This window comes from Nocardia rhizosphaerihabitans (assembly GCF_014646295.1).
Taxonomy (GTDB): domain Bacteria; phylum Actinomycetota; class Actinomycetes; order Mycobacteriales; family Mycobacteriaceae; genus Nocardia; species Nocardia rhizosphaerihabitans.
Genome location: NZ_BMNE01000008.1, coordinates 1 through 115,343, shown reverse-complemented (window position 1 = coordinate 115,343; position 115,343 = coordinate 1). Strand labels below are relative to the sequence as shown.

The following is a 115,343-nucleotide window of genomic DNA, read 5'->3' as shown; positions in this document are numbered from 1 at the left end:
TTGCCCCTGGTCCGCGCCTGCTCGGACTGCTCACCGATGTTCTGGGCCAGCAGGTAGGTCACCGCGCCGGCAACCGGCAACGACACCACAACGAGCAACACGAGCGCGACCACCGCGCCGCGCACCCACCACGACCACCCTCGCCACTTCCCCCGCATCAGACCTCCCCGGCGTTCGAGACTCCGAGACTACCCGCAGGTACCGACCGGCAGATTTCCGGCAAACCGCCCACCCGTGAAAAGCTGTGCGCCGCTGCACAACTGATCGGAGCACCATGAAATACGCCGTCACCCTCGGATCCGCTGCCATCGCGGCCTTCGCCTTCGCGATCGCGACGCCGGCCGTGGCCACCGCACAACCGTCCGGCAACTGCCACAAGTCCTACTCCCCCTGCCTGCCCATCGTCAGCGATGTGGACTGCGAAGGCGGCAGCGGGAACGGTCCCTACTACACCGGACGCGTCGACGTGATCGGCCCCGACGAGTACGGCCTCGACCGCGACGGCAACGGCGTCGGCTGCGAGTAGTACGCGAAAGGGGCGTGCGATGTGGTCATCGCACGCCCCTTGTCGATTTCGGTCAGCGGTTCTCTTCGGGACCGCCGTAGCCCTCGCCGGGCTTGCCGAGATCGGGGCCGGAGCCGGGTCCGCCGGGTGTTCCGTAGTCGGGTCCCTGGCCGGGACCGCCGGGCGTTCCGTAGCCGGGTCCCTGACCGGGGGTGCCGTAGCCCTGACCACCCTGGGCCGGTCCGCCGTAGCCCGGGCCGCCTTCGGCCGGACCGCCGTAACCGGGGCCACCGTAGCCCGGCTGACCACCGGATCCTGGCTGACCGGGCTGTCCCGGATAGCCCGACTGACCGGGCTGACCTGGGTACTGTCCGGGCTGACCCGGGTACTGACCGGGCTGACCCGGGTACTGACCGGGCTGACCCTGACCCGGGTATCCCTGCTCACCCGGATACCCCGGCTGACCGAATCCGCCTGCGGGCCCGCCGTACTGCGGGTACCCCGGTTCCGGCGCAGCCGCCGCCCCGACGACCGGACCGCCCGTCACCACCCGGTACGCGTAGGTCGAGGCGATGATCGTCAGCGGCACCGTCACCAGCAGGCCGAGACCGCACAGCAGCGCACCGACGAGATTGATACCGAACAGCGCCAGCGCCAGCAGCAGCAACGGTCCGGCATTGCTGGATATCGCCGAGAAACTCGATTTGATCGCGGTGATCGCGTCCTGATCGCGGTCGATCACGAACTGCATCGTCCACCAGGTGAAGAAGGCGATCACCAGACCCGGCAGGATGCACAGCACGAAACCGATACCGGTCGCCAAACCGACCAGAATGCCGGCCAGGATCACCGCGCCGACATTCGTGAACTTGAAGAAGTCACCGAATCCCGGCTTGCGCCCATCGGTTTCGTGCAACGCGCCACGCACCAACGCGGCGGAGATCAAATAGCCGACCACGGCGCTGACCACCGTGCCGATGAACTGCCAGATACCGAATGCGATGCTGAAGTCACCGTCTGCATCGGTATCGGTGGTGTTGCCCAAACCGAAGAGGAAGTTGATCGCCACCTGGATGATGAAGGCGATCAGCACGATGGCGACCCACACCACCGCATTGTTCTTGAATTTGTCCCACCCGTAACCGATGGCGTCGCCGACACCGACTTTCGGCCCCGCCGGTGGATACCCGGGTTGCTGCTGTCCATACGTCATCCGAATCGCATCCCCTCACCTTGTGCGACGACCGAAGCCGCCGATATGAGTCTTCCGATCCGGCGCCACGGTCACGCCGACGCATCAGATCATTTCACATCACCTGCCCCACCTGCGGTGCCAGATATTCCGCGAGTCCGGCAATTGAGCGGAGCAGCGCAGCAACCGCTGAATAATGCTCGGAACCAACAAGATTCAGCAGCATCAGGGCCGAGAAACCAAAATCGCCCCGGCGGGAGAGCCGGGGCGATCGGGTGGTGGGGTTACTTGTCCGCGTTTTCGCGCTTGGGGAGCTTCCAGCCCGGCCGGGGGAAGTGGCAGGTGTAGCCGTCGGGGTAGCGGATCAGGTAGTCCTGGTGTTCGGGTTCGGCGTCCCAGAAGGTGCTCGCGGGAGTCACCTCGGTGACGACCTTGCCCGGCCACAGGCCTGAGGCGTCGACGTCGGCGATGGTGTCCAGGGCGGTGCGGCGCTGGTCGTCGTCGAGATAGAAGATGGCCGAGCGGTAGCTCGAGCCGATGTCGTTGCCCTGGCGGTCCTTGGTGGTGGGGTCGTGGATCTGGAACAGGAACTCGAGCAGGGCCCGGTAGTCGGTCTGCGCCGGGTCGTATTCGATCTCGACGGCCTCGGCGTGGCCGGGGTGATTGCGGTAGGTGGGGTGATCGTTGCTGCCGCCGGTGTAGCCGACCCTGGTGGACAGCACTCCCGGCTGCCTGCGGATCAGATCCTGCATGCCCCAGAAGCATCCACCGGCCAGAATCGCCTTACGGGTTTCGGTCACGCGTCCTCCTTCGTAGAGCCTCCACGGTCGCACAGAACTGCCACAACCGCCTCTATGGAACTCCGCTGACGAGCCTGGAATTCCCACCAGTAAGCTCGCCGCGCGAGCGATACCTCATGAACGTCCCAGCGTGTCCCAGAGTCACCGAGGAAACAGGAGGAATTCGGCGAAATGCCACGTAGCGTCGTTGCCCGGAGTTTGACGATCGGATTGGCCGCAGCAGCTGTGACAGCAGGCGCGGTGAGCGGCGCGGGAGCCCATCCCGGTCACGCCGACACGGTCGAACAGATCTCGACCTGCGAAGTCAGACAATCGCGACAAAACGACCACAAGCTACGTGCGCCCAGCCCGGCCGCCACCGGCCAGATCGACGCGATCCTCATCGCCTCGACCACCCGCGCCCGGATCGTGGGGGGCGAGGTCTCCCTCACCGGCCTCGACGCGTGTGGCGACACCATCCACCGGCACCTGTCGACCGGCGCCGACGGCCAGGTCAGCTTTCGCGGGCTCCAGCCCGGCCGCTATCAGGTGACCGCCTACCCCGGTGAGCCGAAGACGCAGTACACGGCCGAGGTTGCGCTGTCCACCGCCACCCGGAAAACGCTCCAGTTCACGGTCACCACCAGCCGCGACTAGCGGCCGATCGGGCCGGGCGATCGCCGCCCGGCCCGAAACCCGTTGACACCCAGCGCGCCCGCACGCCCCGTGATACAACTCACCCCAGAGTGAGAAGGGGTGGTTTCCGCATGGAGCCGACAGCCGAACAGCGGGCAGCGCTGGGTTTGATCTGCGACACGTTCCTGCCCGGTGACGGGCTCGATCTGCCTGCGGCGACCGAGCTGGGCGCGGTCGACACGATCTTCCGGATCCTGGGCCGCAATCCACGCGAGGCGGACAAGAAGCAGCTCGCGATGTTGTTGGGGCTGTGGGACTCCCGCGCCTTCGGCCTGGTGACCGGCAGCGGCTTCCGCCGGTTCTCGTCGTTGTCGCAGGAGCGGCGCGAGGCCGCGTTGCTGCGCCTGGCCGATTCCGGGCTGGCGCCGGCCAGGGCGGTGTTCCAGGCACTCAAGCAGGCCTCGCTGCTGGCCTACAACGTGACCCCCGGCCCGACCGGGACGAACCCGCTGTGGGAGCAGATCGGCTATCCGGCCCCGACCGGCCCGTCCGCGAACGCGCCCGCACCGGCCCTCACCCCGGAACGGTTCACCGAATCGACCACTCTCGACTGCGATGTCGTCGTGGTCGGCTCCGGGGCGGGCGGCGGCGCCGCGGCGGCGGTGCTGGCCGAAGCCGGTCTCGACGTGGTGGTGCTCGAACGCGGAAACTACTACGACGACAAGGATTTCGGCAACGGTGAGCTCGATGCGCTGACCAGCCTCTACGCCCCCGGTCCGGCGGCCTCGGCGGAGGGCCAGATCACGCTGGTGGCGGGCACCTGCCTCGGCGGCGGCACCGTCGTCAACTGGAGCACCTCGCTGCCCACCCCGGATGGGGTGCGCAAGGAGTGGGCGGAATCGGGTGTTCCCCAGTTCGCCGACGACGAATTCGGCGACGCCCTGGACACGGTGCAGCGCCGCATCGGCGTCACCGGGAAGAAGTCCCCGCTCTCGGCCCGCGACGGCATTCTCGAACGCGGCGCCAAGGCCCTCGGCTGGGATGTCGACACCCTGCCGCGCAATGTCGGCGACGCCTGCGACGCCGCGGTCGAATGCGGTCGCTGCGGGTACGGGTGCAGGCTCGGCGCCAAGCAGTCGGTGACCAAGACCTGGCTCTCCGATGCCGCCGAGCACGGTGCGCGGCTGGTGGTCGACGCCGACGTCCGCTCGATCACGGTGAAGGCCGGTAAGGCGGAATCGGTGACGGCACGGACCTCCGACGGCGTCGAGATCACCGTGCGGGCGCGCGCGGTGGTCGTCGCCGCGGGCGCCATCCAGACACCGGCCCTGCTGCAGCGATCGGGCTTGCGCAACAAGAACATCGGCCGCTATCTGCGCCTGCATCCCGCCGCCGCGGTGTTCGGAGTCTTCGAGGAGGAGATCCGTCCGTGGGAGGGCGCGCTGCAGGCGCGGATCAGCAGGCACCACGCCGACCTCGACGGAAACGGCTACGGCGTCATCTACGAGACCGGCCCGATCCACCCCGGCCTGGCGACCGGATTCATGAGCTGGCGCGGCGCCGCGCAGCATCGCGCCACCATGCTCGACTTCGCGCGCACCAACTCGATCGGCGTGATCACCCGCGACCGTGATCCGGGCACCGTGTCGATCGACGGCAGCGGCGAGCCGGTGGTGAAGTACCGCCTGTCCGACTACGACGCCAACCACCTGCACACCGGCATCGTCGGCGCCGCCTCGGTGCTGGAAGCCGCAGGCGCGCAACGCATCTACTCCGGCCATCAGGCCGGTGTCTCGTTCGAACCCGGCGTGCGCGGTTCGCTCGCGGAGTTCGACGCGGCCTGCAAGAAGGCCGGTTACGGGCCGGGCCGGTGCTCGATGGGCGCCCTGCACATCATGGGCTCGGCGCGCATGGGCGGCACGGCGGAACTGTCGGCGACCAACCCGGACGGCGCCACCTGGGAGGTCGACAATATCGTCGTCGCCGACGGGTCCAGCTTCCCCACCGCGCCCGGCGTGAACCCGATGGTGACCATCGAGGCAATCGGCTACATGAACGCCAAGCGGCTGGCGGCCACGCTCGCCTAGCTGTCGACCCGGCGGATCCCCGCGAGGACGGCCCGCAGCACATCGAGGTCGGCACTGCCGACCGTCCGGTGCTGCGGGGCCCGCGCGACCAGCCTGCCCTCGTCGATGAGGTCGGCGATGAGCACCTTGGCCAGGTTCAGCGGCAGCCCGAGGTGCGCCGAGACCTCGGCGACCGCCATCGGCGTCCGGCACAGTTCGACGATCGCGGCGTATTCGGGTTCGGTGCGCCGCAGGCGGGTGCCCGCGCCGGCGTCGACCAGCAGTGTCGTGAGGTCGAGTTCGTCGCGCTGGGTCCGGCCGCGCCCGCGGGTCACCGCGTAGAGACGCACGATCGGCCCCGCGTCCTCCTCGTACCAGTGTTCGCGTTCGTCGCTCATGCGCGCGGCGAGACGGCCGGGAACTGACCGGAGATCGGCGAGGACTGATCGGCGGCCTCGGCCAGCGCCGACGGAATCAGCACGACCGCACGCACGCCGCCGTAGACCGATTCGGCCAGCCGCACCGAGATGTTGTGCCTGCTCGCCAGTTTCGCGACCACGAACAGGCCGAGCCGCGAACTGCCGGACAGTGCCGCCACACTGAACTCGGGTGGATCGGCCAGCACCGCATTGCGTTCGGCGAGTTCGGCTTCCGACATACCGAGCCCCTGATCGATGACCTCGACGGCCACCCCGCGCCCGACCACGACCCCCGACACGATGACCTGAGCCTCCGGCGGCGAGAACGCCGTCGCGTTGTCCATCAGCTCGGCCAGCAGGTGGATCACATCGGCCACGGCGTGGCTGGCGATGCGCACCTCGGGCATCTGCTTGGTCTGGATCCTGGTGTAGTCCATGCTTTCCGCGATGGCGCCGCGCACCAGTTCCAGCAGCGCCACCGGATTGCGCCAGCGCCTGCCCGGCTGCTCGCCGCCGAGGATGATGAGGTTCTCGGCATTGCGTCGGGTGCGGGTCGCGAGATGGTCGAGCTGGAACAGCAGTTCGAGCTGGTCGGCATTGCCCTCGTCGCGTTCGGCGCGGTCGAGCAGGGCGAGCTGACGGTGCACGACCACCTGGCTGCGGTGGGCGATATTGAGGAACACCGTATTGATGCCCGCCCTGGTCTGCGCCTCGGCGACGGCCGCCGAGACCGCGGCGAGGTGGGCGCGGTTGAACGCGGCCGCGACCTGGCCGAGTTCGTCGGAGCCGAAGTCGAGCCGGGAGGACTCCTGCTTCGCCTCGACCTGCTCCCCCGCCGCGAGCCTGCGCATGAGATCGGGCATCCGCTCGTCGGCCAGTTCCAGGGTGTCGTGGCGCAGTCGCCGCATGCGGGCGATGAACCGGTTGGCCAGGAACAGCGCTATCAGGAACGCGCCCACCGCGAACAGTGCGACGACCGCGCCGCCGAGCAGCGCGTTGCGCCGGTCGGTTTCGCCCTGCTGCCGGGCGATGACGTGCGCGTCGGCGCTCTGGTCCTGCCACAGTTTCTGCAAGGCGAGATTCACGTGCCGGGAGGCGTCCTGCCATCCCGACAGGCTCAGCGGCAGCGACCCATCAGCGCGGTCGTTGGTGACCGGACCACGCTCCAACAGCGCGTCCTGCATCGAAACCACCTGTTGCCAGTCCTGGCTCGCGGTGACGGCATCGAGTTGCGCGCGCCGGGTGCCCTTCAGGATCGTCGCGGAATAGGCCACCTCGCCCCGGAACTCACCGACTCTGCGCCCGAAGTCGAGCAGTTCGTCGGCCGACATCCGGCCGTTGGTCAACGCCACCGAACCCAGGGTGTCGGCCTGCGAGAGCGCCTCGGCGGCACGCAACTGCTCGACGGCATACCCCAGTTCGATGCCGATCTTCGCCGTCGGCGCCACCCGGGCCGCCAGCATGGACGCGGCGACGATCGTGCCGATCACCTGGGTGAAGAAGGTGAATACCTCCCCGGGCGGGATCTGCAGGGTGTCGACGCCACCGCGCACGGTCGGCACCATCGCGAACAGCTTGTTGTAGCCCTCGATGTCCTCGCGGGAGCCGTCCGGGTTGAGCGCGCGGGCGGCGTCACCCTTGGCGATCACCGCGGCGAGCGCCTCGTCGGAACGCTGGCGGGCGGTGACCAGGGCAGGCGTGGACGGTGGATCACCGGCTAGTCGCAGCAGCGACAGCCTGCGTTCCTCCTGGAACGCCGACACCATCAGGATCGCGGGCGCGGTCGTGCTGGTGGCCAGATCGGCCCATTCGGTGGATTCCCGCGCCGAATCCACCAGGTACACCGCCGCGCCACCCCCGGTGGCCAGAAGAACGACACTGGAGCTGAGCACGATCGACAGGAGCCGGGTCCGCACGCTCACCCGGCCGCGAACACCGCGCCCGCCCCGCGAGGTCCCGAGTACTGAGCCACGCCAGATCTTCACACCGAATCTTTCCGCTCCCGGAGCCGCCCCCGGCGCTCCGCTGCGTGCCCTATCGGCGAAACCGACGATTCGGCACGCTTGTCTTCGCGCAGAGATTAGCCGACCCACCGCGCCGGTGCGCGCTTTGTGAACGAACCCAAAAATCCGATACCCCAAGCAAACTCGCAGCGTACCCGTACCGGAGTGCCCGACCTCGGGGAGCGTCCGCGGCTCGGCTGCACCCCACAGCCCGAGCGGACACGAGCGGCGGGTACGCCCGAATCAGTTGGCCGCGCGCACCCGGTGATTCGACAGATGACTCAGCACGGCCTGGTTCGCCTCCCAGCCGTCGGGAAACTTCACCGGAACCCCGAGGTGCACCGGCTCGGCCGACGGGTGGGCGTCGAGCAATTCGGGGATCCCCGCCCGGCCGACGAGGATGCACGCGTGCCGATGCCGCGAGGCCAGCACGCACAACCGGCCGGCCTCGAGATGGAAGGCGCTGGCGTCGCGGCGGCCCGACAGCGGGTGCAGCACCAGGGTGACGTCGTATTCGCGGCCCTGCAGCCGGTTGGCGGTGTCGACGGTGACCGGCTCGGCCGCGGTGCCGCGCAGCGCGGTGCGCACGGCATCGGCCTGGTCGCGGTGCGCGGTGCCGATCGCGACGCGGTCGGTGGTGACCGGACGACTGCCCGACTCGGAGTGCGCGGTGGCGCCGCGCTCGATCAGCCGGGCGGCGATCGCGGCGATCGCGTGCACGGCCTCCCGGTCGGTGCGCAGGGTGTGCCGGGCGGGCAGTTCGTACCAGCCCCACCCCGACGCGGCCGCCTCCTCGAGCACCGCGTCGATCGGGCCGCCCAGGCCGCGGGTGGTGAAATCCATTCGACGGTCACCGAATCCGGTGCCGGACTCGAAACCGGTGAAGGGGTAGAAGGCCTGCGACACGACCGGGGCCGCGGTCGCGGGCAGCCGCCAGGACACCGGGAGCCGGTGGATGGGGATGTTGTCGTTGTTGGCCAGCATCACGGTGACGGCACTCATCGTCGGATCCCAGGTGAGGCCCGCCCAGCGCGCGGTCTCGACCGTGGCGAACGGGTCGAGCTGTCCGGGATCGCCGACGAACAGGCCGCGGTCGAAGCGGTTCGCGATGCGCAGCAGCATGTCCGAGCGCATCTGGTAGGCCTCGTCGATGATCGCGTGCGACCAGCTGCCGTCGGTGATGGTGGCCCACTTGGCGGCGGTCCCGATGACGATCGTCGCGTCGGCGAGGTCACCGGGTTTCGTCGCGACGCGGACGTTCTCGTGCTGGTCGACGCGGTCGCTGGTCACATAGGCGGTGCTGGAGAGCCTGCCGATGCGCAGCGCGGGATCGGCGCCGGCCAGGCGGTCGATGAGGTCGTCGACCTGCTCGTTGGTCTGGGCGACGATCATCCGCTGGTCGTCGTCCTCGGCGAGCTGACGGGCGGCGCGCACCACGAGGGTGGATTTGCCCGCGCCGGGCGGTGAGTCGACGACGATCGCGCGATGGCTGTCGTCGCGCAGATCGGTGAGGATGCCCGCGACGGCCTCGTCCGGCGTGGTCACTGGAGGTCCTCCCCGTCGTCGTCGGTGTGCGGTGTCCATTCCGGCGGCGGGCCGCCGTGGGTCCACGGGGTGTCTTCGCGGGCAGGCAGATTCAGCTGGCCGTTGAACGGCGACGGCTTGAACCGGGCGAAGCCGAGGTTCTCGCCGTCCGCGGGCACGCTCCCCGGTTCGGCGACGAGTTTGCGGCCCATGCCGCCCGAGAGTTCGAGAACGATGCTGTCGCCGTCGATCTCGACCACCACCCCGCTCTGCTTCGGGCGTTCGACGCAGGTCAGTTCCTCGCCGACGACCGCCGTGAACGGGTCGGTGGTGCGAATGTGGATGTGCGGGCGCAGTTTCGGACGCGCACCCGATCGGTCGACGCGATCCGGTTCACTGTGCACCACGGTTCCGCGGAAGGCCGCTCCGGTGACCCGGTGTTCGAGCATGAGCAGCGGATCGTCGAACGCGCACTGGGCCTGCAACGCCTCCAGCGCCCGTTCACGTTCCAGCAGCCTGCGCACCGCGCGCACCGCGGGATCGCGGCGAGCCTGCGGCGTTCCCTCCGCCACCTCGGCCGCGAAATAGGAGAACGCGCCACGGTCGTCGGTCCACCGGTTCTCGACGCTGGCGCCCGGCGGCAAGGCGCGCAGCAGCTCGATCGCCCGCCACATCAGCTGCCAGGTGGGTTCGAGCTGGCCGCGCAGGGAACGCTCGAGTCGTTCGGCGGCAACGGATCTCGCGGTGTCATCCCCTGCGGCGTTGTAGGCGGTGATCAGCGGCGCGAGCTCTTCGTTGTCGAAGCCGGGATCGGTGGCCGGGCCCGCGGGCGGTGACTGCAACGGGTCTTCGGCGATGGCGGCGGCTTCGGCGCCGGTGAGGCCGCGGGGCGGGTCGATCCAGCCGAGCAGGGCGGCGAGATTGCCGTCCTCCAGGGAGGATTGGCCCGAGGCCCAGTGCATCGACAGCGCCGAGGTCATCGCGGGCAGCACCGCGGAACCGGGATGTTCGGCGCGATCGCCGAACCAGGTCAGCCAGCGGCCGAGCAGCGGAATCGATTCCGGCACCGGGTTGTCGCCGTCGGTGCGGTGGAAACGCACCGAGCGGCCGAGCAGTTTCAGAAAGGTCACCCCGCCCTGGTTCGGCGTCCACAGCTGGGGCGCGTCCAGGCAGCGGGTGTAGGTCTCGCCCGCCTTGCTCGTGAGTTCTTCGGTGTCGGCCAGGAACGACGACAGATAGGGCAGCACGACATCGGCCAGCTGCTCGATGAACCGCAACCGCAGCACGCGGTCGCGCGGCTGCGGCACGATCAACACATTCTGGTCACCGGGCGAGGTGCCGATCATGATCGCCAGCGGCGCGGCCGCCTCACCGGCCAGCCGCAGCGGGACCGCGACCAGCGGCCGATCGGCGAGATGCAGATGCCGCACCGCCGCGGTGGGCTGCGCGCGGCCCGACCGAACCGCCTCGGCCTTGGCGAGGGCCGACAACACACTCATCCCGCGATCTCCAGCCGCAACCGGTGCGCGGTGCGCAGCATGGCGGTGATGTCGGCGTGCTCGGGCCCGGGCTCCAGGGTCCCGTCGGCCAGGCCGAGCACCGTGTGGATGTTGTCGATGCCGCCGACCTCGTCGCACACGCCGCGGCCTAGCGCGTCCACCGAACCGCAGGTCCTGGCCTCGTCGCGGCAGGCAAAGGCGAGCTCGCAGCTCGACATGCACTCCGGCGCGTACCGGGACGGGATGGCGGCGATCGTCTTCTCCAGATCCTCGCCCGGTGCGAAGGTGGCCTCGGGCGGGAGCTGCTCGAGCAGCTCGGGGATGGCGGTGAGCCTGGTCAGCTGCCGGGAGACGACGGCGAGCTGCTTGCGCAGGTCGACCAGCGTGGCGGTCGGCCGGTTGGTGAAGTCCTTCGCGCACACCAGGATCGTGTTGTGCGACACCAGCTCCGGTGACTCGCCGATCTCGGTCATCAACTCGCGCAACGCGATCACGTACACCGCGGACTGGCGCGCGGCGGCCGCGACCTGCGCCGGATCGGCCTGCCCGTCGATCACCGGGAACGCCTTGATCTCGACCACATGGAACTTGCCGTCGAGCTGCACGGCGACCACGTCCGGTTCCAGATAGGCGGTCGCGCCCGCGATGTCGAGCCGCAGCATCGGATGGTCGAACAGGGTGCCGTCACCCGCGGCGATCGCCGACTTCAGCAGCTGCCTGGTGCGCTGGTAGCGCACCGCGTTGCCGGTGTTCTCGCCGACCGAATTCAGGTCGTGATAGGCGACTTCGGGGATCGTGAGGCCGAGGGCGTCGCGCAGCAGGGCCAGCAGTTCGGCGCAGCCGTTGGCCTTCACCATCGATTCGAAGGCATTGCCGCGGGTGATGGCGAACTGGGACTGACCGAACTGTGGTGGGAAACCGAGCGATTGGGCGATCACGGTCTTGTCCACCGCGGCCGCGTCGAGCAGGGCGCGCCGGGCGCATCCGGGATTGGCCGTCAGCGCGGCGATGGTGCGGGCATTGTGCCTCGTCGCGGGCGCTGCGCCGCGCAACTGGTCCAACTGTGCTGCGAGAGTGCTCATTTCACCTCGATTCGTCGCCGGTCGGCCACCCCGAGCCGAACACCGAATAGTTGTGCGGCCGGATCGGCCAGCTGCTCCCCCGCCCGACGCGCGGCCGCTCTGCGCTGCCGCGCGTCCTCGTCTTCGTGGACCGCCAGTTCCCGCCGGGCGGCCTCGATCACCGTCGCCGGATCGAGTGCGTCCGGCGCGCCTGCCACGCCCGGAATCGACACGGCGAGCCGCCACAGTACGCGCAGACCCGGCCGCGCCACGGCAGGCTGCGCCGAAAGATGTTCGGCCAGGCGGATCGCCGAGGTCAGCAGGTCGACGCGCGGACTCAGCGGACCGACCATCCGGCGCTCCAGCGGCCACGAACTCACGGCCATCACCCCGCGCGCCGGAGACAGCAGGTCCGTGGTGAGCGCCGCGCAGATGTAGTACGGGCGCGCGTAGGGCGCCGAGCGGAACGAGCGTTCCTCGTCGCGGCGCAGGCTGGTCAGCCGGGCGGGCAGGAGTTCGCCGGAGAAGCAGGCATCGTGCACGGCCAGTACGAGTTTGGGTGCGGACGGCACCGACAGCAGCGTCAGCGCGCGGTGCACATGCTCGCGCACCGGAACAGCGGGCGCGTCGGCGCGGTCCAGGGCGGCGGGCGCCTCCGGGATGGATCCGAGTACGACCGCGTCCCAGGCGGATTCGGTCTTGCGCAGTTGCGCGCGCAACTGCCGGGCGGTGGCACGGTCACCGGACGCGGCGGCGCGGCGCACCTCGGCCCTGAGGTCGGCGATGCGCGCCTCCAGCTCCTCGGCCGAGTCCGTCACGAGCGTGAGCGTATTCAGCCGTTCCAGTGTTGTCCAGTGTTTGCCAGTATTCACCACGAGATTGCCACTCGGGGCGCGCTATCGGATCAGCGCCCGTGGCGCGCGGCCACCGGGATTTGCCGACGACCGCGCGTCACGCGGTGCGGGTCAGCCGCGGAACCACATGGGCAGCAGGGTCGGCCCGTCGTCCGGTAGTTCGATCGCCTCGCCCTCGTGCGCGAAACCGTTGCGGGCGTAGAGCCGCGACGACCGTTGGGTGCTGGCTTCCAGGAACGCCGTCTCGCCCGCGTCGGCGAAGGCCGCGAGCCGGTCGGCGAGGATGGCACCGCCGGCGCCCTTGCCGCGATGTTCGGGCACCGTGACGATGACGTGCAGGTAGCGGTGCGGGAATTCGCGCGGATGGGCGGCGGCGACCAGGCTCGAGACCGCAGCCATCCGCTGGAACGACACCACCTCGGGCGCCGCGGCGAGCAGCTCATTCGCTTCGGCGGCCTCGGCGGCGAGGCGGTCGGCGGAAGTGACCGTCTGCCACAGCGACACCGCCCAGATGTCCTCGCCGTCGCCGGCCACCCACACCTCGTCCGCGGCCATGGCCTTGGCGACGAACTGGGGCCCGAAGATGGTGCGGTAGGCCTCGTCGACCACCGGGTCACCTGCCCGGATCCACGCCGAGACGACCTCGTCCAGGCTCGCGGCGACGAAGGCGTCGGTCACCGCGGCGAGCTCGTCGGGTCCGGCCTGTCTGACGTGCGGTTTCATCGGTGTCTCCTCCTGCGTGAACAGCGTTCGTAGCCGCCAATCTAGAAGCGGGACAGCACCGGGGCGAGGATTTCGTCACACTGGTTGGTGTGCGGAAATCGACGCTGTGCGTGCACTGTGGACGCGAGGTGGAACAGGCCGAACGCGGACGTGCGCGCCGCTATTGCTCGCGCTCGTGCCAGGGCCGGGCCTATCGGGCGCGGCGGGACCGCCGCCCACCGGTGCGCCGTGCGCGACCCACGCGGCTGACCCCGGTGCACATCGCCGCGACCGCGATCGAGGTCGCCGACCGGGACGGACTCGACGGCCTCACCATGCGCCGCCTGGCCCGCGAACTCGGTGTCGCGACCGCCGCGCTGTACCGGCACTTTCCCGACCGCGATGCGCTGCTGGCGGCGATGACGGAACTGGCACTCGCCGAGACACCGGCCCCACCACCCGCCCCGCACTGGCGCGCGACCCTGGCGACCGAGGCCGACGAGGAATGGCGGCTCTACCGACGGCATCCTTGGATACTCACCGTGCTCGCCCGCACCCGGCCCCCGCTGGGCCCCACCCTGCTCGACTCGCTGGAACGCGCCTTCGCCGCGCTCGACGAACTCGACCTGACCAGCGCCGAGATGCTCACGATCTACCTGGCCTACTCCGGCATGGTCCAGGGACTGGCGCTGATGTGGAGCACCGATCGCGGCGAGAGCTTCGGCGCGGCGGCGATCGCGACCACCGATCCGGTGCGCGCCGAGCTCGCCGAACTCCTCGACCCGCACGCCCGCCCGGTCCTGCACCGGATGTTCGCGGCCGAGCCGCACGGCCCCGACCTGAACTTCGACGAGCTGCTCACCGCCGGCGTCGGGCTGCTGCTCGACGGCGTCGCGATGCGGCACCGAAGAGCGACCGAATAATCTGGGGCGATGACAGCTGTTGCAGATCGTTCACTCGGACCGGAATTGGCGCGCATCGAAACCATCAGCCCGGACACCGATGTGCTGGTGATCGGATTGACGTCCTCGGAGAACGGACCGGCCATCGTTCCCGCCGACCTGTTCGGCGACGTGCTCACCGCCGAGGTTCGAGCCGAACTGCTGGATGCCCTCGGCGCGGTCGGCGCCAAGGGCAAGCCCGAGGAACTGACCAGGGTGCCCGCACCGGCGGCGCTGGCCGACGTGACCAGCGTGCTCGCGGTCGGCCTCGGCGCGGCCGAGAAGATCGATGCCGAGCAGGTGCGCCGCAGCGCCGGAGTCGCCGGGCGCGCGCTCAGCGGCACCGAACTGGTGGCGACCACGCTCTCCGGCGTCGATCTGGCCGCCGCGGCCGAGGGCTTCTACCTCGGCGCCTACACCTTCACCACCTTCAAGTCCCCCAAGAGCGCGCCGAAGCCGGACGAGCAGCCGGTGCTGCGCGTCGAGTTGCTGGTGCCCGCGCCGGAATTCGGCGTGCTGGAACTGCTGCGGGCGCAGCTGGTCGCCGAGGCCGTCGCCACCGCACGCGATTTCGTCAACACTCCGCCGAGCGCGCTGTACCCGGCCGAATTCGCCGAGCGGGCCCGCGTGCTCGCCGAGGCCGCGGGCCTCGAGGTCGAGGTACTCGACGAAGACGCCCTCGCCGCAGGCGGTTACGGCGGCATCGTCGGCGTCGGCCAGGGATCCTCGCGCCCGCCGCGGCTGGTGCGCATCACCTACGCGGGCGGCCCGAAGAAGATCGCGCTCGTCGGCAAGGGCATCACCTTCGACACCGGCGGCATCTCGATCAAGCCCGCGGCCAACATGGAGAACATGACCTCCGACATGGCGGGCGCCGCGGCGGTGATCGCGACCACCCTGCTGGCCGCCCGCCTCGGCCTGCCGGTCACCGTCACCGCGACCGTCCCGATGGCCGAGAACATGCCGTCGGCAACCGCGCAGCGTCCCGGCGACGTGCTCACCCAGTACGGCGGCACCACCGTCGAGGTGCTCAACACCGACGCCGAGGGCCGCCTCATCCTGGCCGACGCGATCGTGCGCGCAGCCGAGGACGAGCCCGACTACCTGATCGATGTCGCCACCCTCACCGGCGCGCAGATGGTCGCACTCGGCACCCGCACCCCCGGCGTGATGGGCACCGACGAATTCCGCGATCGCGTCGCGGCGGTCTCGCGCGCGGTCGGCGAGAACGGCTGGGCGATGCCGCTGCCCGCCGAGCTGCGCACCGACCTCAACTCCAAGGTCGCCGACCTGGCCAATGTCGCACCGCACCGGTGGGGCGGAATGCTCTCGGCCGCACTGTTCCTCAAGGAGTTCGTGCCCGAGGGCGTGCAGTGGGCGCACCTCGACGTCGCAGGTCCGGCCTACAACACCGGCGGACCGTTCGGCTACATCGGCAAGGGCGGCACCGGCGTTCCGGTGCGCACCCTGATCACGGTGATCGAGGAGATCGGGGCGGAGTAGTCACTGCTCCTGTTCGCGGGCCCGCCGCTGCTCGATGCGGCGGCGGGCATCGTAGTCGCGCATGCGCTGCGGATAGCCCGTGCGGTTGACGTCGTAGACCGGGATCTTCAGCGCACCGGCCAGCCGCCGCGCGCCGCGTTCACCGACGATGCGGCGGGTCCATTCACCGTCCGCGGCCACCAAAACCGCTGTGACATCGGTCACAGTGGTTTTCGGTTCGACGAACGCTTCGACGCCGCGACGCGACGCCGCCCATTCGGCCAGCGCGGCGATCTCCGACGCGCTGTCACGGGCGACTGTCCTGCTCCTGCCGCGCGCACCACGGAAACGATCCAGCAAACCCACCGGTAACAACCTCCTGCGTCGCGACGGAAATCAGCTCACCGCCGTACATTCCATGGTGCCAGCTCTGCCCGGATTGCCGCCCTGCGCTACGTCGGCGGCGAGCGAGTGCAAGGATGGTTGCCGGAACAAGAAACCGACGATTCCCGGACGCCTCGCTGTGTTGCGGTGGGGTGGACGTACGCCGCGACCCGCGACGCGCGTCTGCCGGGGTCGAAGCACTGTTGTATTACCCGTCTAACAGTCAGATCAGAGGAGACAGAGGACATGGCCTTCTCCGTCCAGATGCCGGCTCTTGGTGAGAGCGTCACCGAGGGAACGGTGACCAGGTGGCTGAAGCAGGAAGGAGACACGGTCGAGGTCGACGAACCGCTGCTCGAAGTCTCCACCGACAAAGTCGACACCGAGATCCCGTCGCCCACTGCCGGTGTGCTGTCGAAGATCGTCGCTCAGGAAGACGACATCGTCGAGGTCGGCGGTGAGCTCGGCGTGATCAGCGAAGCCGGCGAAGCCCCCGCCGCCGCTCCCGCGCCTGCTGCCGCACCTGCCGAACCCGCGCCCGAGCCCGCTCCGGCCCCCGAGCCCGCCCCCGCGGCGCAGGCTCCGGCCGCCGCCCCCGAGCCCGCTGCGGCCGCCGCGCCCGCCGCTTCGTCCGGCACGCCCGTCAAGATGCCCGAGCTGGGCGAGTCGGTGACCGAAGGCACCGTGACCCGGTGGCTGAAGGCCGTCGGTGACACCGTCGCGGTCGACGAGCCGCTGCTCGAGGTGTCCACCGACAAGGTCGACACCGAGATCCCCTCGCCCGTCGCGGGCACGCTGCTCGAAATCTCCGCGCAGGAAGACGACGTCATCGCCGTCGGTGGTCAGCTGGGTGTGATCGGCAGCGGTGCGCCCGCCGCCGCTCCGGCTCCGGCTCCGGCGCCGGCTCCGAAACCGGAACCGGCCCCCGCGCCTGCCCCGGCTCCCGCGCCCGCCGCCGCGGCTCCGGCCCCCGCTCCGGCACCGGCCCCCGCGCCTGCTCCGGCGAAGGCCGCTGCTCCGGCGTCCTCCGGCAACGGCAGCTCCCCGTATGTGACCCCGCTGGTCCGCAAGCTGGCCGACGAGAACAACGTCGACCTGTCGACCCTCACCGGTTCCGGTGTGGGCGGGCGCATTCGCAAGCAGGACGTGCTCGCCGCCGCCGAGGCCAAAAAGGCGCCCGCCGCCCCGGCTCCGGCCGCCGCTGCCGCGCCCGCCCCCGCCGCCAAGCAGGCCGCCGCGCCGAAGCTGGCCGGTCTGGTCGGCACCACGCAGAAGGCCAACCGGATCCGGCAGATCACCGCGACCAAAACGCGCGAATCGCTGCAGACCACCGCGCAGCTGACCCAGGTCCACGAGGCCGACGTCACCAAGATCGCGCATCTGCGTCAGCTCGCGAAGGCCTCGTTCAAGAACCGTGAGGGCGTCAACCTGACGTACCTGCCGTTCTTCGCGAAGGCCGTCGTCGAGGCGCTCGGTGTGCACCCGAACGTGAACGCCTCCTACAACGAGGACACCAAGGAGATCACCTACCACGCGTCGGTGCACCTGGGGATCGCGGTCGACACCGAGCAGGGTCTGCTCTCGCCGGTCATCCACAACGCCAGCGACCTGTCGCTGGCCGGGCTGGCCCGCGCGATCGCCGACATCGCCAACCGCGCCCGCACCGGTGGCCTGAAGCCGGACGAGCTGGCCGGTGGCACCTTCACCATCACCAACATCGGCAGCGAGGGCGCGCTGTTCGACACCCCGATCCTGCTTCCGCCGCAGGCGGGCATGCTCGGCACCGGCGCGATCGTCAAGCGCCCGGTGGTGGTGACCGACGAGACCGGTGGCGAGTCCATCGGTGTCCGCTCGATGGTGTACCTGCCGCTGACCTACGATCACCGTCTCATCGACGGCGCCGACGCCGGTCGCTTCCTCACCACCATCAAGCACCGGTTGGAAGAGGCGGCGTTCGAGGCCGATCTGGGTCTGTAGTCGAGGAATTCGACAGTTATGAAGGTGGTGATCGCCGGTTCGTCCGGGCTGATCGGGACAGCGCTCGTCGCGGCTCTGCGCCGCGACGGGCACGAGGTGTCGCGATTGGTGCGCCGCGCCCCGGGCGGGCCGGACGAATTCGCGTGGGATCCCGTGCGCGCCCAGCTCGACGAGCGGGCGTTGCGCGGGGCCGACGCGGCGGTGAATCTGTGCGGCGCGAGCATCGGCGAGCGCCGCTGGAACGGCGGCTACAAGCAGTTGCTGCGCGACAGCCGCATCACCCCCACCGACGTACTGGCCACGGCGGTCGCCGCCGCGGGAGTGCCGACGCTGGTCAACGCCAGCGGCGTGCACTACTACGGCGGCGACACCGGTGACACGGTCGTCGACGAGACCGCCCCCGCCGGAACCGGTTTCCTCGCGACCCTCTGCCGTGACTGGGAAGCCGCCACGGAACCGGCCACAGCCGCGGGCGTGCGCACGGTCCTGGTGCGCAGCGCCGTGGTGCTGGCTCGCAACGGCGGCATGCTGAGCATGCTGCACCCGCTGTACTGGCTGGGTCTGGGCGGACGCTTCGGCAGCGGCCGCCAGTACACGCCGTGGATCTCCCTCGACGACGAGGTCGGCGCCATCATCTTCGCGCTCACCCACCCCGAGATCTCGGGCCCGATCAACTCCGCCGGCCCCGCCCCGGTCACCAACGCGGAATTCAACCGGGCACTTGGCCGCGCCGTGCACCGCCCCACCCCGTTCATCGTCCCCGGTTTCGCCCTGCGCGCCCTGGTCGGCGAGCTCGCCGACGAGGCGATCCTGCGCGGCCCGCGCGCCATCCCGGCCGCGCTGGAACAGGCCGGTTACACCTTCCAGCACCCGACGATCGGCGCCGCCCTCGCCGCCACCGTCGGCCGCCCCGGAGCCCACTGATGTTCATCCGCGACGCCGACAAGGCCGACCTGCCCGCCGTTCTCGCGATCCACAACACCAATATCGCCGAGTCGACGGCGATCTGGGACACCGACGAGGTCGACCTCGACGACCGCCTCTCCTGGTTCGCCGACCGCACCGCCGCGGGCATGCCGATCCTGATCGCCGAGATCGACGGCGAGGTCGCCGGTTACGCCTCCTACGGCCAGTGGCGGCCGAAGACCGGCTACCGCTTCTCGGTCGAGAACTCCGTCTACGTCGACGAGCGCTTCCAGCGACGCGGCGTCGCCAGCGCGCTGCTCACCGAACTCATCGCCCGCGCCATCGATTCCGGCCGGGTGCACGCCATGATCGCCGCCATCGAATCGAGCAACACCGGTTCCATCGCCCTGCACGAGCGCTTCGGCTTCCGCACCGTCGGCGAGCTGCCCGAAGTCGGCCACAAGTTCGGCCGCTGGATGGACCTGACGCTGATGCAGCGCACCTTCGCGCTCGACGTCTGACCGGTCGACCCGCACGTCCCGACCGGTCTTCACCTTCGGTGGCCGGTGGGCGTAACGTCAGGTCGGTGAACGACACGCGCCCCACCGCGTCCGCTCGATTCGATACGACCCCGATCGTGGTCGAGGATCTCGGACTCATCGAATACAACGCCGCCTGGGAGCTGCAACGGCAGATCGCCGACGATCGCGCCGCAGGCGAAGGTGCCGACAAGCTGCTGCTGCTCGAGCATCCGTCGGTCTACACCGCGGGCCGCCGGACCGAGACCGAGGACCTGCCGATCGACGGCAGCCCGGTGGTGCAGGTCGACCGCGGCGGCAAGATCACCTGGCACGGTCCGGGCCAGCTCGTTGGCTACCCGATCATCCGCCTGGCCGAGCCCGTCGACGTCGTGCAGTACGTGCGCCGGCTGGAGGAGGCCCTGATCCAGGTGGTCTCCGGCCTCGGGATCGAGTGCGGCCGCGTCGAGGGCCGTTCGGGCGTGTGGCTGCCCGCCACCGAGTGGTTCGCCGAACGCAAGATCGCCGCGATCGGCGTGCGCGTGCAGCGCGGCGTCGCCATGCACGGCATCTCCCTGAACTGCAACTCCGCCCTCGACGGCTTCCAGGCGATCGTGCCCTGCGGCATCAAGGACGCCGGTGTCACCACGCTGACCCGCGAGCTCGGCCGCGAAGTCACGGTCGCCGAGATCAAGCCCCTCGTCGCGACCGCGATCGTTGCCGCTTTGGACGGCGAAATTCCCGTTCGGCCGCATGACATTGATCGCACCACCACCGCCGCGAACGTCGTCGCCCCGAGCGTAGAGTCGATCCAGTGACCTCCGTAGACGCCTCTGCCCCCGCCGGACGCAAGCTGCTGCGCATCGAAGCGCGCAACGCGGAGACCCCGATCGAGCGCAAACCCAAGTGGATTCGCACCCGCGCCACCATGGGCCCCGAATACACCGAGCTCAAGGGCCTGGTGAAACGCGAAGGCCTGCACACGGTCTGCGAGGAAGCCGGCTGCCCCAACATCTTCGAATGCTGGGAAGACCGCGAGGCCACCTTCCTCATCGGCGGTGAGCAGTGCACCCGCCGCTGCGACTTCTGCCAGATCGACACCGGCAAACCCGCCGCCCTCGACCGCGACGAGCCCCGCCGCGTCGCCGAGAGCGTCCAGGCCATGGGCCTGCGCTACTCCACCATCACCGGCGTCGCCCGCGACGACCTCGACGACGGCGGCGCCTGGCTCTACGCCGAAACCGTGCGCGCCATCAAGGCACTCAACCCCGGCACCGGCGTCGAACTGCTCATCCCCGACTTCAACGCCGACCCCGACCAGCTCGCCGAGGTCTTCTCCACGCGCCCGGAGGTCCTGGCCCACAACCTGGAAACGGTGCCGCGCATCTTCAAGCGCATCCGTCCCGCCTTCCGCTACGAGCGCTCCCTGGCCGTGATCACCGCCGCCCGCGAGGCCGGTCTGGTCACCAAGTCCAACCTCATCCTCGGCATGGGCGAGACCCCCGAAGAGGTCACCGAGGCCATGCGCGACCTGCACGAAGCAGGCTGCGACATCCTCACCATCACCCAGTACCTGCGCCCCTCCCCCCGCCACCATCCGGTCGACCGCTGGGTGAAGCCCGAGGAGTTCGTCGAGCACTCCAAGGTCGCCGAGGAGCTCGGCTTCGCCGGTGTGATGGCAGGCCCGCTGGTCCGCTCCTCCTACCGCGCAGGCCGCCTCTACGCCCAGGCCATGGCCCACCACGGCCGCGAGATCCCCGAGGCCATGGCCCACCTGGCCCAGGAAGGCACCGCCTCCCAGGAAGCCAGCTCGGTCCTCGCCCGTTACGGCAGCTGACCACGCCGGGGCAGGGCTCGGTGAGCCCTGCCCCGTCAGTAGACTAAGGGTCCCCTCACCCCCGGAAGGACCCATGTCGAAGTTCGAGAACGTCTCCGTCGTCAAGAAGGCCAACGTCTATTTCGACGGCAAGTGCGTCAGCCACAACATCGAGCTGCCTGACGGCACCTCGAAGTCCGTCGGCGTGATCCTGCCCGCCACCCTGACTTTCACCACCGGCGCCCCGGAGATCATGGAGCTCATCGAGGGCGAGGCCCGGGTGACCCTCCCCGGCGAGACCGAGCCGAAGGTCTTCCGCGGCGGCGAGTCGTTCTCGGTCCCCGGCAACAGCGCCTTCGACATCGAGGTCGTCGAAACCCTGCACTACGTCTGCCATTTCGGCTGATCGTCGTTACGGAGAAGGGCGGTGGCTTCCCGGAGCCGCCGCCCTTCTCCGTCGGTGCGATCAGCTCGCGCCGGGAGCCCCGATCAGCGCACGGCACGCACGCCAGAGCGCGACGGCGTCGGCATCGGTGTAGCGGGTGCCGGACCGCAGGTGTAGCGGGCGGATCCGGCGATCGTGCCAGAACTGGCCGGAAGGCAGCGTGTTCCGGGTGGCGGCGAGCCAGACCGCCGTGTCGGCGCCTTCGGCCGGGGTCCGCAGCAAGGGCCGGGTCATTCGGCGGAACCGGGGCAGCGCGTCCGCGATGCCGGGGGTGTCGACCCACCCGGGGTGCACCGCGTGCGCGCCGATCCGGTCCTCGGCCAGCTCGACGGCCAGCAGCGGGGTCAGCGCGACCTGCATCCGTTTCGTGCGCGCGTACGCGGCGGCGCCCCGGTATTCACCGTGCCGGTATTCCGGATCCTCGATCGCCAAGGGCTGGGCATACATCCCGCCCGACGACATGAGCACGACCCTGGCACCGCGTGCCGCGGCCAGCAACGGGCGCACCAGCTCGGTCAGCAGCAACGGACCCAGTACATGGGTAGCGAAGGTGAGTTCGTGTCCGGTGCCGGTCTCCCGGCGTTCCGGTGACAGCACCCCCGCGTTGTGCACGAGGACATCGATCGGTGTCTCACCGAGCGCGGCGGCACAGCGCCGCACCGAATCGGGTTCGGCGACATCGCATTCGACCACCGTCACCGCGGCGCCGGGATGCCGTTCGCGCAGTCCGTCCGCCGCGTCCGCCCCCCGCCGCGGGTTCCGGACCGCGAGCACGACCGAGGCGCCGAGCTCGGCCAGTCCATCGGCGATGGCCAGCCCGATCCCACTGTTGGCGCCGGTGATCACCGCCCGCCGCCCCCGCATCGCGCCCGCCGGTGGATCGTCGTCCGGCCAGGCACGCCGGCGCAGGGCGATACCGAGGCGGCTGTATCCGGGCAGCACTGTGCGGTCCAGGAGCGCATCGACGCGCGATGGCTCGAACTTCGCATCGTTACTCACGTCATTAGCGGTCACTCTCCTATAGTACCGCTAAAAACGATTCATAAACGATGCATTTTGTCCGGGAGGAGGGTTACAGTCGAACTATGGGCATCGACTGTTCGACGGTTGTCTCCGCACCTCGCGACGAGGTCTTCGCCTGGTTCGCCCGGCCCGGTGCGTTCGCCCGCCTGGCACCGCCCTGGCAGCCGGTCCGGCTCCTCAGCGAGTCCGACGATCTGGCCCGCGGCGCCGCCGTCCTCGGCCTGCCGGGCGGCCTGCGCTGGGTCGCGCGGCACGATCCGGCCGCCTACGACCCGCCCCGCCGTTTCGCCGACGCCGTCGCGACCGAGGGTCTCGCCTCCGCACCGGTCGGCCGCTTGCTGCCGTGGCGGCACACCCACGACTTCACCGCCGTCGACGACGAGCACACCCGCGTGGCCGACCACGTCGACACCCCACTCCCCACCCGCCTGCTGCGCCCGATGTTCGACTACCGCTACCGCCAGCTCGCCGGCGACCTCGCCGCCCACCGGCGCGCCGCCGAGCGCGGCTTCACCGCACGCACCATCGCGGTCAGCGGCGCCTCCGGCATGGTCGGCACCGCGCTGTGCGCGTTCCTGTCCACCGGCGGTCACGATGTCGTCCGGCTGGTGCGCCACGCCCCGTCCGATCCCACCGAACGCCGGTGGGACCCCGCCGATCCCGCGCCCGATCTGCTCGACGGCGTCGACGCGGTGATCCATCTGGCGGGCGCGCCGATCGCGGGCCGGTTCACCGAGCAACACCGCCGCGCGATCGCCGACAGCCGGATCGCCCCGACCAAGGCGCTGGCCGAGACCGCGGCTCGCAGCGGCGTCGGCACGTTCGTCTGCGCCTCCGCCATCGGCTACTACGGCTACGACCGGGGCGAGGAGATCCTCACCGAGACAGCCGATCCCGGCGGCGGTTTCCTCGCCGAGGTGGTGACGGGCTGGGAGGCGGCGACCGCACCGGCCGCGGCCGCCGGCGGCCGGGTGGTCCAGGTCCGCACCGGCATCGTCCAGTCACCCGCCGGCGGCACCTTGCGCTTGCTGCGTCCACTGTTCGCGGCGGGCCTCGGCGGCCGGATCGGGGACGGCACCCAGTGGCTGTCCTGGATCGGCCTGGACGACCTGCTCGACGTCTATCACCGTGCGCTCTGGGACGATTCGCTCGCCGGCCCGGTCAACGCGGTCGCCCCCGATCCGGTCCGCAACAGCGACTACACCGAGGTCCTGGCCCGCGTCCTGCACCGGCCCGCCCTGCTGCCGGTCCCCTCGTTCGGCCCGGCACTGCTGCTGGGCAAGCAGGGCGCGCGGGAGCTGGCCGAGGCGAGCCAGCGCGTGTCCCCGGCGCGGTTGTCCGAGGCTGGTCACACCTTCCGCGGCCCCGACCTCGAACAGACCCTGCGCCACCTGCTCGGCCGCTGAGCCGGACTCACGCCCGCGCGAGAACGAACTGCCCGACATCGAGGTAGCCGGACCGGAAACCCGCCTCCGAGTACGCCAGATACAGCCGCCACATCCGCACGAACGTCTCGTCGAACCCGAGCGCGCCGATCTCCGCCCGCGCGTCCTCGAACCGTTCCCGCCAGGCACGCAGGGTGCGCGCGTACTGCGGACCCATCGAGAACTCCTCGCGCACGCGCAGATCCGTACCGCGCGCGACGGATTCCTCGATCGCCCGCACCGAGGGCAGGAACCCGCCGGGGAAGATGTATTTCTGGATCCAGGTATAGGTGTGCCGGGTGGCCAGCATGCGCTCGTGCGGCATGGTGATGGCCTGGATCGCGGCCCGCCCGCCCGGCGCGAGCACCCGGCCGATGGTCGCGAAATACGTGTCGAGGTACTCGTAGCCGACCGCCTCGATCATCTCCACCGAGACGACGGCGTCGTAGGTGCCGCGCACCCGGCGGTAGTCGAGCAGGTCCACCCGCACGCGCTCCGCCAGTCCCGCCGCCGCCACCCGCGCCAGGGCCGCCGCCTGCTGTTCGGACGACAGCGTCACGGTGTGCACCCGCGCGCCACGCGCGGCTGCCCGGACGGCGAGTTCGCCCCAGCCGGTGCCGATTTCGAGCAGCCGGGTGCCGGATCGCACGCCCGCGCGGTCGAGCAGCCGGTCGATCTTGGCGCGCTGGGCGGTGGCGAGATCATCGGCCGGATCGGTGAACAACGCGGCCGAATAGGTCATGGTCTCGTCGAGGAACAGCCCGAAGAAGTCGTTGGACAGGTCGTAGTGCCGGGCGATGTTGCCGCGCGTGTTGTCCTCGGAATTGCGTTCGGCGGCGGGATGTCCCGCGACGTAGAGACGGCGCAACCGGGCCAGCGGACGCGGCACCAGCTCGTCGACGTGGGCCGCGAGCACGGTCAGCACGCCGACGAGATCGGGCGCGTCCCAGTCACCGGCCATGTACGACTCACCGAAGCCGATGAGCCCGGCGGCGCCGACCCGGGCGGCGAAGTCGCCGGGCCGGTGCAGGACCAGGCACGGCACTCCGGCGGGCGAGCCGGCGACGGTGCCGTCGGGATAGCGCACCGCCAGCGGCAAGCGCCGGGTCAGGCGGCGGACCAGCACGTCGACGGCCATCGCCGACACACCCGCCCGCAGGCCGCGCGGCACGGCCAGGTCCGGCCACCGGTCCCGCTCCGGCACAACGGGATTCGCGGTGGTGTCCACGGTTGTCATCGCAGCGCCTCCTCGGGCACGGCCACCGGACGCGGCACGACCGGCAGTCCCCTGGCCCAGAGCAGCACGCCCTGCCACCGGATACGCGCGGCCACGAGCAGTGGCGGAATAGGATCGGTCAGCACGGCGCGCACGATCGCGCCGGTGGTGGCGGGCACGCATCGGCCAGCCATGGTGGCGACGAAGATCGGCCGGTCGGTCACCAGCGTGATCGACACCCGCAGCGTGGCCTCCGGCTCGGGCACGCGCAGCCGGTACTCGCCCGCCACCGGGTTGAACGGCGAGACGTAGAACTCCTTGCCGACCCGCGCGCGACCGTCGCCATCGGGCCGCAGCAGGTAGCGATGCGCGCCTCCGTAGGTGTTGCGGACCTCGGCGATCACGCAGACCGGCGCGCCGGCGCGGTCGCGGCACCAGTACAGCGTCAGCGGATCGAAGACGTACCCGAAGGCCCGCGCGCCGGCCAGCATGAGCACCCGCCCACCCCGCAGGTCGATGCCCTGGGTCGCCAGGTACCCGTCGACGGCGGCCCGCAGCGAGCCGCCGCGTTCGCCCAGGTGGTCACCCGCGTCGAAGCCCGCGAACGGCCGCAGCCACCAGGGGAACCGGGGCAGCCGGTCCAGATCGACCAGCCAGCTGTGCCCGCGATAGCCGAAGGCGTGCCGGATCGGCGCCAGCCGGGTGTGCCGGATGTCGGTGCGGATCAGACGAGCGGTCATGAGGCCGCCACCAGGTCGGGCATCGGTCCCGTCCAGCGTCCGCCCAGTCGCTCGGCGGCGCGCAGTCCCGACAGCGCGCCGTCCTCGTGGAATCCCCACCCGTGGTAGGCGCCCGCGAAAGCCGTACGCGCGCAACCGAGTTCCCCGGCGCGGGCGCGAGCGACCACCGATTCCGGGGTGTAGAGCGGGTGTTGGTAGGTCATCGTGTCCAGCACCGCGCCGGGATCGATCCGGTCGCCGTCGCCCAGGGTCACCAGGAAACGGCGGTCCCCGGTGTCGTCGAGACGCTGGAGCCTGGTCAGGTCGTAGGTGACCAGGACGCGGTCGGGTTCGGCGGCGCAGGCGGGCAGGCGGTAGTTCCAGGACGCGCGAGCACCGGCGGCGCGCGGCAGCAGGCGAGAATCGGTGTGCAGGACAGTGTGATTCACCGAATAGGGCATCGCCGAGAGGATGTCGCGTTCGGCGGCGGTCGGCTCGGCCAGCAGCGCCAGCGCCTCGTTCGGATGGGTCGCGACCACCGCGGCGGCGAAGTCGTCGACGCCGTCGTCGGCGGTGCGGACGGTGACCCCGTCAAGATGCCGGTGCAGCGCCCGGACCGGGGTCGCGACCTGGACACGGTGCAGGCGTTCGGCGACCGCCGCTACGTAGGTCGCCGATCCTCCGGTGACCGTGCGCCAGGTGGGTGAGCCGAACACCGTCAGCATGCCGTGGTGTTCGAGGAAGGTGAACAGGTAGCGGGCCGGATAGCGCAGCGCGGTGCGCGGATCGCAGGACCAGACCGCCGAGATGAGCGGCGCCAGGAAGTGGGTGCGGAAGTAGGCGGAGAATCCGGCGTCGGCCAGGAATTCGGCCACCGTGCGTTCCGCCGTCCCGACCGTGGCGAGTTCGGCGCGGGCCAGGCGGTGGAACCGCGGCACCTCGGCGAGCAGCCGCAGATACCGTCCCCGGACCAGCTGCCCGGGACGCGGGAACAGCCCCGGCAACCCGCGCGCGCCCGCGTATTCGAGCCCGCAGCCGTCACAGCGCACCGACATGCTCATATCGGTCTCGCCGGTGGCGATATCGAGTTCCCCGAACAGCCGCTGCAACGTCGGGTACGTGCGGTCGTTGTGCACGATGAACCCGGTGTCAACGCCGAGGGTTTCCCCGTTGCCCGCGACCACGCGGTGCGTATCGGCGTGCCCGCCCAGGCGGCCCTGCGCTTCGTAGAGCGTGACCTCGGCCGAGCGCGCGAGCACCCAGGCCGCTGTCAGCCCGGCGACGCCGCTGCCGATCACCGCGACCCGGCGATGCCCGTTCGATGCGTTCATGTGATTCCTCCGGTCGTCCCCGGCCAGCGGATGGACGATCCACCCGAAGTGAATCAATTATGCATCGTTTGATGGGCGACGGCCAGTCGTCAGCGCAACGCCTCGACCGCCCCCGCGAGAGAGGCGATCCGCACGACCGCGGGCGGCAGCAACGCCGCGTCCCAGCCGGGGCCGCCGACGAAGACCCGCGCGCCCGCGTCGAGACCGGCCAGCACGGCCGAGGTCAGCGCGCTCGATTCCCGCTGCGACCACAGCAGCAGCGAGGTCGGCCCCGCGGGCCGGGCCAGCGCGCCGACCAGCGCGACGGTCGGCACGTCCGCGCCGAGCATCCGGGCGCCCACCCCCTGCTCGGCCAGCGCCGCGCGCAGCACTTCCAGTGGGAGCGAATGGGTCTCACCGCCGGTACAGGCGAGGACGACGGTCCGCTCGGCGGCCGCGGGGACGGTCTGCACCCGCTGCATCACCGCCGCGATCGACCACGACAGCAGATGCTCGACATCGATGCAGTTCTCCCCCACACCCTGGCGCGCCACGATGTCGGCGAAGGCGGGCCGGCACAACTCGTCCCAGGTGCGGACCACGCCGTAGGCCCGCACATGCGCCTCGACCAGGCCGACCGAGGTCGAGGAGTCCAGCGCGAACGCGGCGTCGAGCAGCTCGGCGCGGTTACCGGCCAGCACCGCGGGCCCCCGCGCGGCCGCCGCCGCGCCCGCCGGGCTGGCTCCGTCGCGGATCAGCATCAGCATGCGTTCGAGCAGGGCGATGTCGGCTTCGGTGTAGAGCCGATGCCGACCGGGACGGTCTTGCGCGGGCCCGATGGCGTAGCGGCGATTCCAGCTGCGCAGGGTGGCCGTCGGGATGCCGAGACGATCGGCGACCGCGCGCACCGTGTACCCGGCCGCGTCGGAGACAGGGGTGGAACCGGCGGGCATCGCTCTATTCTGACCGACGCCGCTCCGCCCCCGTGTCACGGCCGTGCGGCGACGGGTCGCCGCGGCCACGCCAGTGCCGTGCTCCCGGCACCGAGCAGGCCCCAGACCAGCGGCACCGCGATCGCGGTGCGGCGCAGACGAGGGTCGACCGCCGCGCCGAGGACCAGCGCGTCGGCGAGGTCGGCCGCGATCCGCACACCCGCGGCGGCCCACGCTACGCGGGCATCCGGCGCGAGCACCATGGCCGCGCCCGAGATCGCGTCCCGGCAGCCGACCATGCGCGCCAGCGCCCGGTTGCCCGGCCGGTCGGTCTCGAATCCGCACGGCCGCAGCAGCACCTCGGGACGAACGGCCACACTCGCGCCATAGGCGGCGGTCGCCAGACCGAGCAAACGGAACGGCCACTGACGTTTCATCGGGGACTCCTCTCGTCAGATGAATCGATTATGCATCATTCACTGGTAGCCTGTCAGTATCGCCGATCAGAGGAGTTCCCGTGCGCATCGCCCGTTCCACCGCTCCGTTCCGTCTGCCGCTGCTCGCCTGCGCGGCGATGGCCGCCGTGACGCTGGCACCGGCCACCGCTTCCGCCGCGCCCCCGGCGCCGGTGCCGTCGCTCGACATCGAGCGATATCTGGGTGTCTGGCACCAACTGGCCGCGATCCCGGCCCCGTTCAGCCTCGACTGCGCCGGCGACACCACCGCCACCTACACCCTCGACGACGCCGGTGACGTCGGCGTCTACAACCGCTGCCGCACCTGGTCGGGCGGCACCAACGAGATCCGGGGCACCGCGACGGTGACCGATCCCGTCACCCGCGCCCAGCTGCACGTCTCCTTCCCCGGCGTGCCCGGCCAGGATCAGCGCACCGGCGCCCCCAACTACATCGTCACGGCCCTTGGCCCGGACTACTCCTGGGCGGTCGTCACCGATCCCAGCCGGCTGTCCGGCTTCGTCCTGTCCCGCACCCCCGCCGTCGACGCCGCCACCTGGAACGACATCGACGCCGCGATCGTGGCCACGGGTCAGAACACCTGTGTCTACCTGACCACCCCGACCGCGGGCGGCCGCTCCGACATCACCCCGCTGTGCGCCCGATGACCGTCTCGATCGCACTGTTCACCCGCGACCTGCGCATCGCCGACAACCCGGTCCTGACCGCCGCGCACCGCGAGAGCGACGCCGTCGTCCCGCTGTTCGTCGTCGACGACCGCATCGTCCCGGACCGCTGTCCGCCCAATCGCGCCGTCTTCCTCGCCACCGCGCTGGCCGAACTCGACGAGCGCCTGCGCGGCATCGGCGGCCGCCTCGTGGTCCGGCGAGGCGAGCTCACCGACGAACTCGCCCGGATCGTCGCCGAGACCGGCGCCCGCGCGGTGCACCTCGCCGAGGACGTCAGCGCCTACGCCACCCGCCGCGAACAAGCCCTGCGGGACCGCCTCGCCGGAACGGACTGCGTGGTGCGCACCCACAGCGCGGTAGTCACCGCCGCCGACCCAGCCGTCCTCACCCCCGCCACCGGCCGCGACCACTACGCCGTGTTCACCCCCTACTTCCGGCGCTGGGTCGACGCCAACCAGCGCCACCCGCTCGGAACTCCGCGCGACCTCACCGTTCCCGAGGTGACGAGCGACCCCCTGCCGGCACCCGGCGACCTGTCCGCCGGCGACCCGTCCCCGAACTGCCCGCGCGGCGGCGAGATCAGCGGCCGCGTGCTGCTGCACAAGTGGCTCGCGGGCCCGATCGAGGACTACGCCGACCGCAACGACGACCTCGCCGCCGACGCCACCTCCCACCTCTCCCCCCACCTGCATTTCGGCTGCCTGTCCCCCGTCGAGATCGTCCACCGCACCGACCTGTCCGACCCCGGCGGCCACGCCTTCGCCCGCCAGCTCGCCTGGCGCGACTTCCACCACCAGCTCCTGTCGGCCCGCCCCGACACCGCCTGGACCAGCTACCGCCCCGGCCCGTTCGCCGTGCGAACCGACCCCGACGCCGTCGCCGCCTGGAAAGAAGGCCGGACCGGCTACCCGATCATCGACGCCGCCATGCGCCAGCTCGTCACCGACGGCTGGCTCCCCGGCCGCGCCCGCCTGATCACCGCCTCCTTCTTCGCCAAATCCCTGCGCCTGGACTGGCGCATCGGCGCGGCCCACTTCCTGCACTGGCTCGTCGACGCCGACCTCGCCAACAACCAGCTCAACTGGCAGTGGGCCGCGGGCACCGGCACCGACACCCGCCCCAACCGCGTCCTCAACCCCCTGCGCCAAGCCGACCGCTACGACCCCGACGGCACCTACGCCCGCACCTGGCTTCCCGAACTGGCCCACCTCCACGGCCCCACCATCCACCGCCCCTGGCGCGCCGAGATCCCCCACTCCGTCTATCCCCCACCGCTACTCGACGTCGCGGGCATGTGACCTGCGCGGACACCACTCGCCCCGCCGATGTCGGTGTGCCTTGCTACTTTTCGCTCGTTCGACACACCGCACGAGCTCAGCGAGGATCCATGACGACCGCCGAAACCACCTACCTGGAACTGTCCGACGACACCGGTTCCTCGCACAAGTTCTACGAGGTGATCGTCACCGGCACCCAGGTCAACATCCGCTTCGGCCGGATCGGTGAGCAGGGTCAGTCCAAGGCGAGCTCGTTCGCCACCGCGGAGAAGGCGAAGTCGGCCGCGCAGAAGAAGATCGGGGAGAAGGTCCGCAAGGGCTACGCGCCCGCCGTGATGGGTGGGCGCCAGCGTCGCGCGGTGACTCGCCGCGTGATCACCAGCCAGCGCTCCACCGCCAAGAGCGCCCCGGTCCTGTGGCGTTTCGATTCCGGCGCCGCCGCGTTCGGCATCTTCGTCGACGAGCAGCGCTGCTGGGTCGGCAACGAGAACGGCGAGGTCTTCACCCTCACCCCCGACGGCGTGGTGACCAACCGCTACCAGCTGCCCGACGGCGTGAAATGCCTGGTGGCCGACGACTTCTGGATCTACGCCGGCTGCGACGACGGCCGCGTCTACGACCTGTCGGGCAAGGTCCCGCGCGCCGCCTACGACGTCTCGGCCACCGATGTCTACTGGCTCGACATCCACGACGGCATCCTCGCCGCCTCCGACGCCGCGGGCGGCCTGACCGTCATCGACCACGAGGAGGAATCCCTGTGGTCGGCCCGCAGCACCGGCTCGTCCGGCTGGATGGTGCGCCTGGACCCCACCGGCGTCTACCACGGCCACAGCAACGGCGTCACCAAGTACCACCTGGAAACCGGTGCCACCCAATGGCATTCACCCACCCACGGCTCGGTCCTGTTCGGCTGGCAGGAGACCTCCGACGTCTACGCGGGCACCGGAGCCAACCGCGTCGAGGAGATCACCAAGCAGGGCGTCACCACCCGCGCCTACCAGTGCGACGCCGCCGTCTTCTCCTGCGCCGCCTCCCCCGACGGCCGCTACGTCTTCGCCGGCGACTCGCACTCCTCGGTCTACTGCTTCGACGCCACCGGCACCCGCCTGTGGAAACTGGCCACCGGCTGCGGCTCGGCCTACTCCATGCAGTACCACGACGAGAAGCTGTACCTGGTCACCACCTCCGGCGCCCTGGCCTGCCTCGACGTGAGCGAATCCGCCATCCGCGACGCCGACCAGGGCGTGCTCCCCAGCACCGTCTCGGTCAAGGCGCCCGAGATCTCCGCCGTCACCGCCTCCAGCACCCTCGAGGTCACCACCGACGCGGGCACCGGCATCGTCGTAGAATGCGTCGAACACGGCGGCTCCCTGCGCGTACACGTCGTCAGCCCCGGTTACCAGCGCGATTGGAACGTCCAGTTCCCCCGCGACATCCGCCAGGCAGGCACCCGCTACGTCGTCGACGCCGTCACCGAATCGGCCCGCGGCGGCTTCTACCGCGTCCGCGGCGACATCCGCCGCCTGGGCTGACCGACACGGCCGCTGGTCGGCGGAACCGAAGAGTTCCGCCGACCAGCACCGACCTGCTCAGAAACTCTTGTGCGGCACCCCGACCGTGAGCCCGCCGTCGACGACGAACTCCGCGCCCGTGGAGTACGACGACTCGTCCGAGGCCAGATAGGCGACCAGCGCCGACACCTCATCGGGCTCGGCTGCCCGCTTCACCGGAATCTGCAGGAAGTCCGCCGGAATCCCTTCCGTCATCGGCGTGCTGATCAGACCGGGATGTACGGAGTTCACCCGGATCCCCTGCGCCGCGAGCTCCAGCGCCGCCGACTTGGTGAGCCCACGCACCGCGAATTTCGTTGCGGTGTAACCGTGCAACCCCGGACTGCCGCGCATGCCCTCGACCGAGGAGATGTTCACGATCGACCCGCCGTCGGTCATCGCGGGCACCGCGGCCTGCATCCCGAGGAACGTCCCGGTCAGATTGATATCGATGATCCGCTGCCACTCCTCCAGCGCGAAGTCGACCAGCAGATTCCCGTTGACGATCCCCGCGTTGTTCACCAGCACGTGCAGCCCACCGAAGGTCTCGACCGCCGCCGCGACGACCGCGGCCCACTGCTCGGGTTCGCGCACATCCAGATGCCGGTAGATCGCGGCGTCCCCGAGTTCCTTCGCGACGACAGCCCCTTCGTCGTCGAGCACGTCACCCAGCACCACCGACGCGCCCTCGGCGACGAACCGGCGCGCGTGCGCCGCCCCCATCCCCCGCGCCCCGCCGCTGATCACCGCGACCTTGCCGGCCAACCGTCCCATGTCCACATTCCTCCTCGCGAGAACTGAGCCACTCTCCACCGTAGGAGCGCGGCACCGTCCGCGTGGGGATATGCCTAAATGAACGGTCGAGAATCCTCCGGATCGGCGCCGACTTCACGACGCAGCAGCTCGGGCACGCAGCGGGCCGGATTCGCCCCGACGCGCCCGTTCACTATCCTGACGGCGGTGACGGTCCCCAGTTCTTCCCGCGCGAGCAGCCGAGTCGACGACCGACGCGCCCAGCGGCGCGACCGATTCCTGCTCGCCGGACTCGCCGTCTTCGGCGAAGCCGGGTACCGCAACAGCTCCATCACCAGCATCTGCAAGGCCGCCGGCCTGGCACGCGCCCAGTTCTACGAGCACTTCGCGAACCGCGAAGAACTGCTGCTCGCGGTCTATGACGCGGTGCAGGTCGACGCGCGCCAGGCCGTCGCCGCCGCGGTCGCCGATACCGCCGCCGACGATTTCGTCACCCGAGCGCGGGCCGCGATGCGCGCCTACGCGGAGTCGGTCGGCTCCGATGTCCATCGCGCGCGCGTCTCTTTCGTCGAATGTGTCGGCGTGAGTGAAGATTTCGAGCGTCACCGGATCGAGCAGCGCGAGGTCTGGGCCGATTTCTTCGCCACGGAACTGCGGCTCGCGCTCGGCCAGGACTTCACCCCCGTCGGCGGGTATCACACGGCGGCAACAGGATTCATCGGCGCACTGATGGCGCTGGTGCACCAGTGGAGCAGCACCGAGCCCCGCACCGGTTTCGACGATCTCGTCGAGGTCCTCACCCGCTTCCTGGTCGCCCTCACCCTGCCCTGACGCACTTGCCGAACGGCTCCGGCGCGCTGTAACGTGCGGCACAATTTAGACGACGGCGTCTAAAACTTGATCGAAGGGGTGCCGCGTGCTCGGTACGCGAAACAGATCCGACTACAGCGGGCGGGCAGGCTTGCTCCGCAGCCTCACCACAGGGGGCAGCACCACGCTCGGCATGCTGCTGATCCTCAGCGCCACACCGGCATTCGCCGATCCTTACGACGGCCCGGTGCAGCCGGCCCCGCCGTTCTTCAGCTCACCGGCGATCCCGGAGTTCGACGGGTTCTACCGCCCGCCCGCCGAGGTCGTCGCCGCCAAGCAGCCCGGCGAGATCATCGCCGCGCGCGAAGTGCGGGTCGCGAACTTCTCCCTGCTGCCGGTCAATGTCGACGCCTGGCAGGTGTCGTTCCGCTCCAACAACAGCTACGACCAGCCGATTCCGGCCGTCGCGACCGTGCTGAAGCCACGCGGCGAGGTCGCCCCAGGCACCCGGAATCTGCTCTCGTACCACATGGCCGAGGACTCGACCGGCCAGTACTGTGCCTCGTCGTACGCGGTGCAGCAGTGGTCGATTCCCGGCCAGATCACCGGCCAGGCGGTGGCGCCGATCTCCTTCCTGGAGGTACAGGTCGCGCTCCAGCAGGGCTGGGCGGTCGTCATCCCCGACCATCAGGGACCGAACGCCGCGTTCGCGCACGGACCGCTCGCCGGGCGCATCGCCCTCGACGGCATCAGGGCCGCGGAGAACTTCACCCCGCTCGGACTCGACGGCGCGGCGACCCAGGTCGGCATGATGGGCTACTCGGGCGGGTCCGTCCCGACCATGCACGCCGCGGAACTGGCCCCCACCTACGCACCCGAACTGAACATCGTGGGAGCGGCCTCCGGCGGCACCGATGCCGACCTCGGCGCCCTGGTGGACCTCGCCGACAACAACGCGGCCTCGGGCGTCGTCTTCGGCGGCATCATCGGACTCGCCCACGAGGAACCCGAATTCAACGCCTTCCTCCGCCGAACCGGCACCCCACTCGCCCAGACGCTGCTCGACGCCAAAGACCGCATGTGCGTCACCTACCAGGCACTGACGTTGCCGTTCATGAACATCAAGGGCCTGCTCAACACCCCGGGCGACCCACTCGACGCCCCCGAGGCGAAGAAGGTTCTCGACCGCACCCGTATGGGCAAGACCACCCCGACCATGCCCGTCTACCTCTACCAAGCCAACATGGACTGGCTGGTTCCGGTAGGCCCGGTCAACACGCTGTACGGAACCTACTGCCAGGACCCCGCGGCCCGGATCACCTACACCCGCGACCATCTCAGCGAGCACCTCTCGCTGGAACCGATCGCGGTGCCCAGCGTGATGATGTGGATGCGCGACCGCTTCGCCGGCGTGCCCGTCCCCGCCGGGTGCACGCTCAACGATGTCGGCTCGATGACCCTCGATCAGCGAACCTGGGCCGAATGGGTATCGATCGTCGGCGAGACTCTCGCCGGACTGTTCGGAGCGCCGATCGGCAACTGAGGCGACTTCTCCCGCCGCCGCAGGTCTTCGGGCCTGCGGCGGATCAGCAGGTGAGGTTCGCCGCGCCGTACGAGGCGAACGACACGTGCACGTGGTCGTAGTGGTTCTGGGTCGGGTCGCCCCGGTCCTCCATGTACGACCAGCCGCTGCCGTCGTTGTAGCGCTGCTGCCAGATCACATAGGTGACGCCGAAGCGCGCCTTGTTGGCCAGGATGAACGCGGCCATCGCATCACCCTGCGCCGGATTGGCCGTCATGAGATCGAGCGCGAGTCCAGCGCCGTGGTCACCGTCGTAACGCCCGTGCGCGCCACCGATGTCGGACAGGCCGAACATCTTCTGGATCATGTGACTGACCTGCGCGACGTGCGGCTGCGTGCCCTTGAACTCCGTCGAGCACAGGTACTTCAGCTTCCCCGCCGACAGCGCCGCGAGCTCGTCGTCGGCAGCCACCGGCTCCGGCGCGATCGTCGGCTCGTCGTGCGGCAACTGGGGCAGCGTGTCGATCTCGATCGCGGACGGCGTGTGCGGCTGGATCGCCGCGACCTGCTCCACATCGGCCGTGGCGGGCCGTAACGCCATCCACAGCATTCCGGGAACCGTCGCCGCGAGGCTGCATACAGCCAGAGACGTACGCCCCGTGGGAGGCGCAGGGGTGCGATGTTGACCAGGCACTTTATCGATCACCAGCTACTGTCGAGAACAAAGTCACCATTACATTACGAAATGGTCGCGGAAATGTCACGCTCGTGCAGCGGGTTGCGCACGATCGGACCAGTATCCCTCACCGACCGCGATTTCGCGGCCCTAACGTCGCCGCGGAGTACGCTCATTTTCATCCGCGTCGGTGCGACGGCCTGGAGGTCGGCAATGGACGTACTTCTCGGAATCGGAACCCGCAAAGGCTTGTTCCTGGCCCGCAGCACAGACGGCCGGGCGAGCTGGACCGTGCGTCCGCCGCAGTTCCCGATCGCCGATGTCAAAGCCTTGGCGATCGACACAAGACGCCAGCCCCCACGCCTGCTCGTCGGCGTCCTGAACAGCCACTTCGGCCCGACGCTGGTAGCCAGCGACGACCTGGGCGACACCTGGACCGAGCCCGACGACGCCCCACTGGCCTTCCCCGAGAACACCGATGCCGCCTTGCAGGGCGTCTGGCAGATCGCCCCGGCGACCGACGCCGAACCGGACGTGGTGTACGCGGGCGTCGAACCGTCCGCCCTGTTCCGTTCCACCGACGGCGGAAGAACTTTCACGCTGGTCAGAGGCCTGTGGGACCATCCACACCGACCGCAGTGGGAGCCCGGCGGCGGCGGTCTGGCACTGCACACCGTCCTCCCGCACCCCACCGACACCCAGCGGCTCGCCGTCGCCATGTCGACCGGCGGCGTCTACCAGACCTCCGACGGCGGCGCCTCGTGGCACCCGACCAACCGCGGCGTCACCGCCGACTTCCTGCCGGGCGAGCTGCCCGACTGGGGCCAGTGCGTACACAAGGTCGCCCGCGACGCCGAAACCCCCAGCACCCTCTACCTCCAGAACCACGGCGGCGTCTTCCGCAGCACCGACGACGGCACCACCTGGCAATCGATCGACGCCGACCTGCCCCCGTCCAACTTCGGCTTCCCGATCGTCGCCCACCCCCACCGCCCCGGCGTCATCTACACCTTCCCCCTCGTCGCCGACATGGACCGCTTCCGCTTCCCACCCGACGCCACCTGCGCGGTCTACCGCAGCGACGACGCCGGCCAGACCTGGTCACCCAAAACCGAAGGCCTCCCAACGGTCCCGTTCTGGGCAGCGGTCATGCGCGACGCCATGACCGCCGACAACGCCGACCCCACCGGCATCTACTTCGGCACCCGCAACGGCGAGGTCTACTGCAGCCCCGACGAAGGCGACCACTGGCACCTCGTCGCCGACAAACTCCCCGACGTCCTGTGCGTCCGCGCCGCCGTCATCGGATAACCATGGCCCGCGTCCTCCTCCCCTCCGCCCTACGCCCGTACGTCAACGGCGCCAAGGAATTCGACATCGACGCCCCCACCCTCCGCCACGCCCTCGACACCCTCCGCGACCAATCCCCCGCCCTGGAACGCCGCCTCCGCGACGAACGCGGCACCCTCCGCCGCTACGTCAACTTCTATATCGACGGCAACGAATGCCGCACGCTGGACGGCGTGGACACCCCACTGACCGCCACCACCGAACTGATGATCATCCCCGCAGTGGCAGGCGGATAGCGCCGACGGCACCCGGGCGGATCCGCCCGGCGCCCGTTCTTCCCGGGGACTACCCTTGTCGCCATGACTGCCTCCGGCCCGGAAACTGTCCATGTCAAGGCGAAAATCTGTGGCATCCGGTCCGAGGAAGATCTCGTGAAGGCGCACGATGCCCGCGCCGAGGCCGTGGGTTTGATCTGCGGTCTCACCCATGAAAGTCCAGACGGGTTGACCCCCGTTCAGGCTCGGATTCTGTCGGAGCGGGCAGGGGCGATGTGGGGAGACGATGAACTCACGCGCACGCTGGTCACTCACCTCCGCGATGCAGGCCAAATTCTGGAGCTCGCTAGGAACATCGGTGTGGAGCGGATTCAAATCCACGGCGAGGTCACCGATGAGACTGTCCGCGCTGTTGTCGACGCCGCGGGAGAACTCGAGGTCTTCCGCGCGGTGCACGTCATCGGAGTCACCGGTGACAACGCCGGTGACGCCCAGGAGGCTGTCCAGTCCGCTCTCCGGGCCGCCGAATTCGGTTGCCACGGAGTCGTGCTGGATACCCGCACACTTGACCGGCTCGGCGGGACCGGCCTCGTCCACGACTGGAAGGTCAGCAGGCAGATCGTCCAAGCCCTCGCCGACACATCGACCCAGGTTTCCCTGGCAGGCGGCCTCACCCCGGACAACGTGCACCAGGCGATCGACCAGGTTCGACCGCATTCCGTCGACGTGAATACCGGCGTCGAAGAACTCGGTGAGCTCGATAAATCGGCCATCAAATGCGCGGCGTTCACCACGATCGCGCACTCCTGGACCTACTCCGATCACCCGCTGCACGCGAACTTCACCGAGCCGAAAGCCCTTCTCGGAGCAGGAGCGCACTGAGCACGAGCACTCCCGCCACGACCGCCCCGAGGGTGATCGGAGTGTTGGTGAACAACGCGCCGACCACCGCGGCGAACACCGCTTCGTTCAAGCCGAGAATGCTCGCCGTGGTCGCGTCGAGGTGACGCAGGCCGAGCCAATACAACACGAATCCCGGCCCGAGCAGCAGCGCACCGATCAACACCATCGACCAGACCACCGACGCGTTCGGCGGGTCGGAGGCGATGAGCACCGCCCCCAGCACGCTGGCGATCGCGAGCTGCCACCCCGCGGAGGCGACGGTCGGTCGCTGCGCCGATTCCCTGGCGATGAGGCTGACCAGCAGCGCCACACAGATCGCGCTGCCGACCGCGAGGACACAGCCGAGCACGGCCCGGCCGGTGCCGATGTCGGTCGAGCCCCCTGCCGCCACCACGATCGCGACGGCGACCAGCAAGAACTCGACACCCACCAGTGCCGACATCGACCGCTGCCCCCGCACGATCGCGGCGCCGAGCAGCAACAACGGCGCCGTGAGGTGCAGCGGCACCACCACGGGCAGTGGCCCGCACTTCAGCGCCGCGACGAACAGCAGCAGATTCGCCGCTTCCAGCGCACCCAATTGCACATAGAGCCACGGAGTTTCAGCGAACACCCGCAGCGGCCGTTGCCCGCGGACGGCGGCGACCGTCAACAACGTCGCCCCGCCTGCCGCCGCCACCAGCGCCGACGAAGTGAGCGCACCGTCCACCGCTGCCAGTGCGGCACTCGAGGTGCCCCACAGCAGTGTCGCGCCGAGCATGATCCATATCGGCAACCGAGCGATCGGTGATCTGGCGAGGGTCAAGGAAACATGAAGGTCACTATGGGCAGCACTACTGCAGTGAACCCCGCGAAGACGCCCGCGGCAATACGCGCCGCCGAAACCGTGGGAAATCGGCTGACCAACCACGCCAACGCGCCAAGAGCGAAGTACCCGGTACTCCACACGAGCAGAGCACGAGCGGCAACGTCGCCGATCTTCGTTCTGAACAGCGCGACAACCACGGCCACCGTGATGGCCGCGACCGCGCACACCGCGAACGCGGCGAGACCGGCATAGCTGTTGATCACGAGCCGCCGCTTCCCCCAGCCTGCCACCGCGTTCCCGTCGGTGTGGTGAGCACCTTGGAATCGGCAGATGATGTCGAAAATCCGCCCGGGATTGACAGTTTCGACAATGGCGGCGCGCACATAGGTCATCGATTCGACCGCCAGCTTGGTCGCATACGACGTCACAAACCCCTTCGGCGACGTGCGGAACCCACCGTGCGCGGCATGCTGGGGCGCCATCTCCTGCAGATCGAACATCTCGGTGAGTGCGGTCCGCACGGTCGGATGGAAGATCAGATCCGGGTCGGCCGACAACAGCGCACCGACCGCGAGATGCAAACTGAGATGGCGCCAGGTGTGCGCGACCTCGCCACGCTGGTATGGCTCTTCCTCGTTGCAGTCGTTGTCGTCGGCGATGCCTTCCAGAATCCGTTCGATCGCCAGTTCCGAGGCCCGCCGAGCCCGCCTGCCACCCAGTGACGAGTATTCGGGCCTGGCCAGGACCGTCACGACTTGTGCTGCGGCATACACGGGTTCGACCCGGACATCGTCCGACAGCATCGTCTGGACCAGAAATCCCACCCCACGCACCGTCGCCTGCGCGATCTGCTCGCCGGAGCCGATGAACGGAGCCAACGCGTGCATCGCGGTCGCGGTCGCGGTGATCGAGATCGGCCCGGTGTCCCCCGACATCCGATACCCACCCGTCTCGGTGTCCTGCTCGCGGATCAGCGCATCGATGCAGCCCCGCACATCGGGATCGACGAATCCCACACCCAGACATTGCAATGCGCGTAATCGCCACGCGATATCGATCGATCCGGTGAACTCCCCCTCACCCGCCCACGCGGGCACCATCATCGTCCGGCGCACCAGCCGCAGCACCTCATCGGCTCGGGGCACCGACAACCCCGCCGCGGTCAGCGCACACACCACCTCCGCCGTGTTCTGGGGATTCGGCGGCACGTCGTGCACCCATCCCCATCCGGCCCCACCCGCCCCGTCGGAAAACTGGTTACGCTCGAGCCACTCGACCGCCAACCCCATCCGTTCATCCAGATTGGACATGGCCACTCCCACCCGACGAGCTCTAAACCTGTTCGCAGACAGGCATGTTCATCTCTATGGAAGCAGAAAGACGCCTTACCGGTTCGCGTGTCCAACCGATCGACACCGCTTCGGGACGATCGAGGAGGTCCCCCTCGCCCCGCTTGTTCAGCTGACGCCCGGCTCGTCCTGATCGGCGTTCAACGCCGCCAAGGTGACGAAGATCGGCACATCCGGCGCCGCCTCGACCCCACGCCCCCGCAGAAACGCATCGATCATCCCCCACACCAATTCCCCAGCCCTGCGCACGAATTCACCCGACTCCGGTTCGGCGTCGGTCAGCCACAGATCGGTGAGCGCGATCATCACACCGACAATCGCCCGCGCGAGATAGTCGATCCCGTCGGCATCGAGCGGAATCGAATCCGCCACCGCGCGCGCCCTTTTCGTGAACCGTTCGGCGACCGCGCTGCTGAGATCGTACTGCCCCGTCGCGCCGTCCCGGTTCGCTCCGGCCTGTGCCTGCGCCAGGAACCGGAACACATCGGGGTGGGCGAGGATCGCGGTGGCGTAGTCGGTGAGCGCCTGGGCGATGGCCTCGCGCGGCGGCTGGAGCAGCAAGGTCAGGTCGGTTCCGGTCGCGGCGAACGCCGAATCGGCGAAGCGGTTGCCGATGGCCGAGTAGAGATCGCTCTTATCGATGAACTGGCGATAGAGGCGCGGCTTTGTGATGCCCGCCTCGGCGGCGAAGGCATCCATGCTGACGCGCGGCCCGTCCCGATCGAGCACCCGGATCGCGGCCTCGACGATCGCATCCCGAGTCACCGGCGGCGGTCGGCGGCTCGATCTGGTCACGCCCGACACGATACACGTACTACCGGTACAGATTGCTACTTCAAGCCCGACCCAGACATTCAGCGGTCTTTACTTTCCCTGAACTGACCGGCAGTATCACAAATCGTACCGGCAGTACGTTCTGCCGGATCCAGCACAGAAGGAGCCGGTCCGTGCCGAATGCCCTGGATCAACTCACCACGACCCTCGGCGCCCCACCGCCCCCGGAATTCGCCACCCTCACCCCCGACGAGCTCGCCCGCCTCGACGCCTACGTCCGCGCCGCCCTCGACACCCGCCGCGCCGCCCTCGACGGCGCCGTCAACTCCGGCATGCGCCTGATCCCCCGCCTCGCCCGCCCCGCCGTGAAGAAGGTGCTCGGACTGTGACCACGCCCCACCACAACACCGCCGAGCTCGCCAAACTCGCCCGCGTCCTCGACCGGCAAGACCCCGCCGACCTCGACTTCCTCGCCACCCTCCCCCCGGCCGCCCTCCGCCGGTTCCGCGACCAGATCACCGACCAGATCGCCGAGCGCGAATCCCGCCGCATGCAACGCATCGGCGCCGCCGCCAAACTCATCCCTGCCCCGATCGCCGCCAAGATCACCGAGGCCGCCTTCGGCCCCGTCCTGGCCGCCGCGATCGCCGGCTCGGTAGACCCTTCCCGCGCCGTCGCCATCGCGAGCGCCCTCTCCCCCAGCTTCCTGGCCGACGCCACCGTCACCCTCGACCCCCGCCGCGCCACCGCCCTCATCGCCGAGGTCCCCGACCACATGGCCGCCGCCACCGCCCGCGAATTGATCGCTCGCGGCGACTATCTGACCTTGGGCCGCCTAGCCGGCTCGGTCCCCGACCGAGTCCTGCGCGCCGCCCTCCCCCACGCCGCCGACATCGACCTACTCCACGTCGGCTACTACCTCGAGGACACCGACGCCGCCGACCGCCTCCTGGCCATCGTCACCGACCGCGTCCCCGGCATGCTCCGCGCGACCGCCGCTGAAAACAAATGGTCCGAAGCAATCACCCTCCTCGACCTCCTCGGCCCCACCGAACGCTCCCACCTAGGCAACGTCGTCGCCGACCAGGACCCCGAAATCCTCGACGCCCTCCTCACCGCCGTCACCGACCTCGACGCCTGGGACACTCTCCTCCCCGTAGCCGCAGGCATGGAACCCACAGCCCTGCAACGCCTTGCCGATCGCCCGCTCATGCAGGACCCCACCCTCCTCACCAAGATCGCCGACTTGGCCCTCACCCACAACCTCTGGCTGGACCTCCTCCCCCTCGCCGACCACCTCACCCCCACCCAACTCCACAGCATCGCCGCCCGCGTCGCCGCCGAACCCGACGACTCCCTCACCACCCTCATCGAAACCGCCCACGTCGAATCCCACTGGCCCGCCCTCATCCCGATCGCCCTGGCCATGGACACCGCCACCCGCGAACGCCTCACCGCCCTCCCGGTCATGCACCGCCCCGAGACCCTCGGCGCGGTCATCACCACCGCCGCCACCCACAATCTCTGGCCCGAAGCCCTCCCCTTGGTCTCCCTCTTTCCGCCCTCCACCCACCCCGTCCTCGCGACCCACCTGACTGCTCTCTCCGACAATGACTTCCATGCCGCCGCTCAGGCTGCGTCCGCCGCCGAAGCAACCACCACCGTGGTCCAGGTCCTCCTCCACCAGGACCCGGCCGCCCGCGCACACTCCCTCGCACTTCTCGACCAAGCCCCCTACCTCGAAGCCCTGGTCGAATCTCTCGCCCCGACCGACCTGTCCATCTGGGAAGACCTGTCGAACATCCGAGCCGAGATTCCCGACCATCTCCGAGCCCTCTTGGCTGCGCAGGCGATTCGCCATGGCCGCAATGAACTCGGAGCGAGCCTGCCGGAATGACCGCCGCTATCGCAGCCCACATCACCGCGCCGCGAGCAACGCACCAACCCGCCGGGCGGCATCGGGGGCCTCCACCGGGATCACCTGATAGCCGTCGTCGTTCAATCCCGAATCGCGGTCGTCGTCTCGGCCTTCGACAACGACGATCTTCGCCGTGGGCCAAGCGACTTCAACCGGCCAGTAGTGACGACCCTCCTCGATCCCGACCTCGGGTTGCGGTACACCTGCCTCGGCGAGCTCGTCCAGCAATGCCCGGACAGCGTCCGATACCCCGACCCACTCCAGATCCCAGCGCGCAGCAGCCGATCGCGAGTCGGCACCGCCGAGGCCGAGACCGTCGAATATCGCCAGCGCACCTGCCCGGGACAACCTGTCGTGGTGGCGCTCGTTGCGAAACGACCGCAGGCATCCGTAGCACGAGGTCTCGGGGCCACAATCACAGTCGGCCACCCGTCCCGAGGCGAAACGCAGTACCCGATCGAGCTCGGCCGCAATCTGTTTCGATGCGCCTGCCCCGGCAGGAACGGTATCGAACAGCACGATGCTGCGCCGCCCGTCGACACTCCACGACAGCGTGCCATCGATGTCGTCACGGCTGATCTCGAGTGCTTCGGACGCCCCTTCGAGCAGCGCATACAGCACCGACAACCACCGCGCTTCGGCCTCCGGCGTGTAGACGAATTCGGAGGAGAAGGTGATCTCGGCGACGTCGGTCTCGTAGCGGTGTGCCAGCGAAACCACTTCCAACGGGCCGGAACACTCGCTTCCCGTCGCGGGGCGGTGATGGGACTTGACCTTGCCGCGGTTCGGGCCGACCGGGTCCGCCCAGCCACACCACGCGCAGAGCACAAAGCCTGCGCCCGCCCCCTCGCCGATCACCGCGAGCCTGGCCCGGGTGCCCGAGCGCGCTCGCACCTCGACACCGGCACCCGATCGCCACGGCGGGAGTTCGACCGCTTCACCGATGGTCTCCACGTAGCTGGCACCGAACCATGCACGCCGCGGCGGTTCGGACTTCACGTCTTCGGGCTTGCGGTCCGCCACGAATCCGAACTCGGGCAGCACGCATCGCTTGGTCGGCCCGAACTCGGTGCCGCAGTTCGGGCAGACCGATTCGCCGTCGAGCACGTGGCCGGATTCGAAGTGGTTGCACTCCTTGCACACCCGGTACTGCAGCGACTCGAGCTCCCGCTTCGGCAGTTTGTGCAGGCCGCGGGATGTCCACAGTTTCCCGCCGGCCACAACTTGGTTGCCGGGCGCGTAGTCGTAGATGGCCTGCCCGAGATCGCGGGACAGCTCCAGCCGTGCACCGACATTGCCCTCGCAGTGGGATGTACGCAATTCCACGGTGTCCACCGGGAATCCGTACTTCGGAAGCACATTCTTGTTGGCCAGGTAGCCGAGGAGCTGGCGGTCACTGATAGTGCGCAGCGTCTTCTGCAGTCGTGCCCCGAGGTCGAGCCGACCTTCCCGCACCGCCTGGTCGATCAACTCTTCGAACGTGGCGATGTCGGAGCGGATGTCGTTCTGGGCATCAGCCAGCTGGTCACAGAGGTGCGCGACCCACGCGTTGTCCTCGACGCCGATCTCGCGCTGGATCTTTGCCGGGAGCGCGGCACGCAGTGAGGCCCGCACAGAATCCGGGACCGGGGTGAGGAATTCCCGGACTCGCGTGGCCGCCGAATGCGGTGATCCCTCGTCGGGGGTGAAGAAGTGTCCGGCCGTACGCCATTCTTCGCCGCCACGGTCATAGCAGTGACGGAAATAGGCGGCCAAAGCGATCGAATGTGCATGACGGCGCCCGATTCTGGCGTTCTCGATGGGAATCCACGGAATCCGCATCCGTCCAGCGATCATGGACTCCGGGTTCTGGAACTTCGACAGGTCGTGTGAGCTGCGCTTGGCATAGGTCACCACCAGCGCGGCGGAGGCGGCGCGGCGACCTGCTCGGCCTGCTCGCTGCACATAGTTCGCGGTCTTGGGCGGCATGTTGCGCAGCATCACCGACTGGAGATCGCCCACATCGACACCTAGCTCGAAGGTCGTCGAGCACGACAAGACATTCACCTCACCGGAAACGAACTCGCGCTGCACTTCCGCTGCCGCGGTCGCCTCCCATTGCGCAGTGTGCTCGCGGGCCGACAGCGGCAGCATGGCCAGCGTCCGATAGGCCGTGCGGTAGTGGTTGGTGTCGGCGCCGAGCGGCGGCAACGTGAACGGAGTCAGGCTGCCGTCGCAGTTGCCCTGCGGGCACAGACCGCGAATGTTGTGCGTGGTCAGCCGGCGGCAGGCGCTGCATTGGAACCACTCGCAGTCGGCGCCGGGACGAATTCGCAACTGCTCCTGGTCGAGCTGGAAGAGCACACCTGCGATCCGGTCATTGTCCTCGGTGAGGAAACGGTTCTCCAACAAGAACTTCCAGCAGCCGTCGAGGACCAACTCGGCATCGGCCGATGCCCCGACCGCAGCAAGCACCTTGCGCAGGAAAAGGATCCGGTTGTTCGTGGTGCCCGGCTTGCCGCCCGGCAGCCAGCTGATGATCCGACGGTCCCGGTCGGAACTGCGCGACCGAACTCTGATCTGGCTCGCTCGCGGCTCGAAGATCGGATCCTTGATGTTGACTTCCGGCAGCAGGCTCATCGCACCCTGTAGCCGGATGGTCTTCACGAGCTCGTTGATCAGACCCCAGAACTCCTCGTCGGTCAGGCCGATCTTGGCGAATCCGCTGGGTATCTTCGCCTTCCGTGGCCGGAAGAGCCCAACCGACATCAGCCCGAGACCTTCGAGGGACAGCCGCTGGTCCATGGCCATAAGCTCGGCCATCACCCACGGATTGACGGCCCGCTTGAGCGTTGTGCTCGTGGCCCGCTCGTCGAAGTGCTCGGCGCGAACTGCGATTGCCCGCGCACCGTCGGCGAGGTCTTCCGGGGAGAGCAATTCGCCGGAGTTCTTGGACAGCCCCAGCACCTCGGCGAGGTACCGGCGTTCGAGCATCCGGCCATAGGTCTGCTCAAGATAGGGCGCAGCGAACGCGGCCTGCTGCCGCGAGTCGGAGAACATCAGCAGCTTGCGGCCGCCGCCGACGTTGTCGGCTGTCTCGTCGTCGGCCGGTGGCAGGTTCTGATACAAGGCTGTGGTGATCACCGCCGGGGCGGCATTCGTGTCGGTACGCAACCGCCGGATCACCTGCCGCGAGAGTGCACCGCACTCGGTGCATTTGCTCATGATCCGTTGCGCCACAGGATGTTCACGCACGCGCAGTACCGGTCCGCCCGGACAGCCGGCACCACAGGACCCCGTACCGCCGTCGAGTCTCCCGCAGCCCGCGCACAGTACCCGGATGCCTGTTCCGCGTCCGGGACCGTTGTCCTCGTCGAGCGTGGCGTCGTCCTCGTCGACGAGATCGGCCGTCTCGCTGTCGGTGAGCACCAGCCACTTCACCTTGGAGTCCCGCTTGGCGGGACGGAAGTACTCGCGCGCACCGTCGGATTCGGGTTGTCCGGCAAGGTGAACGGCGCCGCAACGCTGGCAGGTGCCGAATTCGAACACCGCCCGTCCGGTCACCGGATCGATCTCGTGCCGTCCCAGCAATACCGAGGGCCCGGTGTCGGTGAAGCTCACGTAGGCGCCCTCGGTGGCCCGGACGAACAGGTGGTAGCGCGCGGAAAGCACTGGATTGCCGTCGCGGCCGGTCACCTTCGAGCCCAGCGCTACCAGCGCCTCGAGTTTGGTCACCGCCAGGTCGTCGTCCGGCCATATCTTTGCTGCCAGATCGGCGACGCTCTTGGGACCGAGTCCCGCGTGCTTCTTGAGGTCGGCAGTACGACGCTCGGCGTGTAGAGCATCGGCGATATCGCCCGACGGTGCGTTCGCCCCGACCCAGTCCAGGTCCGCGTCGGGCTCGGCCAGCAGCATCAGCTTGTCGTCGTCGAGTTGCCAGGTGGGCTCGGGCCTGCGCGGCATCCGGGTCGCGGTCACCAGATCCTGGCGCGCGGGGTCGCCGTCGACGAACTCGAACGGTGCGTCGAACAGTTTCTGCGCGAAGGCGGTAGCCTCGACCCCTTGTTTGTCATCGGTGCTGCCCGACAGCGACGCCGAAGTCGCGATGCACTGCAGCGGGAGGTCCCCGGCCACCCGGTCGCGCAGCCGGCGCAACAGCAGCCCTACCTCGCTGCCCTGCGCGCCGTCGTAGACGTGGGCCTCATCGAGAGCGACGAATCGCCAAGTCCCCGCGTGCTTTCCGTCGAACAGCTCGATGTCGCGCGGACGCAGCAACAGGTATTCGAGCATCGCATAGTTGGTGAGCAGGATGTTCGGCGGGGACTCCCACATCTCCTCGCGGCTGAGCTGTTCGTTCGGCAGTGGTTCGGTTCCCGGGAACATCGACCGATACGCCGCTTCGGCGTCGGCGCGGCGTTGTTTGGTCTCACCGGTGTAGCGGCCGAAGGTGATGTCCGGTGATGCCGCCAGGAGTTGGCGCAAGCGCTTCAGCTGGTCGTTGGCCAGCGCATTCATCGGATACAGGAGCAGCGCCCGCACACCCGGGCCGAGTGTCCCAGCGGCCTTCTGTGCAACCAGCTCGTTGAGTATCGGTAGCAGGAAGCTCTCGGTCTTACCGGACCCGGTTCCCGTGCTCACCACCAGGTTCCGACCGGCGACCGCTTTGCGCACGGCAGTCTCCTGGTGCCGATACAGCGGCCGGTCCAGCGCTATCGTCTCGGCGAACTCGGAAAATCCCGAGTGCAGAACACCCTCGGTGATCAGCGACCGCAGGGTTGCCCCGGCCGCGTAGGGCGGGGTGAGCTCGAGCAACGGGCCTTTGACGAGCAAGGAAGTCTCATCCACGGCACGGTCGAACGCTGTCGCCAAGGCGGGATCACGCGGCGCGAGCAGCGTTTTCAGGTATCGCTTGTAACCGGCCTCGATGTCTGCGCCTGCCGCGAGGGGGTCAAGCCGCTCGGTCACCGTGGTTCTCCGATCTTGTTGACGAGGTCATGATGCAAGGCGTACGAGGCAAGCGCATCGGCGATGAGCACGTCCGTGCATACCAGCGCGGGACAGAGTTCGGCCAGCCGCGCCCAGGATTCACGCATCGGTGCAGGCGTCGACCAGCCGCGGATCATCGATCGGGCGCTCAGCCGTGCCACCGCGGCGAAGAGCAGCGATTGCATCGACACCAGCAACCACGGGAACCGGGTCGTGTCAGCACCGGTCAACACTTCGTTGCGGGCCTTGACCACGTCGTAGATCGACGGCGACGCCCTGCGGAGCAATGGCATCAGCTCCGCTGACTGCACGGTCATCGCCACCCGTGCGGGATCGTCCTGCCAGCAATGCCGTTGCGCGAAGGCCTCGAACACTGCGCTGCGTCGAGTGTCGGCATCGAGCAGTGCGGCGGGCACGATCTCGCAGGCCTGCTTCAGCGCCGCGAACTGTTCATCGGGCATGAAGTGCAGGGGCACCGTGTCCGCGTCGAAGATGTCGGAGTAGGCGCACCGGGCATCACCGGCGAGCAGGTCAAGAAGCTGCTCACCGCCGTAGTTAGCCAGGTCGGCCCGCAATTCTGCGCCGGGCACGTGGTCTTTGAGATGTACTGCGAAGTAGGGCAGGTCGGCGATGCCGACCAGGCAGCCGAGCCAAGGATCGGTGAGGATATCCGAATGGATCGGCGACGACAGATCCCGCTCGATCAATCCGCTATTGATCAGCAGCGCGGGAACTTCGGTACGCGGGATCGTGCTGCGGTCCAACGCCTCCACCGAGGATCGCGGGTCGGCGCGCAGAACCTCGACCAGCGCCGAACGCACCGTCGACCGGTATCTCTGTCCGCTGCGCGCACCGGCGAATACCGTCCATGCTTCCGGCACTGCCGAGCTCGTTCCGGGAAGATCACCGGCCCCGGCCAAAAACCGGGCAAGTTCGTCGCGGCCGAGGTCGTCGTCGGGCATCCAGCCGGGCTGCTCCACGGTGTCCGCGGTCTCGTCCGGATGTTCCGGCGCCGTGATCACCGACCATGGGTCGTCGACGAACACCTGCACCGTGAGCGGACCAGCGCCGACGAACTCGTCTGGCAAAGTGGCTCTTCCATCGATCAGCTCAACCTGGATCGGCGCCTTCCACGGTGCCGTGCACGGCCAGACGAAAGCAGCCAGATCGGTGTCGGTCGCTCCGTCGAAAACGAGATAGGCGCCATCGAGGCGCACGGCAGTGCACAATCTGCGCGGCTGAATCCGGGCGAGGGTCACCTCCGTGGTCGACCCGTCGACGGTGTCGATGCGTAACACGATCCGCGATCTGCGCATCAGCCGTGCTGTGTCGGCGAATTCGCGGGTCTGAACCTGGAAGACATTGTCGCGCGCCACCTTCGGGCACGCAGTCTGACGGACAATTCCGTGGTCATCGGTCAGCACCATGTCGACTTCGACAGATCCGGGCACCCGCGCCGCCACGATCATGTACTCGGCCAGGTCGTCCACGGTGAGCACCGGCGCCACGGTGCGCCAGCCGGCAACCGACCCGATCGGGTCCACGCGCAGCTCGACCGCAGGCGGGCGCACAACCAGCCGTTCGGCGACCCCGTTCGATGTCACGAGGAGGTTTGCCTCGCGCTCCGCGGTACCGAACGCGATCTCGGTGTGATCGGTACGCAACGGCGCCGTCGCGATCACGGTCGCGCGCGTCGGCGCCAGCCCGTCCTGAACCGGAGTACGGAACTCGGCAGCATGCTCGACCGTGAGGCCTTCGGCCAGGAACACACTGTGCCGGATGTCCTGACCGAGCGGGCCGCTGATGACGACGTCGAACAAGCCGAGCAGCCCCGATGCGATCCCTTCGAACGGGTCGAGGGACACCGGTTCGGTGTCGGATTCCCAGATATCGTCGGCCAGCCAGTCGACGGCGCCCGAGTGCCGCACCCGTACTCGCCACTCCACCGGCTCCACCGCGTGTGCAGGCAGATCCACGGTCGGCCGCTCGGCATACACGGCCAGCCCCGAGCGGGTATACGCGCCTTCGACCGGTTCCGGTAGGACCAGCCGCGCCGAGCCGGTCCGGCGGACGTGCCGCGGTGCGCCGGATCGAGCGTCGTCGCGAAGCACCACAGCGTCGGTGTCGGTCAGGTCGTACACCCGGGCGACCCAATCCCGCCAGCCCACCGGTGTCGTTTCCGCGAAGTGCACGATCTCGCTGCCCGAGTGGGCATCACGCAAGCTCGCCCGGGCGGGGTGGACGGCGACCACCTCACCACGAGGCAGCGCCACGTGACGTGACAGGTGGCCGCCCTGTTCATCGAACAGCAGCAGCGGGTCAGCCTTGTCCACCAACGAGATCCGGTAGTGCTGGCCGGATTCCTCGTGGCGCAGCACCACCTCCCTGACCTGCCGCGACACCAGCACCGGCGTCGGCGGTTGCACATCCCCCGCTGACAGCCCCCAGCCGCGGCGAGCCTGCACCGTGGTGGTCTCACCGTCGAACGAAACCAGCCACGGGAACTCGGCGCCCGATGCCGGGTGGGGCACCTCGACAACGATCTGATCGTCGGTACGGGAATAGGCGAGGGCTGGCCGACGCGCTCGCGGCGCCCGGCTCGCAATCGCCGCGACTTCGCCGAACGGTCGCTCTTCCCATCGCTCGATCAGGGCGTCGAGCAACAGGCTCGGGATACCGGTAGTCGCAGTGTCGAGGTTGAGGTCGTTCGCGAAGTCAGGATGTTCTCGGGTGTAGCCCGCGAACTCGATGATCCGGTCGACGATGTCGACAGCCACCTCACCGCCGTGCTTCAGGAAGTTGCGCACGGGAACGTCCAGCTCGTTCATGCGATATTCCAGGCCCGGCTGTGTCAACCATTCGAAGACCGCGGCCCCGCTGGGATCACGCCCCTGCGCGAGGTGCTGTTCGACGACATCGACCAAGTCACCGAGGCAGTGCACCGGAACACCGGCATGGACCGCCATCATCTGGACGTACTGGGTTCCGAGATCGGGGAATACCCGCATCTTGAACTTGCGCAGATACACCGGAAGCCGTGCCCGCAGCAGGTTCTCGAATTCCTGTTCACGATCCAGGTCGAGTTCGGACCAGAAACTTTCCCAGTACTTGCCTTGCTCGTAGTCGAGACCGGCGTGACCGATCAGCGTCGTCAACGTCAACGCGGGAAACTTGTCGAGCAAACGGGGCAGGCCAAGGCGGCGCCGGTGCTCGCGGATCACTTGGCCCAGCAGGTCGCGGGTGCGCACGATCTCGTCGTAGTCGAGATTGAGTTCCGCGAACAGCGATACCTGCTCCAACCGCCGCGCTTGGCGGAACTCCTCGTTTCCGGCCTCGTCCCAGGCGAACGTGTCCGGCATCGCCCCTCCCCATCACCCACCCGCTACCCAGTTCGGATTGCGGCAAAACCCACCAGTTTTCGCCTGCCCATCATTGCACCATCACGTCCTTCACGGAGCCGACTCGATGGCGGGGATTGCCTGCACACGCCCCTCGCGTCGACGGCAGGGCCGCTACCCTCGTTTTGTGGCCGTACGGCCGAAGCGGGAAGGTGGTTCCGGGGTGGGCAACGAGCTGACAGATCAAATCGTCGATCTGCTGCGCGCTCAGCCCAACCTGTCTGCCCCGGAGATCGCGGAGGCGTTGGCGGAGCCAGGTGTCAACCGCTCGGTCGTCAACCGCCTGTTGTATGCGGAATGGGCCATCTTCGAGCAAGTCGGTTCGATGGCTCCGCCTCGGTGGGCGCTGAAGAACTATCCGCCCCCTGGCCGGCCGGATGCGCCGACACAGGTGCCGGCGCCGCCGACCGAGGCATCACATCGTGAACAGCTGTCACTCCGTGCCTGGCAACGGCGCGCACTGTCGGAGTGGACACGCAATGGACGGAAAGGGATCGTAGAAGGGGTCGGCAGCACGGGGAAAACTGTTCTCGGCGTCCAGGCGGTCATCGAGGCTGTCTCAGCGAACACTCCGGCGGTCGTCTGCGTCGCCGACGAGGTCGTCCGCGCTCAGTGGCTGGATGAGCTGGCCGAGCTGGCACCGGACTGCCGAGTCGCTGGGCTGGGCAGCAACCCACGCCAAGGCGTCGAACGTACCTGGCAGGTCGCGATAGTCACGGCGTCGACCGTTGCCCGGCTACGTCAGATTGCTTCTCCCACACAATGTTCGAACGCACTTCTGGTGGTCGACGACCTGGACCGATACGGCGGCGGCGTATTCGCCCAGCTACTCACCGACCAGTTCACCAGCCGACTCGCGCTCACTCGCGCGCTGGATCGTGACGATCAGGCCGTACGGTCGCGGCTACTCCCCTACTTCGGTCCTGCGATCGCGGGATGCGACTACCCGACCGCGCACGCACAGGCCTTGCTCGGGCCGATCACCGTGATCCAGGTCGGAGTCGAGCTCGACGCCAAGGAACGCGCGCGTCTGACTCACCTCGATTCCCTCGTCGACCGCGAATACGACACTCTGGTCGACAGTTACGGTGCGCCGGGAAAGCCCGCAGAATTCCAGACCTTCGTCGACGTGCTCGCCACCGGACGTGGTTCGGGCGCCCACCACGCGAACCGGTATCTGACGGCCGTCGCCGATCGCGCAACCCTCCTGGCCGAATGTCGTGCGAAGACTGATCTCATCGGTGCACTTCCCGCCGAGATCTTGACCGAGACGCAATCGATCATCTTCACCGAGCGACCGGTATCGGCGTCACAGGTGCACCATGCTTTGACCGCCCGCGGAATTCCGGCAGCCACCACCGCCACGACGCTCACCGCTGCGCAGCGAACCGCCATCATCGAGGGCTTGCGCGACCGGTCACTCGCGGTTCTCGTCGAACAACGTGTCCTCGATCCGACCATCCCGGTCCCCGGCGCGGAGATCGCGGTCCTGCTCGCCCGCCACCGCAACCACACTCAGTTGATCCAGCGGCTCGGGCGTGTGCTTCGACCTGGCAAATCCAACCGCAAGCAGCTCGTCCTCAATGTGTTCGTCGCGGGTTCGGTCGAGGATCCCAGTCGGGACGGCGCGAGCCTCGAGACGTCGGTAGGTCCCCTGGCCGCGGAGACCGTACGAACGGATCCCGCGGGGCTGATCACCTTCTTACGCACCTGGCACGGTCTGACACCGCGAGCCGGTGCCAGGTCCGAGGCTTTGCGGGCGCGCGGTGGGCACCACCTTTCCGCACCACAGTCTGGACCGAAACCGCAGCAGCCGGCAGCGCCGAAATCAGCGCAGACGCCGATGCCCGAATCGGTAGCCGAACCAGCGCGCTTTCAGCAAGCCCCGCGCCCATCGGTGTCAGGGTCTGCTCCCGGACCTGCAACGGCCCCGGGCTCGGTGCCGACGGCCGCGCCTGCGCCTACCACCGTGTCGGAGCCCGTACCGAGACCGGAGCCGGCCGCCGAGGCAGCGGCTCCTCATAACTCCGTCCTGGTTGGCGGCAGCGATTCACAGGGCGAGGAGATTGCCGAACTCCTGACCGAGCTGACGCGCCTCGGCCAGATCGCGACCGGCGAAGAAGTAGGCGACCTGATCGGCTACACCGACCCTGGCGACCTGCGCATTCTGGCGGAATCCGCGGCCCGCGACGAACAGCTGGTGTTCGCTGAGATCGGTGGCGACAGCGATGATCTGCTCCTGTTGGGCACCGCACCACACACCGATCTGCAACGAATGCGTGCCGCCGCCACGCGAATCACAGTGTGGGCCAACTCCTCCGAAGACCCGATCGGCGCCATGTACGAGTTGATGTCGGATCTGGACGGGATAAGTGTCCCCCCGCATCGGCTCGTCCAGATCGCGGCCTTCCTCCGAGGCACCACGCCGAAGGCGTTGCTCTAGAGCGTGGCCCGAGCCTGATGCGCCCGTTCGGCGTTCGGCAACACGATGGCCAGCATGGCGATCACCCGATCGTTCAGCTGGCCCTGTCCCAGTGCCGAAGCCGCACGCTGCATCAGTGCAGCGCGATGGCTCCACCCGGTGGATTGGGCACTGTGGCTGAGGATTTCGGCCAGCTCGCGCCCTGGAACATGCTCGATCGCGCGGGCGCCGAGCAGCCGCAACCGTGTCACCGGCTGTGCCGGTGTCCGGTAGCTGATCCATTCCGGACGTCCGAGTTCGAGAAAGTCGTCGGAGACGAGCAGACCCTGCGCGACGGCGGCCTCCAGCGCCCGATCGATGAGCACCGGGAACCGCTCACGGTCCTCGTCCTCCATGGGTGCCCGGTCGAGCACCGCCACCAGTCGACCGGCGGTCACCGGACCTTCCACCTCGACCACCCGCAGCAGATCCGCCTTGACCGAGGCGACATTGTGGCCTGCTCGCGATACCGCCAAAGGTTCGGCGAATGCGCAGTATTCAGCAATCTCGCGCGCCTCAGCCGCTACTGACACCGTCTCAGGCGGGACAGTTTCAGAGGTGACGTGTGCAGCCATCTCCTCGTCGTGCTCGCCGGCATCCGGCTTGGCCCAGTCATAGCTGTCGAGCAGTTCCGTCAGCGGAATCGGCTCGAAAGCAGGCGGTTGCACTGTCACCGGCGCAGCTGAGACCACCGGTTCGTCGGCAACCGGCGCCAGTCCGATCGAATCCAGCATCTCCCACAGCGGTGCGAGTGCCTGCTCCGGATCGGCCACAAAGGCCGACCGCCGAACCCGGAAAAACGGCCAACCACACCGCTGCAGATCCCGCTGCCAGGTCAACGCCTGCTGATAGGACTGCGGCCCGCCCCACACGTCCCCTTCACACAGCACCGCTACGCGCCCATGCCCGCCGACCACCACCATGTCGAGCGTATGAATCCCGACGTCATAGCGAGCGATCACGCGATAACGCCGCGCCACGATCCGGTTGAACACCTGCTGCTCGAACACGGACTCGAACGGCGGAACCAGCCGGTCCTCTCGCACCGGCGCCGGCAGTTCGGATTCCTCGGGCGCCGAGGACTTTTCGGCCGACAGGCAGTAGTCCAGCAGCTGGTAGCGCAGGTCGTTGGGGTTGCCGAGCTGTTCGAGGGACACCGAATGGAACAGCCACAGCTGATCGGCCGCGCGCGACACCGCCACGTTGTATCGCTGGATCGCCGACTCGGCCGATTGCGCCACCAGCCGCGAGTCCGGTCCAGGGGCTTTCACCATCGACAGGAAGATGACATCGCGCTCGGCACCCTGGAAGTCGGCCGCGTCACCGCACCGCAGCTGCCGACGGTCGAGCTCCTCGGGCGTGACGACGAGCAGCAGCTTGTTCCAGATCAGTTCTGCTTGGGGAGCTCCCAGCAGCGAAACGACGCCGAAGGTCTTCGATGCGTAGCGTGGGTCGGCCAGGCACTCCACCACCCGCGTGACGATCCTGTCGGCTTCGACCTCGTTCACATTGCTCTTGGTGCTGGCGCCGTCTGCTACGTATTCGGTCCGGATCGGCGGGAGCCGGTCACTGCCGTAGACCCGCACCGGGATGAGCGGTTTGGCGTCCTTCGCATAGGCGATCTTGTTGGAGAACCCGATGATCTCCGGCACGCAGCGCCGGTGTTCGACAAGCGTGAGCCGCGAGGAGAACCGCATTCCGGCGTCGTCGAACAGGCTCCGCTTGGTGTCGATCCAGCTCGCGATGTGCGGGTTGTCGGCGAGGTACTGCCCGGCGAGCCCGCGCACGGTCTCGATTTTCACGCCGACGCCGGAGGGCGAAACCTGCCGGTCGTCACCGATAACGACGATGCGCTTGGCGAGGTACTGCAGAAACACCGCCTCGGCACCCGCCTGGGACGCCTCGTCGATCACGACCACATCGAACATGTCCGGCTCGATGTCGAGCTGTTCCACCACCCGGTAGATGGGCATGATCCAGACCGGCACCGCCGACCGGCACCGCCCCATGGTGTCGCGGATCTCGCGACGCCTGCGGTCTGCGTGCGCGCCGGTGCCCTTGCCATAGCGCCGGACCAGCTGGGCATATTGCCGCAGATCCGTGCGTGTTCCCGGCCCGAGCCGTTCGGGCGCGACAGCCTTGTCCCAGGCCTTGGTCACCGCGAGTTGAGTGGCTTCCTCACGCAACCCGACCTCGATGTCGTCGAGCTGATCGAAAAGTTCGTTGGCAGGCTCGGTATCGACGCCGTCCAACCACGCGCCGAGTACTGCCCAGTCCCAAGCCTTTTCGAGATCACCGAGGTGGATGTCCCAAACCTGCGACACCGCGGTGGAGTTCACGGCTTCGCGCAGCTGAGGCAGCAGCGCCGCCATTCGGGCATCCAGCTCGCCGCGCCGGGTATACCGCGCTCGCAGCGTATTCAGCTCGGCCAAGCGCGTATGCGCATGCTGGTAAGCCTCGATGTCGCGGCGCTGCAGCGCCTCGTGCAGCGCGTGCAGATTGGCGGTGGCACCTGGCTGATAGCGCAGACCGGCAACCCGGGCGGCGACGGTGTCGAACAGTTCTGCCACCGCGGCTTGCTCATCGATGGCGGCGGCCGCGTCGAATGAGGCGAGAAGGGCCTGGCGCGCGACCCGATCCGACCAGTCCGGCTCGGCCATCCCGTATCCACGGAAGTGCTGACCTGCGGTCACCAGTTCGGCGCCGACGGTGAGCAGCGAGCGCAATTGCTCGGCATGTTCGCGATGGTGGGCCAACCGGACTGACACACTGCCGGGCGCCGCGGCGGCTACTCCGGAGCCTGTCCACACTTCGTCGAGCTGCTCGACGAGCCGCTCGACCTTTTCGTAGTTGAGGAAGGAACGCAGTTGTTCGGGGGTGACCGGAATCCGGCCGTCCACCCGAACCTGCTCGAACAGTGGCGCAGCATCTTTCACGACACGGCTCGTCGTGAGACCCACCTTCGGCGCACCGTCCGGGCGCAGTTTCAGTGCACCGTTCTTCTCGATATGGCCGAGCACCGATTCGGCCAGGGCGACGAGCGCGGCACGGTCGCCCCCGGACACCCGTACCTGCGCGATACCGAGCTCGCCAATCAGAGTTGCCGCGGGGTCGAGCAATTCGACCAGCCGCATGCGCCGCCCGTGCCAGACACCGCCCCGTCCTCTGGCCACGTCGGCGACTGCATCGCGAACCCATCCGTCCCGGCTGCCTGCCAGCTCGTTGAGCTCGCGGTCCACCTTTCGCACCGTTGCCACCAGCTCTCCCTGGCTGGCAAGGGTGATACCGCGGATCTGTTCGATCCATGACCGCGTCCCGGTCGCGACCAGAGCATCGACCCGCTCCGTCGCGCCGGCCAGCCGAGCGCACCACTGCGCGACCTGAGCGACCGGCGGCACATCGTGCACAGAGAGCAGCTGTGGTGCGGCGACCTCAGAGTCCGCCAGGGCATCGTCGAGCAAGAGCGTTCGCCACTCGAGTGCTTCGATAGACGAAATCGGGAGAGCCGCACCGGCATCGACCTTGTCGAGCCCACGCATCCAGCCGAACCGCGTCGCCTCCGACCGATACCGCTGGATCAGTTCGGTCAGCGTGCCCTGGTAGGAACCGACGAGGTGACGGGTTACCTCCTGCTCGCGACGGCGGAGCAGTTTTTCGCCGACACGCGCACGAGCCGCTCGCAACTCCGCGACGCGTGCGTTGGATGCCTCGACTCTCCGACGGGCACCCGGGGCATCGTGATCGTCGGCTGCCGCCGCGATCCGCTCCATCGACAGCTTCAAATCGTCGAAGTTGTCCCGGCTGGCCCCGGCGACCGAGACACACAGGTCGCGCATCTGGACAGGCAGTTTCCCCCGTACCTCGGCCAGCGCCCGGTCGGTGTGCGCGGTGACGAGCACCCGCTTGCCCTGGGCGAGCAGGTGCGTGATCAAGGCGGCAGCCGTGTGCGTCTTACCGGTGCCCGGCGGTCCCTGCACGATGGTGTGGGCATGGCAGTCCACGTGCTGCAGGATCGCCAGCTGGACCGCGTTGAGCGGCAGCGGCAGGAAGCTGTCGGACCCGTCATGCACCATCGCACCGTTGTCCGACGGCAGTTCCGCGGTAGCCGTGTAGGCCGGATCGACCAGATTACGCAATCCGGCCGGCACCCGGCGTTGGTCATGAATCCGGTCGGCGATGGTGTCGAGCACGCGAGTCAGCCCCCGCTTGCCGCGGGACCGGACGATCAGCGCGGGCGCGTAGTAGCCGACCGGGCCCGCTGTTGCGGCAGCCGGCATCATCTCGTCGCGGAAATCGGTGTCAGGACCGAGGCTGTGCAGCAGCCTCCGCATGAGACCTGCGATCACGTCATGGTCGAATGGGTCGACGCCACTGAGGAATTCGCGCTCCACCGTGCGCAGCAGCGCCGGATCGACGATCTCACCAGGATCGAGGAAATCTGACAGTTCCATCGTCGCTCGCCCTGCGTCGAGGTCGAGCCGCACGGTCAAAGTGCCCGAGTCGGTGTCGAATTCGAACTTCACCGGCATGGTCAGTGCGTGCCGGCGAATCGTCCCGGTCCCGGGCCGCCGCCACACGACGCACCCCAGCGCCAGCACCGCTTCCTTCGATTCCGCCGAAGCGTTGACATCGGAGTACATCCGATAGATCGCCCGATACCAGCGATGCGCCGGTTCCTCGATCCGGGCGCGTTCGGCCCAGGCCCGCCACCGCCGCAGCCACCGGTCGAACTGCTCCGAGACCTCGGGGTGTTCGATGAGCCGTTCCGTGACGGCGTTGACGTTGACCCTTTCGGCGCGCAAGGCAGGCTCGGCGGTGTGATCGTCGAGTCGTCCGGGGACGAGCCAAGCCCGAACCTCGGGCCCGGGCGGATCGATCGGCGGGGAAACAGGCACCTTGTCCAACCGCAGAAACGGCTTGTCCTCCGATCCTGGCGTGAACCGGGCCGCCTCACTCGGTGGCAGTTCTCCGAGCCATTCCACCGCCCCGAGATCGTCGGCATCGAGGATCGCGTGACCACCGACCCCCTGCACGCGAGCCAGGAACCGGAACAACCGGGACGCCCGATCCGCCAGTTCGGCTTCCAGCACGGACCCCGGTTCCGCCATCCCGACTACTCCTCACCCCGTGCAGACCAACCTGCCAACGGTATCGCCAGCTCACGGGGCCGCGCTACAGATCCCCGCTATCTGGATCCGGCCCGGATCTGGGTGATCATCTCCCCCAGTTGCACCACCCTTGGATCGCTCTCGCCGTGCCAGGCGGCCAGCTGCGCATGCAGTTTCCGCAACCGGGTCAGTGCGGCCCGCACCTGTCCGCTGTGCACCTGGCAGGCAGCCAGCTGACGCTGGCAAAACATGACCTGATCGTCGTAGGGACCGCGCTCGGCGGTGAGGTCGTCGATCAGCGCGCTGTACAGCGCGGCGGCCTGGATGTAGTCCCCGGATTCGAGACACAGATCGGCCAGCCGGATTCTGGTGTCGACCACGTCGGCATCGCGGGCACCCAGGTGCCCGACGGCGACCTCGAGCAAGTCCCTCAGTTCCCCGACCGCGGGGACATACTTGGATTCGTCGGCGAGATCGCGGGCATGGCGGACCGCCCGATCGATGTCGCCGCGGGTGAACTCGTGTCCGGGAGCCGAGTCGGCGCCCTGATGCAATTGGGTCGGCGCTGTCCGCGTTGCCGCGGATGCCCCGACCGCGGTGGCATACAGGCGGGCAGGGCTCACCGGATCGGCCCGGTCCATCAGCCCGTCGAGCGCGCCGACGTAGCGCATCAGCACCGCGTGCACGGTTGCCGCATCCGTCGGCCGGTCGAGCGGATCCTTGGCGAGCATGCCCGAGACGAGCACCGCCAGCTCTTCGGGCACATCGTGGCGTTCCCGGGTGAGGTCCGGTGCTGCGGCATTGACCTGATTGATCATGGTGTCGATCTCCGAGCCACCGAGCATGGCCCTGACCCCGGTGAGCAATTCATACATCACCAGACCCAGCGAATACAGATCCGTTTGCGGCACCACGGTCTTGCCCCGAACCTGTTCGGGTGCCATGTATTCCGGTGTACCGATCCCCGACCCTGTCCGGGTGAGCCTCGGCTGGCCCGAATCGAGCGCCACGGCGATCCCGAAGTCGAGCACCCGCACCGTTCCGTCGGCGCACAGCATCAGATTCGACGGCTTCAGATCCCGATGAAAGATGCTATGCCCGTGCGCTTCAGCGAGCACCGCCGCCGTTTGCGCAGCTATTCCCGCCACCGCACCGACGGGCAGGCTGCCGCGCCTGGCCAGAATGCTGTCGAGGGTGACACCGTCGATATACTCCATGACCAGGAACGGCTGCTCGGGCGGTCCGGGGTCGATTCCGGCGTCGAAAACGGTGGCCATGCCGGGATGACTCATCCGCGCCATCAGTTCGGCTTCGCGCACGAAACGCCGTTCCCACTCCTCGTTCTCGGCGAGGCGGGGGTGGATGAACTTGACCGCGACCCTCCGTTTGAGCGTGCGATCGAAGCCCCGATACACCTGCCCCATGCCACCGCGCCCGATCACCTCGATCAGCTCGTAGCGCTGCGCCACGATCCGCGGAGTCATCTCATTCCCCCAGGTCTCCCGCCCCGGACGGGGCGCGCAACATACCCGTGGCCAGACCGGCCAGACCGTCTGCGACCAGCCGCTCCACAGCGAGCCGCTGAGTCCGCCAGGCATTTTCGATGTCCATCAGCCGCGCGATCGCCGCGCCGGCATCCCGCTGACCAGCGAGCGGCAACCGAGGAAAATTCACCGCGAACAGGTCGATCGGCTTGCCTGCCGCCATCTCGCCCGCGGCCCGGACGACACCGGAGAGGAAGACCGCATCGATCACGTTCGGATTGCCTCGCAGCACCATGACTCCCGGCGCAACCAGTAGCTCGGCAGTGCAGACTCGCGCCACCGTGGGTCCACCCACCGCGACCACCACGTCACCCTGCTGCGCGGTAACGGCTCCGGGCGTTTGCGGGTCGCAGATCTTCGACGCCGCGCGGCCGAGCCGAATATCCTTGGCAGTCAACATGTCCGATCCCGCGTCGGTTGCCATGAGGGTAGGCGGCGATTCCAACACAGTAAGCGCACCCGCATCGACCAATTCACCGAGCGTCACGGTCGGCCACGGGCTCTCACCCTGCTCGAGTGCCGGCAGATCCGGTGGGTGAAAGGCTGCGACGACATCCCGCAGTTCGCCATAGGTAGGGCCCTCTCGGGGCGGCGTATCGCGAGCCGTCAGCTCGGTCGGCGCCCCCGCCGCGTCTGCCACACCGCACCTCCCCCACCTGTCCAAGCCCTGGTGACGATCACGGTAGCTCACGGTGCCCAGGTTGCGCCCGGCGCAGCCATCCATCGATTGACATTGTTTTCACGCCAACTTATGCTCGAGCACGCAAGAGCATGCAACACCCGAGGCTCATTCGCCGATCTCCACCCTGCCATGCCCGCCGATCTAAACATGCAGAATTCCGAATGAATGCCGTTTCGGCACTACATTGGATCACTCTGCGTCGACCTATCAGGAGTGCAGCCGATGACCCAAGCCGTCGAGCCCCGCGAGCTCAACGTCGCCCCCGGCTCGATCGTTGTGGTCCGTGACGAGGAATGGCTGGTGACCTCGGCCGAGCAGGGTTCCGACGGCTGGCTCCTCCGCGTCCGCGGCCTGTCGGAATTGGTTGCCGACACCACGGCGACGTTCTACGACAGTCTCGACCGCATCGAGGTGCTCGATCCCGCCCGCGCCCAGGTGGTCCCGGACGGCTCGTCCGGCTACCGCGATTCCCGGCTCTGGCTCGAAGCGCTCCTGCGCAAGACCCCGTTCCCCTACGGCGACCAGACGCTCACCGTCTCCACCCGCATGCTCGCCGACTCCCTCGGCTACCAGCGCGCTGCGGTCGCCAAAGCCCTTGACCCTCAGCACATCAGGCCGCGCATTCTGCTGGCCGACGCCGTCGGTCTCGGCAAGACCCTCGAGATCGGCATGATCCTGTCCGAACTGGTCCGCCGCGGCCGGGGCGAGCGCATCCTGATCGTCACCCCCAAGCACGTCCTCGAGCAGATGCAGCACGAGCTGTGGTGCCGCTTCGCGCTGCCGTTCGTACGCCTCGACTCGGCAGGCATCCAGAAGGTCCGCCAGAAGCTGCCCGCCACCCGCAATCCGTTCACGTACTACAAGCGCGCGATCATCTCGATCGACACGCTCAAAAGCCCCCGCTACAAAGCCCACCTGGAGCGCCAGCACTGGGACGCGGTGGTAATCGACGAGTCCCACAATCTCACCAACGTCGGCACCCAGAACAACGAACTCGCCCGGGTCCTGGCCCCCAACACCGAGGCCCTGATCCTGGCGTCGGCCACCCCGCACAACGGCCGCGAAGAATCCTTCGCCGAACTACTGCGCCTGCTCGACCCCACCGCCGTCGCCGCGGATGGTTCCTTCACCAAACAGGACGTGCAGTCTCTGCTGATCCGCCGGCACCGTCACCACGACGAGGTCGCCGCGGAGGTCGGCAGCGACTGGGCCGAGCGTGCCGAGCCTGTCCACAAACTGGTGCAGCCCTCTCCTGCCGAAGATGCTGTCGCCCGCGAGCTTTCGCAGGTGTGGCTGCACCCCGAATCCGGCAGCTCCCCCTACTCCGGCGACACCAAGGGCCTGTTCCCGTGGACCCTGGCCAAGGCGTTCCTGTCCTCCCCTGCCGCACTGCGTGAGTCGATCAATCAGCGTCGCGAGAAGCTCCGCAAAGACACCACCCCGGAGCAGCACGTCGAACTCGCTGCCCTGAACAATCTCGCCGATCTCAACGACAAGGCCTTCACCGAATCAGCAGGCAAGCAGGCCGCACTGGTGTCGCGACTCCGCGAAATCGGCGTCGGCCCGAAGTCCGACACCCGTGCCGTCGTCTTCGCCGAGCGCGTCGCCACGTTGAAGTGGCTCGAAGAACTCCTGCCCAGCGCCCTGGGCTTGAAGCCGAACAACATCGCCATGTTGCACGGCGGCCTGTCCGATGTGGAGCAGCAGGAAATCGTCGAGAGCTTCAAGCTCGAAACCTCCCCCATCCGCGTGCTGGTCACCGGCGATGTCGCTTCCGAAGGCGTGAACCTGCATGCCCAGTGCCACCACCTGATCCACTACGACATCCCGTGGTCGCTGATCCGCATCGAACAGCGCAACGGCCGCGTCGACCGCTACGGCCAGAAGTACCCTCCGGTCATCTCCTCGCTGATCCTGGAACCGTCGGACTCCGAGTTCTCCGGTGACCTGCGCGTGCTGTCCCGCCTGCTCGAACGCGAGAACCAGGCCCACACCACCCTCGGCGACGTCGCCTCACTCATGGGCAAACACAGTGTCGGCGAAGAGGAGTCGGCGATCCGCGATGTGCTGGCCCGCAAGACCACACTGGACGACCAGATCAAGACGGTCGAAGACGTCCTCGACGGCGACGATTTCGACGCCTTCTTCGCCCAGCTGGACCAGGACTTGCCCCTCGCCCTTCCCGAACTCCCCCGCCAGAGCCTCTACCCCACCGACGTCGACTACCTGGACGAGGCCCTCCGCGCCGCCTTCAACGACGTCCCTCACGCCGCCCCCGACAACGGCGGCGTCGGCTGGACCGTCCACGCCAATCACGGTATCGCCGAACTGATCCCGCCCCGCGACCTCCGCCAGCGCCTGGCCCACCTACCCCAGAACTACCGAGACAAGGGCCAGATCGACCAGCGCCTCAAGCTCGCCACCTCCCGCCAGGTCGGCGACGCCCAGCTGCGCGCAGCCCGTCAGGGCAGAGGCATCAACGACACCACCTGGCCCGAAGCCCACTACCTCGGCCCCCTGCACCCAGTCCTCGACTGGGCCAGCGACCGCGCCCTGTCGGCACTCGGCCGCAACCAGATCTTCGCCATCCGCGGCGATGTCGACGCCGTCACCGTCGTCCTCATGGGCACCCTGATGAACCGCCGCGGCCAGCTCGTCTCCCGCGTCTTCTCCACCGTCGAATTCCCCGACCCGGACCGCCCGACCTTCGCGATGCCCCGCCCGCTGGAAAGCCTGGACTTCCTACTCACGGAGACCGGCTTGAAGCCCGACACCGCCAACCCCGGCCCGATCCCCGACCCGGAACGCTTCCAACAGCTGATCCCCGTCGCCGTCGACCAGGCCACCAAGTCGATGAAACTCGTCCTCGACCACCAGGAACGCTCCGCCAACGAGCGCCTCGCCCAGTGGCGCCGCCGCGCCGACCGCTGGCATTCCGGCGCCGAACAACTCGAACTGTTCGGCACCCAGAAAAAGAAGGTCGACAAGTACGCCCGCCGCATCGCCGAGGAACAACGCCTCGCCGAATCCCTCGCCCCCACCCAGCAACTGGTCCGCCCACTGCTGGTGATCGTCCCCGGAAAGGACCAGTAATCATGGCCTCTTTCGATTCCATCGTCGTCGGCGAGGACTGGATCAGCGAACACTACTTCACCACCGATTCGGTGAAGGAGTCGTTCCACGGCAAGGTCATGGAACTGCGCAAGGCCTGGGACGCCGAAGCCAAGGAAGGTCGCAAGACGGTTCGCAGCAGTCTCCTGTCGGCCGCCGGCGACCTGCACACCATCTTGGGTTCCCTCGCCGAAAACCCAGAAGCCGCACCCAAAGCACACGCTATGGTCCGCGAGGCTTTCGGCTTCCAGGGCGAACTGACCCCCTTCACCGCCGAACGCGCAGGCTCCGAGCTGGTCATCTCCGACGCCCAGCTCGTCGACACCCCGAATGTGCTTTTCCTCCAGGCAAACCCGGTCGAGTCCATCGAAGACTTCCTCGGCGAAGGCACCCTGATCACCCCCGCGATCGAGGACAACAAACCCCTCGAATCAGCATCCAAAGTAGTCTCGGCCGCCTACCGCTCCGACACCCCACCAACCTTCGTCGTAGTCCAAGCCGGCCGCTGGCTCCTGCTCACCGAAGCCGAACGCTGGGCCGAAGGCCGCTACCTCGCCCTGGACCTCCTCGTCGTAGCCGAACGCCGCCACGATGCCCGCGGCGGCGAAATCGATCGCGCCGCCGCCATCTTCGGCCACCAGTCGTTGCGCCCTGACGCCGACGGCAACATCTGGTGGACCGGCGTCCTCGAAGACTCCGTGAAACACACCGTGGGCGTCTCCAAGGACCTCCGCGAGGGCATCCGCCTCTCCATCGAAATCATCGCCAACGAAGTGGTGCGCCGCCGCCGCGCCCGCGACATGACGATGGACGGCATCGATGGCAACGAACTGGCCAAGCATTCGCTGCGCTTCCTGTACCGAATCCTGTTCCTGCTGTACGCCGAAGCCTCCCCTGAGATGCAGGTCCTTCCGACCGGTGCAGCTGAATACGAAGAGGGCTACGGCCTCGACCGCCTCCGCGAACTCACCCTCACCGAACTCGTTTCCAACCACGCCCGCACCGGCACCCACCTGTACGAGTCACTGAAGCGCCTCTTCGACCTGGTCGACCAGGGACACAAGCCAGCCGTCCGCGAAAACGTAACCGACGATCCAGCACCGGGCCTCGAGTTCAACCCACTGCGCGCAGACCTGTTCTCTCCCAAGGCAACTGCCTTGATCGACGAGGTAGGCCTCGGCAACGAGGCCACCCAACAGGTCCTCGCCCACCTCCTGCTCACCAAGGAATCCAAGTCCCGCAAGGGCGCCGACCGAGGCTTCATCAGCTACGCCGAACTCGGCATCAACCAGCTCGGCGCGGTCTACGAGGGCCTGATGTCCTACACCGGTTTCTTCGCCGAAGAAGATCTCTACGAGGTGGCCAAGGACGGCAACCCCGAAAAGGGCTCCTGGGTGGTCCCAGTCAACCGCGCCGACCACCTGTCCGAAACCGACTTCGTCCGCGTAGAAGACCCCATCACCGGCGAAAAGAAGCCCGTCCTCCATGCCAAGGGCACATTCGTCTTCCGCCTTGCCGGCCGCGAACGCCAACAGTCCGCCTCGTACTACACCCCCGAAGTCCTCACGAAATTCGTCGTCTCACAGGCTCTCGAAGAACTCCTCGACCAAGACGGCCACCGCACCACCCCCGCCGAGATCCTCGAGCTCACCATCTGCGAGCCAGCCCTGGGCTCCGGCGCCTTCGCCATCGAGGCCGTCCGCCAACTAGCCGCCGAATACCTCAAGCGCAAGCAGGAGGACCTGGGCGAACTGATCGACGCCGACCAATACACCTTCGAACTCCAAAAGGTGAAGGCCCACATCGCCCTGCACCAGGTCTATGGCGTCGACCTCAATGCCACTGCTGTCGAACTGGCGGAGATCTCACTGTGGCTCGACACCATGGTCGCGGGACTGCAAGCACCGTGGTTCGGCCTGCACCTGCGCCGTGGCAACTCGTTGATCGGTGCCCGCCGCGCGGTGTACACACCCAATGAACTTGCCAAAAAGGCCTGGCTCAAGTCCGTCCCCAAGGACGTCCCCCTCGGCACCGACATCGGCACTGGCATCCACCACTTCCTCCTCCCCGCCGAAGGCTGGGGCGCCGTTGTCGACACCGCCGAAGCCAAAACCTACGCCCCTGACCAGCGCGAACAACTCCGCCTCTGGCGCAACGACATCCGCAAATCCCCCACCAAGCCGATGGTCAAACGCCTGGAATCACTCGCCCAACGCGTAGAAACCCTCTGGGGCTTCGCCCTCCGCCGCCTCACCATCGCCGAATCCGAAATCCGCCGCGACCTCCACTTGTGGCGCTGCGCCCCCATCAACCACGTTCCCGCCGTCACCCGCGAACAAATCGAAGCAGTCCTGAACGATCAGAACGGCTCCTACCAGCGCTTGCGCCGCATCATGGACGCCTGGTGCGCCCTCTGGTCCTGGCCGGTGACCGGCGACATCACCCCACCCGATTGGGACCAGTGGATCGGCGGCCTCGAAGCGATCCTCGGCACCACCCCAAAGGCAGGCAAGTACGAGAAGTACGGCCAAACCAGCTTCGCCTCCGACCTGGACTGGTCTGAGCTCGACGCCGCCGAAGACAATGACCGAGTCTTCACCCAAACCAAACTAATCTCCGCCGCCATGGCTGAATTCCCGTGGCTAGCGGTCGCTTCTCGGGTATCCCAAGCACAGGGCTTCCACCATTGGGAGCTGGATTTCGCACCAGTCTTCGCCCAGCACGGGTTCGATCTGCAGATCGGTAATCCGCCGTGGGTTCGTCCCGACTGGGACGAGTCTGGAGTGTTGGCCGAGTTCGATCCGTGGTGGCGATTGGCGCACAGGCCATCTGAGCCGGACAAGCGTTCCAAAGCGCAGACTGCCATGGAATCTCCCGCGATCCGCACGGTGCTGCTCGATGAACGCGCCGTCCAAGCTGCGCAGAGCGCAAACCTCGCTTCCAGTGTCGATCGACCCGCGCTTGCCGGATTACAGCCGGACCTCTATCGCTGCTTCATGGAACGAACATGGCGATCCGCAGCGCGTTCGGGAGTAGTTGCCCTGATACACCCGGAGAGTCACTTCACAGAACTGCGCGCAAAGCGCCTTCGGCATGACACGTATCGGCGCCTACGGCGTCACTGGCACTTTAGAAATGAGCTCAAGCTTTTCGAGATTGACCATCACATCTTCTTCGGTGTGCACATCTACGGGCCGGATTCCGACGTCGACTTCTTGAGCGCATCGTCGATGTACCATCCAGAAACCGTGAATCGATCGATCCGCCACGATGGAACTGGACCGACGCCGGGAATCAAGGATGAGCGTGGACGTTGGGATTTGAGACCACACGCCCAGCGTCTTGTTTCAGTCACAGCCGCCACGCTGGCAACCTGGGCTAAGTTGATCGATGAGCCTGGCACTCCAATCTCCGAGGCTCGTCTCCTCTACCCAGTGAACAGGGCCAGCGCCGCGGTGCTCGACAAGATCGCCGCCGCTCCCCGCCTTGGCGAGGTGGAGTTCCTTTGGACCCGTGGCTGGGAAGAAGACCGCGACCGCAAGCTCGGTTTCTTCGAGTCCCGCTCAGATGTCCCGGAGACTTGGGAAGAGACGATCCTCCAAGGACCACACCTAACCGTCGCCACCCCGATCTACCAGCAGGGTAACCCGACGATGCGCAACAACCTCGACTACTCGGCGATCGACCTTGAGACGATCCCGGAGACTTTCATCCCGAGAACCAACTACCAGGTTGCCCGCCCGCTCCCTGAATACCAGTCCGCATACCCGAGCTGGGGCAGCCACCCAAGCTCGGCCTACTTCCGCCTGGCTTGGCGCCGGATGGCCGACTCCGCAACTGTCCGTACTCTTCATTCAGCCATCGTCCCACCTGGGCCAGCATTCGTTGGGACTGTGTTGACAGCCAAGCTGCCGTCACCGGCCGACCTGGCGGTTGCCTCCGGAATCTGGTCATCGATCCCAGCCGACTTCCTCATCAAGGCAAGCGGCGCAAGCGAACTAAAACACGGTTTGATGCGCAGGCTCCCCCACATCCGCGGCCATGTTCTCGAACCCGCTCTGATCCTGCGTACGTTGAGGCTCAACTCCTTGGTCTCCGCGTTCAGTTCGCTCTGGTCTGAGCTGTACGACGCCGATTGGAAAAAGGATCACTGGGTCCCCGGCCTTCGCATCGGTCACGGCACGACATCAGACATCGGCGCGGTAGAACCCGACTGGACCCGGCACTCCCCCCTCCGCACCGATGCCGACCGCCGCCAAGCCCTCATCGAAATCGACGCCGTCGTCGCCGTAATGCTCAACATCACCGCCGAAGAACTCCTAACTATCTACCGCACCCAATTCCCCGTCCTCCAAAAATACGAACGCGAAGCCCTTTACGACGCCAACGGCCGCCAACTCTCCGCCAAGCTCGCCTCCGAATACCGCAAGAAGGGCTCCATCGCCGCATCCGACCTCACAGTCGAAGGAATCACATACGTCGAACCCTTCACCGGTGTCGACCGCGAACGAGACATGCTCCTCGCCCACGAACACTTCTCCCACCTCGCCGAGGGACACGATACCTTAACGCCCAGCCAGACCGCATGACGCCACCTCCATCAATCATGCGATCACCCCTTTGGCAACCGTAACAGCGAAGCCTCATCGGCTACGGCCCCCTAAGTGCGCAAACGGAATGAAAGAACACTAGACGATGAACTACCCACCGCCGGGAAACCCGCCTCCATACGGCTACCCGAACTACCAGCCTCGTACTGGAGCGCCCGGCAAAAAGGGCGTGCCGAAATGGGTAGTCGTTCTCATTATCGTTGCGGTCGCGATAGTCGGTATCGGATCCATACTCGACTCCATAGGCGATCCCAAAGCGGCATCGGCAGGCTCAGCGGTCCGGGATGACGGGATCAAATTCGAAATCCAGAACTGGGAGCAGGGGGCTACCAAGACTCACGATGGAGTTTTCCCAGATACTGCCCAAGGTGAGTTCATAGTATTAAAGTTCACCGCCACCAACGTCTCGAATGAGCCTCAGGAGTACACGCTCGGAAACCAGCTCCTTATAGACAGTAAAGGCCGAGAGTTCGAACCTATTTCATCAGGACATACAAGCTTGAATCCCGGCTTCTCCGAAGATGAGTCGATAGCATTCGACGTCCCTAAGGGAACGGTGCCCAAAGCGATCGAGTTCAAGGGCGGATTCTTTGGTTCGGGGACCCGCGTCAAACTCGAGCCAAAATAGGGAAAGCCGCCATGCCCGTATGAGTTCTTCTTCAACTAGCGAAGGAAGGTCGATTTACAATGCCAGGCGGTCCGATCTCACATGGCCTCGGCTTCGGTCACGGAAGCTTGATCGAGTACCCAGATGGGAGTGTCGAGTACCGAGCGACTGGAAAGCTCCTGCCCGCGTTCAGAGTTCGCGTGCGAGACGTCGTGGGCTTCTCAGTACGCAAGGCAACTCGCGATGACAAGAAGCGACTCAAGGCGACTGCCCTCCAACAGGTACTTTCTGTGCAGGGATCCGGGACCACGCTTGCCGAAGTCGCGATCAACCACGGCACCGCCCAGAAGATCGAGGACTGGTTCCACGCACACCAAGACTTCGGCAGCGGCATGAGTTCACAGGCGCCCGCGGCGACACCTCAGACTATGCAGCCCACTGCAACAAGCTCGATCGCCGACGAACTGCTGAAGCTCGCACAGCTCAGAGATGCCGGCGTACTCACACCTGCGGAGTTCGAAGCGCAGAAGTCGAAGCTCCTCAGCTGAAGCGAGCGTTCACACGCTTGCCAGTCGACCGGCGCAGCTGGCGCCGCGGTGTCGACCGACACTGACGCCAGCTCACCGGCCAGATGACCTGCATGACCGGCTCCCGCCCCGCTGCCTCGGCTCGAAACGGGGCCGCCGGCGGTCTATCGACCATGCTGCATGCCATCGACTCTGCGGTACGCTGTCCGCCGAACGCGCGAGTCGGGTCCGAAAGGCGGGGGATGTGAAGCCCAGTTCAGATGAGATAGACGAGATCAACAGGCAGCTCGCCGACTTACGCGGGTCATCGCGAGCTGCAGATGGCAGCGTCATCATCGAGACCGATCCGACTGGCCGGATCACCTATCTATACATTGCGGATTACGCGATGGATAGAGGTCCCGATCAATTGTCGCGCAATATCGCGGACCGTCACCGAGCCGCAATGAATGATGTTGAGACCAAGGTCGTTGCTCTCTTCGAGTCGCTACCTAAGCCGTCCAACACCGCGCACACCTCCCCTGCAGCGCCATCGATCGCACCACTCGATGAAAATGGCGGGTTCTCCTACGTACCCTCGCATCTGAGGCGATAGTCAATGTCCCTGGATATCAACCCCGCCAGGTTGCGGGAGATGGCAAATGATGTTCGCCGCAATGCGGATGCCATTGAAGCAATCACTCCTATTGTTAGTGAACAGCGCGCAAATGCCCGCCGGTACATGGATAGCTCCGACCTGGCCGTAAAGCTGGAAGAGTCGCTAGAGGCTCTCGATCTGGTGACCAAATACCACGCGACGATGGTGCGCAACTTCTGCACGGATACCGACTATATTGCCACCGTACAGGAGGAGCTCGACAAAGCGATCGGGGCTGCTATCAGCGAGGCAGGGGGGCAACGGTAATGCCCGGCGTGACACCGCTTACCGTTCCCCAGGTGATCGAGTGGCAAATGACCCATCTGGAGCAGGCTGTCGTTCAGATGACGCAGTGCTCCACGATTCTGGAGTCAGAAGCAAATTCATTCGAGAACAAGGTGGCCCGCTCCGTCGACTACTACAAAGGCGAGGCCGGCGAGGCCGCTCGAACGCGCGCAAAAACCGACCAAGGACAAATTGTGGCGACGGCCGGTGTGCTGACCCAGATCACCACGAAAACCTCATCGCTCGTCGAGGATATCAAGACGAACATTTCAGCAATAAAGTCTGGAATCACCAGCGCGGAAGAGTCTCGCTGGGACCTTTTCGTACAAGACAACGGCACAGTCCGATCACGGAAATCGAATGCCGAGACGGCCAAGGACTACTGGCCTGCCGGCGTCCCAGCGATCGCCGCAAAGGAAATTGAGACCAATAGCCTCAGTAGCACGATAACCAATGCCCTCCAGGCAATAGAACGCGCAGACCGCGAGGGAGCCCAACAGGTAGCATCGTTTCTCGAGCAGCTCCCCAACTCGGTCAAGGAAGCGATGGCAAGGTCACTTGAGACAGGTGACCCAAAACTGGACGCCATCCTACGTGACTACCAGGTAGATAATACCGATTCCGGGTCCAGGTTGTGGCCGACAGGCGCGGAACTTGCCTTGATCCGCACAAAGTTTCCGGACTTCAACCCATCGATGATGACAGAAGAGGAGATCGCCGCAATGAACGATTTGCTAATTAGTGTCGATGGGCCTCGCGCGGTTTGGGACTACAAGAACATCACCGAGGATGCCGAGAAGACGGCCGAACAACTCTACCCCGATTCCCAATACGAGGGCCAAGGCGATGCGTTTAGACACGCCTACTGGAATGCTCTTATGACACAGAGATTCGGCGAGGAGTGGACCACGGAGATGACAACCGCCCACGAGAAGTCCGGCGGAAACATCGCGCAGCGCGAAGCAATGGATCTCTACAATAACTCGAGAGGCCGTGAGATCGGACTTGCGAATCCCGACGCCAGTCCGGCAGAGCTTCAGCAAATTATCCAAGCCGAGATCAACAACGGCTCACTGGTTGTCGTCGAAACCAAAGACTCCACTGGCGCCGAACACGCACCGAAGCTTGCGAACAGCAATATTGACCAGGGCCGAACCGGACAACTTCCCGGCGTCGGACTCCCACTACCCGGAAAGTAGTCGCATCGTGATCAGAAGCGCCATCGCAACTTCGGTAATCGTCACTGCCACGGCCGTATTGGGTACCGGTTGCGCGGCGATCGAATCGTCCGATAGCAGCGCTCAGAGCTCAACGTGCGCGACCAAGTTCCGCTTCGGAACCGCCGAGCCACTCGGTTTGATCAGCCGGTTCGCCGACCAGGCCAACTCTGCCGCCAGCACCGGTAGCACCACTACGATGCGAAGCATCGCCGCGAGTGCCGGATGGAAGGACGGCTGGGACCGCGTGGTCGAAGTGCCCCAGGGGATCACGATCGACGAGCTCAACCGACGGACCGGCGCAGATTCTGTTTGCTGGAACAACGTACCGGAAGGGTCGAGTTCCGACGCACCACAGAAGGGCTACTACTTGTTCCTCGACGGAACTCAGCCAGTTCAATCAACGTCGTGGTCCGGCAAGCATGATCGAGCGTTCGACTTCACCGGGACCGACCAAATCCTCGCGGACACACCACTGATCGGTACCGGGCAGGGCACCCTTCGGCCCGCCTGACCTTCACGGTCCCGTCCTCGGACGGACAATTCGGGGTTCTGCCCTCGGGCTCGGAGTCGTCCTCGACAATGTGCGCCCGGCCCCGACCCAGGTGAGCGCTGTACACGCGGCCACCCGAGGAATGAACCGACGGGTTGCTGCGCACCGCCATATCTGACCGTCGACAGGACCCGATGATTTCATCCGAGGTAGGGAGCTGCTCTGCCGTCCTCGAAATGGGCGACCCGCAACCGAACAGTTGGGTGTACCGGGAGATCTGCCAGCTCGTCGACACCTACAAACCGCACCTCAGTCGACTCGCTACTCACCGAGACCTCGCCACCCACAACCCGGCCGAGGTAAGTAACGGCGAACTCCTGCCGTACCTCACCGTCCCCATACTCGATGACGTGGTCCGGATCGGTGTAGATACCCAACAGCCCCGTGATCTCGATGTCGAGCCCGGTCTCTTCCTTCGTCTCGCGCACCGCGCACTGTTCGAGAGTTTCCCCGATCTCCATGACGCCACCCGGCAGTGACCAGTTGCCCGAATCGCCCCTGCGCTGCATCAGGATTCGGCTCGCACTGTCCGTGACCAGAACCGAAGCACCTGGAACCAGACTGTTGGCCTTCGGAGCATTCGGATCCCTGTAGTAGTCACGCCGTGAGCTCATGTGAGAGTCCTTGCTCGTAAGGGGTCACCGAGCCCCAGATCTGTTCGAATTGCTCGGCGAACGAGGAGAAGATCCCGTGCGGGGATAGCTTCCGCAGGTGGAGCGCCGGGTGCTGATATCCGCGCGCCCGGAGGAGGTACGGCGTAACGATCATATTGCCGTCGAACCGGAACACCGAGTTGTAGAGGTGGCTCGTATGCAGTCCGACGTCGCAGCCTGGCGTGCCGGTCAGCGGTCCCAACATGCTGAGAGCGTTGCGAATTCGGCCGGCCAGCGTTCCGTTCATCTGCTCCAACGCATCACGCTCAGCCACATGAGGACAGTTCGGGTCCGCGAACGCCAACCGGACGCGAGTTCCATTGCGGCACCTCTCCGCGAGGATGTCCGCCGCGTCGGGCAGCAGCTCCAATACGAATGGATACGCATATCCGGCGATGTCGATCTGCTCGCTTGCCCCGAGGAGGAGCGAGGTCCACAGGTCATTGGGAATGTCTGCCCGATGCGCGTAAGCACCCAGCACCTCGGCTGTCGCCGTCCCTCCCGCTGCAAGATCAGGGCGCGTCTGCGGCCACAGCAGATCTTCGGCCTCACCCAGCACCCGCGCGACCACCGCCCGTGTTCGCCGATGCGGGACGCGACCCGCCAGCCACCGATTGACGGTCTTCACGTCGACGCCGACAGCCTCAGCCAACGCAACCGAATCCAGTCGCGCACGAAGCATCGCCGTTTCCAAGCGGTGGGACATACTCAAACCATACGGCCCATTTACGGGACATACCAGCACCTTTGAAATGTCCGCTGAAGTGTCCCGAACGTAGTTCAGTTGCCCGTCTCGGATCAATACCTTCAGATCACCGTGCATGACCAGCAGCCAAGGGGGCAACGTGATCTACGGACGAACCGATCTCGCCTATTCAAGAACACGCCTGGCCGGCGGGGGCCGTCGATGACCGCAATACTCGACCAAGCATGCGTCCTCCGCATCCTGCAATCCGGCGGACAACTCACCGACCGCCAGATCGCCGCAGATACCGGGATCTCCATCAGGCGAACAAGACGCGCACTGCGAACGCTCCACCACACCGGATTCCTCCGGCAACCACCGCACCGGCAGGCGTGGGAACTATCGATGTCCGGCCACGCCTACACGAAGACTCCCTCCGGCCAGGCCATGCTCGATGTGCCTCGATCGGTGATCGCGGGATGAAACCCATCGCCATCGGCTACCTCCGCTCCGACCTGTCCGGCGCGGCACAGAACTGGGATGAGATCCGCATACGATCGCTGGCGAAGCGGTATGGCTACGACCTTGCCAAGACCATCGTGTTCACCGCTCGAACGGCCGACCCCGTCACCGGACTCATCACCATCGTCCGGCGAATCAACGCCGAAGCGGTCCTCGCACCCCATCGGCGGCATCTCGGCGTCGAGATTCCACTCGCACTGGTCGGCACCTGCGACGTGATCACAGTCGACGACGAAAGCACCTATGCAAGGTCGTATTTCGCCGTTCATGACCGTATGTTCGCTCCATGATCCGCGAGAAATCCGGCGACCTCCTCGCCTCCGATGCCGAAGCACTGGTCAACGCAGTCAACACTGTCGGCGTGATGGGCAAGGGGATCGCGCTGCAGTTCAAGCAGACCTATCCAGACATGTTCCGGGAGTATGCAAAAGCCTCGCGGGCCGGAGACCTCCACATCGGCCGAATGTTCGTGTGGCAGACCGGCTCGACGACCGGGCCGCGGCTCGTGATCAACTACCCGACGAAGCGCCACTGGCGCTCGGCCAGTCGGCTGGAGGATGTGACCGCCGGACTTCCGGCCCTCATCGAGACGATCGAGCAGTACAAGATTCGGTCCATAGCGATCCCCGCACTCGGCTGCGGCTACGGCGGCCTTGAGTGGGAAGACGTCGGCCCGCCGATCCGCGAGGCACTGGACCAGTTGGCCCAAGCGGTCGAGATTTGGCTATATCCACCAGCTCCGAGGGTTTCTACGTGACCATGTCCTTAGAGCCCCTATCGGTTCGGTTGCTGAGTGGTCGCTACCAGGAAGTGCTGCACCGAGATTCAGGAATGGGTAGTGGATGTCGATGCGGTGTTCCCATCGGACGGCCAGGCGCGGTACTGGTGGAGTAGGGCGAAGGCTTGCTCCACGATCCACCGGCCGGCGGTGACCTTGTCCCGGGTTCCCCGGCGAGGGGTGTAGCCGGTGACCCCTCGTTGCTGCAGCTCGGTGTACGCGCTGGGGTAGTCGTAGCCCCTGTCGGTGATCAGATTCTTGATCCGGCGTCGGGGTGGCCCCGGTCGTCCGCGCAAGGGGCGCAGGTCATCGAGCACGGGCGCGAGCATCCGGTGGTCGTTGACGTTGGCTGCGGAGAGCTCGACGACGAACGGGAATCCGTTGCCGCAGGTCAGTAAGTGATGTTTGGAGCCGGTCCTGCCACGGTCTACCAGGCTCGGTCCGGTGGCGGCGCCCCTTTTGGCCCGCACATGCGAGCCGTCGATCATGACCCGGTCGAACTCGATCAACCCGGCAGCGTCTGCTGCGGTCCAGGGACCGCTGGTGCATCTGTTCGAACACCGCAGCAGCCTGTCAGTCTCGCAACCTGCGCCAACATGTCATCCCGGAACCGAATCCAAGTTCCTGAGGCAGGCCCCCACCCGATCCCGGTGAACAGCACGAACAAGATCCCCTGGAACACCAGCCTCGGGTCGTACTGGGCAGGGCCCGGTGTTCCCGCCGGTTTCACCGCCAGTAGCGGCTTGATAACCGCTCACAACTCATCGTCCAACGACCCACCGTGCTGCCACGACGAAACATCCAGCATGACAACACAGTCTCACTGCCAACCGGCCGAAGCGTTAAGAGCTCGTAGGCGCCGCCGCCTGCAGTGCACGGTGACGCAACCCACATAGTGACAAACCATTCCCTCCCGTAGCCTCCCTGGCTATGAGCACTCCTGGGGGGAGCGGCGGAGCGTCGCTATCTGTTGTACCCACTGAGGTCCAAGCCGTCGGCCGCTATGTCTACGGCATCGCCGAAGCACTACGTACCGCCCTCGCTTCAGCCAACACTGAGGTCGACACCCTGTTGGCTGGCGGCTGGAGCGGTGACCTGGCCACCTTGTTCGGCACCGGCTGGACCGAAACCCACGACGGCGGCACCACCATCATCACCGCGCTCACCGACATGGCCAGCAAACTCGGCATCACCGCCGAGAACTATCAACAGCAAGACACCAACCTCGCATACTCACTGAACATGTCCGGCCTCGACCTCTCGGGCCTGTGATGTCGGAATTCTCGGTCAACATGGACGAACTCGACCAGATCGTGGCCCGAATCGCCGGTCTCGCCGGCTACGTCGCCGACCACCTCGACGACATCGACGATCAGGTCGCGACCCTCAAAGGCAGCAGCTGGGAAGGCATCGCCGCCGACGCCTACCAGATAGCCCACACCCAATGGGCAACCGGTGCAAGAGAATTCGCCGACGGCCTGCGCGATATGAGCACTGCCGCCAAATCAGCCCATACCCGCTATGGCAATGCCGCCGACATCAACAAGAAGATGCTGGGAAGCGCCTAGTGACGTGGACCATCGACACCGGCATGTACTACGACGCCGGCAACAAATGCCACGCCCTGGCCAACGACCTCAGCCTTGCCCTCGGTCCACTCAACGCGGCCCTACAAAACCAGTGCGGCGGCATGGCGGGAAACCACGAATCGTGCAATAACTGGATCACCACCTACGACAACCACGCCAAGGAAATCGTCACTCTTGCCGCAACATTGGCGAACGCGCTACTTCGCTATGGCGATGTCTTGCAAGCGAATGGCTACAACTGGTGGCACTCCAACCGCACCACAGCCAGCGGTTCAGCACCCACCAAACCCACTGAGTCCGAACCGCTCTACGACTCCGGTATGGCCTTGCCGGTCAGCTCGCGAGGCGACAATGGTCCCGGGTTGGACGAAGGCGTAGTAGTCGGACTCCTGGAGCGAGTCGGACGAATCCCTAACGGTGACAAAGACAAACTCGGCATCGCCCGCGACGCGTGGAAAACCTTCGCCGAACACGCCACAGTCACCGGAGCCGCGACCCGAATCAGCGGGATCAAAGCAAAATTCGATGGCAGCACCGACCCCAACATCATCGCCATCGAAGAAAAGCTCGCCACCCTTGAACAGGCGGCGAAACTACTCGCCGATGCCGCCAAGGGCATTGTTACGCCGCTGACCGAACACAATGAGGCGCTCTCGACCATGCGCGAGGACATCGGCAAACAAGTCGCTGCCGCCGCTGTCGAGATCGGCGCAGCCATCGTGTTGACCGCGGTGGTCGTCGGCGTCGCAGCCTTCCTGACCGCAGGCGTCGGCGCCGCGGCCGCCGGTGCGGGCGGGACCGCGGTCACCATCGAGATTGTGGAATCCACGGCGGTGATCATCAAGAACACCGTCACCGTGAGCCGCATGGTCACCGCCGTCGGCGCGGTCATCGCCATCGGAGTGGCCGGCGGCGGGTTCACCGCCATCCCCGATCTCACCCAAGCTGGACTGAGTGCGGCGGTGGGTGCGATCGCGGGCATGGCGGTATACATCGCGGCCGAGGCAGCCGACGACGAGCCGGTCTGGGACAGCACGGAGGAACGGACACGGAACCCCGCGCAGGATAAAATCCTGACCGACAAGGATATTAGGGAACTAAAATCCCGCGGTCACGACCCACATGACGTAAAGCCGGATCCGCCGTCGCGGTACGATCTATACAAGGATGGAAAGGGAAACGTGTACATTAAGCCAAAAGGCGGAAAGGGCCCCGGCGACCCGACGGGGATCAGATTGCAATGACAGTTGAGGAGCTTGTCGAAGTATCCGTTTCTCTACGATTGACCGGCGCTTTCGACCCGGATGAGGTGACTGCGTCGCTAGGTCTTACGCCGTCCGATCAATGGCGGTCCGGGCAGCAGGGAGCCGCGCCTAAACTGCGTAGGAGTTCTGATGGTTGGGTTCTTCGGCTAGTGACCGGCGCCGGACAGGTTGGTGGGCAGATAGACCGGGCTGTCGGACAACTTGCACAGGCTAGCGGGCAGTTGCGGGGCGTTCTCTCAGACCCGGAAATATCCGGCTGTCTGACCGTTGCGGTGGATGCCCCGCCGGGTCGTTGGCCTGAAATCACCTTGTCGGCTGCGACGCTCGCATTTCTAGCACCTACTGGACTTTCGCTCGATATTGATGTCATCTAGGAGTAGTCAATGATCGATGAGCATGACAACAAAACTCCGGTGATCCGTACTGAAGTAGTCGGAACTGGCGAAAATGATGCCGATGAGACCCATTTACATCGGATCGACATGAACTGGAGCCTGGAGTACGCGGTCGCCGCGTTCCTCGACGAATTGAGTGCCGCCAGGTCGGTGACGACGCCCCGCGAAACTGGCGGCGAAATTCTGGTGGAGGCCACGTTAGCAGGCAGAAGCTTTCCTTCGATGTACTTCGATCATCGGCTCCTGAACCGCCTTGCCTCAACCGGAATGCCGCTGCGGATCAAAACCGCGCCGCGCACAACAACATAGCCATCTTGCGAAATTGAGACCAGGAAGGCAGGATCACTCGACAGCCACCGGGTCCGTACAGAAGCGGTACTGCTGTGCATCCCACCCATGGGCCACAAACTCGACACCCTTCGCCGTGTCGAGTTTCAGGGGGGGCGGGTACGGGTCCGGCACGACCCCGAGACAGAAGACGACGCCCTCCGGGTGGGACGGTAATGCGGGTGGACCGTCATCGAAGCCGCCCCCGAAAGGGTGGTAGGGCTTGAACGGACGAGGCACCCGGATGGTTCGCGATTCTGTGGTACCCGGGCGGATGCGCAGCGCACCAACGGACGGCGTAACGGCCAATTCCTCGACTTCGTCAGGCCAGACGAAGAGACGCTCTGCGATTTCGATGTGGTCACCTGCCGGGACAACATAGGCGTTACCCTCAGGCTTTACATCTTTGTGCGAGACCAGTATCGGGACAAGCAATTCAGTGGTACTTCGGTTTTCCACACTCCAGTCAACCGTAACGTCCGCAGGGGTGATTGTCACATCGGCGTCGAACGTAACCCCGGCTGGAATCGTGGCACCACCGGCTAGCTGATCGACGGTATTCGCCCCTGCGCCACAGGCGACGAGCAGCAATGCGCAGATGGCAAGTAGCGAACAGGCCCGCTCGCTGGTACCGAATCTTCTTGCCGCCGGTCGCGAATCAGTAGTGTTCACGATGTGGTGCACCCATCTCCGCGCGCAACCCGTTCTCGGTCAGCTCGATACGATGGTCGGGGTCGATTATCTCCGGGGTTTCCGGATTGCGATCATGGTCGACCGGTAGACCGGCGGCAACGCGTTCTCCTTGCCTGATCCCGTGATTGGTCGGGTCGTCACCGGTGTACTTGGTGGCATCGAAGTTGCCGGTCATATAGTCGTAGACGTGGGCCATCTCGTGATAGAGGACCACCGCGGGAGGGCCGTCGTTGATGGAATCCATTCGTGGCGAGTATTCGATCTCATTGCCACCGAAGGCACCGTCGCGCGCCTTGCTGTTGTCGCTGGTCGGATACTCGGTGATGGTGAGGTTTTCCTTACCGATGCCGAGAAAACCCGAGTCGTCATGTGCGCGCTGCATCTCGGCCAGCATCTGCTGTCCGGCCGGCGAGGACCGCAGCATGTCCAGATCAGCCTCGGTCCTGGCCACGAACTCCGGTGATCCTTCGATCTTGATGAACCGGGCATCGTTGGAGATCTGCACCGTCACGGTGTGCTCGGTATCTCTATCCGAACGGTCGCCGGTCTCATTGTGCGCTGTGTCCGCACCAGTGCCGCCGTAGGTTGCGTCCGAGCCCGCTCCGGCATAGGACGTATCGTTTCCGGCTCCGCCATACATGACGTCATTGTCGCGTCCACCCGACATGATGTCATTGCCCGCACCCGCGGCGATCGTATCGTCGCCGGTTGCGCCCTCGAGGTAGTCCTGACCCGCCCCGCCGAGAAGACGGTCGTTGCCACCGAGCCCGTACACCGTGTCGTTGCCCCCGCCGCCGCTGAGCAGGTCGTCATCGCCCTGTCCGTCGACGTAATCGCGCCCACCACCCGCGAGGACCGAGTCCCGGCCGCCGCCGGTTTCGATCTCGTCGTCTCCTTGACCACCGAGAACACGGTCGGTTCCAACTCCGGTCTTGATCACGTCGTCGTCCTTGCCGCCCAGAACCGTGAGGTTCACCTTGGTTCCCTCGGGAACGTTGACGTGGTCTGCTCCCTCACCTGTGCGGACAACGATCTCCTGGCCCTCGGGTACGGCATACGACGTCCCGTTGACAGTGACCCGCCTTCCGCCAGTCAACGGATCATCGCTGATAGTGACCACGTCGTCGCCCGAGCCGGTGTTGAAATATGTCTTGTGGCCAACCGTGATGACTCCGTCGCTGTCGACATCCGGGGGTAGCGTGAACGGGTTACCGCCATCCTGGGTGATCGACGCGAACGCTGCACTGATCGCCTGCCAATCCCTGGTGGCGTCGGCCAGGGTCTGTTTGTGGCTGCCCAAACTGCTGTCGAGAGCAGTACGGATCTCCGCGGCACGGATGCCGGCGGCGTTGACCAGCTCGGTCTCGGCGTCGTCTCGGGGCTCGAACCTGACCGCACCCGAGGGGCTGCCCGAATGTGAAATATGCGAGACAGTGTCCCAAGATTGGTCGAGTTGATCCTGTGCTGAGCGTACGTTCGCGGCGATAAGGATAACTGCCGAGGCTACTCTCGCGGCAATGCCCTGAGCGGTATCCAACTCGGTCACCACTTGGTTGCGGTGTGTGTAGTAAGACTCGGCGGTCTCACCGTCCCACTCGGCGACGAGGTTCTTGGATTCGGCGAGCAGCTGATCAGCGGTCGACTCGAGTCGGTTGGCAAACGTTGCCCACTGCCGGGCCGCGTCGTCGAGCGATGCGGCGTCGTGCCACAACTTCCATTGCCCCTCTGCCATTCGAATCCCTCACGTCATCGCGGTGTGGCGGGTGTTCCAGGCGTCGGTACTGTGCCGGGCGGTGCTGAGGCGCCGCCGATAATGGCTCGCGCCGCCGCCTCGTCCGTATCGGAGAATGCGAAGGCGGACAGCATCAACGCTTCGGCGTCAGCCTCCAGCACGGCCGCCAACGACTCGATCGCTTCGTGAGCGGCCTCGACACACGGCCCGTGCGCGGCCGTGATGCTGAAGCCACCGCCGGTGTTCCCCGCGTCCCCCGCGGCAACGGTCAGACCACCTGCCGATTCACTGACCGCCGATGTCAGGCCGAGAGCCAGGTCGATACACCGATCAGCGAGCGTCACCAGATCCTCGGGACGCACGTTTACTGCGGAACCCACAACCCCCCCATACCTGCCCTTGTCCGAGACAGTACCGGAAGATCAATGCGCCTCAAAGTGATGCGGCAACAATCGAATTCGTCCACCGCCGAGCCCCGTGTGCTTGATGTTGGCACGGTGGGGTGTGGCGTACGGAGGTAGCCGACGCAGTCCCAACGGTCTGGCCAGGACGGTGGGGTGACCAGCAACCGGTCGGCTCTTGACCAGTGTTCGCACCTGTTTCATGCAGCTGACCTGACCCCATGTTCTCGGTCCGGCGACTGTGAGAGCCCTGCGGCCCACGTAGTGGGCAGGAAGAGTCGACGACCATGGCGACACGCAAGAGGCACACCCCTGAGTATGGGGTCCTCGCCCAATCACGCAGCCACTCGCGCAAGCCGCATCGGGATCTGCGCTGGTTGTGGCTGCAGAGAGGTGGCGTTGATCCGGTTGGCTCTCCGGAGCCAACTTGTTCAAGCCACAAGCTAGATCGCGTCTGCGATTGCTTGGTCGATATCCGAGATGAACAGTTCGATCCGTTCTCCCGAGGCTGGCAAGTACGGCCGGTACTCGGCGACTGCGAAGACGTAGGTCCAAGCGTGCAGCCGATTCGGTGTCAGCAACGGATGTGTCGCGAGGTCGTCGAGCCGCTCGGCGACCGTGCGGGGCCCGTCTTGAATTGCAACCCACAGTGCAGCTTCGGCATTGACGTCGCCGACGGCGCCCAGCGGATCGATCGTGTACCAGAGGTCAGGACCCTGCAGGATGTTCTTGGCTTGCAAGTCGGCGTGGAGTACATGTCGTCGCTCAGTGGTACTCAGTAGCCGCTCGAGCACATGCTGGGCATCGGCGAGATGTCGGTGGGCGTCGACACGTTCGACGGCCTCCGCGAATCTCGGGTCATCGAATCGTTCTCTGGCCCAACCCATTCGCATCTGGGCGATGTCGGCGATGTCTTTCAGAACCGGGGGCTCGGGCAGGTCAGGAGCATTGAGTCGGCTGAGTAGCGTTGCGAAGCTGGCCGATTCCGCGGGATCGCCGCCGGGCCAAGCCACGGTGCCCGGGATGATCCGGGTCATGAGGAAGACACCGGTGTCGACGTCGTGCCGTAGCACCGAGGGCGCGGCATTGCCGGCCGCCCATCGGTCGATCATTCGCATTTCAGTGTTGCCGGCCTCGAGGTCTACGGGGATCTTCAGCACAGCCGCGCGACCGGTTTCGACCTCTGTGCAGTACGCACAGCAAGACATCGCCCCGTTCTCCGCGATGCTGTCCAGTTCCAGACCCCAACGCTCGGCATAGTCGCTGAGTTGATCAGGCAGCGCACCGAGCCAAGCGCGGCCATCTTCTTCACCACGCAGGAAGATGATGGCCGCTTCCAGCCGTTCAGGGATCGTCGGGACGTTCATCGAGACAGCACCTCCTTGATTCGGTGGGTGACACGGTCCACGTCGTTTTCGTCGTTGTAGATATGCGTAGCCAGCCGCAGCAGGCATTCCCCATGGGAACCCTGGCCGACCCATGCTCGGATCCCAGCCGACTGCAACAAGTCCTTGACATGCAGTGGGCTCGCGCCGTCGAGAATGTAGGCCCGAAGCCGGGGCGGCCGGTACTCCGGTGCCGACGTACACCTGGCGCCGGAGTCAACTATCGCACGGTCTGCGTTGTCTGCCAGCGCTTTACATCCATCGAGCAACCCTTCCGATGCCCATTCACGCCATTGATCGACCGCTGTGTCCACGCAGAGGCGTGGGGCCGGGTCGAAAGTTCCAGGCCACGAAAACCGCTCGACAAGACTGGGCGAATCCCAGGTAAGCGAGACTTCTGCGGGGCGAATGAGATCGTCGAGTTCTGGATCGAGCCACAGGAAACCGACCGGGCGTAGCGTCGGAAACCACTTGTGCAGCGTTCCGAACACCGCGGAAGCACCCCACTGCTGAGGCATCAGAGGAATGTGGCCGGGCACGTGCGCCGCATCCACGATCAGTCGACCGCCCCGTTGCTTCGCCCAGGCGGCGAGGGCCGGTATCGGCATCTGGATTGCAGTCGAGGAGGTTATGGCACTGATTTGCAGGTAGTCGATCGGCCCAGGAGTGCGTGCATCGAGCTCAGTCAGCAGATCGGCGGCAGATTCAAGCGGCATCGGCACCGCCACTGGCACGAGGTCGGCGCCAACCTTCGCACAGGCAATCTCCCAAGCTCGGCGAATCGATGAGTACTCGACATCAAGGATGACTACCGTGCTGGTGGAGGTCAACGGCACTGACGCGATGATCGCTGCGGCTCCCGATGTCGCATTGGTGCACAACGTCATTCGGTCGGGTTCAACGCCCAGCGCCCCTGCCACATTCGCCGACTGCATCTCGAGTCGAGCGGTCAGCTCGGGCCCAAGATGGACGGTCGGGTCCGATTCGATCTCACGGCGAAGGCGTTCCCCCTCGTCGATCACACGCAGCGAACTCAGTCCGTAGGAAGCGTGATTGAACTGGATGCAGTCCGTACGCAGGGGGAATTCGGCTACTGCACTAGATTTCATTGCAGCCCTGCTCGTAATTGCGCCAGACTGGGCACATCGAACCGGAAGATCGCATCGGCCGCTCGAGCATCTGCATCAGACACTCCCAACACGTTGACCGCGAACAGCACTGGGTCCCACCCGGACGGACGTCCACGAAGTTGTTCGACCGACCCCTGCAAGAGCGCACGAGACTCCGCGAGGAGAAAATCCTCACCGGCCGCACGCGACAGTTCGTCGAGGAACTCGCCTGCTGCCTGCGGACCGTGGCGCCACTCGATCTCGGACAGCTGACACGCGAGGGTTGTCGACACGCGTCCGGCTGCCGCGATCTGGCTGATATCGGTGAATACCGCGAAAGCGTTCGCGGCATTCGGGAACTCACCCAAGAGCCCGAGTACACGGCCGAGGTCGCGCACATGCGGTGGGTTCTCGCTAGCCACCCCGGAGGTTTGCGACATTTCACGCAGTTGCGCGAGCAGCTGAGCAGAACGCTCGAGCTCCATGCACGCCATCGTCTTCTTGCTGAGCCAGTGCACGGCTTCGTACTCGGCATACGGGTGGCCGGCCGCAACCGCGACATCAATCGCCTTCTGCAGCCACTGCTCAGCTTCCATCGGCTCATAGGCGGCCAGGTGCGCAAGCCCTCGGTGGCCGAATGCCCGCGATTGCACAGCAGGTTCCGCGGACATCGCCGCGACCTGATCGCACAACTCGACGCATCGGGCACTGTCCTGAACGGGCCCGCACAGCGCGACCTCTGCGTAGAGGTTCAACGTCTCTGCGAGCAACCCGCTGGGTTCTGGGTAGGCCACGGCCAACTGGTCGAGCACATCTACTGTCTCCGACCAGCGGCAGGTCATGCGCAAGTTCCGCGCCCAAAGCAGCTGTACCTGCGCCACCAAGGCAGGACCCACAGCAGGCTCGGTCAGCTGCAGGGCCGCCACACACGCGTCAACTCCCCCGACGTGATCGCCGCCGGCGGACAAGCACTCGGCCAGCAATGCCAAGGCATCGAAGCTCGGGGTGTGTTCGACCGCGATTCGCGCCAGATCGCGCGCCTTCGAAACAGCTCCCAGCGCAAACTGACGTCGAGCGGCCTGCAACGCAAGAGAACCGGCCTTCGCAGTGTTGCGTGCTTCGACAGCGACCGCTGCCGCACGCACCCACAACTCATCGTCCCACTCCTGCTCGGCTTCGATGATCTGCAGGAGTTTGGCGTGGTGGCGGCGCCATCGCGGCCCGTTGGCCACACCACGTTCCCGCAATACCTGCGCGAAGAGCGGGTGATGAATGCGGTAGCGGTCGTACTCATTCCGACGGTCCGCCGGGCGGACGAGGTCGTGCTCATCGAACAGTACATGCAGCCGCTCGAACACATCATCGACATCGAGCCTGGTGAGTTGAGCAAGGTACTCGACTTCGAAGTTGTAACCGATCAGCGCCGCCGTTTCGAGTAGCCGCTGATCTTCCGAGGTCAGGTAGGACAGTCGATCCTCGATAACCGCGGTGATCTGCCGCGGTGGCTGATGTCCGTTGCGTTGATCCACACGCGCCAACGACTCCGCAAACAGAGGGTTCCCAGCGCTCAACCGGACGATCCTCGAGACCGCATGTGGCGCGATCCTCGGGCCGGGGACGGTTCGACGGATCAGCTCCTCAGTGTCTTGCGGCGACAGGCGTGGCAGGTCGATAACCGGCGTATCCGGAAGGTATCGGCACAACCTGAAGACCGTCCGCTGCAACGGGTGGGTCTGCTCAGCCGACTTCAACTGGTCAGAGCGATACGCAAGGACAAGGACCAGCGGACCTTTTACCCGGAGCGCAATCGTTGTCAGAAGGTCGATGGTTGCTGTGTCCGCCCAATGCAGATCATCGAGCACCATCAGCAGCGGGGCGTCGGCAACGATGTCCTCGATGAGGCGAAGCAGCTGGTCGAGGCGGCTGTCCATCTCTGTTCGGTCACCGTCACCACTGGCCGCATAGGACTGACCGGTGCGGACACCGGCAGCAAGCACCTGGCCGACGACCGGCACGGACTCGATCCAGTCAGGCGCGTTCTCTTTGAAAGACTGCGTGATTCGATGCCATCTGGAGGGCGAACCGGATCGCTGCGCAGCGGAGGCCATCGATCGCAGGCACTCACGTACGGCCTGAAACGAGTCCGAGGCCAGCGAATTCAGCATCGCCTGGCCGTAGCCGGTCAACAGGTGCGCGTCGCGATGCCTCAGAGCAGCCTCGTGAGCGAAGGTGGTCAGCAGGCTAGTCTTCCCCACCCCTGCCTCGCCGCGCAGGACGATAACGCTCGCCTTCTGCTGCTCGACCGACTGATCGACGGCCTTCAGCAACATCGCCAGCTCGTCGATTCTGTCCACCAGCGGTGCTGGTGCGGCTGTCCCCGGCAAAGCGTTCCCCTCGCTTATGGTCCGTGCTCCACGCGCATGACTATCCACGAATCATAGATGCATGTGTGTGGCTTGTTTGAGAACTGTTGCAGTGCCTTAGAATTGGATCTGCGGTGCGATCTCCGCCCAGCAGCAGCGTTGCACGCTCCGACACAGCGGCAGCGACACGCCCGAGCATCGCTTCAGAAAACCTCGATCTGCGCCGGATCCGGCAACGCACGAGGTTGCTCGTCGACGTATCAGGTGGCTGCGCGTTCAGCAAAGTCGACCAGTAGATCCGTAACGAGCTCCCGACACCATGCGAGATCATGGCAGACCAGTCCAGGCACACCGCCGAAATTGAGAAGGGCATCGAAGCCGTGACGCCACCGAAGCTGCTGCGCGGACAGAACCTCCCGCTCCCTGCCGATGCAACCCGCATCGACGCAATCATCGGCTGGGCCGACTCCGCAGCCGATGTGGACGCTTCTGCCCTGTTGCTGGGTGCCGACGGCAAAGTTGGGTCCGACGCCGATTTCGTCTTCTACAACCAGCCACAGTCCGCAGATGGTTCGGTGCGCTTCGAGGGCACCTACAGTGCTGGCGGGGACACGCGCGCCAGGATCGTGATCGACTTGTCCACGGTTCCGGACCATGTCCATACCGTGGCGCTCGCCGGCAGCATCACAACAGGGAACTTCGGTGCGCTCGGCGATCTCACCTTCGAGATCCTCGACGAGGCCGGGCGTTCCCTGGCCGAATACGTCACCTCGGACGCGGCCACGGAAACGGCGTTCGTCTTCGGTGAGGTCTACCGTCGTGCCGGTGCGTGGAAGGTTCGGGCGGTGGGTCAGGGATGGAATTCCGGGCTCGCCGGTCTGGCAACGGATTTCGGTGTCGATGTGGACGAAGCAGCCGAGCCGACGCCTCTCGATCAGCCCGAGTCGGCGAGCGTCCCCGCCGTGCGGACACCTGAGCACGAAGTGGGCTCGCCGTATCAACTGTGGAGTCAGCCGCGGAGCTGGCGTGACCACGAGCTCGATGTGGCCGACGAACATCTGCCGGCGATTCGAAGTCTTCTTCCAGACCCCCTGCCCGAGGATCGGATTGAGCTGACTCCCGAGGTCCAGCTGATTCCCGAGCCGACTGGGCCACTGGGTCCCTGGGCAATTTCGGTCCGCGTCGAGCGGCGCACGATCGGATACCTGGACGCCGAGATCGCTCCGGGCTGGGCAGGTCCCATCAGGCGCATCGTCGCATCCGGATTCATCCCGACGACTTCCGGCCGCATCTCGTACTACGAGTACGACGGGTGGGACGGAACCGAGGCCAGAGCGTCGGTGCAGCTCGGTCTCGGCGAAGCCTGCGACGCGATCCCGCTGAACGAGCCGCCGACGGTCCCCTACACGATCCTTCCGCGCTCGGCCATCGTGCAGGTGACCAAGGAACACGAACACTTCGACGTACTCCGGAAATTCGTGCCCGAAAGTGGGCACGGCGTACTGATCGTCACTCTCCACGAGAACGCGCCGGAGGGCGGGAGAGCGAAACCCCACGTGGAGGTACGGGTCGACGGTCAGCGGATCGGCCAGCTGACCCCTCAGATGAGCCAGCGCTTCGCACCACTGATCCAGCATCTCGAGGCACGCGGACTCGTCACCGCCTGCTGGGGTGACATCACCGGCTCGGCAGTCGCAGCGAAGGTCCGCATCGACAGCATCAAAGCCAACGAAGCATCTCCGCAGGTGCTGGACGGGTCACCAGTCACATGCCCCCAGCTCTGTCCTCAACTGTCCGATCCACTCGCGTATGACCTCGCCGTGGCAAGGCCTCTACTCGAACCACTTCCGCTTGTGCAGCCCGTGTCGAAGCCGTTGCCTGTCGAACCACCGGACGGCTCGATCCTGCGCTTCAGCAGGGGCGGATACAACTATGTGGCGGTGCGCCGCGGCGGGAGCTGGGAGACTACATCGACAGGGAGCGGAGGTGCGATCGACCAGGTGATGTCCTGGACAAACCTCGGTTCACAAGTCCGGAAGTTCGATATCGCAACAGGATTCGCTCCGATCGACCGACCCGGAGATACCCGGACCCGTCAATCGCTTGCAGTCGTCCGCTTCACCATGAGTGGCCACTATCTGGCGGCGATCAACGTCTGCTCCAGAGGGAGCGAGGAAGGCGACTGGTACACGACGGTGACCGAATCCGTAGCGGACCGACTGCCCTTTGCGGACTATGCGGGTTGGGCGGACATCGCGCAGTACGGGCAGCACATCCAAGTTGTGTCCGCGTGGACACCACTCGACTGACTCGCCAGCTGCCCAGCTCAAGGCGATGTGGGCAGGTACAAATTCGCTGCTTGTCTTAGTACCGGGATGCGTCACCACGTGTGCCGCACGTGTCATCGTTCGAACCAAGTCCATCTCTTGTCTGATGGCGCCGAACGAGACTGCTGCAAGGAGAGATAGATCGGGTCAGGTAAAGCTCCCTTCCGTGCAGCTCGTGGATATCTATGTGGCGTTCCCATCGGACGGCCAGGCGACCGAATGAACGATCGTTTGGCGGCCACACTCGCCACGGCAGGGTTCGCAATGTGCGTCGGCTGGCTTGGTCGCCACGTGACATGTCACCCGACGAAGCACGGGGAGGAGGTCCCGCGTTTCCGGAACCGTCAGTGGCACAACGTATCCTGAGTTCGTGCAGACGCCGCCGCCAGAACTCGAACTCCGAGACCATCTCGTTCATCACCTCGATCTGATCGAGCCTGGCCTTCGCCCTGTCCAGAGCAACGAGTATCGCCTGCCGAATTCGCTTGGCGCCCATGGCCAGGTTGACATCCTGGCGAGAGATCGACACGGCATGTGGGTCGTGATCGAGCTGAAACGCTCAACGACGTCCTCGCGCCAGGCGTTGCACGAGGTTGCGAAATATACGGAGCTTCTGCGAAGGGAGAAGCAACTGGCTGCCGACCGTATCCGCGCGATCATTGTATCTACCGACTGGCACGAACTGCTCGTACCTGTCAGCAATATGGCCAGAGATTGGACCCACGACCTGCGTGGCTACAAACTTCAGCTGGACAAGCAAGGAGCCGTGGTCAGCACAGAACGCGTATCACTGCTTGAACCGTCATTTGAGCACCGCGTAACACCGATTCATGTCATATACGTTTGCTCAACCGAGGAGAGCAGAAGTGAAATATGGCAGCTAATAAATGTCGCAGCAAAGACCGTCGGCGTGCGCGACCTGCTCGCCGCAGATTTCGACCGGATATCAGATTTTGAAACCATTGCATTTCCATACGGCATCTACCTCGCGCTAGGCCGGATCGACCTACCGAAGACAATGGCTTAAGTGACCACTACGATGGCCCCGAACCGTTCGCGGCCGAGAACCCCGCCGAATACGACGCGTTGTGCAAGATTTGCAATTATGTGTCTGAACACAGAAATGGATTTGGCGAGCTCGGGAGCGCCGTCCCCGGGACTCTCCACCAAATCGGGAGCAACCCAGCTTGGAGGATTACCCGGTATCATGGGGAAGGAGCGTTCAGCAAGCTCGATGCCTATGAGGAGCGAGACCTGTACCGCTTTCTCACTGGTGATGACCGGGGACAGAGCCAAGTCCGGTTCACTAGCAGCGCAAGCCCCGCGATCCGCACACGTTGGGCCAGTTTCGTACAAGAGGCTGAAAATAGCCTCTCCGGGAATGCTGCGTGGCATGCCATTATTACCGCATGGCTGGCCGAAGCATCTGAGCGCGCCGGGGAGGGCGACGTGGCACTTCACATATACAATCCATGTGACTTCTTGAATTCCATGATCGCGGGCTGGCCGAACAAATTGCACGAGTACTTGCCGATGCTAGAGGGTTGGATACTTCCCAAGACCGGGGACCCAACCCATATTCGTGGAGACATATTCTGGAACGGTAGCGGAGTCCGCCTCGACAAAGCCGTAAATACCATCTATGGTGGCCAGCTCAAGTGGATGACAAGTCGATACGGAGGAGTAACCTGGATCGACGACGAAGTTCTATTGGGAATGACCGGGCTTCGTTATGTCGTACTCGAATCGGTCGGCATCAACCCGTCAACGAAATCCGTGCATGAGCACCGGATCTGGCTGTTCGACGGCGACAGTCAACGGGTCTATTCGTCACGCACGGATCCACACCAATTCAGGCAGGCAGTCAACGAAATTACAGCTGATGGCCACCCCATCGTGGCCGCAGAATTCCTTGCATTGCACAGCGCTAGCGCTGATCAGATCGTTCGCGAGTACACTCAATAAAGGGATCCTCCACTTCTGGGAACTTCATCAATCAAGGAGGATGCGTTATCATCGAGCACGTCCTCGATCTCGTACAATTAGCAATACGCTGCATGCTTGTTCGCTTCGATGCAAAGGTCCGCCTCGGAGGAGTAAACCTTATCATATCCGCGAATCGAACAGCATCGCGGACGAGAGCGATGTAGTTGCCAGCATCAGCCAATTGAGCGCACTTTCGATGTCATCCATTTCCTCTCCTCAGGTCGGAGTGGAGAGCGCAAGGCAAGGCGCGTTGGTCCGGCGCCGTCGCGCACACGATCGGGAGTAGTTGCTCGCCGGGCGAGCGACCAAGCAGATCGGCGCCCTGCCGCTTGGTGTCTTACAGACAAGGGGCATCACCGAAGGCGGCACTGCGAGAACCGATGACATCGAGACCGCCGCCAACGCAACGAGCATCGCCTGTTCAAACTCAGCGAATCCTCAAAGTTTGGTCGACAGCGAGGCATTCTGATTGAATCCTTTGACACGCGTTCCCACGGCTCTGCCCAGTGGGATTGATTGGAGATTCAGATGCGGTTGGTTGATCCCGAGGAACGACAGCGGTTGCTCAGCATGGCGGTCAACGCAGAGGTTTCCAACGGCGCTCAGATCGAAGAGATGACCCAATCCTCTGCTGTGCTCCTAAAGATGAAGCAGGTAAACCACGTACTGCATCTGTTGCTTACAGTGTTCACCTGCTTCCTCTGGGCGATCGTTTGGATCTTGGTCTCCGCGTCTGTGCAGCCGCAGCGGTTCCGGCTGGCGGTTGACGAATTCGGGATCGTTCACAGGTCGGACGTACCCAGGTGGGACCCGCACGATGGACTCTGGTGGCGAGACCAGAGGAGTTGAGCCGGCAGAAGAGCTGCTACTCAGTTGACGAGGTGTGTCTACAACCAGTTGCCGTCCGCTGTGCCGCCCGTGTGGCGATCTCACCGCAGCCCCTGTCGCACCAGAGTTTCCAGCGTTCGACCGCAGACGGCCCGATTGCCGTGCAGGCGGCCTTCAGTCCAACCGCCACGTCATCGGATCCAAGACGCGAACCACGCGAACCCCAGGATGACGGCCGCGCGTGATGTTCTCGGCAGCAGTCGATTTCGTTGGCCTCCGGATCAGTCCACAGGGATCGACTGTGGTGCGCGCACCCAGGGATGTGCCTGAACGCGCTATCATCCTCAACGGTCGGGGCGCATAGCGTCCAGGTGGCGAGCTGGGGGTGGTTCGTGGTCATGAACGCAGGGAACGGGTTTCGCAGCGAGATCCGGAACGGGGTCATCCAGGACCTCGCGGGCAAGGTAGCCAAGGAGAACTACGGCCAGTACCTCCGCAAACTCACACTCACCAAGGTTCGCGGCTTCACCGGAATCGAAGTGAGCTTCGACTTCCCGGTCACCGCGGTGGTCGGACCGAACGGCGGCGGGAAGTCGACGATCCTCGGTGCTGCGGGTCTCCCCTACAGCTCTGTGCCGCCGAGCCGGTTCTTCGCCAAGAGCGGCAAGTACGACGACAGCATGCAGAACTGGTCGATCGAGTATCAACTCATCGACAAGGGTCTGAACCGAAAGCTGCCGGTGCTGCGGACTGCCAGCTTCAAACGGCTGAAATGGAATCGGACTGCAGTCGACCGGAGGGTGCTGATCTTCGGGGTCGAACGCACCGTCCCGGCCAGCGAGCGCCAAAACCTGCGCCGGGCAGTCGGCAGCGCCTTCGAGGCGGTTCGCGAGACCCATCTCCCTGATCAGGTCATCGACCAAGCGGAGAAGGTGCTGGCCAAACCGTTGGCCGGGTTCCGTCAGTTGTTCCTCGATGCCACCGATCGGTTGAGCATCTTCTCCGGGGTTACCGCGAACGGTGACGGCTATTCGGAGTTCCATTTCGGCGCCGGCGAGGCGAGCGTCATCAGGATCATCGCCGAAGTGGAAGCGGCCGAGGAAAACAGTCTGATCCTGATCGAGGAGATCGAGAATGGTCTTCACCCGGTCGCAACCCAGCGGATGGTCGAATACCTGATCGACGTGGCATACCGCCGGAAGTGCCAGGTGGTGTTCACCACCCACTCGAACGATGCCTTGGCTCCCCTGCCCGCGGAGGCCATCTGGGCTGCACTGGGCGACAGGGTGATGCAGGGCAAGCTCGATGTGCGGTCACTGCGCGCCATCACCGGGCAGGTCGAGGCCGATGTGGTGGTCTTCGTCGAGGATCAATTCGCCCGGGACCTGGTGGCGACCGCGTTGCGCAGGGACGGCGAGATGGAGATGGACATGATCGAGGTCCATCCAATGAGCGGCGCTGCTGCAGCGAAGAACGCTACACTGCATCACAATTCGATTCCCACCACCTGGCAGCCCGCAGTCTGTTTCCTGGACGGAGATCAGGAAGACCTCGCCGACCGGGACAAACACATCTATCTCCTGCCAGGAAGTTCCGATCCGGAACGCACCGTTCTGGACAATATCTGTTCCCGTCTGGACGAACTAGCGGCGAAGCTGACACTGTCGCTACGCCTGCCGCTGGAACGGCAGCAGCGTGTCGTTTCGGTGGTCCGCTCACGCAAGACGACCAACCGCGACGTTCACCTGATCTTTCAGCAGATCGGGGAAGACCTCGGATTTCTGTCGGCGCACGATGTCGCGCATGCCTTCCTCGCATTGTGGGCGAACGAGTTTCCCGAACGGACCACGGCGATCGTCGATCTGATCCGTCAAGCGCAGCAGCGGGAGCAACCGCAGCAGGCACCAGCATGACCGGGCGGGTGCAGTAGTGGCGAGGATCGTTCTCACCTCCACAACGACAAGGAGCGATCTCGACTCGACGGTTCGAAGCCGCCTCTTCGATCTGTTGTCACTGTTCCAAGGCAGTCCGCAGGACGAGCCGTGGACAGACCAGGTGCCGGGCGCGAAGGACACCCGAGTGCGGACCGCCTACATCGACGGCAGACACCGGGCAGTCCTGTTCCGCATCGATCCCGACGTCGGTGAGACCACCTACATCTACATGGGCACGTGGCCGACCGCCGAGGCGGTGCGCCAAGCCTCCAGGGCAACGTTGCAGGTCAATCCGGTCTCCGGTGTGCTCGAAGGTACCGTGGGCCGGTTGTCTCTCGGCGCCGACGGACCACAAACTGCCGGCTCGACCGCACAACCCGTGCTCGAGCGGGGCGGACGCTCGGTGGCCGAACTCGCCGGGGACCTGGGACTCGACCGCACCGTCACCGAACGCGCGTGCCGCATCACCGACCGAGCGGAATTCGTTCAGTTCGCCGGGGAAGTTGCAGCAACACTCGGGTGGCAGGGCCAGGCATTACTCCAGCTCCTCGATGGCGCCACGCCGGCGCAGATCCGCGAGCAGCTGGAACTACACGCACCGGGCGACACAGCAACCGCCGAAGACGACAGGATCATCGCTGCCCTCGCCCACCCCGCGTCACGGCTGCGATTCACCTATGCCGAGGATTCGGCAGAGCTGCGGCGAGTCATCGATAGCGGCGACGTCGACGCCTGGCGCACGTTCCTACATCCGGAGCAGCGGCGCTATGCCGAGCAGGGTTATCCTGGCTCGTTCCGGGTTTCCGGTGGCTCGGGCACCGGCAAGTCGGTGGTTCTCGTTCACCGCGCACGCAACCTCCTTCGCCGCGACCCCACTGCTCGCGTTGTGCTCACCACCTTTACCAAAGAGCTCGCCACGATCCTCGAGTCGAATCTCCGAATCCTTGATCCCGACATAGCATTTGCGACGAAGTTGGGACAGTCCGGAATCTACGTCGGCGGTATCGATAGTCTGGCAGTCCAGGTCCTGCGACAAAGCACGGAATTGGAACCTGCATCGCAGGATGTCTTTGGACACAGCACGTTTCAGTGGAAGGGGCAGCGGCCGGATCGCAACGTCTGGCCACGAATCGCGGGGAAGGTGAACCACGGGCTGCCTCCCCATCTGACCACCCCATGGTTTCTGGAGAACGAGTACGTCGCGGTGGTGCTCGCGCAACGAATCCGCACCTTCCGCGACTACGCAACAGTGGACCGGCGCGGGCGCCGCATCCGGTTGAGCAGAGCCGACAAGCTCGCACTATGGAGCATCTTCGGCGCATACCGGGAGTTCTGCGCGCGGTTCAACTGGTACAGCTATCAGGAAGTTGCCGCTGTGGCGGCACGGCACCTCATGCACGATGCGTCGGCAGGTAGCGCGGCACTCGCGGACCACGTTTTGGTGGACGAGGGACAAGATCTGCATGCGGTGCATTGGCGGTTCGTGCGCGCCCTTGTCGACGAGGGTCCCGATGACGTGTTCATCGCCGACGACCCACACCAGCGCATCTTCAGTGAGCGAATCACCCTGTCCGACCACAACATTGCATTGAGCGGGCGGTCACGCCGACTGACTCTGAACTATCGCACCACAGCCGAGAACCTTGATTTCGCCCTCGGCTTTCTGTCGGGTGCTGAATTCCGAGACCTCGAGGATCGGGTCGAGCCGGGGTCCGGCTACCGCTCTGCCCGGCTCGGCCCCGAACCCAGCCTTCTGCCTTGTCCTAGCGAGGGATCGATGCTGAAACGCGTAGTCGACACGGTTCGTGGATGGCAGGAGTCCGGCACTTCGGCAACCACCGTCGCAGTGCTGACCTTCGACAACGGCACAGCGAACAAGATTCGATCACGACTGAGGTCAGAGAGTTTCCTCGTCGACGATGACCTGTGCGACGGTTCTCAACCGCCTGTCGCGGTCCGGACAATGTCCGGCGCGAAAGGTCTCGAGTACACCCACGTGATCGTTGCCGGCGTTGACCCCAGCAAACCGCCCACGGCCGTTATCGATCTGCAGGGGTCCCCACACGAGACCGCTGACGCCGAGCAGCGCGCCAAGGCACTCGCCTACGTCGCGTCCACCCGTGCCCGGGACCAACTAGCGTTCATCTGGCACTGATTCGCCCCTGGTTTCCTGCGGTTCAGTGTCGTCCTCGGCGTCGGCTCGGAGGTTCTCGAGGTCGGCGATGCCGAGTCGCTGGGCTGGATCGGCCTTGCCGGACGCGGAGAAGCGGATTCCCTCGGCCTCGAGTATCTGGCGTGGGTCGTCGGTGCGGTGGGGATCGGTCCAGCGAAAGCGATCCGAGATCGTGCCGTAGGCTCCGAGGACGCGGTGGGCGTTGGGTGCCGGGTAGGTCGCCAATCGATTGCCCAGGGGCTGCGCGGCGGTTCCCAGGACCCGGGCGATGTCACCATATGTTGCCCAATGTCCGGCGGGCAGGACCATCAGGAGCCGATTCATCGAGGACCACAGCGGATTGTCTTCCGCCGCAACATGGGCGCCTTCTTCAGGGCCAGGCCACGCCTCGACAATGCGCTTCGCCAACGCGCGGGCTCGATGTTCGATCTGCTCTGGCCCCCAGGCTTCGTTGGTGGCAATTTCCTGGTTCATCCGGATACTGCTCGCGCGCAATGTCACTCGCTTACGGGCGAACTCGTGATTGCTGAGATTCTCGTTGTAGCCGGTCAGTGTGAGGTTGCCCAGCGTGTGCAGCCAGCGTTCGTGCAGCTCGTCGACCTGGTCAGTGCCGTACTGCTCAGCGAGCTCCGTCCGCCATCGGGGCGAAAGACTCTGTGGCATAACATGTTCGATCGTCAGTGAAACTGGGGAGACGCTCTCTCTCGTCGGGTACAGTCTCTCGATCCACGTCATCATGACCTTGCGTTGCGCGCTGCGGCCGACCCAGTAGAACTGAGTGGTCAGTACAGCATCGAGCAATTGCGCGTCGGTCGCGAAGTGCTTTCGCCCGGCCGACAGATACAAATTCAGCGCCTGATCCGCCGGCAGCGATGTATCCAGCTCCTGCACTGCAGCCGCGAATACACGGTTGAGCCCCTGAGTTGCATGGCCTACCAGGAATCTGCGGACCAGCATCGACTCAACGGAGAGCAAGGCCCTGGCGATCTGTTCCGAAGTAGCGACGCCCCAATCTCGGAGGAGCAGCAGATGCAGCACGAGCGGGGCGGGAGTCGTCGACTCCCACTCCGTCAGACGCTGGAGTCGCATCCGGACCGCCTGGTCAGGCTCCAATTCGGGGTTGAGCATCAACCGATACAGGCTCCCCAGCCGTGCGATGCGTTCGACTTCATCGGCAATCTCGTCCTCGGTGCCGAGTCTGTCGAGACGGGCCTGCTGGAAGGCAAAGGTTTGACTTTGCTTGACCTGCGGGCGTCGGTGCAATAGATCGAGCCAGAACAACGTTTCGATCCGCTCGTTGTTCGCCAGCGATTCCTGCAGCGGCGCCCAATACTTGCGGTGCACTTCTTCACCGCGGGTGGGCAGCCGCATGAACAGGTAGTTGCGAAGTAGGTCGCCTTGAGTCAGTCGCAACCCAGTGTTGTTAAGGGACTGGAAGATACGATGGACGTTGTCGCCAGGATGGGCGCTGATCGAAACAACCGACAGGCCGGAAACGATGGCTTGCAAGATCTCCGAAACCCCGTATGGCGCATCGATATCCGTCGGCTCTGCCAAGCGCGCACGGAAGAATCGATAGGCCTCGCCGACCGGATCGTCACCACCGGCGGTCGGCGCCCCATCGATCACTGCGCTGTAGGACTGTCGATCCGCCTGCGTCGGGACCAGTTTCAATCGGTAGGGGTCGTCTTCGTACTGGTTGGTCAGCCACTGGTGATGGATGCGGTCGGTATCGCGCCGGCTCGCGCCCTCACTGTCCCGCAAGTGATCGCGCACCGCGGCAAGGAGCAAAGTCAACGTCGTCAGCCGTTGCTGGCCGTCGACGACCAGGTACCGGGAAATCGCGCCGGCGACGCTTCCCGGCACCGGAGCCAGTACGACCGAGCCGATAAAATGTGTGGACTCCGGGTCGTCGATCCGGTCCTCGGCGAGCTAGGTGATATCGCGCCACAGCTCACGGAAGTTCTCCGTTCCCCAGCCATACGGCCGCTGATACAGAGGAACCAAGTACTGGGACGTCCCCTCGAGGATCTTCTGCAGGCTGGTCTCCTGGGCCGCAACCATCCTTCTCTCCCTCACTCACAGACCACATCTCAGATCGTTCAGGTCGGATTCCTCGACACCATTCGAACAGTTGTCGATCCGCCTGTCGAACGAACTAGACCTGACCACGCGTTTCATCCAGGCAATCCGATTCCGAGGAGACATCCAATCGGAGCTGTCGGACCAACCGTTCCATCTCTTTCTCCCATCCGGGGGTCCCGCCGCCGGCGCTGTGGATCGCTGTCCGAACCGCGGCTGTGCCGCGAGTGCAAGCTTGGAGCAGGTCGTCCGCACGGACCTGCAGTTCGACCATTATCTGGCCCTCGCGGTGGTCCAGCCGGGCGGATGAGATGTGGTCCAGTGTCTGCAGATTGGACCACAACTCACTGATGTGGGCAGCGAAGTCGGCTGGATCCTTGATGCCGTCTGCACTGATCGCAGCTCGAAAACACACCGACCACACCTTCTCCGGAGAATCTCCGCGATCCATGAGGTGCCGTGTGATCCGTGCGCCGACGGTGTCAGGTCCGCGAGCCCCGCTGAGCGTGTCGGACTCGAGCCGGACGCGATATCCGAGGGCATGCATCATGCGCGCCAGGCTTCGCAAGGTCAGATTGCGTTTGCCGCCGAGCCGCTGGCTCACTTCGGTTGGCGTCACCTCGAGCAGTTCGGCCAGCTGCTTCTTACTCATGCCCTTCGCGTCCAGTGCGCCGTGCACCATCTCGGTAGCAGACAACAGCAGACGCTCCTCCGCGAACAGCGCCTCTGCCTCCGGCGTCCGCCGGAACCATGTCGTCATTGTTCTTGCGCCTCCTTCCAGATCCCCCGTGCCCGTTCGGCCTGCGCGCATACCTTGCGGTCGGACGGTTTGACAGCGCCGTGCGTCGCCACCCAGTCCTGCCTCGACCTGATCACGTAGAGCCGATGCCCCGACCTTGTCTTGATCTCATGAACTGGCGGCTCGCCATTGCATTGCAACGGGCGCATCTCCTCAGGGCTCCGCAGGAAGCCCACCTCCGTCAGCCTGTCCAACCTTGCCCGGAACTGAGCCTGAGGCTGGAGCGGTAGGCCATCCAGCCAGGCCGAAGCGAGACATCCGCGGCCCGGCACTACTACGCCAAACACCGTCAGCGCGCGACCTTCATAGATGACCTCCAGCTCAAATGAAGACATAACTTCACTTTCTTGGCAGTGTACTGCCCCGATCCAGTAGCGCGTGAACTTTGACGCAAAGATGTGACTGGGAGCGAAACCCGCTGTGATCCCCCGCTGCGATCGATACCGTACTTGAACTCCCCCGGCCCGACCAGCGTCAGTTGCCATCCAGTTCTGCTCTGCACTGCTCGGCCGTCTTCACCGCAATGCACTGCACCCAATCACCCTGGATGTCACCGGAAGTCGGCGGTTCGCCGCAGCGACGGCCGCAGCGGTCGGCGCCGACAACCGGGGAGCCGTCGGGCCAGAAGCAGCCGTTCGCGCCGCACTCGTATCCACGCCCGTTCGAGGGTGCGCCCGACTCGGATTCCGCGTCGAGGTTCTGCTGACCACCTCGGGTATCGAAGCACCATTGGGAATAGCGGGTGGCGCCGTCGCTCCAGACGGCCGGCCCGGGTGTTCCTTCCAAGCATTCGACCGGGTACGGCTCGGGTACACCGGTCGGCTCAGGCTGAGCAGCCGGTTCGGTTGGTGCAACCGAAAGGGTTGAACTGGGTAACGGCGCGGGCTTTTCGGGCGAAGGTGTTTCGAGGGCGGTTGCCACCGACGGAGGCGCCGAGGCCGATATCGGTGACGGCGCGACAGAAGTGGGCTGCTCGGCGGGGGCGGAGCAACCAGCCACCCCCAGAACGGCACCGAAGCCGAGGACCGCCAACACCCGCCAGATTTGCATGTTCATCGCCCCACCTTTCGTCGCCCGCCTTGACTAGGGTGCCTCCAGCGCATCTGGCAGTGAAAACATCGTCAATCTTGCCCAGCAAACATAAACATGTTAACTTCGACCGGAGTGCTGGCGACCTCCGCGTCGCACAATCTTCCGGCCGGAATCATCCGGTCGACTAGCATCCGACAGACGTGGCGAACAGCCGATGATCAGCCACGACGGCTGACCGATAACCGAGGAGCACACGTGGGGGCCTTGCTTCCGACCCTGCAAGCCGAGCGCCTGCGGGAAGGGTTGACCGACTATCTGACGACAACCTTCGCGCTGACCGACCCGGATACGCAGGGCGCCCTCACCGACTTCATCGGACATCCTCGCGACGGCATGTTCAAAGGTCCCTACGTGCGGTTGCGCCTCCCGTTCGCCCCGGCGCGCGGCAACTGGGGGATGCACCTGAACTGGTGGCCGAAGTACTTCGAGCCCTATGGGCATCAGGCGGCGGCGTTCGAACGGCTGTCGAGCAAGTTCCATCGGCGACCGCAGCCGACGCTGGTTACCACGGGGACCGGTTCCGGTAAGACGGAATCGTTTCTGATCCCGATCCTCGACCATGTGCTGCGGGCCAAGAAGGCCGGGGTGTCGGGGATGAAGGCACTGATCATCTATCCGATGAATGCGCTGGCCAACGATCAGGAGCAGCGGCTCGCGAAGATGATCACCAGTCACCCCGAGCTGGCGGGGGTGACGGCCGGGCTCTATACCGGCGAGCAGTCCTCGGGTGGGCGCACGCTCGTCTCGGAGGCGGGACTGATCACCGATCGGCGGCTCATGCACGATTCGCCGCCCGACATTCTGCTGACCAATTACAAGATGCTCGACCACATGCTGCTGCGTTCGGACCGGGCGCCGATGTGGCGGCAGTCGGCGACCTCGTTGCAGTACGTCGTGCTCGACGAGTTCCACACCTACGACGGCGCGCAGGGCACCGATGTGGCGATGCTGTTGCGTCGGCTCGGGCTCACGATCAAGTCGCATTGGACAGCGCAGTCACCGGTCACCGCGGAGGACCGAAAGCGGCCGCTGGGCAAGATCACGCCGGTGGCGACGTCGGCGACGCTCGGGTCCAAGGGCGAACCGACAGAGATGCTGGACTTCGCCGAAACCGTGTTCGGTGAGCCGTTCAACAAGGAGACCTTGATCGGTGAGACACGGGTCGATGTCGAGGAATGGCTGGGCAAACGGAGCACCTCGCTCGACCGGACCTTCTCGCCGGTCGAGCCGGTGCTGGCCGAGGCTGTCGCTGAGCTGGATCGTGCTGCGGCGAAAGCACTCACGAACAAGCGGCTCACCGCTGCGGTGCTGGCCACCCTGTTCCGGCATACCTCCGATATCGACGATTCGCCCGAACGGATCGCGGCCGGGCTGCACAAGCTCGACGAGTCCGAGATGCTCGATCTGGTCAAACGGCACGGAACCTTCGCTCGCATTCTGCGGAGCGCACTCGATGTGATCTCGGTGAAAGAACTGGCCGCGACAGCGCTGCCCTCCCCCACTGGCGAGCGGGATCTCGGACGAGGAATCGCCCAGCGGGAACGCTATGTCGACTATCTCTTCGCGGCGCTGTCCCACCTGCGTGCCGAAGTCGGGCGCTCGGCTCTGAATGTCGATGTGCACCTGTGGTTTCGGGAGCTCTCCCGGGTCGACCGAGCGGCGACCGCGACGCCGCTGTTCAGCTGGCCCGACGACGGCGCGCTCGACGACATAGGGACCGACTATTACCCCGCGCTCTACTGCCGCCACTGCGGCCGCTCCGGGTGGGGTGTCCGACTGGCACCGACCGGTAGCACGCTCGACACCAGCGATGAGGACATCCGTAGCCACCACGCCTCGGGCGGGCTGCGATTCCGGGCACTGATCTCGGCACCCAGCGAGGCCCAATTGGACAATGCGGTCGAGGGTTTGCGCTGGTTTCAGGTGGACCAGCGGGAGATCGTCGACCAGCGGCCCGAGGCCGACAGCGAAGAATTGCGCGATGAGCGTGTCCTTCCGGTGCTCTACCTCAGCGGACCCGACGCCGACGAGAACTCGCGCAAGGATCTGTGCCCGGCGTGCGGCTCCGACGACGGCATCCGGTTCCTGGGTAGCGCGATCGCCACCCAGCTATCGGTGGCACTGTCGAATCTGTTCGGCGACGCGCAACTCGACAACGGCGAGAAGAAGGCCCTGGTCTTCACCGACAGCGTGCAGGACGCGGCACATCGTGCCGGGTTCGTCCAGGCCCGATCACACACGCTCAGTCTGCGTTCGACACTCCGAAATGCCCTGGGCGACAGGGTCAGCGGCGAACAGATGCTGACCCTTTCAGAGTTGCGTGACGCCGTGCTCGAACGGGCGGGCGAGGATTCGGGCCGACGCTATCACCTACTCGCACCGGACATCGTCGAGCACGAAGCCTTCGCCGCGTTCTGGCAGGCCGATACCCCGGCCGCCCTGCGGCGCAAGGCAACCAAGAATGTGGCGCGTCGCGTCCTGTTCGATATCGACCTGGAATTCGGTCTGCAATCCAGGCTCGGCCGCACGCTCGAGCTGACCGGCAGCGTGGTGGCCGAGGTGGATCTCGGTTCCCCGCAACGCGTTACCCAGCTCGGTACCACCGCGCTGGAACGGACCGAGCACCAGCTGACCTTCTCCGAGCCCGACCCAGCGGCCGTTACTCAGTGGGTGCGCGGTGTCGCGGAGCGGATGCGCACCCGCGGCGCGATCGCTCACGAGTGGCTCACCACCTTTGTCCACCGTGATGCCAATCGGCGGTGGGTGTGGGGTGGGCGCCCCAGGGGTCAAGGTATGCCCGCGTTTCCGAAAGGACGGCCCGCGCCGGCCTTCCCAGCGGTCGGGGGTCGCACCGTTCCCGAGGGGTTCGACCCGATCACCGCCTCCTCCTCGTGGTACGCACGGTGGGCCGCGCAGTGCCTGAATGTCTCACCCCACGAGGGTGGATTCCTCGCGCGAGCACTGTTCGATGTGCTCGCCGAGGAGCGGGTGGTGAGCACCGCCACCACCGAGAAGTCGTTCACCGCATACCAGTTGACGCACGACACGGTGATGGTCGGGATCCCCGACGCCGACGGGCTGGCGGGGATGAAATACCTGCTCGTGTGCGATGTCTGCCAGACACCGACGCCGGGCAGTGCTGCCGTCATCGACCAGCTCGACGGCGCCCCCTGCCTGCTCACCCGGTGCCCCGGCCGACTGGCACGGGCGGCCAAGCACGACAACTTCTATCGCGGTCTCTACGACAGCTCGGAGATGAAGCGCGTCGTCGCGCGGGAACACACCTCGCTGCTGCCGACCAAGACGCGCCTCGAGTACGAGACCAAGTTCAAAACGACAGCGTCGGATCCGACGGCACCGAATGTGCTCGTCGCGACGCCGACGCTGGAGATGGGTATCGATATCGGCGACCTGTCCACGGTCATGCTCGGATCGATGCCTCGGACCGTCTCGTCGTATCTGCAGCGGGTCGGTCGCGCCGGTCGTCTCACCGGCAACTCGCTCGCACTCGCCTTCGTGCGTGGCCGGGGCGAGCACCTGCCCAAGCTGGGTGACCCGACATCGGTGATCCAGGGCGAAGTTCGTCCGCCCGCCACCTTCCTCACCGCCGAGGAGATCCTGCAGCGCCAGTACCTCGCGCACATCGTCGACCGGCTCTCGCGAAAGGCCGGGGCAGAAGATCCCGGTAGCGCTACCAATGTGCTCTCGAGTTTCGACGAGGGAACCTGGATGGGCACTCTCATCGAGGTCGCCGACGACGACGCTGATCTCTTGCTCGACGAATTCCTCGGCCAGTTCGGCGATCTCCTCGGCGAAACGACCACCGCGAGCCTGCGCGCCTGGGCGACACCACCGGGGTTGGGTGAGTACAGCGGGCTCGGCGTGCTGCTGCGCGAAGCCGTGCATCGCTGGAACCGCGATGTCGACGAGCTGCGGCATCGCCGCACGGCCGTCGACGCCGCCCTCCCGGACTTCGAACAGCGCGCCGCCTCCCCCGCCGCCACCGACGACGACCGCCGCGACCTGCGCACCGCGCGCGGCACCCTGCGGCTGTTGTCCAAGAGCATCAACGACCTGACCACCGAACACTGGGTGGGCGTGCTCGAACGCTACGGCGTGCTGCCCAACTACACGCTGCTCGACGACGCGGTCTCCCTCGATGTGGGAATCACTTGGATCGACCCCGACACCAACGAATACGCCGAGGACACCGCCAGCTATCAGCGCGGATCGCGGGTTGCACTGACCGAGCTCGCGCCCGGCGCCACCTTCTATGCGCAGGGTCTGGCCGTGGAAATCGATGCGGTCGATCTGGGGGCCGGTGAATCCGCGATCCATACCTGGCGGGTGTGCCCGTCCTGCGGCTGGGCCGGGATCAGTCACGGGGCCGACCCGACTCCGCCGCCGATTCAGTGCCCCCGCTGCCACTCCGGCGCCATTGCCGATGTGAGCCAGCAGCTGCAGGTGGTCGAGATGGCCAAGGTATCGGCCGAGGTGCGGCGAGACGAGGCCGCGATCAACGACATCCGCGACGAACGGCGCCAGGAGTCGTTCACTGTGCTGACCGCGGCCGATATCGACCCGGACAACATCACCAAACGGTGGTTCGTCGCCGAGCAGGACTTCGGCGCGGAGTACCTGCGGCGCATGGATATTCGCTGGCTCAACATGGGCAGGCGCAACTCTCAGGGCAGCAAGCGTCTGGTCGCCGGTAACACCACCACCGGTGGGCTTTTCCGGGTGTGCTCAGGCTGCGGACAACTCGACAAGGTGGCGGGCCGCAACGAGCCGCACGAGCACCGCAGCTGGTGCAAGTACCGAAAAGCCGATGACGAGAAGCATGTTCGCGAGATCGCGCTGGCCAGAACGCTGCGTACGCAGGCCGTGCTGCTGCACCTGCCGGGTTGGCTCGAGTACGACTCGTTCGCCCATCCGAGCCTCAGTGCGGCCATCCTGCTCGGTCTGCGACAGGTGATCGGTGGTTCGCCGGAGCACCTCGATGTCACGGCCATCACCGACGCCCTGCACGCACCCAATCAGCGGGCCCTGCTCATCCACGACACCGTGCCCGGCGGTACCGGCTACCTCGCTGACTTCGCCAACCCTCGCCAGGTATGGGAAGTACTCGCGGCCGCCCGCGACGTCGTCAAGAACTGCGACTGCATGGATCGGTTGGCATGCCATAAGTGTCTGCTGCCGTTCGCACCGCCGCGGGAACTGGACAAGGTCTCGCGGGTCACCGCAGCCAAGGTGCTCGACGATCTGCTCGCCTGCCAGGGCGGCGAACCGGACGCGGAACGGTGGCTGGCGACGATCACCGAAGAAACGCCGGCGGACCCGATCGGCAGCCCCGAATCACCGCTCGAGCGGGAGTTCTACAAGGCGTTCACCGAGCGGTTGACGACGATGGGCGCGACGATCACCGAAAGGCCGGGCACCTACGGTCCGACCGCCACGATCAAGCTGCCCGGCACCAAGATTCGCACCTGGCAGCTCGAACCCCAGGTGTTGATGGGCAACAGTCAACCAGACTTCCAGCTCCGCACCGGCGACCCGGATATTCCGATCATCGCCGTGTTCGCCGACGGGCGGAAGTACCACGCCGTGCCGGGTAGGAACCGGGTCAGCGATGATGCCCGCAAGCGCGAGATCCTCCGTTCCGGCGGTGTTCTGGTGTGGGCGTTCGGTCACGACGATCTTCGCCGGTTCACCAGTGCCCGGCCGGAGCGCCCCGGCTGGTTCACCGATCAGCTCGCCGGGCTCACCCGGAAGCAAGGCAATCTGCGTCCGGCACTGTTCAACCTCCTGCAGGCCGACCCGATCACCCAGTTGATCGAATTCATGGTCGACCCCGACCGGGATGCGTGGGCAGCGGTCGGCCGGTGGCTCCCCCTGATGTTCTTGCAGAATGGCAGGACCAAGGGTGACAGCGAAGCGATCGGCAGCTGGGCACTCGACCTGATCAACGGCAGCGGCACACCGATCGTCGAGGGCGATTACAACTGCTGGTCCTATACGGACGGTCCGCTGACTATTACGGCCGCTGTGCCCGCGACCATGAAAACCATCGACGCGGTCCTAGCACTCGACGACCGAGACGGGGCTCTCGAAATCCGCGAAGGCCACGCGTGGAAGGAATGGCTGCGCCTGTCCAACTGGTTCGGCCTCGACGGCCACACCATCACCACACGCACACTGCTCGACGCCAGCACCGGCGCCATCGAGCAAGGACCTGAGGCGGCCGGGCTGGGCGGTGCCCCGCGTACCGGTAGTCCTCGCACCGCCGCGGTCGAACTGACACCGCAGTGGCAAGAGCTCTACGACGACACCATCTCCGATGCCGAACGCGAACTCGTCCTCGGTCTCGCATCGATCGGAGTGCCGGTGCCGGTGCTCGGTGTCGAAACCGATCGTGGCGATGTCATCGACATCGGCTGGCCGGATGCGCGGATCGGGGTCCTCCTCGCCGACCCCGATGCGGCTCCTACGATGACTGAACAGGGGTGGACGATCTGCCCGGCTGATCCGGCCGAACTCGTCGACGCGCTGAAGACGAACGGGGTGATGTGATGGCGCACATCGTGATGACCAGCCAGCGGAAGTCGGGTAACGACCTCGACGGTCCGGTCAAGCGGCGGGCTATCGATTTTCTCGACACGCTGCAGAACAACGAATCCGCAGCGATTCCCCTGATCGAGTCGGTCTCCGGCGCGCGGGACGACAGGGTCCGGGTCAGTCGAATCGGTCTGGGCCACACCGCGATTCTGTTCTCGGTCACGCCAACGGGCGGCGGTGAGGCCTCCTACGTCTACATGGGTGCGTGGCCCGATGAAGCAGCCGGCGAGTTGGCACCCCGCGCCGGCCTGCAGGTGAACCCTGTCAATGGCGTGCTCGACCTCATCGTCCATGACGATCAGCCCCAGGGGACGGCCCCCGATCTTGCTCGCGCTCAGACGCGTTCGAGCTATCTGACCGGCTTGGGGTTCACCACCGAACAGCTCACACAGGAGCTCGGCCTCGACGCGACTCTCGCCGAGCGCGCCCTGGCCGCGTCCGACGACCACATGATCAACACCATCGCTGCCGACGTCGACGGATGGCAGGGCCACGCGCTGCTCGAACTGGCCTGCGGCGTCAGTATCGACGACATCCGGGAAAAGCTGCGTCTCACCGAGAATCCGGTCGATCCATCACTCGCCGAGGACGACCAGATCCTGCAGGCGCTCGAACACCCCGCCAGCCAGATCCAGTTCAACTACATCGGCGACGACGCCGACGAACTACGACGAGTCATCGAAGGCGGCAGCTTCGCCGCGTGGCGGACCTTCCTGCATCCCGAACAGCGTGCCTACGCCGACAAGCACTACAACGGCGCATTCCGGCTGTCCGGCGGCGCGGGAACCGGCAAGACGGTGGTCGCGCTGCATCGAGCCCGCAATCTGTGGCGGCACAACCCGGACGCCCGCATCGTGCTCACCACGTTCAACCGGACGCTGGCCCGCCAGCTGCACGCAGACCTGCAGACTCTCGAACCCGGCATCACGATCGCGGCGAAGCCCGGCGATATCGGCGTCTACATCGACGGCGTCGACAAGCTCGCCAGCGACGTACTGGTCCGTGCCCGCGAATTGGCACCCGTCACAGAGGCGGTACTGGGCAGTGCCACCGAGCTGTCGTCCCGGCGCACCGACACGCTCAAAGTATGGCGAGAGATCACCAAATCGGTGGACACCGATCTGGATCCGCGCCTGGCCACCCCGGCTTTCCTCGACAACGAGTACACCGCGGTGGTGCTGGCGAACCAGGTCACCACCGTCGCTGACTACGCAAAGGTCGCCCGGGCTGGGCGCGGAGTGCGGCTGAACCGCTCGCAGCGGATTGCCGTCTGGAAACTGATCGAGGCGTTCCGGCGCCGCAGCCGGATGGACGGCACCGTCAGCTTCCCCGAGGTACTGGCGCTAGCCGCGGAGTACCTGCGCAGGCGCAGCAATGCGGGCGAGCCCTTCATTGCCGACCACGTGATCGTCGACGAAGCCCAAGATCTGCACGCCACCCACTGGGCGATGCTGCGAGCCCTTGTCGCCGAAGGACCCGACGACATGTTCATCGCCGAGGACTCCCACCAGCGGATCTTCGGTCAGCCGGTGGTGCTCGGCAGGCTCGGGGTGAAAATCGTCGGCCGCTCGCGGCGTCTGACGCTGAACTACCGCACCACCGCCGAAAACCTCAAGTTCGCCGTCGACATCCTCTCCGGCGCCGACTACCACGACCTCGAAGAAGCCGAGGAATCCACGCACGGATACCGTTCGGCCCGCACCGGTCCCGAACCGATCCTCCTCGCGTGCACCTCACTGTCCGATGAGCTCGACCAGGTGGCCGCCCGCGTTCGTTCCTGGCTCGACGAGGGTGTCGAGCCGTCGAGCATCGCGATCCTGACACGCGGCAAGAACGACCGCAGCCAGTTCGTGCGGGCACTGGGTGAACGCGGGATCCAAGCGCGCGTACTCGACGACAACCCGGCCGGGCCGGGGCACGTGCAAGTACTGACCATGCACCGGTCCAAAGGCATGGAGTTCGCAAAGGTGATTCTCGCCGGCGTCGACGACGCGCACGTACCTGCCAAATCGGTACTGAACGAGGCACCAGAGGAAGAACGGGCCGAAGCCGAGCTGCGGGAGCGGTCGCTGTTGTACGTCGCGGCGAGTCGTGCGCGTGACCAGCTCGTCGTGACGTGGAGCGGACGACGCTCTGCGCTGCTCCAGGCCGTTCCGCAGTAGCCACGCTCGGCTGACTCATCGTATTGATCTGCAAGAAAATCGGCGCACGGTCGCCGATCGAATGAACTGAGGTGTGCCGTGGCGACCGTCGTGTTGGCGACGAACAACAAATCGATGCCGAAGCTCGACGGATCGGTCAAGGACAAGGTCTACGACTTCTTCGAGAAGGTCCGTGCCGACGACACCGCGCCGGGCCTACACATCGAGCCCATCAAGGGCTCGGCCGATCCGCGAGTGCGCACCGGACGTGTCGATCTGAACTTCCGCGCGCTCATGTTCCGCATCGATGACAAATTCGGCGACGCCACCTACATCTATCTCGGCACGTGGAAACACGACGAGGCCAACAAGCTGGCCGAGAAGTCCACACTGCGGGTCAATCCGGTGAACGGCGTGCTCGAAGGCATTGTCGGCGAGCTCGACGGGCGAGGTGATCGCAAGAAGCGCTCGGTCGTGCCCGATCCGTTCGGAGCGCTCGCGGCCATGGCTGCACAACCGGCTGTCGGATACCTCAGTCGCGCCGGTTATGTTCTCGAACAGCTCACCGACCGCCTCGGTCTCGATGCGGCGCTGGCGACCAAAGTTCTCGCCGCACCCGATCAGGATGGTGTGTTCGCGGTAGCGCAGACCACCGAGGTGGCCTGGCAGCAGAACGCCATCCTCGAACTCGCCGTCGGCCGATCCATCGACGACATTCGTGACACGCTCGGCTTCACCGAGCGGCCGGTCGACGAAACTCTCGACGAGAACGAGCAGATTCTCGCTGCCCTTGAACATCCAGCCACCAGAATGCAGTTCACCCTCGTCGATGACAACGACGAGCTCCGCCGCGTCATCGAAGAAGGTGACTTCAAAGCCTGGCGGACCTTCCTGCATCCGAACCAGCGCAGGTTCGTGGAGAAGCAGCAGCGCGGCGCTTTCCGGCTTTCGGGCGGAGCCGGTACCGGCAAGACTGTTGTCGCCCTGCACCGTGCCCGCTACCTGGCAAAACAGAATCCGGACGCGCGGATCGTGCTGACGACCTACAACAAAACCCTCGCCAAATCACTGCTCGACGACCTGCAGGCGCTCGATCCTGCCCTTGCCATCGCCGAGGAGCCAGGCGACCGCGGTATCTACATCGCCGGCATCGACAAGCTCGCGGCAGCGCATCTGCGGCGCAACAAGGAATGCGACGAGGCATTCGCCGCCATCTTCGGTCCCGGTACCTCGACCCGGCGTGGCCGGACAGTCAATTCCGATTTCGGCTGGCCGGAAGTGGTTGCGGCAGTGAAGAACACCCTCGATCCACGGTTGAAGCATCCGTCGTTCCTCGCCGCCGAGTATGTCAGCGTGGTGCTGGGCAACCGAATCACCACCCAAGCCGAGTACTTGAAGGTGCCGCGGGCCGGGCGAGGCGTGCGGCTCAACCGCCCGCAGCGGGCTGCCGTGTGGCAGCTGATCGAGGAGTACCGCAAGCTCGGGCGCAGTGCCGGGCGCCTCAGTTTTCCCGAGGTCCTCGCCCTGGCCGCCGCGGACTTGCAATGGCGCGCGAAGTCCACCGGTCACACCCTTGCTGATCACGTGATCGTGGACGAGGCGCAGGACCTGCACGCCACACACTGGGCGTTGCTCCGTGCGCTGGTAGAGGAGGGGCCCAATGATCTGTTCATCGCCGAGGACTCGCATCAGCGGATCTACGGCCAGCCGGTAGTCCTCGGCCGTCTCGGCATCAACATCCGAGGCGGGCGATCCAGCAAGCTCACCCTCAACTACCGCACCACCGCCCAGAACCTGAATTTCGCCGTGAGCATCCTCGAGGGCGCGACCTATCGCGATCTGGAGGAGGGCGAAGAATCCACGGCGGGCTATACCTCTGCCCGCCTCGGCCCGGCGCCACGCCTGGTCGCCTGCGCTTCGGTTGTCGAGGAACTTACGGCCATCGCCGATCAGCTCAAGGCATGGATCGCCGACGGCATCGGTCCGGCCGACATCGCGGTTCTCACCCGTGGCGCTCGCGAACGCGACCTCATCGTGCGCGCGCTCGCCGACCGCGGTGTTGCCGCCCAGGTACTCGACGACGACCTGCCGACTGGCGGACAGGTCCAAGTGCTGACCATGCACCGGTCCAAGGGCATGGAATTCCGGTGTGTGGTGCTCGCCGGTATCGATCGTGACCACGTGCCGTCACACCATCAATTGCGTGGCGTGCCCGAGGAGGAACTCAGCGAGGCCGAACAGCGAGAGCGCTCACTGCTCTATGTCGCGGCCAGCCGGGCGCGCGATCAGCTGGTGGTTACGTGGAGCGGTCAGCTCTCCGAACTACTGAAGAAATAGGTGGGTGGCGGACGCTCACTCTTCCTTGACAGGCGGTTCCAACGCACCAGAGGTCAGACCGGTTCCGATCAGATCCGCCGCCCGTTGAGCAGCGTCCGCCGTTTGCACCGCCGCCACACGTAGCCGGTGTAACCGGCGGAAAGCCTCTGCGTACGGTTTCTGGTCAGCTGGATGCACATTGGGGATGCGCAAGCGGGAGGGGTCGAGGCGGATGGTGGTCGCGCCGACCATGGCTGCCGAGTTGTCGGGGCTGCCGACGAAACCGGCGAAAAACCAGGGGTCCATCCGGTCCGGATCGGTGCGGAAAACGATGACCCCTGCCCCGGGCACGGCCCCGACGTCGTCTCCTTCGGCGACGCGGGCGCCTTGAGCAGCGCCGTGGTCATCGCGGAATCGGGAGACCAGGACATCGCCCTCGCGAATAAGTTCGGCGGAGACCTGAACACCAGGTCCTGAGAGGCCGGTAGGGCCGCGACCGGAAAGGATGTCGCGAGCGGAGAGAACGGGGCGGGCAGGGGCGTCGGAACCAGCAGGTTCTGTCGGGGTGCTGACTATTCGGACGGCGCCGCCGCGTTCGAGGTCGCTGACGGTCGCGGTACGCAGGGACGTGCCGCTGCCGGCCGGCCATACTTCCAAGGTGACGGCGGTATCACGGAGCTCGGCGAGGTGCTCACCGAGCAGTGCGACAGCGGCATGGGCAGAGGAGGCGACGCTGCCGGTGTCCACAGCGGCGCGCACTCGTCGCGCGGGGGTGAGGTCGACGTCGTCGTCGAGAATATCCGTCACGCGCACGACCGCGGTGAGGTCGGCTACGGTGGCCGCTTCGGTGTCGCCGTGGTCGAAGGAACGCCAGGAGCCGGTGAGGCGATCGGCAAGGACCTGCCAATCTGGTTGGGTGTCACCACGATTGGGCAGCCGGGCGGCATCGGCGAACAAGATGGAGTCGTCGGCGGTGGCGCGGTCCGGTCGGCGCAGGATCCAGATCTGCAGACCGATCTGACGCGGTGTCGACGCACCCGGCGGCAGCGCGACAACAGCCCGGAGGGCTCCTGCCCGCACCAGTTCCATCCTGATACGTCGGCCGGACGTTCGCGATGCAACCGCAGGCGGCAACAGGACGGCCGCCGTCCCGCCGGGATGCAGGTGGGAAATGGCGTGCTGTACCCACGCCAGTTCGGACTCGCCGCGCGGGGGAACCGAGTATTCCCAGCGCAGGTCGAGGGCGAGCCGGTCGGCGCCCCAATCACGTTGCGCGTATGGCGGATTGGCCATGACCGCATCGAACTTGTCACCAGGAAAAGCATCAGCGAGAAGGCTGTCGCCAGTGCGGATGTCGACGGAAACCGCGGGCAGCTCGCTGCGCAGCAACGTCGCTGTACGGGCGGCCTGGACCGGCAGGGAGTCTTGGCCCGCGAGCGTGGTCGCGCCGATCCGCGCCGCCTCGATCAGCAGGGTTCCGCTGCCGCATGCCGGGTCGAGAACGCTGCTCGGCGGTGGCGCGGCCGAGGCCGCTAGCAGGTCGGCCATGAGGGCGGCGACCGGACTGTCGGTCGGATAGACACCGGTACTCGGTACCGCGTCGAGCCCGCGCTCAGCCAGAACGTCGAGCGTCTGTTTGATACCGACCGCACCGATTGCGGCACTGACGGCGCTGTGCACGGGCGAGCTGTCGTCACCGATCTGGCCCATGAGAGCAGGCACAGTCTCCGGATCGACTTCGGATCGCAGTAAGGAGCGCAGGCGCTGCACCGGCGAGTCCGCTGATTGCACACCATGGCCGCGCAGCCACTCCTGCACCTCGCCGAGGTCGAAGACAGGACGCGTCTCCGTTCCGCCCGATGCGGGGGCCGGAAAGTCGGTATGCCTGCGCCGCCAGTTGCTGACCGTCGCGCGGGTGACGCCCGCCAGTCTGGCGATTTCCGCCGCGGCAACCGTGGGCGATGTTTCGGACATTGGCCTCCTTTCGACTCGCCACCCTACGGCGGAGGTCGTCAAGCCCCAACGTAACACGCTCACGTTGACGATGTTTTCACATGGTTGCATTAGTCTTGCTTGAAAACATTGTCAATTGCTTGTCAACCGCATGACTTCGATGCTACGGTTTTCTTACCGACGGCCGAGTGCCGACCATGAGCAAACGAAACCCGTTGCTCCATCACCGATTTCCCCAGACAACAGGCCAGCAGAGGTCGCGATTTGTCGTGCCTTCTAACGCCTCGAGGAGAGCGTATGTCCACCCACCGACAGCTTCGCAGTCGTCGGCGCCTGCACCGCAGCTCACACATATTGCCCCTCCGACACGGGCACGACCTGTTCACCCGGCGCACTCGCATTCCGACAACCAGATGCCTGCACGGCAAACGTCGCTACTTCACCCGGCTCGACGCCGAGCTGGTGCTGGCTTGCCTCGACCGCTGCAACCCTGCCCGCCGCGAAAAGCGTTGCTACGAATGCCCCACATGTCACGGCTGGCATCTGACCAGTCAGACGCTCGAGCAATACGCCGCCGAGCACAGTGCACGCCAGCCTGCCGTCACTTCGACCAGGCCGCCGATCACGCTCGATGTGCCGCGTCGGATCGGACCGGTGCCAACGCCGGCCGAGGTGGCGGACCGGCTCCGGCTCCAACGCGCTGTTCCTGTTGCAGCGCAGCAGAATTCCGCGCCGAGCGGGACGCGTGCGCTACTCCTTCGCGTCTGGCGGCACATCACCACATACCACCGACCCCACCGGCGACCGACATCGAGATCTACACCGGCGAGTCCTACGTGACACTGCACGGCGGCGACATCGTCAAAGTCACCGGATGCCGGTGGAACCCGGCCACCTGAGGCGCTCGATAAGCAACCCCGCAATACCCGTATCCCGGCATCGCCGCGCTCGAAGTCAAAGGAGAACCAACATGACTCAGCCCTACGACCATGACAAGCTGCCCGCTGCGTTCGATGCGCGCCAGCCGTCAGAAGCACCTCCCCCGCCGCTCCCTGACCCGGCAAATTTCGAACCGCCCGCTGCTCAGCAGCAGCCACCCACGTACCCGAATCAGCCCTACGCCGACCCACGTTTCGCGCAGGCGCGCCCATCAATCCCTCATCCGCACCAGGTCTATCCACAGCCCGTCTATCAACCGCCGCAACCAGTAATGCCGGTCGTCAATGTCACGCAGAACAACATGGGCGGCGGCTACGTCCAGGTCCGGCGCGGACCCAACCATGGATTGCATCTGATCCTCACAATCCTGTCGTGCGGGTTGTGGGCGCCGGTATGGATCTTGGTCTGGATAGTTGATGCCATGGGGCGCAAATAGCTCTCCGGCGTGGAGCGTCGGCCGGTAGATGAGCTCTTGGATGTTGCCGTCGAGTGTCCGGGATTCGATCAGTTCCAGGTCGAAATCCTTCGCGCTCTGGAGGATCGGGGCCAGGCCGGTCTGGCCGGTGATCACCGGGAACAGCGTGACCTGGACTCGGTCTACCAAACCGGCGGCCATCAGTGCCCGGTTCATCGACAGGCTGCCGTGGGAGCGCAGCGGCACGTCGGACTCCTGCTTGAGCCGGGCGACGACGTCGACAGCATCACCGCTCACGACGGTCCCGGCCAGCCCGTCGAGGGGTTCTGTCAGCGTTGTCGACACCACCGTTGTCGGCAAGCTGATCATTCGGGTCACCCACGGGTCGCGCACCTCGGACTCGCTGGTACTCGATGCCAGCATCTGTGCGAAGGCACGATATGTGTTGGCCCCGAAGACCATTCGCTGCTCCTGGCTGTACTGCTCGAGGCGATGGCCGAGCAGCTCGGGGCCTTGCTTGCCCCAGTAGCCGGTCCAGTCGCCACCGGCGGCGCCGAAGCCGTCGAGACTCGAAAAGACGTCGAAGGTGTAGGTCGCGGGCATGATGTCCTCCTCGAATACGCCGATCAGATCAGGTGTATCGATACAGACGGGACGCTACGCCGAATCTCATCGGCGATGATGCCGTGGTTGCCCTTCGAACGCAAAAAGGCCCTCCAACCATAGGTTGGAGGGCCTTTCGCAATGATGTTCCGGCGG

The 115,343-nt window shown here is 66.1% G+C and carries 89 protein-coding genes and 1 pseudogene (1 of these 90 running past the window's edge); 48 read left to right on the top strand and 42 right to left on the bottom strand.

What is annotated here, in order from left to right:
* A protein-coding gene (locus IEY60_RS28670) for a glycoside hydrolase family 18 protein (protein ID WP_189033627.1) crosses the window boundary here: on the bottom strand, window positions 1-158 show its 5' end (the start). Its footprint begins 874 nt before the window's first position; the window shows 158 of its 1,032 coding nt (coding positions 1-158); it begins with the start codon at window positions 156-158; its stop codon lies off the left edge, out of view.
* A gap of 116 nt (window positions 159-274) precedes the next feature.
* Here IEY60_RS28670 and IEY60_RS28665 point away from each other — a divergent pair, with 116 nt between their 5' ends.
* Window positions 275-526, top strand: a complete 252-nt coding sequence (locus IEY60_RS28665) for a hypothetical protein (protein WP_189033626.1) — start codon at window positions 275-277, stop codon at window positions 524-526.
* 52 nt (window positions 527-578) lie between these two features.
* Here the strand turns inward: IEY60_RS28665 and IEY60_RS36020 are convergent, their stop codons facing one another.
* Both IEY60_RS36020 and msrA read right to left on the bottom strand, forming a co-directional pair.
* Window positions 579-1,718: a DUF2189 domain-containing protein gene (locus IEY60_RS36020; protein WP_229740211.1), complete on the bottom strand. Its 1,140-nt coding sequence runs from the start codon at window positions 1,716-1,718 to the stop codon at window positions 579-581.
* A gap of 263 nt (window positions 1,719-1,981) precedes the next feature.
* Window positions 1,982-2,497 (bottom strand): peptide-methionine (S)-S-oxide reductase MsrA, encoded by a 516-nt coding sequence (gene msrA, locus IEY60_RS28655; protein WP_189033625.1) that lies wholly within the window; start codon window positions 2,495-2,497, stop codon window positions 1,982-1,984.
* A gap of 198 nt (window positions 2,498-2,695) precedes the next feature.
* Between msrA and IEY60_RS28650 the strand changes: the two genes are divergently transcribed.
* A complete protein-coding gene (locus IEY60_RS28650; RefSeq protein ID WP_189033624.1) occupies window positions 2,696-3,133 on the top strand; it encodes a carboxypeptidase-like regulatory domain-containing protein in 438 nt (145 codons plus the stop codon).
* A gap of 110 nt (window positions 3,134-3,243) precedes the next feature.
* Window positions 3,244-5,199, top strand: a complete 1,956-nt coding sequence (locus tag IEY60_RS28645; protein ID WP_189033623.1) for a GMC family oxidoreductase — start codon at window positions 3,244-3,246, stop codon at window positions 5,197-5,199.
* Here the strand turns inward: IEY60_RS28645 and IEY60_RS28640 are convergent.
* From IEY60_RS28640 to IEY60_RS28610, 7 genes are all read right to left on the bottom strand, one after another.
* Window positions 5,196-5,576 carry a DUF742 domain-containing protein gene (locus IEY60_RS28640; RefSeq protein ID WP_189033622.1) on the bottom strand — a complete coding sequence of 127 codons (381 nt, stop codon included), beginning with the start codon at window positions 5,574-5,576 and terminating at the stop codon, window positions 5,196-5,198. The genes IEY60_RS28645 and IEY60_RS28640 overlap by 4 nt on opposite strands.
* Window positions 5,573-7,519 (bottom strand): sensor histidine kinase, encoded by a 1,947-nt coding sequence (locus IEY60_RS28635; RefSeq protein ID WP_229740210.1) that lies wholly within the window; start codon window positions 7,517-7,519, stop codon window positions 5,573-5,575. The genes IEY60_RS28640 and IEY60_RS28635 overlap by 4 nt, the downstream gene beginning before the upstream one ends.
* A gap of 324 nt (window positions 7,520-7,843) precedes the next feature.
* Complete coding sequence (locus IEY60_RS28630; protein WP_189033620.1) at window positions 7,844-9,145, bottom strand: AAA domain-containing protein; 1,302 nt, start codon at window positions 9,143-9,145, stop codon at window positions 7,844-7,846.
* Complete coding sequence (locus IEY60_RS28625; RefSeq protein WP_189033619.1) at window positions 9,142-10,623, bottom strand: hypothetical protein; 1,482 nt, start codon at window positions 10,621-10,623, stop codon at window positions 9,142-9,144. Before IEY60_RS28625 ends, IEY60_RS28630 begins: the two co-directional genes overlap by 4 nt.
* Window positions 10,620-11,705 (bottom strand): hypothetical protein, encoded by a 1,086-nt coding sequence (locus IEY60_RS28620; protein ID WP_189033618.1) that lies wholly within the window; start codon window positions 11,703-11,705, stop codon window positions 10,620-10,622. The genes IEY60_RS28625 and IEY60_RS28620 overlap by 4 nt, the downstream gene beginning before the upstream one ends.
* Window positions 11,702-12,502, bottom strand: a complete 801-nt coding sequence (locus tag IEY60_RS28615; RefSeq protein ID WP_189033617.1) for a hypothetical protein — start codon at window positions 12,500-12,502, stop codon at window positions 11,702-11,704. Before IEY60_RS28615 ends, IEY60_RS28620 begins: the two co-directional genes overlap by 4 nt.
* A gap of 147 nt (window positions 12,503-12,649) precedes the next feature.
* Window positions 12,650-13,261: a GNAT family N-acetyltransferase gene (locus tag IEY60_RS28610; RefSeq protein WP_189033616.1), complete on the bottom strand. Its 612-nt coding sequence runs from the start codon at window positions 13,259-13,261 to the stop codon at window positions 12,650-12,652.
* A gap of 89 nt (window positions 13,262-13,350) precedes the next feature.
* Between IEY60_RS28610 and IEY60_RS28605 the strand changes: the two genes are divergently transcribed.
* Window positions 13,351-14,163 carry a TetR family transcriptional regulator gene (locus IEY60_RS28605; protein ID WP_229740209.1) on the top strand — a complete coding sequence of 271 codons (813 nt, stop codon included), beginning with the start codon at window positions 13,351-13,353 and terminating at the stop codon, window positions 14,161-14,163.
* A gap of 9 nt (window positions 14,164-14,172) precedes the next feature.
* On the top strand, window positions 14,173-15,684 hold the full coding sequence (locus tag IEY60_RS28600) for a leucyl aminopeptidase (RefSeq protein ID WP_189033615.1): 1,512 nt from the start codon (window positions 14,173-14,175) through the stop codon (window positions 15,682-15,684).
* Here the strand turns inward: IEY60_RS28600 and IEY60_RS28595 are convergent, their stop codons facing one another.
* Window positions 15,685-16,029 carry an oxidoreductase gene (locus IEY60_RS28595; RefSeq protein ID WP_189033614.1) on the bottom strand — a complete coding sequence of 115 codons (345 nt, stop codon included), beginning with the start codon at window positions 16,027-16,029 and terminating at the stop codon, window positions 15,685-15,687.
* Window positions 16,030-16,293: 264 nt separating this feature from the next.
* On the opposite strand from IEY60_RS28595, the gene sucB reads away from it, so the two are divergent.
* The 6 genes from sucB to ppnP all read left to right on the top strand — a co-directional run bounded on the left by sucB (window position 16,294) and on the right by ppnP (window position 21,670).
* The gene (gene sucB / locus IEY60_RS28590) at window positions 16,294-18,024 is read left to right on the top strand and encodes a 2-oxoglutarate dehydrogenase, E2 component, dihydrolipoamide succinyltransferase (protein WP_189033613.1); all 1,731 of its coding nucleotides are present in this window, start codon (window positions 16,294-16,296) and stop codon (window positions 18,022-18,024) included.
* 18 nt (window positions 18,025-18,042) lie between these two features.
* Window positions 18,043-18,948, top strand: a complete 906-nt coding sequence (locus IEY60_RS28585) for a TIGR01777 family oxidoreductase (RefSeq protein WP_189033612.1) — start codon at window positions 18,043-18,045, stop codon at window positions 18,946-18,948.
* The gene (locus IEY60_RS28580; protein ID WP_189033611.1) at window positions 18,948-19,451 is read left to right on the top strand and encodes a GNAT family N-acetyltransferase; all 504 of its coding nucleotides are present in this window, start codon (window positions 18,948-18,950) and stop codon (window positions 19,449-19,451) included. Before IEY60_RS28585 ends, IEY60_RS28580 begins: the two co-directional genes overlap by 1 nt.
* A gap of 65 nt (window positions 19,452-19,516) precedes the next feature.
* Entirely contained in the window at window positions 19,517-20,266 is a 750-nt protein-coding gene (gene lipB, locus IEY60_RS28575) for a lipoyl(octanoyl) transferase LipB (RefSeq protein ID WP_189033610.1), read from the top strand.
* Window positions 20,263-21,285, top strand: coding sequence for a lipoyl synthase (gene lipA, locus IEY60_RS28570; RefSeq protein WP_189033609.1), 1,023 nt, complete (start codon window positions 20,263-20,265; stop codon window positions 21,283-21,285). The genes lipB and lipA overlap by 4 nt, the downstream gene beginning before the upstream one ends.
* 73 nt (window positions 21,286-21,358) lie before the next feature.
* A complete protein-coding gene (ppnP, locus tag IEY60_RS28565; protein WP_189033608.1) occupies window positions 21,359-21,670 on the top strand; it encodes a pyrimidine/purine nucleoside phosphorylase in 312 nt (103 codons plus the stop codon).
* A gap of 60 nt (window positions 21,671-21,730) precedes the next feature.
* Here ppnP and IEY60_RS28560 read toward each other — a convergent pair whose 3' ends face one another.
* On the bottom strand, window positions 21,731-22,723 hold the full coding sequence (locus IEY60_RS28560; protein WP_189033607.1) for an SDR family NAD(P)-dependent oxidoreductase: 993 nt from the start codon (window positions 22,721-22,723) through the stop codon (window positions 21,731-21,733).
* Between the two features lie 71 nt (window positions 22,724-22,794).
* Between IEY60_RS28560 and IEY60_RS28555 the strand changes: the two genes are divergently transcribed.
* Window positions 22,795-24,138: a TIGR01777 family oxidoreductase gene (locus tag IEY60_RS28555; protein WP_189033606.1), complete on the top strand. Its 1,344-nt coding sequence runs from the start codon at window positions 22,795-22,797 to the stop codon at window positions 24,136-24,138.
* A gap of 7 nt (window positions 24,139-24,145) precedes the next feature.
* Here the strand turns inward: IEY60_RS28555 and IEY60_RS28550 are convergent, their stop codons facing one another.
* From IEY60_RS28550 to IEY60_RS28530, 5 genes are all read right to left on the bottom strand, one after another.
* Window positions 24,146-25,393, bottom strand: coding sequence for an SAM-dependent methyltransferase (locus IEY60_RS28550; protein ID WP_189033605.1), 1,248 nt, complete (start codon window positions 25,391-25,393; stop codon window positions 24,146-24,148).
* Window positions 25,390-26,112, bottom strand: a complete 723-nt coding sequence (locus IEY60_RS28545; RefSeq protein ID WP_189033604.1) for a DUF1365 domain-containing protein — start codon at window positions 26,110-26,112, stop codon at window positions 25,390-25,392. Before IEY60_RS28545 ends, IEY60_RS28550 begins: the two co-directional genes overlap by 4 nt.
* Window positions 26,109-27,422 (bottom strand): NAD(P)/FAD-dependent oxidoreductase, encoded by a 1,314-nt coding sequence (locus tag IEY60_RS28540; RefSeq protein WP_189033603.1) that lies wholly within the window; start codon window positions 27,420-27,422, stop codon window positions 26,109-26,111. Before IEY60_RS28540 ends, IEY60_RS28545 begins: the two co-directional genes overlap by 4 nt.
* Window positions 27,423-27,511: 89 nt before the next feature.
* The gene (locus IEY60_RS28535; protein WP_189033602.1) at window positions 27,512-28,354 is read right to left on the bottom strand and encodes a MerR family transcriptional regulator; all 843 of its coding nucleotides are present in this window, start codon (window positions 28,352-28,354) and stop codon (window positions 27,512-27,514) included.
* Between the two features lie 35 nt (window positions 28,355-28,389).
* On the bottom strand, window positions 28,390-28,770 hold the full coding sequence (locus tag IEY60_RS28530; protein ID WP_189033601.1) for a hypothetical protein: 381 nt from the start codon (window positions 28,768-28,770) through the stop codon (window positions 28,390-28,392).
* A gap of 80 nt (window positions 28,771-28,850) precedes the next feature.
* Between IEY60_RS28530 and IEY60_RS28525 the strand changes: the two genes are divergently transcribed.
* The 3 genes from IEY60_RS28525 (at window position 28,851) to IEY60_RS28515 (ending at window position 32,286) form a co-directional block, all read left to right on the top strand.
* The gene (locus IEY60_RS28525; RefSeq protein ID WP_373291779.1) at window positions 28,851-29,456 is read left to right on the top strand and encodes a lipocalin family protein; all 606 of its coding nucleotides are present in this window, start codon (window positions 28,851-28,853) and stop codon (window positions 29,454-29,456) included.
* Window positions 29,453-30,775: a cryptochrome/photolyase family protein gene (locus IEY60_RS28520; protein WP_189033600.1), complete on the top strand. Its 1,323-nt coding sequence runs from the start codon at window positions 29,453-29,455 to the stop codon at window positions 30,773-30,775. The genes IEY60_RS28525 and IEY60_RS28520 overlap by 4 nt, the downstream gene beginning before the upstream one ends.
* A gap of 89 nt (window positions 30,776-30,864) precedes the next feature.
* On the top strand, window positions 30,865-32,286 hold the full coding sequence (locus IEY60_RS28515; protein WP_189033599.1) for a WGR domain-containing protein: 1,422 nt from the start codon (window positions 30,865-30,867) through the stop codon (window positions 32,284-32,286).
* Between the two features lie 57 nt (window positions 32,287-32,343).
* Here IEY60_RS28515 and IEY60_RS28510 read toward each other — a convergent pair whose 3' ends face one another.
* Complete coding sequence (locus IEY60_RS28510; RefSeq protein ID WP_189033598.1) at window positions 32,344-33,078, bottom strand: glucose 1-dehydrogenase; 735 nt, start codon at window positions 33,076-33,078, stop codon at window positions 32,344-32,346.
* 186 nt (window positions 33,079-33,264) lie between these two features.
* Here IEY60_RS28510 and IEY60_RS28505 point away from each other — a divergent pair, with 186 nt between their 5' ends.
* Both IEY60_RS28505 and IEY60_RS28500 read left to right on the top strand, forming a co-directional pair.
* Entirely contained in the window at window positions 33,265-33,888 is a 624-nt protein-coding gene (locus IEY60_RS28505; protein WP_229740208.1) for a TetR/AcrR family transcriptional regulator, read from the top strand.
* 172 nt (window positions 33,889-34,060) lie between these two features.
* Window positions 34,061-35,410, top strand: a complete 1,350-nt coding sequence (locus IEY60_RS28500; RefSeq protein ID WP_189033724.1) for a lipase family protein — start codon at window positions 34,061-34,063, stop codon at window positions 35,408-35,410.
* A gap of 43 nt (window positions 35,411-35,453) precedes the next feature.
* On the opposite strand, the gene IEY60_RS28495 is transcribed toward IEY60_RS28500, so the two are convergent.
* Window positions 35,454-35,999, bottom strand: a complete 546-nt coding sequence (locus tag IEY60_RS28495) for a VldE C-terminal domain-containing protein (RefSeq protein ID WP_189033596.1) — start codon at window positions 35,997-35,999, stop codon at window positions 35,454-35,456.
* A gap of 279 nt (window positions 36,000-36,278) precedes the next feature.
* Between IEY60_RS28495 and IEY60_RS28490 the strand changes: the two genes are divergently transcribed.
* The 3 genes from IEY60_RS28490 (at window position 36,279) to IEY60_RS28480 (ending at window position 38,512) form a co-directional block, all read left to right on the top strand.
* Complete coding sequence (locus IEY60_RS28490; protein ID WP_189033595.1) at window positions 36,279-37,376, top strand: WD40/YVTN/BNR-like repeat-containing protein; 1,098 nt, start codon at window positions 36,279-36,281, stop codon at window positions 37,374-37,376.
* 2 nt (window positions 37,377-37,378) lie between these two features.
* The gene (locus IEY60_RS28485) at window positions 37,379-37,651 is read left to right on the top strand and encodes a MoaD/ThiS family protein (protein ID WP_189033594.1); all 273 of its coding nucleotides are present in this window, start codon (window positions 37,379-37,381) and stop codon (window positions 37,649-37,651) included.
* A 63-nt stretch (window positions 37,652-37,714) separates the two neighbouring features.
* Window positions 37,715-38,512 (top strand): phosphoribosylanthranilate isomerase, encoded by a 798-nt coding sequence (locus tag IEY60_RS28480; RefSeq protein WP_189033593.1) that lies wholly within the window; start codon window positions 37,715-37,717, stop codon window positions 38,510-38,512.
* Here the strand turns inward: IEY60_RS28480 and IEY60_RS28475 are convergent.
* From IEY60_RS28475 to IEY60_RS28465, 3 genes are all read right to left on the bottom strand, one after another.
* A complete protein-coding gene (locus tag IEY60_RS28475) occupies window positions 38,472-39,308 on the bottom strand; it encodes an EamA family transporter (protein ID WP_189033592.1) in 837 nt (278 codons plus the stop codon). The two genes, IEY60_RS28480 and IEY60_RS28475, sit on opposite strands and share 41 nt — an antisense overlap.
* Before the next feature lie 26 nt (window positions 39,309-39,334).
* Window positions 39,335-40,651: a hypothetical protein gene (locus IEY60_RS28470; protein ID WP_189033591.1), complete on the bottom strand. Its 1,317-nt coding sequence runs from the start codon at window positions 40,649-40,651 to the stop codon at window positions 39,335-39,337.
* A 147-nt stretch (window positions 40,652-40,798) separates the two neighbouring features.
* Complete coding sequence (locus tag IEY60_RS28465) at window positions 40,799-41,485, bottom strand: TetR/AcrR family transcriptional regulator (RefSeq protein WP_229740206.1); 687 nt, start codon at window positions 41,483-41,485, stop codon at window positions 40,799-40,801.
* A 152-nt stretch (window positions 41,486-41,637) separates the two neighbouring features.
* Between IEY60_RS28465 and IEY60_RS28460 the strand changes: the two genes are divergently transcribed.
* Both IEY60_RS28460 and IEY60_RS28455 read left to right on the top strand, forming a co-directional pair.
* Window positions 41,638-41,853: a hypothetical protein gene (locus IEY60_RS28460; protein WP_189033589.1), complete on the top strand. Its 216-nt coding sequence runs from the start codon at window positions 41,638-41,640 to the stop codon at window positions 41,851-41,853.
* Entirely contained in the window at window positions 41,850-43,361 is a 1,512-nt protein-coding gene (locus IEY60_RS28455; protein WP_189033588.1) for a hypothetical protein, read from the top strand. The genes IEY60_RS28460 and IEY60_RS28455 overlap by 4 nt, the downstream gene beginning before the upstream one ends.
* Window positions 43,362-43,382: 21 nt before the next feature.
* Here IEY60_RS28455 and IEY60_RS28450 read toward each other — a convergent pair whose 3' ends face one another.
* Both IEY60_RS28450 and IEY60_RS28445 read right to left on the bottom strand, forming a co-directional pair.
* Window positions 43,383-48,326, bottom strand: coding sequence for a DEAD/DEAH box helicase (locus IEY60_RS28450; protein WP_189033587.1), 4,944 nt, complete (start codon window positions 48,324-48,326; stop codon window positions 43,383-43,385).
* The gene (locus tag IEY60_RS28445; RefSeq protein WP_189033586.1) at window positions 48,323-51,706 is read right to left on the bottom strand and encodes a hypothetical protein; all 3,384 of its coding nucleotides are present in this window, start codon (window positions 51,704-51,706) and stop codon (window positions 48,323-48,325) included. Before IEY60_RS28445 ends, IEY60_RS28450 begins: the two co-directional genes overlap by 4 nt.
* Window positions 51,707-52,526: 820 nt before the next feature.
* Here IEY60_RS28445 and IEY60_RS28440 point away from each other — a divergent pair.
* Entirely contained in the window at window positions 52,527-54,188 is a 1,662-nt protein-coding gene (locus IEY60_RS28440) for a helicase-related protein (RefSeq protein ID WP_189033585.1), read from the top strand.
* On the opposite strand, the gene IEY60_RS28435 is transcribed toward IEY60_RS28440, so the two are convergent.
* The 3 genes from IEY60_RS28435 to IEY60_RS28425 all read right to left on the bottom strand — a co-directional run bounded on the left by IEY60_RS28435 (window position 54,185) and on the right by IEY60_RS28425 (window position 61,498).
* The gene (locus tag IEY60_RS28435; RefSeq protein WP_189033584.1) at window positions 54,185-59,314 is read right to left on the bottom strand and encodes a PDDEXK-like endonuclease domain-containing protein; all 5,130 of its coding nucleotides are present in this window, start codon (window positions 59,312-59,314) and stop codon (window positions 54,185-54,187) included. The two genes, IEY60_RS28440 and IEY60_RS28435, sit on opposite strands and share 4 nt — an antisense overlap.
* Window positions 59,315-59,391: 77 nt before the next feature.
* Window positions 59,392-60,783 carry a serine/threonine-protein kinase gene (locus IEY60_RS28430; RefSeq protein WP_229740205.1) on the bottom strand — a complete coding sequence of 464 codons (1,392 nt, stop codon included), beginning with the start codon at window positions 60,781-60,783 and terminating at the stop codon, window positions 59,392-59,394.
* Between the two features lie 16 nt (window positions 60,784-60,799).
* Window positions 60,800-61,498 (bottom strand): hypothetical protein, encoded by a 699-nt coding sequence (locus tag IEY60_RS28425; RefSeq protein ID WP_189033582.1) that lies wholly within the window; start codon window positions 61,496-61,498, stop codon window positions 60,800-60,802.
* Window positions 61,499-61,762: 264 nt separating this feature from the next.
* Between IEY60_RS28425 and IEY60_RS28420 the strand changes: the two genes are divergently transcribed.
* From IEY60_RS28420 to IEY60_RS28385, 8 genes are all read left to right on the top strand, one after another.
* Window positions 61,763-64,633: a helicase-related protein gene (locus IEY60_RS28420; RefSeq protein WP_189033581.1), complete on the top strand. Its 2,871-nt coding sequence runs from the start codon at window positions 61,763-61,765 to the stop codon at window positions 64,631-64,633.
* A gap of 2 nt (window positions 64,634-64,635) precedes the next feature.
* Window positions 64,636-69,240 carry an Eco57I restriction-modification methylase domain-containing protein gene (locus IEY60_RS28415; RefSeq protein ID WP_189033580.1) on the top strand — a complete coding sequence of 1,535 codons (4,605 nt, stop codon included), beginning with the start codon at window positions 64,636-64,638 and terminating at the stop codon, window positions 69,238-69,240.
* A 106-nt stretch (window positions 69,241-69,346) separates the two neighbouring features.
* Window positions 69,347-69,889 carry a DUF4352 domain-containing protein gene (locus IEY60_RS28410; protein WP_189033579.1) on the top strand — a complete coding sequence of 181 codons (543 nt, stop codon included), beginning with the start codon at window positions 69,347-69,349 and terminating at the stop codon, window positions 69,887-69,889.
* Window positions 69,890-70,080: 191 nt separating this feature from the next.
* Complete coding sequence (locus tag IEY60_RS28405; protein WP_229740204.1) at window positions 70,081-70,416, top strand: SHOCT domain-containing protein; 336 nt, start codon at window positions 70,081-70,083, stop codon at window positions 70,414-70,416.
* A gap of 223 nt (window positions 70,417-70,639) precedes the next feature.
* A complete protein-coding gene (locus tag IEY60_RS28400) occupies window positions 70,640-70,990 on the top strand; it encodes a YbaB/EbfC family nucleoid-associated protein (RefSeq protein WP_189033577.1) in 351 nt (116 codons plus the stop codon).
* Between the two features lie 3 nt (window positions 70,991-70,993).
* A complete protein-coding gene (locus tag IEY60_RS28395) occupies window positions 70,994-71,299 on the top strand; it encodes a hypothetical protein (RefSeq protein WP_189033576.1) in 306 nt (101 codons plus the stop codon).
* A gap of 32 nt (window positions 71,300-71,331) precedes the next feature.
* Entirely contained in the window at window positions 71,332-72,516 is a 1,185-nt protein-coding gene (locus tag IEY60_RS28390) for a DUF6973 domain-containing protein (protein WP_189033575.1), read from the top strand.
* Window positions 72,517-72,523: 7 nt separating this feature from the next.
* Window positions 72,524-73,048, top strand: coding sequence for a hypothetical protein (locus IEY60_RS28385; protein WP_189033574.1), 525 nt, complete (start codon window positions 72,524-72,526; stop codon window positions 73,046-73,048).
* 179 nt (window positions 73,049-73,227) lie between these two features.
* Here the strand turns inward: IEY60_RS28385 and IEY60_RS28380 are convergent, their stop codons facing one another.
* Both IEY60_RS28380 and IEY60_RS28375 read right to left on the bottom strand, forming a co-directional pair.
* Window positions 73,228-73,701: an NUDIX domain-containing protein gene (locus IEY60_RS28380; protein ID WP_189033573.1), complete on the bottom strand. Its 474-nt coding sequence runs from the start codon at window positions 73,699-73,701 to the stop codon at window positions 73,228-73,230.
* Window positions 73,685-74,446 (bottom strand): XRE family transcriptional regulator, encoded by a 762-nt coding sequence (locus IEY60_RS28375; protein ID WP_189033572.1) that lies wholly within the window; start codon window positions 74,444-74,446, stop codon window positions 73,685-73,687. Before IEY60_RS28375 ends, IEY60_RS28380 begins: the two co-directional genes overlap by 17 nt.
* Window positions 74,447-74,647: 201 nt before the next feature.
* Here IEY60_RS28375 and IEY60_RS36605 point away from each other — a divergent pair, with 201 nt between their 5' ends.
* Genes IEY60_RS36605 through IEY60_RS28360 form a run of 3 tightly spaced genes read left to right on the top strand, consistent with a single transcriptional unit; the run spans window position 74,648 to window position 75,704 of the window.
* Window positions 74,648-74,908 (top strand): helix-turn-helix domain-containing protein, encoded by a 261-nt coding sequence (locus IEY60_RS36605; protein ID WP_189033571.1) that lies wholly within the window; start codon window positions 74,648-74,650, stop codon window positions 74,906-74,908.
* The gene (locus IEY60_RS28365; protein ID WP_189033570.1) at window positions 74,905-75,237 is read left to right on the top strand and encodes a hypothetical protein; all 333 of its coding nucleotides are present in this window, start codon (window positions 74,905-74,907) and stop codon (window positions 75,235-75,237) included. The genes IEY60_RS36605 and IEY60_RS28365 overlap by 4 nt, the downstream gene beginning before the upstream one ends.
* On the top strand, window positions 75,234-75,704 hold the full coding sequence (locus IEY60_RS28360) for a macro domain-containing protein (RefSeq protein WP_189033569.1): 471 nt from the start codon (window positions 75,234-75,236) through the stop codon (window positions 75,702-75,704). The genes IEY60_RS28365 and IEY60_RS28360 overlap by 4 nt, the downstream gene beginning before the upstream one ends.
* A gap of 68 nt (window positions 75,705-75,772) precedes the next feature.
* Here IEY60_RS28360 and IEY60_RS36015 read toward each other — a convergent pair whose 3' ends face one another.
* Window positions 75,773-76,234, bottom strand: coding sequence for a transposase (locus tag IEY60_RS36015; protein WP_229740203.1), 462 nt, complete (start codon window positions 76,232-76,234; stop codon window positions 75,773-75,775).
* A 421-nt stretch (window positions 76,235-76,655) separates the two neighbouring features.
* Between IEY60_RS36015 and IEY60_RS28350 the strand changes: the two genes are divergently transcribed.
* Genes IEY60_RS28350 through IEY60_RS28330 form a run of 5 tightly spaced genes read left to right on the top strand, consistent with a single transcriptional unit; the run spans window position 76,656 to window position 79,283 of the window.
* Window positions 76,656-76,997: a WXG100 family type VII secretion target gene (locus IEY60_RS28350; protein WP_189033568.1), complete on the top strand. Its 342-nt coding sequence runs from the start codon at window positions 76,656-76,658 to the stop codon at window positions 76,995-76,997.
* A 20-nt stretch (window positions 76,998-77,017) separates the two neighbouring features.
* Window positions 77,018-77,293, top strand: coding sequence for a WXG100 family type VII secretion target (locus tag IEY60_RS28345; protein WP_229740202.1), 276 nt, complete (start codon window positions 77,018-77,020; stop codon window positions 77,291-77,293).
* Window positions 77,293-78,558: a polymorphic toxin type 33 domain-containing protein gene (locus IEY60_RS36010; protein ID WP_229740201.1), complete on the top strand. Its 1,266-nt coding sequence runs from the start codon at window positions 77,293-77,295 to the stop codon at window positions 78,556-78,558. Before IEY60_RS28345 ends, IEY60_RS36010 begins: the two co-directional genes overlap by 1 nt.
* Window positions 78,555-78,953, top strand: a complete 399-nt coding sequence (locus IEY60_RS36600; RefSeq protein WP_189033566.1) for a DUF4279 domain-containing protein — start codon at window positions 78,555-78,557, stop codon at window positions 78,951-78,953. The genes IEY60_RS36010 and IEY60_RS36600 overlap by 4 nt, the downstream gene beginning before the upstream one ends.
* Before the next feature lie 9 nt (window positions 78,954-78,962).
* Window positions 78,963-79,283 (top strand): hypothetical protein, encoded by a 321-nt coding sequence (locus tag IEY60_RS28330; RefSeq protein ID WP_189033565.1) that lies wholly within the window; start codon window positions 78,963-78,965, stop codon window positions 79,281-79,283.
* 33 nt (window positions 79,284-79,316) lie between these two features.
* Here IEY60_RS28330 and IEY60_RS28325 read toward each other — a convergent pair whose 3' ends face one another.
* From IEY60_RS28325 to IEY60_RS28300, 6 genes are all read right to left on the bottom strand, one after another.
* Window positions 79,317-79,985 carry a hypothetical protein gene (locus tag IEY60_RS28325; RefSeq protein WP_189033564.1) on the bottom strand — a complete coding sequence of 223 codons (669 nt, stop codon included), beginning with the start codon at window positions 79,983-79,985 and terminating at the stop codon, window positions 79,317-79,319.
* Window positions 79,960-81,726, bottom strand: coding sequence for a M91 family zinc metallopeptidase (locus IEY60_RS28320; protein ID WP_189033563.1), 1,767 nt, complete (start codon window positions 81,724-81,726; stop codon window positions 79,960-79,962). Before IEY60_RS28320 ends, IEY60_RS28325 begins: the two co-directional genes overlap by 26 nt.
* A 14-nt stretch (window positions 81,727-81,740) precedes the next feature.
* The gene (locus IEY60_RS28315; protein ID WP_229740200.1) at window positions 81,741-82,070 is read right to left on the bottom strand and encodes a hypothetical protein; all 330 of its coding nucleotides are present in this window, start codon (window positions 82,068-82,070) and stop codon (window positions 81,741-81,743) included.
* Window positions 82,071-82,570: 500 nt separating this feature from the next.
* A complete protein-coding gene (locus IEY60_RS28310) occupies window positions 82,571-83,494 on the bottom strand; it encodes an aminoglycoside phosphotransferase family protein (RefSeq protein WP_189033561.1) in 924 nt (307 codons plus the stop codon).
* On the bottom strand, window positions 83,491-84,621 hold the full coding sequence (locus tag IEY60_RS28305) for an aminotransferase class V-fold PLP-dependent enzyme (protein ID WP_189033560.1): 1,131 nt from the start codon (window positions 84,619-84,621) through the stop codon (window positions 83,491-83,493). The genes IEY60_RS28310 and IEY60_RS28305 overlap by 4 nt, the downstream gene beginning before the upstream one ends.
* A complete protein-coding gene (locus tag IEY60_RS28300) occupies window positions 84,618-86,975 on the bottom strand; it encodes an ATP-binding protein (protein ID WP_189033559.1) in 2,358 nt (785 codons plus the stop codon). Before IEY60_RS28300 ends, IEY60_RS28305 begins: the two co-directional genes overlap by 4 nt.
* A gap of 338 nt (window positions 86,976-87,313) precedes the next feature.
* Here IEY60_RS28300 and IEY60_RS28295 point away from each other — a divergent pair, with 338 nt between their 5' ends.
* From IEY60_RS28295 to IEY60_RS28275, 6 genes are all read left to right on the top strand, one after another.
* A complete protein-coding gene (locus tag IEY60_RS28295; RefSeq protein ID WP_373291778.1) occupies window positions 87,314-89,293 on the top strand; it encodes a TerD family protein in 1,980 nt (659 codons plus the stop codon).
* Between the two features lie 388 nt (window positions 89,294-89,681).
* The gene (locus IEY60_RS28290) at window positions 89,682-90,338 is read left to right on the top strand and encodes an endonuclease NucS domain-containing protein (protein ID WP_189033558.1); all 657 of its coding nucleotides are present in this window, start codon (window positions 89,682-89,684) and stop codon (window positions 90,336-90,338) included.
* A gap of 455 nt (window positions 90,339-90,793) precedes the next feature.
* Complete coding sequence (locus IEY60_RS28285) at window positions 90,794-91,276, top strand: hypothetical protein (protein ID WP_189033557.1); 483 nt, start codon at window positions 90,794-90,796, stop codon at window positions 91,274-91,276.
* 549 nt (window positions 91,277-91,825) lie between these two features.
* A complete protein-coding gene (locus tag IEY60_RS36745; protein WP_505828969.1) occupies window positions 91,826-92,146 on the top strand; it encodes a DUF8108 domain-containing protein in 321 nt (106 codons plus the stop codon).
* A gap of 377 nt (window positions 92,147-92,523) precedes the next feature.
* Window positions 92,524-94,038, top strand: coding sequence for an ATP-dependent nuclease (locus IEY60_RS28280; RefSeq protein ID WP_189033556.1), 1,515 nt, complete (start codon window positions 92,524-92,526; stop codon window positions 94,036-94,038).
* A 16-nt stretch (window positions 94,039-94,054) separates the two neighbouring features.
* Window positions 94,055-96,214 carry a UvrD-helicase domain-containing protein gene (locus tag IEY60_RS28275; RefSeq protein WP_189033555.1) on the top strand — a complete coding sequence of 720 codons (2,160 nt, stop codon included), beginning with the start codon at window positions 94,055-94,057 and terminating at the stop codon, window positions 96,212-96,214.
* On the opposite strand, the gene IEY60_RS28270 is transcribed toward IEY60_RS28275, so the two are convergent.
* From IEY60_RS28270 to IEY60_RS28255, 4 genes are all read right to left on the bottom strand, one after another.
* The gene (locus tag IEY60_RS28270) at window positions 96,194-98,149 is read right to left on the bottom strand and encodes a GmrSD restriction endonuclease domain-containing protein (protein WP_189033721.1); all 1,956 of its coding nucleotides are present in this window, start codon (window positions 98,147-98,149) and stop codon (window positions 96,194-96,196) included. The two genes, IEY60_RS28275 and IEY60_RS28270, sit on opposite strands and share 21 nt — an antisense overlap.
* Window positions 98,150-98,164: 15 nt before the next feature.
* Window positions 98,165-98,296: a DUF262 domain-containing protein gene (locus tag IEY60_RS36595; RefSeq protein WP_189033554.1), complete on the bottom strand. Its 132-nt coding sequence runs from the start codon at window positions 98,294-98,296 to the stop codon at window positions 98,165-98,167.
* A 94-nt stretch (window positions 98,297-98,390) separates the two neighbouring features.
* On the bottom strand, window positions 98,391-99,074 hold the full coding sequence (locus IEY60_RS28260) for a helix-turn-helix domain-containing protein (protein WP_189033553.1): 684 nt from the start codon (window positions 99,072-99,074) through the stop codon (window positions 98,391-98,393).
* 513 nt (window positions 99,075-99,587) lie between these two features.
* Window positions 99,588-100,169, bottom strand: coding sequence for a hypothetical protein (locus IEY60_RS28255; RefSeq protein WP_189033552.1), 582 nt, complete (start codon window positions 100,167-100,169; stop codon window positions 99,588-99,590).
* A gap of 231 nt (window positions 100,170-100,400) precedes the next feature.
* On the opposite strand from IEY60_RS28255, the gene IEY60_RS28250 reads away from it, so the two are divergent.
* The 3 genes from IEY60_RS28250 to IEY60_RS28240 all read left to right on the top strand — a co-directional run bounded on the left by IEY60_RS28250 (window position 100,401) and on the right by IEY60_RS28240 (window position 111,298).
* Complete coding sequence (locus tag IEY60_RS28250) at window positions 100,401-106,775, top strand: DEAD/DEAH box helicase (protein WP_189033551.1); 6,375 nt, start codon at window positions 100,401-100,403, stop codon at window positions 106,773-106,775.
* Window positions 106,775-108,982: a 3'-5' exonuclease gene (locus IEY60_RS28245; protein WP_189033550.1), complete on the top strand. Its 2,208-nt coding sequence runs from the start codon at window positions 106,775-106,777 to the stop codon at window positions 108,980-108,982. Before IEY60_RS28250 ends, IEY60_RS28245 begins: the two co-directional genes overlap by 1 nt.
* A 78-nt stretch (window positions 108,983-109,060) precedes the next feature.
* Entirely contained in the window at window positions 109,061-111,298 is a 2,238-nt protein-coding gene (locus IEY60_RS28240) for a 3'-5' exonuclease (RefSeq protein WP_189033549.1), read from the top strand.
* A 15-nt stretch (window positions 111,299-111,313) separates the two neighbouring features.
* On the opposite strand, the gene IEY60_RS28235 is transcribed toward IEY60_RS28240, so the two are convergent.
* On the bottom strand, window positions 111,314-113,251 hold the full coding sequence (locus tag IEY60_RS28235; RefSeq protein ID WP_189033548.1) for an N-6 DNA methylase: 1,938 nt from the start codon (window positions 113,249-113,251) through the stop codon (window positions 111,314-111,316).
* A gap of 1,363 nt (window positions 113,252-114,614) precedes the next feature.
* Window positions 114,615-115,187, bottom strand: a pseudogene (locus IEY60_RS28230) (dihydrofolate reductase family protein); the annotation flags it as partial.
* Window positions 115,188-115,343: the final 156 nt, after the last annotated feature.

Bases quoted from the DNA above. Each gene is read 5' to 3' on its own strand.
- IEY60_RS28485 (WP_189033594.1), top strand. From the start codon at position 37,379: ATGGCCCGCGTCCTCCTCCCCTCCGCCCTACGCCCGTACGTCAACGGC.
- IEY60_RS28665 (WP_189033626.1), top strand. From the start codon at position 275: ATGAAATACGCCGTCACCCTCGGATCCGCTGCCATCGCGGCCTTCGCC.
- IEY60_RS28350 (WP_189033568.1), top strand. From the start codon at position 76,656: ATGAGCACTCCTGGGGGGAGCGGCGGAGCGTCGCTATCTGTTGTACCC.
- IEY60_RS28600 (WP_189033615.1), top strand. From the start codon at position 14,173: ATGACAGCTGTTGCAGATCGTTCACTCGGACCGGAATTGGCGCGCATC.
- IEY60_RS28305 (WP_189033560.1), bottom strand. From the start codon at position 84,621: ATGAAATCTAGTGCAGTAGCCGAATTCCCCCTGCGTACGGACTGCATC.
- IEY60_RS28490 (WP_189033595.1), top strand. From the start codon at position 36,279: ATGGACGTACTTCTCGGAATCGGAACCCGCAAAGGCTTGTTCCTGGCC.
- IEY60_RS36605 (WP_189033571.1), top strand. From the start codon at position 74,648: ATGACCGCAATACTCGACCAAGCATGCGTCCTCCGCATCCTGCAATCC.
- IEY60_RS28625 (WP_189033619.1), bottom strand. From the start codon at position 10,623: ATGAGTGTGTTGTCGGCCCTCGCCAAGGCCGAGGCGGTTCGGTCGGGC.
- IEY60_RS28515 (WP_189033599.1), top strand. From the start codon at position 30,865: ATGACGACCGCCGAAACCACCTACCTGGAACTGTCCGACGACACCGGT.
- IEY60_RS28330 (WP_189033565.1), top strand. From the start codon at position 78,963: ATGATCGATGAGCATGACAACAAAACTCCGGTGATCCGTACTGAAGTA.
- IEY60_RS28380 (WP_189033573.1), bottom strand. From the start codon at position 73,701: ATGAGCTCACGGCGTGACTACTACAGGGATCCGAATGCTCCGAAGGCC.
- IEY60_RS28260 (WP_189033553.1), bottom strand. From the start codon at position 99,074: ATGACGACATGGTTCCGGCGGACGCCGGAGGCAGAGGCGCTGTTCGCG.
- IEY60_RS28610 (WP_189033616.1), bottom strand. From the start codon at position 13,261: ATGAAACCGCACGTCAGACAGGCCGGACCCGACGAGCTCGCCGCGGTG.
- IEY60_RS28645 (WP_189033623.1), top strand. From the start codon at position 3,244: ATGGAGCCGACAGCCGAACAGCGGGCAGCGCTGGGTTTGATCTGCGAC.
- IEY60_RS28540 (WP_189033603.1), bottom strand. From the start codon at position 27,422: ATGAACGCATCGAACGGGCATCGCCGGGTCGCGGTGATCGGCAGCGGC.
- IEY60_RS28520 (WP_189033600.1), top strand. From the start codon at position 29,453: ATGACCGTCTCGATCGCACTGTTCACCCGCGACCTGCGCATCGCCGAC.
- IEY60_RS28295 (WP_373291778.1), top strand. From the start codon at position 87,314: ATGGCAGACCAGTCCAGGCACACCGCCGAAATTGAGAAGGGCATCGAA.
- IEY60_RS28530 (WP_189033601.1), bottom strand. From the start codon at position 28,770: ATGAAACGTCAGTGGCCGTTCCGTTTGCTCGGTCTGGCGACCGCCGCC.
- IEY60_RS28345 (WP_229740202.1), top strand. From the start codon at position 77,018: ATGGACGAACTCGACCAGATCGTGGCCCGAATCGCCGGTCTCGCCGGC.
- IEY60_RS28415 (WP_189033580.1), top strand. From the start codon at position 64,636: ATGGCCTCTTTCGATTCCATCGTCGTCGGCGAGGACTGGATCAGCGAA.
- IEY60_RS28500 (WP_189033724.1), top strand. From the start codon at position 34,061: ATGCTGCTGATCCTCAGCGCCACACCGGCATTCGCCGATCCTTACGAC.
- IEY60_RS28580 (WP_189033611.1), top strand. From the start codon at position 18,948: ATGTTCATCCGCGACGCCGACAAGGCCGACCTGCCCGCCGTTCTCGCG.
- IEY60_RS28585 (WP_189033612.1), top strand. From the start codon at position 18,043: ATGAAGGTGGTGATCGCCGGTTCGTCCGGGCTGATCGGGACAGCGCTC.
- IEY60_RS28555 (WP_189033606.1), top strand. From the start codon at position 22,795: ATGGGCATCGACTGTTCGACGGTTGTCTCCGCACCTCGCGACGAGGTC.
- IEY60_RS28280 (WP_189033556.1), top strand. From the start codon at position 92,524: ATGAACGCAGGGAACGGGTTTCGCAGCGAGATCCGGAACGGGGTCATC.
- ppnP (WP_189033608.1), top strand. From the start codon at position 21,359: ATGTCGAAGTTCGAGAACGTCTCCGTCGTCAAGAAGGCCAACGTCTAT.
- IEY60_RS28365 (WP_189033570.1), top strand. From the start codon at position 74,905: ATGAAACCCATCGCCATCGGCTACCTCCGCTCCGACCTGTCCGGCGCG.
- sucB (WP_189033613.1), top strand. From the start codon at position 16,294: ATGGCCTTCTCCGTCCAGATGCCGGCTCTTGGTGAGAGCGTCACCGAG.
- IEY60_RS28445 (WP_189033586.1), bottom strand. From the start codon at position 51,706: ATGCCGGACACGTTCGCCTGGGACGAGGCCGGAAACGAGGAGTTCCGC.
- IEY60_RS28395 (WP_189033576.1), top strand. From the start codon at position 70,994: ATGTCCCTGGATATCAACCCCGCCAGGTTGCGGGAGATGGCAAATGAT.
- IEY60_RS28640 (WP_189033622.1), bottom strand. From the start codon at position 5,576: ATGAGCGACGAACGCGAACACTGGTACGAGGAGGACGCGGGGCCGATC.
- IEY60_RS28410 (WP_189033579.1), top strand. From the start codon at position 69,347: ATGAACTACCCACCGCCGGGAAACCCGCCTCCATACGGCTACCCGAAC.
- IEY60_RS28495 (WP_189033596.1), bottom strand. From the start codon at position 35,999: ATGCTGTGGATGGCGTTACGGCCCGCCACGGCCGATGTGGAGCAGGTC.
- IEY60_RS36600 (WP_189033566.1), top strand. From the start codon at position 78,555: ATGACAGTTGAGGAGCTTGTCGAAGTATCCGTTTCTCTACGATTGACC.
- IEY60_RS28435 (WP_189033584.1), bottom strand. From the start codon at position 59,314: ATGGCGGAACCGGGGTCCGTGCTGGAAGCCGAACTGGCGGATCGGGCG.
- IEY60_RS28550 (WP_189033605.1), bottom strand. From the start codon at position 25,393: ATGACAACCGTGGACACCACCGCGAATCCCGTTGTGCCGGAGCGGGAC.
- IEY60_RS36745 (WP_505828969.1), top strand. From the start codon at position 91,826: ATGCGGTTGGTTGATCCCGAGGAACGACAGCGGTTGCTCAGCATGGCG.
- IEY60_RS28620 (WP_189033618.1), bottom strand. From the start codon at position 11,705: ATGAGCACTCTCGCAGCACAGTTGGACCAGTTGCGCGGCGCAGCGCCC.
- IEY60_RS28375 (WP_189033572.1), bottom strand. From the start codon at position 74,446: ATGTCCCACCGCTTGGAAACGGCGATGCTTCGTGCGCGACTGGATTCG.
- IEY60_RS28360 (WP_189033569.1), top strand. From the start codon at position 75,234: ATGATCCGCGAGAAATCCGGCGACCTCCTCGCCTCCGATGCCGAAGCA.
- IEY60_RS28235 (WP_189033548.1), bottom strand. From the start codon at position 113,251: ATGTCCGAAACATCGCCCACGGTTGCCGCGGCGGAAATCGCCAGACTG.
- IEY60_RS36020 (WP_229740211.1), bottom strand. From the start codon at position 1,718: ATGACGTATGGACAGCAGCAACCCGGGTATCCACCGGCGGGGCCGAAA.
- IEY60_RS28470 (WP_189033591.1), bottom strand. From the start codon at position 40,651: ATGTCCAATCTGGATGAACGGATGGGGTTGGCGGTCGAGTGGCTCGAG.
- IEY60_RS28480 (WP_189033593.1), top strand. From the start codon at position 37,715: ATGACTGCCTCCGGCCCGGAAACTGTCCATGTCAAGGCGAAAATCTGT.
- IEY60_RS36595 (WP_189033554.1), bottom strand. From the start codon at position 98,296: ATGGTTGCGGCCCAGGAGACCAGCCTGCAGAAGATCCTCGAGGGGACG.
- IEY60_RS28320 (WP_189033563.1), bottom strand. From the start codon at position 81,726: ATGGCAGAGGGGCAATGGAAGTTGTGGCACGACGCCGCATCGCTCGAC.
- IEY60_RS28510 (WP_189033598.1), bottom strand. From the start codon at position 33,078: ATGGGACGGTTGGCCGGCAAGGTCGCGGTGATCAGCGGCGGGGCGCGG.
- IEY60_RS28535 (WP_189033602.1), bottom strand. From the start codon at position 28,354: ATGCCCGCCGGTTCCACCCCTGTCTCCGACGCGGCCGGGTACACGGTG.
- IEY60_RS28545 (WP_189033604.1), bottom strand. From the start codon at position 26,112: ATGACCGCTCGTCTGATCCGCACCGACATCCGGCACACCCGGCTGGCG.
- IEY60_RS28420 (WP_189033581.1), top strand. From the start codon at position 61,763: ATGACCCAAGCCGTCGAGCCCCGCGAGCTCAACGTCGCCCCCGGCTCG.
- IEY60_RS28255 (WP_189033552.1), bottom strand. From the start codon at position 100,169: ATGAACATGCAAATCTGGCGGGTGTTGGCGGTCCTCGGCTTCGGTGCC.
- IEY60_RS28310 (WP_189033561.1), bottom strand. From the start codon at position 83,494: ATGAACGTCCCGACGATCCCTGAACGGCTGGAAGCGGCCATCATCTTC.
- IEY60_RS28245 (WP_189033550.1), top strand. From the start codon at position 106,775: ATGGCGCACATCGTGATGACCAGCCAGCGGAAGTCGGGTAACGACCTC.